The organism is Aurantimonas litoralis (assembly GCF_026153195.1).
GTDB classification, from domain to species: Bacteria; Pseudomonadota; Alphaproteobacteria; order Rhizobiales; family Rhizobiaceae; genus Aurantimonas; species Aurantimonas coralicida.
Window position 1 is genome coordinate 164,890 of sequence record NZ_JAPFBM010000001.1, and the last position, 112,129, is coordinate 277,018.

The window sequence follows — 112,129 nt, forward strand, 5'->3', positions numbered from 1 at the left end:
CGACGGTCAGGGCCGCCTCACCAGCCCCGGCGCCGACGTCCAGCCGCTGCAGCCCGTCGCCGATGGCGACCAGCCGGTGACACGCGAAAACCCGCCGGGCCTTTATGGCAGCGAGGAAGGCTATCTCGCCCACAATCTCCTGCCGGCCGACGCCGAATTGGAGCCGCTGCCAGCGCTGGATCTCGGTGTGCCGGTCGAGGCGCGCGGCTATGGCGGCGAGAATGCCGTCGATCTGGCGCCCTGGCTGTTTGCCGCCGCCCTCGTCCTCTTCGCCCTGGACGCACTGGCCCTGCTCTGGCTGAACGGTGCGGCGACCCGCATCGGCAGCAGCTTTTCGCGCGGTCGTGCCGGCGCGCTCCCGGCGATCCTCGCGATTGCCGCGATCGGACTGGTCGCCGCGGTCCCAGACGCTCGCGCACAGGAGCAGGAGCCTGCACCGACGCCATCCGCCGAGCAGGTCGCGGACGACGACGTCGATGTTGAGCGTGCGATCCGAGCGACGGAGACGACGCATCTGGCCTATGTTCTGACCGGCGACGAAGCGACCGACGAGATCTCGCGCCAGGGTCTGTCCGGCCTGTCGCAATTCATCACCGCCAAGACGGCGCTGGAGCCGGGCGAGCCGATGGGCGTCGACATCGCCACCGATGAACTCGCCTTCTTCCCGATCATCTACTGGCCGATCGACGCCAGCGCGCCGATGCCGAGCGAAACCGCGATCGGCCGCATGGATGCCTACATGAAGCAGGGCGGCACGGTGCTGTTCGACGTGGCCGACGATCCGATTTCCGGCCTGTCCGGCGGCAATGTCTCGGCCGGCCAGCGCCGACTGCGCGAGATCCTTGCCGATCTCGACGTGCCGCCGCTCGATCCGGTGCCGACCGACCACGTCCTGACCAAGGCGTTCTACATGCTGGACGACTTTCCCGGACGCCACACCGGCTCCCAGCTCTGGGTGGAATCACTGGTGCGCGACGGCGAAGGCGGTGCACGGCCGGCGCGCGGCGGTGACGGCGTCTCCTCGATCATGATCACGTCGAACGATTTCGCCAGCGCCTGGGCGGTCGACGGCCAGGGCCTGTTCCTGTTCCCGACGGATTCCGCCGATCCCGCGCAGCGCGAATATGCCTATCGGGCGGGCGTGAACATCGTGATGTACGTGCTGACCGGCAACTACAAGGCCGATCAGGTGCATGTGCCAGCTCTGCTGGAAAGGCTGGGCCAATGAACTGGTCGGTCGATTTCGCGCCCTTCTTCTCCTGGACGGTGATCGCCCTTCTCGCGATCCCGGCGGTGCTGCTCGCACTGGCGCTGGTGGTTGCGCGCATCCGCGGCGCACTGGTGCGCATCCTCGCCATCGCGGCGCTGCTACTGGCGATCATGAACCCGGTGGTGCTGCAGGAAGAGCGTGATCCGCTGAAGAGCGTCGTCGCCCTCGTGGTCGATCGCAGCCAGAGCCAGACCATCGGCGAGCGCAACGCGCAGGCGGACGCCACGGAAGCGGCGCTGAAGGAGAGCCTCGCCCGCTATCCCGAATTCGAGGTGCGCACCGTCGAGGCCCGCTCCGGCGCCTCGCCCACCGATGGCGCCACCACGGCTCTGTTCGGCGCCCTCTCCGGCGCGCTCAAGGATGTCGCGCCGGCCCGCGTTGCCGGCGCCATCATGGTGACGGACGGCCAGATCCACGACATTCCGGCCGAAGCCCAGGCGCTCGGCTTCGACGCGCCGGTCCATGGGCTGATCACCGGGCAGCCGGACGAATTCGACCGCCGGATCGAGATCACCACCAGCCCGCGCTTCGGCCTGGTCGACGAGGACCAGAGGCTGCGCTACCGCGTCCTCGAAGACGGCCCGGCCGCTTCCGACCGGCCGGTCGAGGTGCAGGTCTTCCTGAATGGCGACCTGATCTCCCGCGAGAGCGTGCGCCCCGGCGGCGATGCGGAATTCGTCTTCCAGCTGCCGCGCGCCGGCAAGAACATCCTCGAACTCGTCGCGGCGCGCGACCCGAACGAGATCACCCCGGTCAACAACCGGGCGATCGCGGTGGTCGACGGCATCCGCGAGAACCTGCGCGTGCTGCTGGTCTCGGGCGAACCCCATGCCGGCGAACGGACCTGGCGCAATCTCCTGAAATCCGACGCCGCCGTCGATCTGGTGCATTTCACCATCCTGCGGCCACCGGAAAAACAGGACGGCACGCCGATCGACCAGCTGTCGCTCATCGCCTTCCCGACGCGCGAGCTTTTCGTCGAGAAGATCGACGATTTCGACCTGATCATCTTCGACCGGTATCAGGAGCGCGGCGTGCTGCCGTCGCTCTATTTCGACTACATCGCCCAGTATGTGCAGAATGGCGGCGCGATGCTGATCGCCTCCGGCCCGGAATATGCCAGCCAGGAGAGCGTCGCCCGCACGCCGCTGCAATCGATCCTGCCGGCCCTGCCCACGGGCGACATCGAACAGAGCGCCTTCCGGCCGCAGATCTCCGAGATTGGCCGCAAGCATCCGGTGACGCGCAACCTGCCCGGCTCGGCCAGCGAGCCGCCGGATTGGAGCCGCTGGTTCCGGTCGATCGACGTCAGCGAGCCCGAGGGCGAAACCGTGATGGACGGGCCGGACGGCAAGCCGCTGCTGGTGCTGGACCGGGTCGGCGAAGGCCGCATCGCGCTCCTCCTGTCCGACCAGGAATGGCTGTGGTCGCGCGGCTTCGAAGGCGGCGGCCCGCATGTCGCCCTGTTCCGCCGTCTGGCCCATTGGCTGATGAAGGAGCCGGAACTGGAGGAAGAGGCGCTGGATGCTGAAGCCCGCGGTTCCGACCTCGTCGTCACGCGCCAGACCATCGGCGACGCCCCCGGCCCGGCGACCGTCCTGACGCCGTCCGGCGAGGCGGTCACCCTGCCGCTGAACGAGGTGGGCGCCGGCCGCTACGAAGGCGCGCTGGAGACCGAAGAACTCGGCCTGTTCCAGGCGGCCAATGACGATCTGCGGGCGCTGGCCAATGTCGGTCCGGTCAATCCGCGCGAATATCGCGAGGCCATCTCCACCGTCGACAAGCTGCAGCCGCTTTCGGACGTCACCCGCGGCAGCGTGCGCCGGGTGGCCGACGGTGACGGCGAATTGTCCGTCCCGCGGGTCGTGCCGGTCAGCGGCCGCGCCAATGCCGACGGCCGCGACTGGATCGGCCTGAAGACCACCGACGAGACGGTGCTGCGCGGCGTCGACCGCACGCCCCTCTTCGCCGGCTTCCTCGGCCTTGCCGTGCTGCTCATGGCGCTGTCGGCCACCTGGTATCGCGAGGGCCGGTAGGCCCTGCGCCTCTGACGAGAGCCTTGCCTAACGCATCGGCACCCCTAGTGTGAAGGACACGTCGACACGCCGAACATGCTGGAGCCGCCATGTGGTCTCGCCTGCTTGCCACGGTCTTCGCGGTGCTTCTACTGCAAGCCCCGGCCACCGCTGACGTCAAGGACAGGGTCGCGTCCCTCGCGCCGTCCGGGCTGGTGTTCGTGCTGGACGAAGACGGCAACGCGCTGCTCGCCCAGAACGCCGACAAGCCCTTCGTCCCTGCGTCGGTTGCCAAGGTGGTCACGGCGTGGCTGGCGATGGAGGTTCTCGGCGGCGACTACCGCTTCAAGACGCAGTTCTATCTGGGCGACGACCGAGTGCTGTATGTGCGCGGCGGCGGCGACCCGTTCCTTGTTTCCGAGGAACTCGCCGTGCTCGCGCCGAAACTCCTTGAGGAAACCGGCACGGAGCCCTTCGCCGGCATCGTGGTCGATGCGAGCTACTATCCCGCCGAGCTTAGCATTCCGGGGATCGAGGTCACCGACGAAGCCTACGACGCGCTGAATTCGGCGCTCGCCGTCAACTTCAACACGATCAACGCCCGTCGCAACGGCCAGACGGTCCGGTCCGCCGAGGAGCAGACGCCGATCACACCCCTCGCCGTCAGCCAGTTCCGTGCGCGCGGCCCCAACGGCCGCAGCCGGATCAGCCTGACCCAGGAAGATCCGAGCATCGGCATCCGCTATGCGGGCGAGCTGCTCGCCGCCTTCATCGAGCGGTCCGGCGGCAGTGTCGAGGGCGACATATCGCTCGGACTAGTCCCTGCCGGACTGACACCGGTCTATGTGCACGAGCAGTCGCGCGATCTTGCGGAAATCCTGCGGCAGATGCTGATCGGCTCGAACAACTACATCGCCAACCAGGTCTTTCTGGAGATCGGCGCGCAGCGCGAGGGCGGCCCGGTCAGCCTCGAGAAATCGATCCGTGTCGCGCGCGAGGTCTTCGCCGCGCATGACGTCCCCGACGCCATGCAACTGGTGGAAGGCTCGGGCATCAGCCGCGACAATAGCTTCACGGCGCGCGGTCTTGCCCGCGTGCTGGGCCACTTCGCTCCCCACGCCGAGCTTCTGCGCAAAACTCGCGCCGGCTCCCGCTACAAGACCGGCACCTTCTCCGGTGTGAGCACACTGGCAGGCTTCGCCAGGACCGCAGAGCACGGCGACGTGCGGTTCGTGATCTCGCTGAACGGCGGCGGCAAGCTGCGCTTCCGCCTGCTCACCGCCATCGAACGCGGCTTCTGACGAGAACGGCTGCCCGCCGAATGGCGCGTCATGCGACGGGCTGCATTCGCGTCAGTGCTTGAAGCAGTTCTCGCGATGCCATCCGAGAAAGCGCGGATGCGGGCGGTCGGCCGAACGAAGCGGCGGCAGCATGTAGCCACTTGGATTGATCATCGACTGAACGCTCGATGGGTCGTTCACCTGCCGCGACACGAGGATTTGCAAATCGTCGGCAATCCCGATCAAGCCGCGATCGAACATCCAATGCACCGTGCCAGACAGTGCCACCCCATTGTTCACGCTATCGGGTCCGTTCGCTTCGACAGGCCGGATATGTGCTGCTTCGACTTCAGCCCGTCCGCCACCGTTGATGAGCTTGAGGCCCGTGATGGCGCACCGAGAGTCGTACGCTCTTAGAACCAGTCGCCGGAACAATCGGTCCCGCGTGATCCGCGAACCAAGATAGGTAATGCGGTCGCGTTCTGGCTCATCGTCGTATTGAAACGGGGCTTGTTCATCAGCAAAGCCGGGCGGCATATGAACGTCAGTTCGTGGCAGAATGTCCATGTCCGACGCGAACGCACGATCGAGTATCCGGTTCAGATCCGTAGCGGAGATCGGTCTCACCGCGGATTGCGCCCGGCCTGAGATACGCCCCGCCTCGTTCAGAACCCCGCGTTCAACGACGCCGTAAGCGTCGCTAAACGGCACGCCGTTCGGAAAGTCCAGATAACTGCCGGGCTCGATCACCGCGATGTACATTCCTGCCGCACCGTGATCTGCAACGACCTCCTGTACTTTGGCAATCGCGAAATATCCGCGGGTATCCGGGACCTTCCGTGGTTCGTAGTAGACGACCCAGTCCCCGATACAGGCCCACACGCGGCTGAGATACTGACTGGGGAACTGATACTGCTCCGCTGGACTGTCGTCGTAAATCGAATCCGTGCGGTGGATGAATATGCCGAATGCCATGCCGCATTGGATACGGCCTCTGATGACAAAGCCATGGGCTACGCCCGAATATCACAGTCTTTTCGGCGCCATTGCTGGCAAACTGACGCTCGCCTGCATCGCGAGCGTTCCACCGCCGCTACCGAATTGCGGGCATGCTCAGGCAGGAGGCGCCGGGTGAGGCCGAATGTGCGGGGGTTCCGCATCATTCGACCTACACTGAGTTGGTCAGAAGCCTTCGAGCACGATCTTGCCCTTGACCCGGCCGGCTTCGGACTTGCGATGTGCTTCCTTCAGGGTCTCGGCATTGATCGGCGTCATTACCTCGCCGAGCGTCGTGCGGATCTTGCCGGTGTCGATCAGCTCGGCGACCTTGTCGAGCAGCTTGCCCTGTTCGTTCATGTCGGCGGTCTCGAACATCGATCGCGTGAACATGAACTCCCAGTGGGTGGATACGGATTTCTGCTTGAAGGCCGAGACGTTCAGGGCATCGGGGTCGTCGATCAGGCCGAAATGTCCCTGCGGCGCGATCAGTTCGACGATGGCGTCCAGATTGTCGGCGGTCCCGTTGGTCGAGAAGACGAAGCCGGGCGCACCGATGCCGAGGGCCCTGATCTCGTCGGCCAGCGGCTTGCTGTGATCGATCACATGGTGCGCGCCGAGGTCCATGACCCAGTCGCGGGTTTCGGGACGCGACGCCGTGGCGATGACCGTCAGGTCAGTCAGCGCCCGAACCAGTTGGATGGCGATCGACGCGACCCCGCCGGCACCGCCGATGATCAGGATGGCGTTCGCCGAGCCCGGCACCGGCCGCGTCAGGTCGAACCGGTCGAACAGCATTTCCCAGGCTGTGATCGCGGTCAGCGGCAGCGCCGCCGCTTCGGCGTTGGAGAGCGAGGCCGGCTTGTGTCCGACGATGCGCTCGTCGACGAGATGGAACTGGCTGTTGGCCCCAGGACGCACCAGCGATCCGGCATAGTAGACGTCGTCGCCGACCTGGAAACCCTCGACGGATTCGCCGGCCTCGACGACGCGGCCCACCGCGTCCCAGCCCAGCACCTTCCACGCGCGGTCCGGATCGACATTTGCCCGGATCTTGTAGTCGACCGGATTGACCGAGATCGCACGCACCTCGACGAGAAGATCGCGGCCGGCCGGAACGGGGCGGTCGAGTTCCACGTCGACCAGCGCGTCCGGCCGATCGATCGTCCCGGCATTCCTGTACGCAATCGCTTTCATCATCCTGCTCCGTCACATCATCCGATTGAACAGGGCCGAAGATGTTCCTATGCTCGCATGAGAGCAATACGCACAAATGACGCCACTAGTATCAAGAAGGATACCACCATGGCGAAAATCCGGCATTCCCGGTTCGACTGCACCCCCGGCTGTTCTGTCGAGGCGGCCATCGGGCTGATCGACGGCAAGTGGAAGTCGGTGATCCTGTTCCATCTGCTGGACGGGACGTTGCGGTTCGGCGAACTGAAGCGGCATCTGGTCAGCATCACGCCGCGGACGCTGACGAACCAGCTGCGGGAGATGGAGGAAGATGGCCTCATCGACCGCAAGGTCTATGCGCAGGTGCCGCCGAAGGTCGAATACAGCCTGACGCCGCTCGGCCGCAGCATGGAGCCGATCCTGCGGTCGCTCAAGCAGTGGGGCGACGCCAATATCGGCCTTTACGGCAAACCGCAGAAGCCGGAATCGGGCGCCGAACACGCGGCTGCGTGAACCGAGGCCGGCGGTACGCGGATCACGCGGTGGGTGAGGCAGTCGACGGGCAATCGTCGGGTCGAACGGTGGCCGCCTCGAGGCGGTTTGCGGACATGTCAGAGCATGACGCCTTGGCAGATCGCCGATCGCACCTTTGGCTTGGGAGACGAACGCCCGCGGCGATCACCGCAATCCCGTATCGCGGTCTCTTATCTCTTCGAGGCGGCAGACGGGGTCACGATCTTCACCCCTTGCATCGAGTCCGCCCCGACGTCGACGCTTCCGCTGACAACGCTCCCGTCCGGGCCCAGGGTCTCGAGAGTGTAGGTTCCGGCCGGAACGTCATCGAACTGGAAGTAGCCGGAATCGTTCGTCACGGCCTGCATGCAGGAGTCCGGCTCAGAACAGAGGCTGATGAGCTGATCGGCCAGCGCCTTCTCCCTGCCTGCGCGGCTTCTCGGCGCTCTCGGGGATGCGTTGTCGTCGGTATTGGCGGCCTCGCTCGCCACCAGATCGCCGAACAGGCCGCCGGCGTGAACGGGTTTCATCGCGAGCGCGATCGCGAAGGCGTGAAGCAGCAGCCACAGCGCCATCGCCGATCGAGAGGTCCTCGTCTCAATCACCTGCGCGGCCTCCCGCTTCGCTGAGGATGATCTCCGACGCTCTTCCCCTTCGCACGGGCTCGAGGACCTGCTTGCCGTAGTCGATCGTGTCGATCCCGCTCAGCAGGGTCCCGCCATTGACCGGGATCATCTTGCTCTGGTGCCCATCGTAGGACACGACGAAATAGTCGAAGAACCAGGGGGATTTGCCGTCGGGATTAATCTTCCTGGGAACCGACGCCGTCCACCGCACCAACTGGGGGCCGACCGTGCCTTCCTGCCCCCATTGCCGCGGGCTTATGCTCATCCGGAAGGACCGCATGTCGAGCTCGTTCTCGGCGACGCCGCCGATCTCGACGGTGCCCTGCATCTTGACGATCTCGTAGCGGGGCGAGCTGATCGTCATGGGTTTCAGGAACAGGATCGCGATGAGGAAGATCACGACATAGCCGGCGACCGCGCCGCCGAGCTTGAAATTCACGCCGGCCAGCGCGCCACTCGCCTGTCCGGTGGACGGGACGGACCTGTAAAGCAGGATCGCCGGCACCAGCGGTGCCAGGATCGTCACCAATATCGCGACTATGTCGATCATGGCGGGCATTGCGTCGAACCTTCCGCATTCCCCTGCGGAATTTTAGGCCGGATTGCCGCTCGGTGCAATCCGCGCTTGCCCGTGGTTCATCAAGTCTGTGGGGCAGCGCTCAGAGGCGCCGCGCGCCGACATGTCCCGTCACCCCGCCGAGCGCACCGTCGACGAGATCCAGGCCCAGGAGCCGGGCCAGATCGACGGGCCCCGGCATGATCACCGAGCCGCGGGGCAAAGGACGATAGCCGAGCGGCGCGTAATAGGGCGGATCGCCGACGAGGATGATCGAGCTCTCGCCCGCCTCGCGGGCAGCCGTAGCGGCGCGCTGCATCAGCGCCTTGCCGACGCCACGGTTCTTGAAGGCCGGCCGGACCGCGAGCGGCCCCAGCATCAGCGACGGGGCCTCGCCGATCGCGATCGGGGTCAGCCGAACCGAACCGATGATCGCCCCGTCATGTTCGGCGACGAAGGAGAGCGCCGGCGCATGGCGGGCCATCTCGCGAACACGCTCGGCGGCGCGGGTGAAGCGACCGGGGCCGAACGCCTCGGCGGCAATGGCATCGATGGCTGCGTGGTGGTCAGGATCTTCCGGAAGATACCGGACGTCGGAAAGGGCAAGCATGACGGGCATTCCAGGTCGGGCGGGCGTCAGCGCCGCTCGCTGGGCTCCCATCGGCTGATCGGGATACCGGCAAACGACGACGGTCAGTGCGCGTGCGCGCAGATCCTGTGTCGTCGTCGGCGGATGATCATCGGAGCACTCCTCAAGTCCGGCAATCCGGTTAGCACTGCGATCAGGGAAGGTCCAGCCGGAGCCCATCCGGCCGGTTGGTGCCCGAGCGTTGACGCTGCGTCGCGGCTGCTACCGGAACGCGCGGGTGCCACTTCGGTTAGTCTGACGGACCCGAACCGAAGGAGATCGCCAATGGGACTGCTCGTAGACGGCCAGTGGCAGGACAAATGGTACGATACGAAATCGACCGGCGGCAGCTTCCAGCGCTCGACCACGAGCTTTCGCGACTGGATCACCGCCGACGGATCGCCCAGCCCGGACGGCCAGACGGGCTACAAGGCCGAGCCCGGCCGCTACCATCTCTACGTCTCCCTCGCCTGCCCCTGGGCCCACCGCACGCTGATCGCCCGCAAGCTGAAGAAGCTGGAGGACGTCATCTCCCTGTCGGTGGTCGACTACCACATGGGCGAGGAAGGCTGGGTCTTCTCCGACCGTCCCGGGGCAATTCCCGATCCGATCTTCGGCAAGAAGCGGCTCTATGAAATCTACCTGGAAGCCGACCCGCACTACACCGGTCGGGTGACCGTGCCGGTCCTCTGGGACAAGGAGACCGGAACCATCGTCAACAATGAATCCTCGGAAATCCTGCGCATCCTGAACCGCGGCTTCGACGCCTATGGCGATGCCTCGGTCGACCTGTCACCGGACGATCTGCGCGACGACATCGATGCGATCAACGCGGATGTCTACGATCACGTCAACAACGGCGTCTACAAATGCGGTTTCGCGACGACGCAGCGGGCATACGAGAAGCCCTTCGGACAGTTGTTCGATGCGCTCGACCGGCTCGAGGCGTTGCTGTCGAAGCAGCGCTACCTCGTCGCCAGCGCCGCGCCGACCGAGGCGGACTGGCGGTTGTTCACGACGCTCATCCGCTTCGACCCGGTCTATTTCGGGCACTTCAAATGCAATCTGCAGCAGATCAGGGACTACCCGAACCTCTTCAAATACATGCTTGAACTCTACCAGGTTCCGGGCGTGGCCGAGACGGTCGATTTCGACCATATCAAGGGCCACTACTATTCCAGCCACGCGACGATCAATCCGACCGGCATCATCCCCGTCGGTCCGAAGCAGGATCTCACCGTGCCGCACGGGCGCGAGCGGCTGGCCGTTCACCAATAGGGATCGCGCGCCGTCTCGCCGGCCAGTTCGGCGAGACGGCGCCGGGTTGCATTGGTGGTGCCATCCGGCAGCTCGCTGGGCGCGAAGAACCCCATCTCGGCGATCTCGGCGCCCGGCTTGTGGTTCGCCTCGCGCCGGAACGCGCCGCAGCGATAGAGCAGCACGTGATCGCGGTTGGAGGCGTTGCGGTTGAAATGGGCCGAGACCAGCTCCGGCTCGTCCAGAAGCACGATCCCTGCCTCCTCTCGCACCTCGCGCGTCATCGCCTCGGCCGCCGTCTCGCCGGGATCGACCCCGCCGCCGGGCAGGTACCAGCCGGAGACATAGGTGTGTCGCACGAGGCAGATCCGCCCCGCGTCATCGAAGACGAAACCGCGGACGCCGAGGGTCATGGGCCGAGCCACCACATGCACACCGTGCAGGATCCGCACCATCAGTTTCTCGAAACGCATCGCCGTCCTTCGTTCGCCAACCCTAGCAATCCGTCTCTCCTCACCTAGGATGACAGGCATGTTTCGTCTTGCCCATCTCTCCGATATCCATCTCGGTCCATTGCCTGAATTGTCGATCCGCGAACTCGCGTCAAAGCGGGTGACCGGCTACGTCAACTGGCATCGCAATCGCCGCAGGGTGATGTTCGGCGACACGCTCGCCAACCTCATCCAGGACCTGCAGCAGGAAGCGCCGGACCACATCGCGGTCACCGGCGACCTGGTCAATCTGGCCACCAAGGTCGAGACCATGGCGGCCCGCATCTGGCTCGAGGAACTCGGCAAGCCGCACGACGTCTCCGTGGTGCCGGGCAACCACGACGCCTATGTCCCCGGCGCGCTGAAGCGGTCCTACCGGGAATGGTACGAGTACATGATCGGCGACAATCCGCTGAACGCCATCGGCAACTCGTTCCCCTATGTGCGGGTCCGTGGCCCCGTCGCGATCTTCGGCGTCTCGACCGCCGAAGCGACGGCACCGTTCTTCGCTACCGGCACGTTCCGCCGGCGCCAGGCAATGGCGCTGGCCAAGCAGCTCGAACACGCCGGCGCGCATGGCCAGTTTCGCGTGGTGCTGATCCACCATCCGCCGATCTCCGGCTCGACGGCTTGGCACAAGCGGCTGATCGGCAAGCAGTTCTTCTCGAAGGTGATCCACGAGATGGGTGCCGAGCTCGTGCTGCACGGCCACACGCATCTCGATACGCTGCATTGGCTGAAGGGGCCGCAGGGCATGGTGCCGGTGGTGGGCGTGCCGTCGGCGAGCCAGGCGCCCGGCAGCTCGCATCCGGCCTCGCGCTACAATCTGTTCGAGATCGACGGCGAGCCGGGAAAATGGTCGCTGATCCAGCGCGAACGCGGCGCCCGTGAAGAGCGTCCGGGCATCGGCTGGGTGCGCCAGCGCGAACTGCTCACGGAGGGGCGCGCCGTCAACACGACCTCGCGCGAGGATTCGCGGCCGGCGGCCTGATCAGCCGACGGAAACGCCGAGATAGGACGAGATCGCCAGCAGCAGGCCGGCACCGACGACGACACCGATCATCAGCCAGACGGCCGCGATGACGAAGTCGGTCGAACGCGAACGCTGCGGCTCGGGCTGGCGCAGCGGCGCCTCGTTGGTCCGGCGAACCGGATGCGCCGGCTTGGCGATCCGCTCGTTCAGTTCGTCGTTGACCGCGAAAGCCTTGTCGCGCTCCACGATCCGCTCGGCGACGTAGTCCGTCACCCGATCGGCGATGATTCGCGCTTCGGTGGATTCCACCAGCGTGACCCGGCCGAGGCGCGTTTCGCGGACGAGCCGATAGGTGCGCCGGTCGCGGGCCATGACGACATTGGCGGTGCCGTCGATCCACAGCCGCGCATGGGCGCCGCCCGACAGGGTGAAGTCGAACATGTCCTCGCCCGCCGGCAGTTCGTCGATCAGCGGCTGCAGCTCTTCCTGCAGGATTTCGAGCCGCGCACGATCGGCCTCACGGATATCGACGACGACGTCCGAACGCTGCGCGGCAGCGATCTTGGCCTGTCGCACGGCATCGGCCAGTCGCTTCGTCCCCATCAGGGTCGCGACATTGTCCTTGCCTTCGCCCATCGATCGTCGCCTCGAATCCAATTCGTTAACCGGGGGTTTATCATATTCGGATTCGCGATTGGAAGAAACTGCGTGCCGCTCCGGCTCAGGCGCCATCGACCTGCTCGATCGACGCTAGAATCGCGCTCTCGCAGGCGTCTTCCGCCTCCAGCATCAGCATGTGGCCGTGCCCGGCCAGCGCGGTCAGGGCGAAGCCCGGCGGCGCCTCGGCACCCTGCGCAAACGGTGTGACCGGATCCTCCGTGCCCCATACGAGCGAGATCGGCAGGCCGGTTGCGGCAATGGTCTCGAGCGGCAGAACGCCCTGCGTCCCGCCCCCGCCGCCATCCCTGGCCGTGAACAGGAGATCGAACATCTGCGCGACCGCGGCGCGATCCTCCGGCGTGCGGGCGGCGGCGATCGCGGCTGCCGTCTCGGTGTCCGGCTGCCAGCCCGGGGCGCCCATCGCGCCAAGCGACGTGCGGACTGCCTCAGCGCCCTCGGCCGTCATCACCCCTGCGATCAGGTCGCTGCCGATCTTGGGGCCGAATCCGCCCGGGGCGAGCAGCGTCAGCGAGGCTACGCGGTCCGGTGCGAACAGGCTGACGAGGCAGGCGATGGCGCCGCCCATCGAATGGCCGACGAGGTGGGCGGAGGCGATGCCACGCGCCTCCATCTCGGCGATCACGGCCCGCGCCGCCACCTTGGGCGGACCGAAGCCGGGATAGTCCCGCGACTGGCCGTGGCCCGGCAGGTCGAAGGCGAGGACCCGCCGCTGCGGAGTGGCGAGGCGCCGTTGCAGCGCCTCCCACACGGCCGCCCGACCGTCGAAGCCGTGCAGCAGCACGACGGGCCGCGCCGTGCCGCCGGCTTCGCCGCCCTGTTCGATGGCAAACAGGCGCGGTGCTTCGGCGTCGCTCATCAGCGTGTCGCCAGGAGGCGGTTCGCCGCGGCGACCAGCGCTTCGAGCGAAGCCGTGACGATGTTCTTGTTCATGCCGACGCCGAACAGCCGTCCGCCCTCGTGCTGCACTTCCATGTAGCAGATGGCGCCCGCGTCGGAGCCGGCCCCCAGCGAGTGTTCCGAATAGTCGAACACCGAGAACTCCAGGCCCAGATGGCGGCAGAGGGCGTTCACGAACCCGTCGATCGGCCCGGTTCCGATCCCCTCGATCGTTGTCTCCACGCCATTGTCGAGGATGGTCGCCTCGACGATCCGTTCGCCCTTCACATTCGCGCTCGGCCGGGTGGTGTGCTCGACGAACCGGATGCGACCGTCCGGCTGTTCCACATAGCGCTCGATGAAGCGCTCGTAGATGCGCTTGACGGGCAGTTCGCGGCCTTCCTCGTCGGTGATGTGCTGGATGTCCTCCCGGAACTCCACCTGCAGGTTGCGCGGCAGGTTGAGGCCGTAATCGGCCTGCAGCACATAGGCGATGCCGCCCTTGCCCGACTGCGAGTTGATGCGGATGATCGCCTCGTAGGACCTGCCGACATCCTTCGGATCGATCGGCAGATACGGGACTTCCCACAATTCCTTGTTGGCGACCTTGCGGGCCTTCATGCCCTTGTTGATCGCGTCCTGATGCGATCCGGAAAAGGCCGTGTAGACCAGCTCGCCCACATAGGGATGACGCTCGTGGATCGTCATCTGGTTGCAGTACTCGAAAATCTCCTTGATGTGGTTGATGTCGGAGACGTCGAGACCCGGATCCACCCCTTGCGTGAACATGTTCAGCGCCAGGGTGACGAGATCGACATTGCCGGTGCGCTCGCCATTGCCGAACAGCGTGCCCTCGACCCGGTCCGCCCCGGCCATCAGGCCCAGCTCGGTCGCCGCGACCGCGGTGCCACGGTCGTTGTGGGGATGCAGCGAGACGATCAGGCTGTCACGATTGTCGAGGTTGCGGCACATCCATTCCATCTGGTCGGCATGGATGTTCGGCGTCGACATTTCGACCGTCGCCGGCAGGTTGAGGATCAGCTTGTTGTCCGGCGTCGGCTGAACGATCTCGGCGACCGCGTTGCAGATCTCGACGGCGAAATCGAGCTCGGTCCCGGTGAAGCTTTCCGGCGAATACTGGAAGCGATAACCGCCGCCGGCCTTGGCCGCCATGTCGACGACCATCTTGGCGGCGTCAGTAGCGATCTCGCGAATGCCGGCGCGATCCTTCTGGAACACGACGCGGCGCTGCAATTCGCTGGTGGAATTGTAGAAATGCACGATCGGCCGGTGCGACCCTTCCAGCGACTCGAAGGTGCGCGAGATCAGCTCAGGCCGGCACTGCACCAGCACCTGCAGCGACACGTCGTCGGGCGTCTCGCCCTCTTCGATGCACCAGCGCACGAAGTCGAAATCGGTCTGCGAGGCGGACGGGAAACCGATCTCGATCTCCTTGAAGTTCATCGCCTTCAGGAGCGCGAAGAACCGGGCCTTGCGGTCCTGCCCCATCGGATCGACCAGCGCCTGGTTGCCGTCGCGCAGGTCCACGGAGCACCAGATCGGCGGCTCGGTAATGGTCTTGGACGGCCATGTCCGGTCGGGCAGATCGACCTGGCCATAGGGCTGGTACTTGCGGGAGGCCGACGGCATCGTGCCGCGGCGCTCGGCCGTTTCGGGCGGCGCCTGCCGGACGTCTGCGGCCGGACGGGGGGCGGGTGTAACGGACATGGTCTTCGCACCTTGATCGCTGGGCGGATGACGGCTGCGGCGGCTTCGCGCGCATCTGGCCGGTCATCGGCAATTGGAACCGTCTTGTAAAGCGAGAGGGGCTGAGCGCGCGGGCCGGGTCGGACCACAGTGCCGGCTCGACCGCCGGACGCCCCCTTCAGGTCAACGGGTCCGACGGCCGCAGCTAAGAAGGAGAAGGCGTAGAAGCGAGAGCGGACGCACGGCGTCGCCGGCCCGGCTCGGGGCCGCGATCATGCCGAAAGTGGATGGCGTCGCGTTCATGCGGCGAAGACTAGCCGCAAATCCGTCGATGGCAAGCCGAAAATGCAACAGTCGCGGCCGGCCCGCTCAGCCCGCCGACGACGCCGTAAACGCCGGCCGGGCCTCGAAGACGAGCGTCGCCACCGCGCCGCCGTCGTTCGACGTCTCGAAGCGCCCGCCGATCTGCTGGGTAAGAGAGGCGACGATGCGCATGCCGAGATTGCGGGACGCGGCGATGGAAAAGCCGTCCGGCCAGCCCGGTCCGTCGTCGGCTACCTGCAGCCGCTGGGTCCAGCCCTCGCCCGCAGTGCCCGCCGCGTCCTCGCGGCGAAGCGAGACCCGGATGGTGCCCGGCCGGCCGTCGGCGCAGCCATGCTCGATCGCGTTGGAGATCAGTTCGGTCACGATCAGCGCCAGCGGCACGGCCGTCTCGGCATCCACCTCGGTGGGCGCGACATCGGTCAGATAGGTGACGTTGGTCACCCCCGATGCCGCCAGGAGGTCAGGGCCGAGCTGCGCCAGATAGGGCGCCATGTCGAGGCTCTGGCGGCTCGGATCATGGAGCTGGCGCTGGATCTTGGACACGAGGCCGATGCGGGCGGAGGCCTGCTGCAAAGCGGCGGTTGCCTCGGCGGAGGAGGACACGCGCGCCTGGGTGTTCAGGAGCGCCGACACCACGGCGAGATTGTTGGAGACCCGATGCTGCAGCTCGCGGAACAGAAGGTCGCGCTCGTTGGCATAGCGGGCGGTCGCCTCCTTCTCGACGGTCAGCCGGTCGAGCGCGACGTGCATCCAGTGGATCAGCACGATGTCGACCGTTACGATGAAGACGTAGAAGACCAGCGCCAGCAGCGAACCGCCGGTGAGCAGGAAGGAATCGAAGGGCGGAATGAAGAAGTACCAGGCCGACAGGCCGCCAAGGAGACCGACCAGCGCTCCCGGCGCCGTGCCGGCGAGGAAGGTCGTGATGATGACGGCCGGGAAGAACGACAGATACGGGAAGCCGGCCGGCAATTGCTCGTCCAGCCCGTAGCGGACCCAGAAGGCGAGCCCGATCGCCACGATGGCGAAGACCCAGCGAAGCACCGGCCTCTCGCGCCAGGAGATGGCGATGAGAAACGCCTGCACGCCGTTCAGGCCGGCGAGATTGGCCCTGCCGCGCGGCGCGCCGATGTCGACCCCCATGGTGATCCCCGTCCAGTTGCAGTGCGCCGCGAACCCGTCGCGACTCCAGCGTCCCCTCCGCCGCCAGCTATTGCCGCTGCGGCGGGAAATGGCAAGCAATCGTCGTTTGATTTCAAGGGGCTGCCGCTGATCTCAGAGCCTTGGCGAGCCGGCGGGGTCAGAGAACCGGCACGCCCGTCTGCTTGGCCTCGCCTTCCGGCTCGACATGGATCGACACCCGGGCCCCGTCGAAGGCCACCTGCAGCGCATCCTCGATGCGATCGCAGATTTCATGGGCAATGCCGACGGTCATGGTTTCCGGAACGACCATGTGGAACTCGATGAAGATCGCCCGGCCGGCCAGCCGGGTCTTCAGATCGTGAACCTCGAGCGCTCCATCCGCATGCGAGGAGATGATGTCGCGGACGGTGGCTTCCTCCTCCGGGTCGATCGCACGGTCCATCAGCCCGGATAGCGAGCTCATGACGACGAGATACCCTTCGCGCAGGATATTCAGGGCGACGAGGGCCGCCATCAGCGGATCGAGGATCGTCCACCCGGTGCTCGTAGCGATCAGCAATCCGCCGATGACGCCGACGGAGGTCACGACATCCGCCATGATATGGCGTCCGTCCGCCGCAAGCGCGGGCGAGCGCCGGGCGGCGCCCTGGCGGATCAGATAGGTCGCCCAGACGGCATTGATGGTCGTTGCCGCGGCATTGATGGCGATGCCGATCAGCGGCTCCTCCATCGCCCGCGGCACCAGATAGGCCTGCCATGCCTCACGCAGGATGAGCAGCGCGGCCAGAACGATCAGCACGCCCTCGATCACCGCGGACAGATATTCCGCCTTGGTGTGGCCGAAGGGGTGGTCGCTGTCGGCCGGCTTGTAGCTGAGCGTGACGGCCCAGAGCGCGATCAGGCCGGCGACGACGTTGACGATGGATTCCAGCGCGTCGGAGAACAGTGCGACCGACCCGGTCATCCGGTAAGCGGCGTATTTGATCGCGAGCACGATCACCGCCACGGCGACCGACGCCATGGCAATGCGCTTCACCAGCGGGGCACCAGCACCCGCCGCCATCTCCGACCCGCCGCTCACCGTGTCAGGCCGCCTGTTCGCGGGCCCGGCGCGGCAGTGCCGCGACGATGTTCTCGATCATCCGCATGCCGGCATCGCCGCCCAGGCTCATGATGCTCTCCGGATGAAACTGCACGGCCGATACCGGTTCGGTCCGGTGCTCGAAGGCCATGACGATGCCGTCCTCGGTCTCGGCCGTCACGTTGAAATCCTTGGGCAGGCGAACGGGATCGGCGAAGATCGAGTGGTAGCGCCCGACGGTGACCTCCGCCGGCAGGCCGGCGAAGATGATGCCCGGATCGGAAATGCGGATGCGCGACGGCTTGCCGTGCACCGGCATGTGCAGCGTCCGCAGCGTGCCGCCATAGGCTTCGGCGAGGGCCTGGAGACCGAGGCAGACGCCGAAGATCGCCGCACCGTGCTCGCGCGCCCGGGCAATGGTGCCCTTGCAGTCGAAGTCGGACGGATTGCCCGGTCCCGGCGACAGCACCACCAGATCCGGCGCGATCCGCTCGAAAATCTCGGACGGCACCGGTGTGCGGACCGTCGAGACCTCGGCGCCGGTCTGGCGGAAATAATTCGCCAGCGTATGGACGAAGGAATCCTCGTGATCGACGAGGAGGATGCGCAGCCCCTCCCCCACCTTGGCGGAATCGCGCTTGGCGGCGGCCGGATCGGGCGCACCCGCCTCGCGGATGGCGCCGATCAGCGCCGAGGCCTTCAGTTCGGTCTCGGCCTCTTCGTCCTCGGGATTCGAATCGTAGAGCAGCGTCGCGCCGGCCCGCACTTCCGCGATGCCGTCCTTCAGACGGATCGTGCGCAGGGTCAGGCCGGTATTCATGTCGCCGTTGAAATGCACCATGCCGACGGCGCCGCCATACCAGGCGCGCGGACTCTTCTCGTTGTTCTCGATGAAGCGCATGGCCCACAGCTTGGGCGCGCCGGTCACGGTCACCGCCCAGGCATGGGAAAGGAAGGCGTCGAAGGCGTCCATGCCGTCGCGCAGCCGGCCCTCGATGTGATCGACGGTATGGATCAGGCGCGAATACATCTCGATCTGGCGCCGGCCGATCACCCGGACCGAGCCCGGATCGCAGACCCGGCTCTTGTCGTTGCGGTCGACGTCGGAACACATGGTCAGCTCCGACTCGTCCTTCTTGGAGTTCAAAAGCTTCAGGATCTGCTCGGAATCGGCGATGGCGTCGTCGCCGCGCTTGATCGTGCCGGAGATCGGGCAGGTCTCGACCCGGCGGCCGTTGACCCGCACGAACATCTCCGGCGAGGCGCCGATCAGGAATTCGTTCGATCCGAGATTGACGAAGAACGAATAGGGCGACGGATTCACCGCCTTGAGCCGGCGCGAGATCTCCGACGGCCGGTGCTCGGCACGCTCGTAGAAGACCTGCCCGGGCACGACCTCGAAGAGATCGCCGCGCATGAACTTCTCCTTGGCGGAGCGCACGAGGTCGGCATATTCGCCCGGCTTGTGGTCGCCGCGGGGCGGGATCCGGTCCGACGGCGCGAAGGGCGCATCCGGCCCGCCGCCCTCCAGACCCTCTGTCGAGGCGCCGTCCATGGCGAAGTCGTAGCGGGTCCGGAACGCCGAGGCCGAATAGTGGTCGACCTCGAGCAGCTCGTCGGGCAGGTACAGCACCAGGTCGCGGCGCTCGGCATCGCGCTCCAGCACTTCCGGCACCGGCTCGAACTGATAGGCGAGATCGTAGCCGAAGGCGCCGTAGAGGCCGAGTTCGCGCCCCTCCTCGGAGCGGAACAGCGACACGATGGTCCGCAATACGGAAAAGACGCTCGGCATGCGCGAACGCTCTTCCTCGGTCACCGCCGTGGTCGGCTGGACGATGGTCAGGTCGATGATGTCGTCACTACGCGTGCGGTTCGCGATGTCGCCATTGCCGGCCAGCGCCGCGTCGATGAATCCGAGCAGCACACGGCCGCGCGGGTTCAGCGCCTCGATGCGCATGTCGCGCCTGTCCGACGAGATGACCAGCGGCGGATCGACGAAGGCGACGTCCTGCCGCGTGTAGCGGCCCGGATATTCATAGTTGGAGAACAGGACCGCCCCGCGGCGCGTGTCGAGCCAGTCGAAATAGGGCTCGATCGCGCCTTCATATGCCACGGCCTGCCGGCTGCGGGTGATGGCGATGCCTCCGGCGGTCACATACCGTTCCCGTCCGTCTTCGGTCTGTTCGGTCACCATGAATCTTCTCCGGGTCTTGCGACAAGCTCGTTGCGGGTCTCGTGCCCGGACCCCCGGCGACATAGCAAAAAGGCCGCCGGATGATCCGAGGCGGCCTTGAGGTACTGATCACATGCGTGATGGTCCGGCCGCTATCAGCGAGCCCACCACCAGTTCTTTGCAGAGATCATCGTGTCCATGGGAATCGGATAGACGACCCGGCCCCAAAGGGCAATGGGAAAGGCTGCTAGCCGGCGGCGCGATCGGTTCCGGCGATCTTCCGGACCCCTATGCGGCCTTGGCGATGAGCTGAACCGGACGGCTTGCGTCGGCAAGGAATCCCGCGAAGAGCTCGATCCCGAGGGGCCGCGAGATGTGGTAGCCCTGCACGAAGTCGATTGCCGGGCGGAAGGCGCGCAATTCCTCGAGGCGTTCGGCCGTCTCGATTCCCTCGACCACCATCATCCGGCCGGAGGAATGGATCATCTCCACGGCGTGATACAGCATCCGGGCCATCATGCTGTCGGCCGGCGCCATGGCAAAGGCACGGTCCAGCTTGACCCCGTCCACCGACAGCGCCGCGAGGTTCTGGATGTTCGAGTAGCCGCTGCCGAAGTCGTCGATGTAGGTGCGGATGCCGGTGTCGCGCAGCCTCTCGATCTCGCGGGGCGCCGTCTCCATGTCGATGGCGTCGCTTTCGACGAGTTCGATGATCACCCGGAAGCGCTCGGGCTCGGCGAGGAACGGCCGGAAGATGTCGCAGAGCACGGCACTGTCGAGATCGCGCGGGAAGACGTTGAACGTGACCTTCAGCAACAGCCCCGCCGGCATCGCGGCGGAGAGTTCGCGGTGCGCCTTCTCGACCACCATCCGGGTGAACTGCCGGGTCAGGCCGTAGCGCTCGACCAGCGGAATGAAGCGGTCCGGATAGACGATCCTGTCGTCGATGTCGCGCCAGCGCGCCAAGACCTCGCAGCCGGCGATGCGGCCGGTCGCGAGCTCCATGATCGGCTGGTAGGCGCACACCACGGTCTCTGCGTCGAGATAGCGGCGAAAGCGGGCATCGAAGGCCCAGCGCCGGACGATCAGCGCGCGCGCCTGGATGGCGAGGACAGCGGACAGCAACGCGGCGAACAGCAGCGCCACGACGGCATAGGGCGCTCCGCGTGCGAGCAGGGAGGTCAGCGAGGCCTGGGTGGCCACGCAGATCATTCCGTCGTCGCCGCAATCGATGCTGCGAACGGTGCCGGACAGCGGCGCGGTGCCGTCGATGTCAGCCTGGCGGTTGGCGTCGAAGACACCCTCGACACCTCCGAGGTGCCATCGACGACCGCTCGAAGCAGTTGCAACGGTCTCGAACTCCATCCATTGCGGGACCGCGTGCGGCACTTCGTCCTGGCGCACGACAATGGCGAAGTCGCCTTCCTGGACGATGCTCCCGAGGAGACCTTCGAAACCCGAGAAGGACAGGTCGCGCTGCATCCAGACGACGGTCTCCGCCCCGACCCGGATGTCCGGCTCGCCGAACTGCAGGGGTGTCTCGAACACCCCGATGCTGGCCGAGCAAAGCGCCGCGCCATCAACAACGTAGAGGAACTCGTGGAAGCCGTCCGGAAGGAAGGCCACGCGGCGGAGCTGTTCCCGGAATTCAGCGCTGCAGGGCGCGGCCGTGACCTGCTTTTCCAGTTCGGCAAAGGTCGAGTCGAGATTCCGGCGGATCTGGGCGTAGGGCGCCAGCGCAACGCGGCTCTCGGCCCGCATCGACTGACGCGCCTCGTACAGCGCGAACACACCGGCCGCCCCGGTCAGGACAAGAAAGATCAAGCTCCCCACGACGATCGCGATGATCGTCTGCTGGCGACGGGAGATGAACAGACTGACAAGCTTCGCCATGGTGTTACGGCCTATTTTTCGGTCATCTCAGTGAATGGGAAAACCCTCTATGAGTGCTTAAGAAGCAGGCAGATCCGGCCGGTATCGCGAAGCTTTCGCGCGATGGCGGGCGCGCGACTTCCGTAACGGCTGCGCGCAATCGACCGCACCGGTCGACATTCCCCAAGCCGAAAGTTTCGGCTAGAGCGAGGACATGGAAGAATTCGACTATATCGTCGCCGGGGCCGGTTCGGCCGGATGCGTGCTCGCCAACCGGCTTTCCGCCAATCCGCGCAATCGCGTGCTGCTTCTGGAGGGGGGCGGCAAGGACAACTGGATCTGGTTCCACATCCCGGTCGGCTATCTCTTCGCCATCGGCAATCCGCGCTCGGACTGGATGTTCAAGACGTCGGCCCAGGCCGGGCTGAACGGGCGAGCCCTCTCCTATCCGCGCGGCAAGACCCTCGGCGGATCGTCCGCGATCAACGCCATGATCTACATGCGCGGCCAGGCGGCGGACTACGACCATTGGCGCCAGCTCGGTCTCCAGGGATGGGGCTGGGACGACGTCCTGCCGCTGTTCAAGGCGATCGAGGACCATGCCGACGGTCCGAGCGAGTTTCACGGCGCCGGCGGCGAATGGCGGGTCGAGCATCCACGCATCCGCTGGGAGATCCTCGACCGGGTCCGGGACGCGGCGCATGCGGCAGGCGTGCCCAAGATCGACGACTTCAACACCGGCGACAACGAGGGCTCGGCCTATTTCCAGGTCAACCAGAAGGGCGGACGACGCTGGAGCGCAGCACGCGGCTTCCTCAAGCCGGTCCTGAAGCGACCCAATCTGAAGATCGTGACCGGCGTGATGATCGACCGGGTCACGGTCAAGGATGGGCGCGCCGTTTCGCTGCAATATCGCCGCGACGGCCAGACCTTCGAGGCGAAGGCGGCCGGCGAGATCGTGCTGTCGGCCGGCGCGGTCGGCACGCCGCTGATCCTCGAGCGGTCCGGCATCGGCGACACCGACCGCCTGCGGCCGCACGGCATCGCCCCGGTCCGGCATCTGCCCGGCGTCGGCGAGAATCTGCAGGACCATCTGCAGATCCGGCCGATCTACAAGGTCGACGGCATCAAGACGCTGAACAGCGAATACAGGAACCTCTTCCGCCGGGCGATGATGGGCGCGGACTACGCGCTGCGCCGCCGCGGGCCGATGACCATGGCGCCCAGCCAGGTCGGGGCCTTCGTCAAGTCACGCCCGGACCGGGCCACCGCCGATCTGGAATTCCACTTCCAGCCGCTTTCCCTCGACGACTGGGGCAAGGGCCTGCACCCGTTCTCGGCGTTCACCGCCAGCGTCTGCAATCTGCGCCCGACGAGCCGCGGCAGCGTCCACCTGACCGGCTCTCTGGTCGAGGACACGCCGGACATCTCGCCCAACTATCTCTCCACGGACGAGGACAGGCAGGTCGCGGTGGACAGCCTGAAATGGGCCCGCCGGATCGTCGCCCAGTCGCCGCTCGCGCCCTACAAGCCGGAAGAATACAAGCCGGGCGCCCATGTCGTGTCGGACGACGACATGCTGGTGGCCGCAGGCGACCTCGGCACGACTATCTTCCACCCGGTGGGGACGGCGAAGATGGGTCCGGACGGCGATGCCGGCGCCGTGGTCGACGAACGGCTTCGGGTGCGTGGCATCGAAGGGCTGCGCGTCGCGGACGCCTCGGTGATGCCGACCATCACCTCCGGCAACACCAACTCGCCGACGATCATGATCGCCGAAAAGGCCGCCCGGATGATCGTCGAGGATTCCCGCAGCTGATTGCCGCAACGCCGTCCGCTGGACCGCCCGTCATCTTCCTGTCACGGGTGGCGCTGTAGTCGCCCTGCCCGTGGGGCGCCGACCTTTCCGCGAACCCCGAACACGATCTGAGGAGACCGCCATGATCCGCAGCCTCGGCTTCGCCGCCGCCACTTTCGCCGCCATTCTCCTCTCCGGCACGGCCTTCGCCCAGTCCGGCAAGCTGGTGCTCTATACGAGCCAGCCGAACGAGGACGCCCAGGCGACCGTCGACGCCTTCAAGGCGAAGCATCCCGATGTGGACGTCGAATGGGTCCGCGACGGCACGACCAAGGTCATGGCCAAGCTGCAGGCCGAGTTCGCCGCCGGCAACCCGCAGCCGGACGTGCTGCTCATCGCCGACAGCGTGACCATGGAAGGCCTGAAGCGCGACGACCGGCTGATGCCCCATGCCGACGCCGACACGACCGGCTTCGCGGACGGCCTGTTCGACACCGACAAGACCTATTTCTCGACCAAGCTGATCACCACCGGCATCGTCAACAACACCCGCGCCGAGACCAGCCCGTCCTCGTGGAAGGACCTGGCGGACCCGGCGCTCCGCGGTCAGACGACCATGCCGAGCCCGCTGACCTCGGGCGCTGCGCTGGTGCATCTGGCCACGCTCACCCAGAACCCCGATCTCGGCTGGGACTATATCGCAGCGCTCGCCGAAAACGGCGCCACGGCGTCCGGCGGCAATGGCGGCGTCCTGAAGGCGGTGGCCGGCGGCGAGAAGCCCTATGGCGTGATCGTCGACTTCCTGCCGATCCGCGAAGCTGCGAACGGTTCGCCTGTCAATTTCGTCTTCCCCGAGGAAGGCGTTTCCGCCGTCACCGAGCCGGTCGCGATCCTGAAGACCGCGCAGAACCCGGAGGCCGCCAAGGCTTTCGTCGATTTCGTCCTCAGCGAGGACGGTCAGAAGCTGGCGGCGAGCCAGGGCTACCTGCCGGCCCGCGACGGCATCGAAGCGCCAGCGGGCTTTCCGGCCCGCGACGCGATCAAGCTGATGCCCTTCGATGCGGCCAAGGCGCTCGCCGACGAGGAGGCGAACAAGAAGCGCTTCGCCGAACTCTTCGGCGGCTGACCTCTGCCCGCCATCACTTCCATTGCCAGACGCTGGAACGGCGAGAGCATCACTCTCGCCGTTCTCGTCGTTTTCGTCGGCCTCGTCAGCGTCCTGCCGGTCACGCGGCTCGTCGTCGAGGCCTTCGCGCCCGGCGGCACGCCCGACCTTGCCAATATCCGCACCGTGCTCACCGCGGGCTCCACCTGGACGGCGGCCTGGCACTCGCTGGTCACGGCGACGCTCGGCACCGCGATTTCGCTCGTTCTCGGCACGCTCTTCGCGCTGATCGTCGCCCTCACCGATATCCGCGCCAAGGCGGCGCTGGTGTTCTGCTTCCTGCTGCCGTTGATGATCCCGCCGCAGGTGACGGCGCTGTCCTGGGCGCAATTGTTCGGCCCGGCGAGCCCGCTCCTGATCACGCTCGGCCTCGCCCCGCCGCTCGGCTCGCCGAACCCGATCTACAGCCCGGGCGGCATCGTCCTGCTGCTCGGAATCCAGCATGCGCCGCTGGTGTTTCTCGCCGTGCGCGCCGGCCTGCGCGGCCTGCCGCGCGAGATGATCGAGGCGGCGCGCGCCTGCGGCGCCGGCCGGCTGCGGGTGATGGCGACCATCGTCCTGCCGATGATGACCCCGCCGCTGGTCGCCGGCGGCGCCTTGGCCTTCGTCTCGGCGGTCGGCAATTTCGGCATTCCGGCCCTGCTCGGCATTCCGGCGGGCTACACCGTTCTGCCGACCCTGATCTATCAGCGGCTGGCGAGCTTCGGCCCGTCGATCATCTCGGAGGTCGCGGTGCTGTCGATCGTCGTCGGCGCCCTCGCCTTCGTCGGCTTCGCGGTGCAGGCGCTGGTCATCGGCAAGCGCGACTATCGCACCGTCGGCACGCCCGCACAGGCCCTGCGCTACGCCCTCGGCCGCTGGCGCGGACCGATCGAGGCGCTCGCCTGGGCGATCATCGTCGCCATTCTGGTGGTGCCGCTGATCGCGCTCCTCGCCACCTCGCTGGTCACGGCCTATGGCGTGCCCCTCACCGGCCAGACGGTAACTCTGTCCAACTACGCCGAGGTGCTGTTCCGGCAGGATTCCACGGTGCGCGCCTTCCGCAACTCGTTCCTTCTTGCGGCCGGCACATCGCTGTTCCTCGTTGCGGTCTGCGTGCCCTTTGCGGCCTTCGTGGTGTGGCGCAAGAGCCGGCTTCTGGATGCCCTGGCGATGATGGCGGAACTGCCCTACGCCCTGCCCGGCATCGTGCTCGGCATCGCCGCGATCCTGATCTTCATCATGCCGCTGCCGGTGCTCGGCATCAGCCTCTACAACACGATCTGGATCATCTTCTTCGCCTATCTGGCGCGCTTCCTGACCCTGTCGCTGCGCCCGGTCGTGGGGGCGGTGCAGCAGGTGGACCGGGCACTGGAGGAAGCTGCGCGCATGACCGGCGCGCGCTATCTGTTCCGGCTGCGCACGGTGGTCTTCCCGCTGCTCGCGCCGGCCGCTGCGGCGGGCGCGATCCTCACCTTCATGACCAGCTTCAACGAACTGACCGTCTCGGCGCTGTTGTGGTCGGCCGGCAACGAGACGCTCGGCGTTGTGGTCTTCAATCTCGACGATTCCGGCGCGACGGTGCTGGCTTCGGCGGTCGCGGCGGTCACGGTGGTGGCCATCGTCGCGATCATGGGCGTGACGGCCCTGCTTGCGCGGCGCCTGCCGCGCGGCGTCCTGCCCTGGACCGACTGACCGGCCGACCGCCGGTTCAGGCCGCGCGTGCCGGCTTCACCGCAGCGGCGTGACCGGACGGCAGCAGCCAGCCATCCTTCGCCCGGACCCGGATGGTGCTGCCGATGGCCGCCAGATGCGGAGCCCAGACCGGCAGCACGGTCTCGGGCGCCGCCTCCGGCGACACATCGAGGATCACATGCGAGCCCTTGAAGGTCGCCTTGCGGACGGTCGCGGCAAAGCCGGCGCCCTCGGTCGGCTCCAGATGCTCGGGCCGCAGGCACAGACGTGCGGTGGTGCCGGCCGCCGGCACGGCGTCCGGATGGCAACGCACCGCCACCTCGCTGCCGAAGAGCTGGACGGCGATGCGATCCGGCCCCAAGCCGCGCAGGATCCGGCCGTCGACGATCTGGCCGTTGCCGACGAACCGGGCCACCTGCTGCGAGCCCGGCTCGGCATACAGCGTCACCGGGTCGGCGACCTGCAGGATCCGGCCCGCCTCCATCACCGCCACCCGGTCGGCCATGGCCATCGCCTCGGCCTGGTCGTGGGTGACATAGACCATGGTCGCGCCAGTGCGCTGGTGGAATTCGCGGAAAGTGTCTTCCATCGAGGCGCGCAGATTGACGTCGAGATTGGCCAGCGGCTCGTCGAGCAGCACCACTGCCGGATCCATGGCGAGGCACCGCGCCAGCGCCACACGCTGGCGCTGGCCGCCGGACAGATCGGCCGGACGCCGCGCCTCGAAACCGGTTAGATCAACGGCCGCCAGAGCCTCGGCGACCTTGCCGGCCCGCGCCGCGCCCTTCAGGCCGCGCACCCGCAGCGGATAGCCGACATTCTCGGCCACGCTCATATGCGGCCACAGCGCATAGGACTGGAAGACGATGCCGACATTGCGGTCCTCCGGCGGCACATGCCGGCCGTCGCCCGCCACCAGCGCGCCGTCGAAGCGGATCGCACCGCCGGACAGCGTGTCGAAGCCGGCGATCAGGCGAAGCAGGGTCGTCTTGCCGCAGCCCGACGCGCCGAGCAGCGCAACGAACTCGCCCGCCTGGATCTCGAGGGAGACGTCGTCGACGGCCGCGGTCTCGCCGAAGCGTTTGGTGACGGCGGCGAGCGAGATGGCGGACATGCAAGGCTCATGGCTGGACTGCGGACGGCCGGAGAATAGTGCGGGCGGACGCAAAGGGCGAGCCGCCGGCTCATCGGCCCCCGGAGCTACCGTCCTATGCGAAGGACGGCAACGCTGTCGTGACGGCCGGTTACGAAACCGGCCTGCCCCGCTCGGTGATCAGAACAGCCCCTCGACCTCGCCGTCGGCATTCAGGCGGATGGTCTCGGCAGCCGGTTTCGAGGGCAGGCCGGGCATGGTCATGATCTCCCCGCAGATGGCGACGACGAAGCCGGCCCCGGCGGACAGGCGCACTTCGCGGATGTGGACGGTGTGGCCGTCCGGGGCGCCGCGCAGGGTCGGGTCGGTGGAGAAGGAATATTGCGTCTTGGCCATGCAGACCGGCAAGTCGCCATAGCCGGCCTCCTCCCAGGCGGTGAGTTGGTCGCGCACGCTCTTGTCGGCGGTCGCCTCGGCGCCGCGATAGATGCGCTTGACCACGGTCTCGATCTTGTCGAACAGGCTCATCTTGTCGGGATAGAGCGGCGCGAATTGCGACGCACCGCTGTCGGCCAGCGCGACGACCCGATGCGCCAGATCCTCGATACCGGCCGAGCCGTCGGCCCAGTGGCGGCAGACGATGGCCTCCTCGCCGAGCTCCGCGACATAGGCCTTGATGGCCTCGATCTCGGCATCCGTGTCGGTGACGAAATGATTGATGGCCACGGTGGCGGGCACGCCGAACTGACGGATGTTCTCGATATGCCGACCGAGATTGGCGCAGCCGCGCGTCACCGCTTCGACATCCTCGGTCCCGAGCGCGTCCTTGGCGACGCCGCCATTCATCTTCAGCGCCCGGACGGTGGCGACGATGACGGTCGCGGCAGGCTTCAGCCCGGCCTTGCGGCACTTGATGTCGAAGAACTTCTCGGCACCGAGATCAGCGCCGAAGCCGGCTTCGGTCACCACATAGTCGGCGAGTTTCAGCGCCGTCGTCGTGGCCACCACCGAATTGCAGCCATGGGCGATGTTGGCGAAGGGGCCGCCATGGACGAAGGCCGGGTTGTTCTCCAGCGTCTGGACGAGGTTGGGCTGCATGGCGTCCTTGAGGAGGACCGCCATGGCGCCGTCCGCCTTCAGGTCGCGCGCATAGACCGCGCTCTTGTCGCGGCGGTAGCCGACGATGATCGCGCCCAGGCGTTTTTCGAGATCGGCGAGGTCCTTGGCCAGGCACAGGATCGCCATGACCTCGGAGGCGACGGTGATGTCGAAGCCGGTCTCGCGCGGGTACCCGTTGGCGACACCGCCGAGGGAGGCCACGATGCCGCGCAGCGCCCGGTCGTTCATGTCCATCACCCGGCGCCAGGTCACGCGGCGGGTGTCGATCTCCAAGGCGTTGCCCCAGTAGATGTGGTTGTCGATCATCGCCGACAGGAGATTGTGGGCAGTGGTGATGGCGTGGAAGTCGCCGGTGAAGTGGAGGTTCATGTCCTCCATCGGCACGATCTGCGCGTAGCCGCCGCCGGCCGCACCGCCCTTCATGCCGAAATTGGGACCGAGCGAGGCCTCGCGAATGCAGATCGCGGCGCGTTTGCCGATCCGGTTGAGGCCGTCCCCGAGGCCGACCGTGGTGGTGGTCTTGCCCTCGCCGGCCGGCGTCGGATTGATCGCGGTGACGAGGATCAGCTTGCCGTCCGGCCGATCCTGCAGCGACTTGATGAACGGGGCGGAGATCTTCGCCTTGTCGTGGCCGTAGGGGACGATGTCCTCTTCCGCGATGCCCAGCTTGGCTGCGATCTCGCGGATCGGCTTCTTCGCCGCGGCACGCGCAATGGCGATGTCGTTTTTGATCTCGGCCAAGCCCGGTTCTCCCTGTCTGGTCTGCCTCGCAGGCGACCATAGGCAGCCTGACGCGCCAATGCCAATGCCTGTCCGCGTCAGGATTTCCTATCCCGCGATAAGCCGCACTTGGGTGCGGCGGCCGAACAGGAAGCCGGCTGGTCATGGCGGATGCCGAACGGCGAAACGGAAAGAGCCCGGGCGCAGGCGCACCGGGCTCTTCATTCCATGATCACGATGGGCGGCGTTGGGAGGAGAAACACCGCACTCGGATCGGTATCGCGGCTGTGGTGTCGAACGAGCCCGTCAACAGGGAGGATGAAGGCGGGCTCCCCGTCCGTCCAATACCGCAATATCCAGACTGTAGCCCAAGTCGCCGCAAGACGCTGTCACTATTTTGCTACGGACCGTGCCAAATTCGCACAGTTGTTGCTGCGAGGAGACATGCACGCCATTGCGGAAAATGCCCGAACGGCGTGCAGGCGGCCGCCCCGCATCCAGCCGCGAAAGCCCGGAATTCCCGGCTGTTCGGGGCCGCGCGAGGCGTCGCCCTGGCCGACAATAAGTCCTGCGAACTGTTGCGTTCACGGGCTACCGCGGCAATAACAATCGCCATCACATTCATGCAGCAGCGGGGCGTGCCCAGCGTCCCCGGCCTGCCGACCAGGAGACGATTCCCATGAAGCTTTCCCGAATGTTCGCAGCCGCCATGCTCGGCACCGCTTTCATCGGCACCCCGGCGCTCGCCCAGGAAGCGGAGTCCTGTTCGACGGTTCGCTTCTCCGATGTTGGCTGGACGGACATCACGGCGACGACCGCCGTCACGACGGAAATCCTCAAGGGCCTCGGCTACGACACCGACACCAAGGTCCTGTCGGTGCCGGTCACCTTCGCCTCGATGAAGAACGAGGACATCGACGTCTTCCTCGGCAACTGGATGCCCTCCATGCAGGCCGACATCGCGCCCTATCTCGAGGACGGGTCGGTCGAGGACGTCAAGACCAACCTGACCGACGCGAAATACACGCTGGCGGTGCCGCAGTACCTGTTCGACGAGGGGCTCAAGAGCTTCGCCGACATCGCCAAGTTCTCCGACCAGCTGGACGGCAAGATCTACGGCATCGAGCCGGGCAATGACGGCAACCGCCTGATCCTCGACATGATCGAGAAGGACGCCTTCGATCTCGGCGATTTCGACATCGTGGAATCCTCCGAGCAGGGCATGCTCAGCCAGGTCGCCCGCGCCACCCGCTCCGAAGACGCGATCGTCTTCCTCGGCTGGGCGCCGCATCCGATGAACAAGAACTTCGACCTGCAGTATCTCGCCGGCGGCGACGATTTCTTCGGCCCCGACTTCGGCGGCGCCACGGTCCACACCACTGTGCGCAAGGGCTATCTCGAAGAGTGCCCGAATGTCGGCGCGCTGCTCTCCGACCTCACCTTCTCGCTGGAGATGGAGAACGCCGTGATGGGCGCGATCCTCGACGATGGCGAGAAGCCGGAAGCGGCGGCCCAGGAATGGCTGAAGGCCAATCCCGACCAGATCGCCACCTGGCTCGAGGGCGTGAAGACCAAGGACGGCGAAGATGGCCTGCCGGCGGTCAAGGCCTATCTCGGTCTGTCGTAAGCCGCAGAACGCCTGACGCGGGCCGGCTGGCGCCGGCCTTCGTTGGATTTGGCAGGGTCGGACCGCACGTGGTCCGGACTGCCTCCCGCACGGGGCGCCCCATCTCTTCCCGGGCGCCCGGCCGAAACGGCCAGTCTCGCGCCGACATCCTGCCGTCATGGCGCTTCAGCCGCCGTGACGCGACCCTGAAGGACCCGATTGCCCGTGCAGTGGCTCGTAGATCATCCGCTTCCCATCGGCGATTACGCCGAAGCCTTCGTCGATTGGCTGACGGCCAATTTCACGTTCCTCTTCGACGCGATCCGCGACGGGCTGGGCGCCTTCATCGAAGCCATCCTGTTCATCCTTCAATGGCCGCATCCGCTGGTCGTCGTCGCGGTCTTCGCCGCCATTGCCTATGCCGCACGGCGCTCGATCCCGATCGTCATCTTCACAGTGGCCGGCCTGCTGCTGATCATCAATCTCGGCTTCTGGGAGGAGACGACGGAGACGCTGGCGCTGGTGCTGGCCTCGACCGCCGTCTGCATGCTCATCGGCGTGCCGGTGGGCGTGGCGGCGGCCCGGCGCGAATGGCTCTACGCCATCCTGCGGCCGATCCTCGACCTGATGCAGACGATCCCGACCTTCGTCTATCTGATCCCGGCACTGATCCTGTTCGGCCTCGGCCTGGTGCCGGGTCTTGTGGCGACGGTGATCTTCGCCCTGCCCTCGCCGATCAGGCTGACGCGTCTCGGCATCGCCTCGACGCCGCGCCAGCTTCTCGAAGCGGGTGACGCCTTCGGCGCGACCCCGATGCAGCGCCTGATGACCATCGAGATCCCCTACGCCCTGCCGCAGATCATGGCCGGGCTGACCCAGACCATCATGCTGTCCCTGTCGATGGTGGTGATCGCCGCCCTCGTCGGCGCGCCGGGCCTCGGCGTGCCGGTGCTGCGCGCCCTGAACACGATCAATATCGGCCAGGGCTTCGAGGCCGGGCTGGCGATCGTGCTCCTGGCGATCATCCTCGACCGCTTCTTCCGCATCGACGAGGAAGGCCGTTCATGAGCCCGATCGTATCCTTCCAGAACGTCTCGATCGTCTTCGGTCGCAATCCCGAGCAGGCGCTGCCGCTGGTCGATGCCGGCAAGAGCCGGGCCGAGATCCGCGACGAGACCGGCGTGACCCTCGGCGTCGCCGATGCCTCCCTCGACATCCAGGAAGGCGAGATCGCGGTGCTGATGGGCCTGTCGGGCTCCGGCAAGTCGACGCTCCTGCGGGCAGTCAACGGCCTTGCCCCGATCACCCGCGGCAAGGTGCTGATCGATACGGGCAAGGGCATCGTCGATCCGAAGGATTGCGGCGCCAAGCGGCTGCGGGACCTGCGCCGCCACGAAGTGGCGATGGTGTTCCAGCAATTCGCCCTGCTGCCCTGGCGCACCGTGGCCGACAATGTCGGCCTCGGCCTGGAGTTTTCCGGCGTGCCGCGCAGCCAGCGGCGCGAGCGCGTCGTCGAGCAGCTCGAGCTTGTCGGCCTCGGCGACTGGGTCGACAGCCGCGTCGGCGAACTGTCCGGCGGCATGCAGCAACGCGTCGGCCTTGCCCGCGCCTTCGCCACCAACGCGCCGATCCTCCTGATGGACGAGCCGTTCTCGGCCCTCGACCCGCTGATCCGCTCGCGGCTTCAGGACGAGCTTCTGGAAATCCAGCAGCGGCTGAAGAAGACCATCATCTTCGTCAGCCACGATCTCGACGAGGCGTTCAAGATCGGCAATCGGATCGCGATCATGGAAGGCGGCCGCATCGTCCAGGTCGGCACCGCGCAGGACATCGTGCTGCGCCCGGCAGACGACTATGTCGCCGACTTCGTCGCCCACATGAACCCGCTCAACGTCCTGACGGCGGCCGACGTGATGAAACCCTACGACCGCACGGGCGAGGCCAGCCCCGCCAATGTCGCGCAGATGGCCGAACCCGGCACGCCGCTGCAGAAGGTCATGTCTGCCGTCAGCCACGGCAAGGGCACCGTGGTCGTCGCGCGCAAGGGCGAAATCCTCGGCCAGATCGGCCCGCAGGAGATCGTCGACGCGCTGGAGCGGCATCAGGCCGGCTGATTGCCGGCCTGCGCAGCGTCACAGAAACGGACCGCGCATTCCCAGCCCCGCCCGATCAGGGCGGCGGAAGCCGGCCTTCGTCCACCGCGAAACAGGCGACCTTCGTCTCCCCGTGCTGGGTCAGCACCGGCAGCTCGGAGCGGCAGCGCTCGTTGGCGTAGGGACAACGCGGATTGAACGAGCAGCCCGGCGGCGGGTCGAAGGGCGACGGCAATTCGCCCGACAGGCGGATCCGCTCGCCGCGGTCGCTCGGTCGCGTCGCCGGCGTCGCCGACAGCAGCGCCCGCGTATAGGGATGCAGCGGGTTGGCGTAGAGCGCGTTGACCGGCGCGATCTCGACCGGGCGGCCGAGATACATCACCATCACCCGGTCCGCGACATGCCGGACCACCGACAGATCGTGGCTGATGAAGATGTAGGTCAGGCCGAGCCGCTCCTGCAGATCGGCCAAGAGGTTCAGGATCTGCGCCTGGATCGACACGTCGAGGGCCGAGACCGGCTCGTCGAGGACGAGGATCTTCGGCTCTAGGATGATCGCCCGGGCGATCGCGATGCGCTGCCGCTGACCGCCCGAGAACATGTGCGGATAGCGGGCGTAATGCTCCGGCCGCAGCCCCACCTCGGCAAGGGCCGCCTCGGCCTTCCTGCGCCGCTCGGCCGCCGAGAGATTGGTGTTGATCTTCAGCGGCTCCTCGATGATCGTCCCGACCTTCTGGCGCGGATTGAGCGCGCCATAGGGGTTCTGAAAGACGATCTGCACGGTGGAGCGGAGCTTCTTGACGTCGCCCTTGTCCTTGCCGGACACGCGGACGCCGTCGATGTCGAGCACGCCCTCGGACGGGGTCTCGATCATTGTCAGCATGCGCGCGAGGGTGGACTTGCCGCAGCCGGATTCGCCGACGATGGCGAGGGTCTCGCCCTCCTCGACGACGAAATTGGCCTCCTTCACCGCCCGCAGGTCGAGCGGCTTCTGGAACATGCCGCGCCGGACCTCGTAGGACTGGCTGAGATCGGTCGCGGTGACGATTGCGGTCATCGTGCGTCTCCCCGCAGATCCGTTGCGATATCGGCGGGGCGGCCCGCCCCTTCCTGGAAGCCACCATCCGGGCCGAAGCCGGCCGGCACGTCGCCCGGCGCACGCGGATCGGCGCCCAGCGGATAATGGCAGAGCGCCTCGCCCAGCGCCGGCGGCTGGCGCGGCGGCACGACCGTGCGGCAGACATCGTCGGCCTTGGGGCAGCGCGGATTGAACAGGCAGCCATCCGGCCGGTCGCCCTGCCCCGGCACGACGCCCGGAATGGTCGGCAGGCGCGCGCCCGTCGCCCGCTCGGGAATCGCAGAGAGAAGGGCCGCCGTATAGGGATGGTGCGGCTCGTCGAAGAGCGTCGCGACGGGCTGGCGCTCGACCTGCTGGCCGGCATATTGCACCACCACCCGCTCGGCGGTCTCGGCAATGACGCCCATGTCATGGGTGATCAGGATCATCGCCATGCCGTGCTGCTTCTGCAGGTCGAGCAGCAGATCGAGGATCTGCGCCTGGATGGTGACGTCGAGCGCGGTGGTCGGCTCGTCGGCGATCAGCAGCTTGGGATTGCAGGCAGTCGCCATGGCGATCATCACGCGCTGGCTCATGCCGCCCGAGAGCTGGTGCGGGAACGCCGTCAGCCGCCGCTCGGGTTCGGGAATGCCGACGAGCTGCAGCAGTTCGACGGCCCGCGCCTGCCGCGCCTTGCGGTCGAGATCGGTATGCGCCTTCAGCGCTTCCTTGATCTGGTAGCCGACATTGAAGCACGGATTGAGGCTGGCCACCGGCTCCTGGAAGATCATCGCGATGTCGCGGCCGATGATCTTGCGGCGCTCGCGGGCCGACATCGCCTGCATGTCGCGCCCCTCGAAGGAGATCTCGTCGGCGGTCACGGTGGCCGACGGCGGCAGCAGGCCCATCAGGCCGAGCATGGCGACGGACTTGCCGGAACCGGACTCGCCGACGATGCCGAGCACCTCGCCGGAATCGATGACGAGATCGATGCCGTCGACCGCCTTGAACGGACCGGAGGCGGTGTCGAAGGTCACCGACAGATTGCGGATGGAAAGCAGGGGCATGACTGTCAGCTTCGCTTCATCTTCGGGTCCAGCGCATCGCGCAGGCCGTCGCCGACGAGGTTGATCGCGAGCACCGTGATCAGGATGGCGAGGCCTGGGAAGGTCACCACCCACCAGGCGCGCAGGATGAACTCACGCGCCTCGGCCAGCATGGTGCCCCATTCGGGCGTCGGCGGCTGCGCGCCCATGCCGAGGAAGCCGAGCGCGGCGGCGTCGAGAATGGCGTTGGAGAAGGACAGGGTCGCCTGGACGATCAGGGGTCCGAGACAATTGGGCAGGATCGTCACCAGCATCAGCCGCAGCGGTCCGGCGCCGACGACGCGGGCGGCAGTGACGTATTCGCGCTGCTTCTCGGCGAGGACCGAGGCGCGCGTCAGGCGGACGAAATGCGGCTGCAGGACGAGCGAGATGGCGATCATCGCATTGGTCAGGCCCGGCCCGAGCACGGCCACGAGAACCAGCGCCAGGAGCAGCGAGGGAAAGGCGAGGATGATGTCCATCACCCGCATGATCACCGTGTCGACCCAGCCGCCGACATAGCCGGCAATCAGGCCGACGGCGATGCCGACACTCACCGCGATGACCACGACCACGACGCCGATGAACAGCGAATAGCGCGAGCCGTAGATCAGCCGTGAGAGGATATCGCGCCCAATGGCGTCGGTGCCGAGGAAATAGGCCCACTGGCCGCCTTCCTGCCACGCCGGTGGCAGCAGCTGCGCGTTGGAATTCGTCAGCACGGCCGAATGCGGCGCCAGCAGCGGCGCCGCCAGGGCGATGAAGACGATCGTGAGGAACACGACGAGGCCGACCACCGCGCCCTTGTTCTCGGAGAAATAGAACCAGAACTCGGCCAGCATCTGCCGGCGCACGCTTTTGGCCGGCTTGCGGTCCGGAATGTCGGTGCCAACGCCTTCGGCGGCTTCCTGGGCTTCGATATGGCTCATCGCTCGCCTCCTACTTCGCCCGAACGCGGGGATTGATGACGCCGTACAGGAGATCGACGATCAGGTTGACGAGCATGATCATCATCGCGATCAGCAACAGGCCGCCCTGGACGACCGGGTAGTCGCGCCGGAAGACGCTGTCGACCATCCACTTGCCGATGCCCGGCCACGAAAAGATCGTCTCGGTGAGGATCGCGCCGGCCATGAGCACGCCGACCTGCAGGCCGATGGTGGTGACGACCGGGATCAGGGCGTTGCGCAGGGCATGAACACCGACCACGCGCTTGCGGGCGAGACCCTTAGCGCGGGCGGTGCGGACATAGTCCTCGCCGAGAACCTCCAGCATGGCCGACCGAGTCTGCCGGGCGATCACCGCGAGCGGGATCGTCGCAAGGACGATCGAGGGCAGGACGAGATGCGACAGCGCCGAGGTGAAGGCGCCCTTCTGACCCGACAGCAGCGAATCGATCAGCATGAAGCCGGTCTCGGCGGGGAAATAGTAGAGCAGCGAGATGCGGCCGGAGACCGGCGTCCACTGCAGGGTGCCGGAGAACAGGATGATCAGCAGCAGGCCCCACCAGAAGATCGGCATGGAATAGCCGACGAGCGCCGCGCCCATGACGCTCTGGTCGAACCAGGAGCCCCGCTTCACCGCCGCGATCACGCCGGCCGGAATGCCGAGGCAGATGGCGATCACGATGGCGCAGAACGACAGTTCGAGCGTCGCCGGGAACAGCGTGAAGAACTCGCCGGCCACGCCGCGCTTGGTGACGATCGAGGTGCCGAAATCGCCCTGGAACAGGCCGAACAGATAGTCGAAATACTGGACGAAGAGCGGTCGGTCGTAGCCGAGCTGCTGCATGATCGCCGCGTGGCGCTCGGGGTCCATGACCCGCTCGCCAGCCATCAGCGCCACGGGATCGCCCGGCAGAAGCCGGATGAAGGCGAAGGCGACGATCGAGACACCGATGAAGGTCGGGATCAGGACCAGTAGTCGGGAGAGAAGAAAGCGCTGCATATTGGCTTGTCGCATGTTTTGGGTGAGGCCGGTAGCGGTCTCGGGGCAGCGTCCTACACCATCGCGGCACCAAAGCGAACCCGCAAAGGTCAGGAGTTCTGCGTCTTTTCAACCGCTTAGCGTTCCGCCACGGCATCGGCGACGGATGCCCGGCGCCCAACGCAAACGGGGCGGCTCGATGCCGCCCCGTTCCATGCTCGCAATGTCGCGCCGAAGTTACTCGGCGATATCGACGCCGTCGAAGCGGTGATAGCCGAGCGGGTCCTGAACGAAATTCTGGACCGACTTCTGCATCGGCATGAACACCGTCGAATGGTCGATGGTCATCCAGGGCGCCTCTTCCTTGAAGACCTTCTGCGCCTGCTTGTAGAGCTCGACGCGTTCGGCCTGGTCCGAGGTTTCCTTGGCCTTGCTGACCAGCGAATCGAACTCCTCGTTGCACCACTGGGCGCGGTTGTTGCCGCCGACGGCGTCGCAGCCGAGCAGTGTGTCGAGGAAGTTGTCCGGATCGCCATTGTCGCCGGTCCAGCCCAGCATCACCGCACCGTCGCGGTCCGCGGCCTTCGACTTGTCCAGATACTCGCCCCACTCGTAGGAAACGATCTCCGAAGTCACCCCGACCTTCTGCAGATCGGCCTGCATCAGCTCGGCCGCGCGGCGCGCGTTGAGCATGTAGGGACGGCTGACCGGCATCGCCCAGAGCTTCATGGAGAGGTCGGTGACGCCGGCCTCCTCGAGCATCTTCTTGGCGGCTTCCGGATCGTAGGTATCGTCCTCGATGGTGTCGTCATAGGACCACATCGTCGGCGGGATCGGGTTCTTGGCGACGGTGGCGGCGCCCTGGAACACGGCGTCGACGATCGCCTGCTTGTTGACCGCCTTGTTCAGCGCCTTGCGGACCTCGACCTTGTCGAAGGGCGCCTGGGTGGTGTTGTAGGCGAGATAGGCGACGTTCAGGCCTTCCTGCTCGAGAACCGTCAGGTTCTCGTTTGCCTGCATCGACTCCACGTCGGCGGCGTTCGGATACGGCATGATGTGGCATTCGCCGGCCAGCAGCTTCTGGGCGCGGACCGAAGCGTCGGTGGTGATGGCAAAGACCAGGTCGTCGATCGGCTGCTTGCCGGCCCAGTAGTCCGGATGCGCGCCATAGCGGATCACGGCGTCGGGCTGGTAGGCGACGAACTGGAACGGACCGGTGCCCAGCGGCTGCTGGTTCAGCATGGCCATGTTGCCGTCAGCTTCCAGCTTGTCGGCATATTCCTTCGACATGATCGAGGCGAAGTCCATCGCCAGATCGGCCAGGAACGGCGCTTCGGGCCGGGTCAGCGTGAACTTCACCGTAAGGTCGTCGACCTTCTCGATCGACTCGATCAGGTCTGGGAAGCCCATGCCGTTGGCATATTCCCAGCTGGCACCGGTCACATACTGGTTCCACGGATTGTCGGACTTCAGCTGACGCTCGAAGGAGTAGATCACGTCGTCGGCGTTGAGCGGCCGGGTCGGCGTGAAGAAGTCGGTGGTCTGGAACTGCGCGTCGGCGCGCAGCTTGAAGGTATATTCCTTGCCGTCCTCGGAGACTTCCCAGGATTCGGCGAGGCCCGGCTCGATCTCGGTGGAGCCGTGCTTGAACTCGACGAGACGGTTATAGACCGTGCGCGACGCCGCGTCGAAGGTGGTGCCGGCGGTGTAGAGCGCCGGATCGAAGCCCTCGGGCGACCCTTCCGAGCAATAGACGAGCGTCTTGGCCGATGCGGCCGAGCCGAGCGCCATGGTCAGCGCGGTCGCGGCCAGCAGCCGGGTTGCAAACTTCATGTATGACATCTCCCGAATAGCGATGCGGACGGAGAGTCCGCGGAGGCCGGCATCCCACAAGTTTTGCAAAAATCATGCAAGCGCAATTTTTGACCAGTTACTCAAAAACGATCTCGGGAGCCGGCGCGGCATGGGCGCCCAGTTCCAGGCGGGCCAGCGTGCGCGCGGCGATGTCCTTGTAGATGGCGGCATGCGGGCCGTCCGGATCCCCAGCGACGACCGGGTGGCCGCTGTCGGAGCTCTCGCGGATCGCCATCTCGATCGGCACTTCGCCGAGAAACGGCACACCGAGCCGCTCGGCCTCGTTCCGGGCGCCGCCATGGCCGAAGATATCGTAGCGGTGGCCGGTATCGGGTGCGATGAAATAGCTCATGTTCTCGACGATGCCGAGCACGGGAACATCGACCTTCTGGAACATGGCGAGCCCCTTGCGGGCGTCGATCAGGGCCAGATCCTGCGGCGTCGAGACGATGACGGCGCCGGCCAGCGGGACGTTCTGCGCCATGGTGAGCTGGGCGTCGCCGGTGCCCGGCGGCATGTCGACGACCAGAATGTCTAGCTCGCCCCATTCCACCTCGCGCAGCATCTGGGTCAGCGCCGACATCACCATCGGCCCGCGCCAGATCATTGGCACCTCCTCGTCGACGAGGAAGCCCATCGACATCGCCTTCAGCCCGTAGGCCTCGAGCGGGATCATGGTGCGGCCGCCGGAGGTGCGCGGCTTGCCTTTCAGATTGAGCAGACGCGGGATCGACGGGCCGTAGATGTCGGCGTCGAGAATGCCGACCTTCATGCCGACCGCGGCAAAGCCGAGGGCCAGATTGACCGCGGTCGTCGACTTGCCGACGCCGCCCTTGCCCGACGCGACGGCAACGATGCGGGCAATGCCGGGAATGCCGGGCTTCTGCGACGGCTGACGCTGCGGGGCCGGCGACGATGGCGCCTCGCCCTGCCGGATCGCCTGCCCCGGACGGGCGGACGGCGCCGGCCGCTCTGGCGCCGAGCCGGCGGGGCGTTCGGCGGTCAGCGCGACCAGTGCGCTGGTAATTCCGTCGACGCCCGCAACGGCGCTTTCGATGCTGCGGCAGAACGGCTCGAAGCGCTCCGCTTCGGCCGTGGGAACCGACAGCGAGAAGAACGCCTTGCCGTCGGCGATGAAGATGTCGGAGACCATGTCGCGCGAAACGACGTCGCCCTTGCCGTCCGGCGCGTCCATCGCTTTCAGGATGGTCAGGATGCGCGACTTCTGCGCTTCGCTCATTCTCGGCTCCTTCGGTCTGGCCGCGCCCGCCGATCCGCTTCTGCCTTGCCAGGCATTGCGAACGATGCCGGCGCGTTCGCCCCGGCTCGGCCCCGTGCTCGTGTGCTTGATGCTTCTGCGCTGATATCGTGCCTCGACGGCGATATCCAACCGGCGTGGCCGGACTTTATGCAACCCCGCCCGTCCTGATGCGCATCGCGGCGCGCCGGGCTAGTCTGCCGGGATGACCGATCGCACCGCACCATCCGAGACCCCCGCCGCCCCTGCAGAAGGGAACGCCACGCCCGCGCCGCGCGTTGGTGATTCCGCGCCATCCGTCCTGCAGCACGTGGATGATTCGGCCCGGCAATTGGCGCGGTCATTGCTGCGCGGTGCGCGGGACGGGATGCTGGCGGTGCTGCGACCCGGCGACGGACATCCCGCGGCGAGCCTGGTTCTTGTCGCAACGGACTTCGAGGGCCGCCCGCTCCTGCTTGTCTCCGCGCTGGCGCTGCACTCCGCGGCGCTTTACGCAGACAGCCGCTGTTCGCTGCTGGTGTCGCGTCCCGGCAAGGGCGATCCCCTCGCCCATCCCCGCCTCACGGTCTTTGCAACCGCCAGCGTCGTGGCGGCGGACGATCCCGAGCGGCCGGGGCTGCGGGACCGCTTCCTGGCGCGGCACCCGAAGGCAGCGCTTTACGCGGACTTCGCCGATTTCCGGATGATCCGGCTCGAGCCGGAGACCGCTTCGCTCAATGGCGGCTTTGCCCGCGCCTTTGCCCTCGAACGGACCGATCTTGTCGACCCGACTGCGCCGGAACTCGCGGCGACGGCAATGCGCGCCCGCGACCACATGAACGACGATCACCGCGACGCCATCGACGCGCTGGCCGCGTCGGCGGGGCTTTCGGAAGACGGATGGCGCATCGCGACCATGGATCGCTTCGGGTTCGAGATCATTCGCGGAGATCGCTTGGCGCGGATCGAGTTCGGCCTCGATGCGGCCGCGCACGGCTATCGCGACGCGTTCGTTTCGCTCGTTCGCGGCCAATCGGACTGAACCCGATCGCCGCAGATCGGAAACGCGCTAGAGCCTGTATCCGTCCGGGCAGGATGAGCGGAACCGCAGATTGCTGTCGCCACGTACGTAGATGCACTGGCCGGCGGCATTGGCGGCCTGGCCGATGACCCGGTCGCCTGGCTCCGCGGCGACCTCCGGAAGGCGCCCGACGCGGTAGGGTGCATCCTCCGCGCCCTCCAGTCCGAACACCGCGCCGAAGACCGGCGGCAATCCCGTGCCCGAACATCCCGAGACGAGCAGCAGGCCGGCCATTGCGGCTCCGCGCGCAATGAGAGCCGGCGCGCGCCGCTTTCCCGGTGCCTGTCGGCAATCCTTCGTCATGTGAGCCAGATTCCCCTGATCCGCGAATAGCTGTCCGTGCACCCAAACGAAAAACGGCCGCCGAGCGCAAGCTCGACGACCGTCATTCTCGTCAGCGGGTCGCGAGACCCGATGAAATCAATAGCCGTCCGGGCAGCGGTAGATGTTACCGTCCGAATAGCGGCAGTAACCTTCGCGCTCCTGGGAGCGGCCAATCACGTTACCCGCGATGGCGCCACCGGCCGCGCCGATCGCGCCGCCAATCAGCGCGCCTTCGGCATTGCCGCTCACGCCCGCTCCGATCGCCGCGCCGCCGAGGCCGCCGAGCGCCGCACCGCCTGCAGTGTAGCGATCTTCGGTCGTGCAGCCTGCTGCCGCCAGGGTCAGTGCGGCGACAGCCGCGATCGAAAGCTTCTTGAACATATTTCCACCTCTCACAAACACATTCGTCCCACCACGGAACGCTACGCTATCGTTTTGGTTCCATCACCCGTGCACGATCGTATCCCCCGGCCGATCCGGTCGAACGATCCTTAGCGCGAGGCGACCATCTGCGGCTCGGCGTCGAAGGTGATCAGCAACTGACCGTCCCGACTGACCGCCCAGTCGATGGACGCGGACTGCTCGAAGACCTCTTCGTCGACAGCCTTGCAGGCGCCGTAGACCTTGCGCTGTTCCGAACCGCTCAAGCGGATCTGCAGACCCAGATCCTGCTGGCATTCGGCAACGGTTTCGTATGCGGGGACGGGAACCGGAATTTCCTTGCAGACGGAAGCATCGCCTGAACATCCGACCAGCAGCATGAAAGCAGCAACGTGTTCCATCGAACCTCTCCTTTGGCTCTACAACGGGCCTTCGGCAGAGAGGTTCCACAGCGGTAGGTTCGGATCGTGATTTTTCCCGAACTACATGATCACGGGGGCGTGTCCCGAAGCTTACGTTACGGCGCGCTTACGAAAACCGGCGTCAGGCGGAATCGCGCCGGCCGTTGGAGGTGATCTCGTATTGCGCCGCCGGGATGACCAGCGTGTAACGGATCCCGTCGGGGAGATATTCGAGCCTCGCTTCGCCGCCGACGGCGTTCGGAACGATGCGCTCGAGCGTCGAGGTGCCGAAGCGCGGGTCGCGCTCCAGCCGTACCCGCGGCCCATTGCGCTCCTGCCAGACGAAGACGATCACCTGATCCTCGCCGCGCCAGTCGAAGCTGGCACGGATCGAGACAGAGCCGCCGGGGACCGACAGCGATCCGTAGGAGGCCGCGTTCACCGCCAGTTCGTGCAGCGCCAGCCCGACATGGAGCGATGCCGTCGGTGACAGATAGACGTCGAGCGCGTCCACCGCGATCTGGTCCATTCCGTCCGGCGCATAGCGCTCGACCTGCATCCGCACGAGGCTCATCAGGTCGGCGCCGCGCCAGTCGGCGTCGGTGACGATGTCCTGCGAGGAGGCCAGCGACTGGATACGGCCGCGGAAGCGGACGAGGAATTCGGGGACGGTAACGGAATGGCGCGCTGTCTGGCTCGCCAGGCTCTGGATGATGGCCAAGAGATTCTTGGAGCGGTGCGACAGCTCGCGCAGCAGCGTCTTGAGCGTGTCTTCGCGGCGTTTCTGCTCTGTGATCTCCACCGAGGTGCCGATGATCCCGCAGACCTCGCCGGCTTCGTTCTCGTCGACGTCGATGCGGATGTCGAACCAGCGCACTGACGCGCCCTTGATGGTCGACAGCTCGAACCGGGCCGGCTTGCGGGTGTCGATGACGTCCTGCTTGAGCTTTTCGGAGCGTTCGGCCGCGCCGGCCGGCAGGATGTCCCGATCGGCCATGCCCTCGACCGCCAGAGCAAGCCAGGACTCGCCGGCATTGTAGACCCACGCATAGCGCAGATCACAATCCTGGGCGAAGACGGACACCTCCGTATTCGCCAATGCCCGCAAGACCTTGTTCACCAACATCGTATGCTCAATCGACACGAATACAACGGAGCGCGTCCGCCACCATTCGGGTTGCCGCCTCGCCTTGCGAGACGACCGCCCCTCCTCGACGACGCCCTGCCCCGTCCGGACCGCGGCGATATGCGCCCGGTGTCGGGCGATGCCACCGCGGCATCGCAAGCAAAGTGCTCCCGGCGCGTCGCGACCGGCCCATCACGGGTCGACACGTTCCGCGCCGGGGACAACAGGCGACGTCCGTCAGGCCGCCGCCTTCTTGTCGGTCTCGAAGAACAGCGCCTGGCTGATCAGCGCCTTGACCATGTCGGGATTGAACGGCTTGGTCACCAGGAAGGTCGGCTCCGGGCGTTCACCCGTCAGCAGCCGCTCCGGGAAGGCGGTGATAAAGATCACCGGCACCGACACCTTGTTCAGGATGTCGTTGACCGCGTCGATGCCCGAGCTGCCGTCGGCAAGTTGGATGTCGGCCAGCACCATGCCAGGCCGCTGCTTGTCGAAGAGCTCGATCGCTTCCTTGTGGGTCCGGGCGATGCCCGTCACCGCATGACCGAGGCTCTCGACCATCTGCTCGATGTCCATCGCGATCAGCGGCTCGTCCTCGATGATCATGATCTCGGTCGAGACCTGGCGCCCGATATCTGTGCTGGCCTGATCGATCAGCTCGGAAAAACGCGTCTCGTCGATGCTCAGGATCGTCGCGGCTTCCTCCGAGGTGAAGCCTTCGACGGCAACAAGCAGGAACGCCTGCCGCGGCAGCGGCGAGATCGCCTTCAGATTATGCGACGCCTTCTCTTCCCAGGCCGAGGTCGGCGCATCCTCACGGATGTTCACTTCGACGGACTGCCAAAGGGAGGAAAACAGCTTGTAGAGCGAGATGCGCGGCGTCTGGTCGTCCGAGAACAGGCTCGGATCGGCGATCAGCGCTTCCAGAACCGCAGCCACATAAGCGTCGCCGCTCGCCTGCGAGCCACTCAAAGCCCGGGAATAGCGCCGAAGATACGGAATATGCGGCGCTATGCGGGATGACATCGACATATAAAAACCCCTCGAGTCGATCGAGACAAACACGTTCACAATGCGCTCGGAAACGTCCTTGTCGAAATAAAGTTCCGTGACCGGGAACCGGATCCGCCTCCCAGCCCTTTCAGATGGGATGTTGAAGTCGGATGGAAACCTCGGCGCTTGGATTCCAGGGCAAAAATTGCCTTGGACTTGAGGCGCCGATGTCCGCGTCTATATTCCGACCTCGACTGGAAGCAATGCGAGCTACGAATGCACACCATGCCGAACGCCAGACACGCGAATTCGAACAGAGCGCCGCGCTCCGGGACTGCCGTAACCGTGCTTCGAGACGCGTGATGGACGACCGGAAGAGCAAGGACGAGAGCATGCAGACTTCCCACGCACAGCGAACGGAGCGCTCGTCGGATAACGGCGTCCAGTCCGCCATCGGCAAGCGTCTGAAGGCCTATTACGACGATGTCGCGAGCGAGCCGGTCCCTGACCGCTTCCTGTCGCTGCTGGATGCGCTGGATGCCGCCGAGTCGTCGTCCAAGGCGGGCAGCAAGTAGGCTCCCATGACAGAACAGACGGATTTCCGTAGCGATCTGATCGCCATCATCCCGAATCTGCGTGCTTTCGCGGCGTCGCTCGCCGGGTCGTTCGACCGCGCCGACGACCTCGTGCAGGAGACCCTCGTCAAGGCGTGGGACAAGCAGCACACCTTCCAGCCTGGTACCAACCTCAAGGCCTGGCTGTTCACCATCCTGCGCAACGAGTTCTACACGCAGATGCGCAAGAAGGGCCGCGAGGTTCAGGATGTCGACGGCATCCACGCCATGCAGCTGGCGGGTCATCCCGAGCAGCACGGCCATCTGGACCTGCAGGATTTCCGCAAGGCGCTCGACATGCTGCCCGACGATCAGCGCGAAGCCCTGATCCTGATTGGCGCGTCCGGCTTCTCCTATGAAGAAGCCGCCGAAATCTGCAAATGCGCCGTCGGCACCATCAAGAGCCGCGTGTCGCGGGCCCGGACCCGCATCGGCGAACTTCTCGGCATCGAGGGTGACGGCGAATACGGGCCGGACTCGATCTCCTCCCAGATCATCGGCGTCGCGCCCGCCGCCTGAGGCCACGTCAGCAAACAGCGCGGCGCCGCGCTGCATCGCGAGAAAACCCTCGCGAAACCGGGAACCCCAAGCCCTCGAAACAGTTTCAGTCAGAACCGGATCGCTCACCTCCAAACGGAGGAGACAACCGGATCGTCAGTTTCATTTCGAATGAGGTTCAGCATGGTTTCCGATACCACCCCCCACAATTTCCAGTCCGGCGGCACTCCGGGGGGCGCTTCCACCGCTGAGGACAAGGCGGATTTGGAAACCCAGATCGATCATCTCCGCAAGGATCTCGCCGGCGTGACCGATGCGCTGAAGTCGCTGGCCTCTAATCAGGCCGACGATGCCCGTCGCAACGTGTTCGCCCTGCGTGACGACGTGCGTGAACGCGGCGAGCGCTACATCCAGCAGGCTCAGGACGCAGCGTCCGACCTCGAAGAGCAGCTGAGCGAGCGCGTCCGCGCCGAGCCGATCAAGAGCGTCCTGATCGCCGCGGCCGCCGGCTATCTCTACGCGCGCATCTTCCGCCGCTGATCATGCTCTCTCAGCTAGTTACGAAGCTGATCACCGGCGAGGCGGGCGTCTTCCTCGCGCGGATGAAGCGGGTCGTCGCGCTCTATATCGTGATGGCCGTCTTCGCCCTCGGGATGGCGATGTCGCTGCTTCTGGCGCTGTTCGTCTACCTCGCCCAGATCTTCGGCCCGCTTCCGGCCGCACTCGGTTTCGCCGGCGTGTTCCTGGTGCTGGTGATCCTGACCTATATCGCGGTCATCATCGCCCGGCGTCCGCCGAAGAAGCGGGCGGACGACCGGCTGCAGCGTGACATCGCGTCCATCGCCGGTGTCGCCGCCGTCTCCAACCTGCCGCTGATCCTCGGCACGGTGAAGCGCAAGAAGAGCCTGCTCATCCTGCCCATGGTCGCCGCCGGCGGCTGGGGCGTGTGGCGGGCGATCGCCGCCTACAAACGCGACGGCCGCTACCACTGAGACGTTCGGCGCGCCCGCGGCCCGGTCGCGCCGAGCCTCCTCATCGCGGTCCCGAACGAAACGAGGTGTTCCCATGTCAGCTCCGACCATCGACCACGACACGTGGATTCTCGTCGCCGACGGGCAGAAGGCACTGTTCCTCTGCAACGAGGGCGACGACGAGCTTCGCAACTTCGCGGTGCGCCGCGTCGAGGAACAGGACAATCCGCCGGATCGCGAGCAGGGTACCGATCGCCCCGGGCGGATGGGTGACCAGGGATCGGCGCATCGCTCGTCGGTGGCGGAGACCGACTGGCATCAGCTTGCCGAAGACCGGTTCGCCAAGGACCTCGGCGATATCCTCTATCGCATGGCCCACAAGAACCGCTTCGAGAAGCTCGTCCTTGTTGCTCCCCCGAGGGTTCTCGGCGAACTGCGCCAGGAACTGCACAAGGAAGTCCAGAACCGGATCGTCGGTGAAGTGCCCAAGACGCTGACCAATCATCCGATCGACCGGATCGAGACGCTTCTCGCCGACTGACAACAATCGACGCCACCGCCCGCCCAGACGCGGCGGGGTCGTCCGGAGGAACCCATATGTCCAATATCGATCCCAATCGCGCCCGTCAGGGCGAAAAGGGCACATCGGTGCTGATGATCCTCGTCGCCGGCCTCTCCCTGTGCGCCGTGGTCTTTGCCGGTCTCGGCATCTACGCCTGGACGATGCCCGACGAGGATGTCGCCGTCCAAGGCGAGGCCATCGAAAAGCCGGCCGAGGCGCCGACGACGGACGGCAGCGGACTTGCAACGCCGCAGGATTCCGACACGGCCGCGCCCGAAGCCGAGAGCGCCCAGTAATTTCGCATATCGGCGTCCGTCATGGACGCACAACACAGGGAGAGGTGCCATGCCCGATCCGAACGAACATCCGCAGAGCGAAGTGATTGCGGTCGATCAGGAGCCCGGTGGCGACGCCGACCAGCCCGGCATCGCCCAGCCGATCTCGCAGGACGAGATCAGCGACCTGCTCAACAACACCCAGATGCCGATCGAGGAACGCGAAGCCCGTCTGCACGCGATCGCCCAGCGTCTGGGCACCCGCGAAAACATCGATCTCGCCGACGAATTCGATCCGATGCGCGAGCAGGTCAACGAAGCGCTGAACATGCTGGCGAGCGGCGGCCACAGCTACGGCTCGCTCGATGCCGCAGGCTTCGATCCCGACGAGCGCTCGGATGCACAGGCGCCGGACGACACCGGACCGTCCAAGGTCTGACACCGCGGATCGCCGCAGCCGCGGCGACACGACAGCAGATTTGAGAAGGGGCGCAGCCGGGCTGCGCCCCTTCTTGCGTTGTCAGCGCAGATAGGTCGCGTCGCTCGGGGCGAGGACGTTCAGCCCCTTCGGGGTCAGCGTCACGGTCATTTCCGGCTCGATATCGACCAGTTCGCCGTCCCGGACCGCACGGTTGCGATGGTGGCGTCCCCGGTAGAAAATCCGGACCTCGTGCGCCGAGGTCACCTTCAGGCTCCGGTTCTGGCGCCAGGTTCCCAGCATGATGTCCACGGCGACCTTCAGGACCGAACGCAGGTCGCGGTCGATACAGATATAGATGCCGAGCTCGCCGCCCCTCGGATCGTCGGCATAGGGAATATGGCCGTCGCCATAGAGATTGTTTGAGATGGCGATCGCCGGGCTGGCGATCCGCTGCATGACGCCGTCGATCTCCAGTTCCAGCTCGACCACGGGGAAGCGCCGCAGCGCCATGAACACGGCGCGGGTCGTCGCCATCATCTTGCCGAGGCGCGAGGCGTAGGAGATCTTCTTGCGCATGCGCACCATGCGGGCATGCAGGCCCACGGCATATTGGTGCACGAAGGGCGTGCCGTTGACCGAGGCGATGTCGACCGGCGTGATGACACCCGAGGCGAGCGCGGCCACCGCCTGATCCAGCGGCAGCGGAATCTGCAGCGTGCGCGCGAAGAGGTTCATCGTGCCGGCCGGAAGGATGCCGAGGGCAATGCGCCCGTTCGCCAGCGCCGTGGCCGCCGCCGAGACGGTGCCGTCGCCGCCGCCGACGAGGAGAACGTCGATATCCTCGCGCTCGGCCGCTTTTCCGATGGCAGCGACAATCTCGTCCCCCGAGCAGTCGTCCACGGTCAGCTCGTGGCCGTGCATCCGGAACTCGTCCTGCATCAATGTCGTGAGTTGTCCGAGATCGGTTGTCTTCAGACTGCCGCCGTCGCGGTTGAGGAGAGCGAGAATCTTCATGGGGGGGTGATCCGGAACGCGTATTGCGGGAGCCTGGGCAGCGGACGACTAACTAGGCCGCCCCTGTAGCATCGCCACGTCCGCCAGACACGACCAATCGCATCCATCGATAGTTGCCGATCGGAACCACCGGAGCGATGGGGCGTTCGCCCCCCATACAAACGCCAGGCGCCGGTTCCCCCGCGCCCTCACTAGGAGACTACCATGATCGAATGGATCGTCATTCTGCTCATCGTCGCCGCCGTCGCCAGCCTTCTCGGCTTTCGCGGCGTCGCCGGGGCCTCTGCCGGCATCGCGAAGATCCTGATCTTCATCGTGCTGGTGGGCCTGCTGCTCATGCTGCTGTTCGGCGTTCTGGTGTTTGCCTGAAGCAGGACACAAGCATGCATCCGGCGCAGCGCGGCTGCGCTGGATGGCAAAAAACAGGAAGAGAACCGGAACCTTACGGCCGCTCAGTTCTTCCTCTCCCAGATGCCGCGCGACACATGTTTTCCACGACACCATGCCGCGCGGCAGTCGCCTATCGGAAACAATAGACCAGGAGGTCTTATCATGATCCGCACGTTGCTTGCCACTACCGCTCTCGCATCCGTTATCGCAACGGGTGCCTATGCGCAGGACGCCGCCACGACCGCAGAGACCACGGCCCCGGCCAAGGTCGAAGCGTCCGCCGATGCCAACGCGACCGCCACGGCCGCTCAGTCCGGCAATTATCTCCGCAATCTCTCCGCCGACCAGTACCTGGCGTCGGAGCTGAACGGCAAGACCATCTACGCGAGCGACGCCGAGGATGCAGAATCGATCGGCGAGATCGAGAACTTCCTGGTCGGCAGTGACGGCAAGGTCGTCGCAGCGGTCGTCGATGCGACCGTGAACGACGAATCGCGCCGCGTCGCCATCCCGTTCGACCAGATCTCCTGGTCCATGACGGATGAGGACGATGTCCGCGCCGTCCTGAGCGCCGGTGCCGATCAGCTGGCACAGGCTCCCGAGTTCACCATGCCGGACGAGCAGCAGGCTGCTGCAACCGACGCCGGCATGAGCGGCGACGCCATGGGTACGGGGACTGCTTCCACGCCGCAGACCGAGACGGCTGCGGCACCGGCGGCGCCGGTCGCAGCGGATGATGCCGCCGAGACCAACACGATGGCTGCCGGTTCCGCGACCTCGGAGACGGCTTCCCAGCCGGTCGAGACCGCTGCCGCCGGTCAGGGCGAGTATCCGAGCACCGTTGGTGCCGACCAGTATCTCAGCGAGAACCTCATCGGCGCGTCGGTCTATTCCGGCCCGGGTGAGGATGCCGAAAGCCTCGGCGACATAGGTGATCTCGTCGTCTCGTCGTCCGGTCAGGTCGAAGCAGGCGTCGTGGGCGTCGGTGGCTTCCTCGGCATCGGCGAGAAGGACGTCGCCGTTCCGTTCGACCGTCTCGAGATGACCCGCGCCGACGGTGACGAGGTTCGCATCGTAGCCTCCGCCACCCGCGAGGAACTCGAGCAGGCCTCCTCCTTCGAGGACGAGCGTCCGTCCGAGATGACGGCCGAGAACGAAGGCGAGATGACGCCGACGGCCGAGGCTCCGACCGATGAGCCGACCGAGCGCGTTGCCGATGCGGCCGAGACCACCGAGCAGCCGGCCGACAACATGGCCGCGACGGACGGTGTCGTGACGGCGACCGGTACGGCAGCCGGCACGGGCATGGCGGCGAACTCCACCGCCGAGAACGAGACGACCGCGTCGGTCGGTGGTTCGTCCGAGCGTTCGCAGATGACCCCGGTCACCGACTCGGCTCAGCTGACCGCCGACAACCTGATGGGCACGACCGTCTACGGTCCCGATGACTCCACCGTTGGCGACATCGGTGACATCGCCCTCAACGCCGAAGGTTCGGTGGACGCCGTGATCGTCGATGTCGGTGGCTTCCTGGGCATTGGCGAGAAGCCGGTGGCCGTGGCCATGGACAACCTGCAGTTCATGCAGGATGCGAACGGCTCGATGTATCTCTACACGCAGTTCACCGAGGAGCAGCTCGAGAACGCGCCGGAGTACAACGCCGACACCTATGCCGACAACCGCGAGACCATGCGGATCCAGAACGGCGGCATGATGGGCAACGACGCATCGACGTCGGAGGCACCGGCCGTCGCAAACTAAGCGACATCCGACTGCACGCATCGAAGGGGCTCGCCGAAAGGCGGGCCCTTTTTTCGTTGGGCGGTGCGGCGCGGGAATGGCCACCCGCGCCGAAGTGCCACGCTTGTGATCGCGTTGTTACGGCTGAATTACAGTTCGTAACAAATCCAGCCGCAAACCGCCGAAATCTCTCCTATACTGGCAGCATCGGCCACGGCGGCCGGACCTCGCGCAATCCTTACGAGTACAAGCGATCCCATGGGTTTCCTGAAGCAGATCTTCGTCACGATCCTGGTGCTGGCCGTCGCGGGTGCGGCCTACATCAAGTTCGACCCGTCGGCGGGGCGTTCCCTGCTCGCCTCGGATCTGCCCCTGCCCGATCCGCTGCGCTCGGCCATTCTGTGGATCGCTCCCGAAGCCGGCGAACCCGCCCCGGAGATCGCCAGCGGCGAGGGTCAGCGCTCCGGCGGGCGTCGCCGCGGCGGTGGTGCGACGATGGTCGTCTCCGCACCGGTCACGACGGGCTCCACGCGGACCCGCATGCGGTCCATCGGCACCGGCGAAGCCGCCCGTTCGGTGGTCGTCCATCCCGACAACACCGCCGGCATCATCGAGGAAGTCGTCGTCCAGTCTGCCGACATGGTGGAGGAAGGCACGGTTCTGGTCCGGCTGGAACGGGCCAGCGAGGAACTCGCGGTCGATCGCGCCCGGCTCGCCCTCGAGGCCGCGGAAGACAAGGTCGCCCGCTTCGAGCGTCTTCAGAAGGCCAACACCCTCAGCGCCGTCGAGGTCACCGACGTGACCCGCGAGCGCGACAATGCCAGGCTCGACCTGCGATCCGCCGAGATTGCGCTCGGCAAGCGCGACATCCGCGCGCCGATCTCGGGGCGGGTCGGCATCATCGCCGTCGATCGCGGCGATCTGGTCTCCACCGATACGGTGATCGCCACCGTGGACGATCGCGAGCATCTGAAGGTCATCTTCTACACGCCGGAAAGCTTCGTGCAGCAGCTGGCCATCGGCACGCCGGTCGAAGCGGTGTCCACCGCCCGGCCCGACACGGTCTATGAGGGCGAGATCACCGCCATCGACAGCCGTCTCGACGAGGCGAGCCGGACCCTGCGCACCGAGGCCCGCATCGAGAACGGCTCCGACGATCTGCGTCCGGGCATGTCGTTCAGCGTGTCGCTGTCGCTGGAAGGCGAGACCTTCCTGTCGGTCGATCCGATTTCCGTCGTCTGGGAGCGTACCGGTCCGATCGTCTGGAAGATCGTGGACGGCAAGGCACAGAAGGCATCCGTGCGGATCGTCGAGCGGACGATCGACCGTGTGCTGGTCGCCTCGGACGATCTCGCCGCCGGCGATTCCGTCGTCGTCGAAGGGCTCCAGTCGGTCCGCGAAGGCGGCGCCGTGGAAAGCATCAATGATGCCCCCGCTCCGGACGGCGCCGCGCCTGCCACCCCGGTCCCGTCCGCCAGCACCGCGCCGAAGTCCGGCGGCGACGACCGCGCAACGGCGCAGGGCCTCGTTGGCATTGCGCAGGCCAATGCGGCCGAGCAGCCGCAGGTCGGCGGTCAGGCTTCCGCGGGAGCTGCCCGCTGATGAGCACGCCTGCCAAGCCCGACGGCATCACCGCCTTCACCAGCCTGTTCATCCGCCGGCCGGTGCTGACCATCGTGGTCAATCTGCTGATCGTGGTGGCGGGCCTCGCCGCCTTCGGCGCCATCGAAGTGCGCGAACTGCCGAATGTCGACCGACCCGTCATCAGCGTGTCCATCGACTTTCCCGGCGCGTCTCCCGAAACCGTCGACCGGCAGATCACCAGCGAGATCGAAAGCGCCGTGGCGCGCGTTTCGGGCATCGCCTCGGTGTCGTCGAAGTCGGAATTCGGCGACAGCCGGGTGACGATCGAATTCACCGACACCACCGATCTCAACGTCGCCGCCAGCGACGTGCGCAACGCCGTCAGCCGCATCGCCAACAGCCTGCCGGAAGGCGCGGAGGAGCCGCGCATCGTCAAGGCCGACGCCGACGCGTCGGCGATCATGCGCCTGGCGGTCACCGCCCCCGGCCTGTCGATCGAGGACCTGACGACGCTGGTCGAGGACCGGATCGCCGATCAGCTCGCCGCCGTCGAGGGCGTTGCCGACCTGCAGATCTACGGCGAGCGCGAGAAGGTCATCTATGTCGACGTCGACCCGGACAAGCTGGCGACGCGCGGCCTGACGCTCGGCACCGTCTCGACGGCGTTGCAGAACGCGGCACTCGACGTGCCGGCCGGCTCGCTCGGCTCGCCCTCGCAGGACCTGATCGTGCGGGCCGACGCCAACGTGACCTCGCCGGAAGAGTTCGAGACCATCTTCCTCGACGACCGCACCCGGCTGGGCGATGTCGCCAGCGTGCGCTTCGGACCGGATGACGCTGCGTCCCAGCTGCGCCGCAACGGCGAGACCGGCGTCGGCATGGGCGTCGTGCGCCAGGCCGGGTCGAGCACGCTCGACATTTCCGACGGTATCCGCGCCGAGGTCGCCAATCTCAACGAGACCCTGCCCGACGGCGTCACCGTGCGCGTCACCAGCGACGACGCGACCTTCATCAACGGCGCCATCCACGAGGTCGAGATCGCCCTCGGCATCTCGGTCGCCGTGGTGATCTTCGTGATCTTCCTGTTCCTGCTGAATGTCCGCGCGACGATCATTCCGGCGGTCACGATGCCCATCGCGCTGATCGGCGTCGTCGCCTTCATCTATCTCGTCGGCTTCTCGATCAACATCCTGACGCTCCTGGCGCTGGTGCTGGCCACCGGCATGGTCGTCGACGATGCGATCATCGTTCTCGAGAACATCGTGCGCCAGCGCGACATGGGCGCGCGTCCGCAGGCGGCTGCCGTCCTTGGCACGCGCGAAGTGTTCTTCGCCGTCATCTCGACCACGGCGACGCTGGCGGCGGTCTTCGTGCCGATCTCCTTTTTGCCCGGCCAGGCCGGCGGCCTGTTCCGCGAATTCGGCTTCGTTCTGGCCATGGCGGTGGTGATCTCCTCCTTCATCGCCCTCACCCTCTGCCCGATGCTGGCGGCGTATTTTCTCAAGGCAAGAGAAGCCGAGCGTCGTCCCGGCCCGTTCCAGCGGTCGGTGCGCTGGTTCGGAGCGCGCCTCGCCGGCATGTACGCCGTCTCGCTGCGCTTCAGCCTCGCCTTCCCGCTGCTGATCGTCGTCGGCGCCGGCATCTTTTCCTTCGCCGCCTATCTCACCTTCCTGCAGATGCCGCAGGAGCTGACGCCGACCGAGGATCGCGGCGTCGTTCTGATGAGCATCAGCGCGCCGCAGGGCGCCAGCCTCGAATACACCAACGCCCAGCTGCGCCGGGTCGAGGACGTGGTCATTCCCTATGTGGAGAACGGCGAGGCCGACAACGTCTTCGCGATCTCCGGCCGCGGCTCCGCCAATTCGGCCTTCCTCGTTGTGTCGCTGAAGGACTGGGCGGTGCGGGCGCGCAGCCAGCAGGAGATCGTAGCCGAGATCAACGGCAAGCTGCGCCGCATCACCGGCGTGCGGGCCTTTGCCATCCAGCCCAACTCGCTCGGCATTCGCGGCGGTGGCCGCGGCCTCCAGTTCGCCATTGCCGGCCAGAATTTCGAGGAGCTCGCCGAGAGCGCAGACGAACTGCTGGCGGCGATGCAGGCGGACGGCCGCTGGGGCGACGTGCGACTGTCCGAGGATGCCACCCAGCCGCAGCTGTCGGTGGTGATCGACCGCGCCCGGGCCTCCGACCTCGGCATCGACATCGACGGGCTGGCGACGGCCATGCAGGCGCTGCTCGACGGCCGCGAGATCGGCCAGACCTATGTCGAGGACAAGCAGATCCCGATCAGGCTGATCGCCAGCTCCGATCCGGTCAACGACCCCGACGACATGCGCAACATCTTCCTGAAGGCGAGCGACGGGCGGATCGTACCCATGTCGACCGTTGCAAGCGTCGAGGAAAAGCCGATCGCCCCGGCGCTGACCCGTGAAAACCGCTCGCGGGCCGTCTCGCTGTCGGCGCAGATTCCCGACAGCTACTCGATCCAGGAAGGCTGGACGGATCTGCAGGTCTTCGCCGAAGAGATCCTGCCGGCCGACCAGCGCCTCGTGCCGCTGGCCGAGGCCGCGACGCTGAACGAGACCAATAGCGGCCTCGCCCTCGTCTTCGGTTTCGCCATCGTCATCATCATCCTGGTGCTGGCGGCGCAGTTCGAGAGCTTCGTCTCGGCCTTCATCATCATCGCGACGGTGCCGCTGGGCATCGCCTGCGCGATCTTCGCGCTCGACTTCTTCGGCATGAGCCTCAACCTCTACAGCCAGATCGGCCTCGTGCTCCTGGTCGGGATCATGGCCAAGAACGGCATCCTGATCGTCGAGTTCGCCAATCAACTGCGCGAGGAAGGCCTGTCGGTCCGCGAGGCCGTGGAGCAGGCGGCGCTGATCCGGCTGCGGCCGGTGATGATGACCATGATCGCCACCGTCGTCGGCGGCGTGCCGCTGGTGCTGGCCTCCGGCGCCGGCGCCGAAGCGCGCGTGGCGCTCGGCTATGTCATCGTCGGCGGGCTGGGCCTTGCCACCTTCTCGACGCTCTATGTCACGCCGGTTGCCTATCTCATTCTCGGCCGGTTCTCGACGCCGAACGCCGAAAAGTCCGCCCGGCTGCAGCGCGACATCGCCGAGGCGGAAGCGGCGCAACGCGAGCGGAGCAGAGACCGGGATGCGGGAACGGTGGCGCCGGCCGAATAGGCCGGCGGACGCTGCCCACAAGCAGAGGCCGAACAGGCGAAAGGCCACTTCCCCCACCCGCCCATCCCCGCTAGAACGCGGCCATGGCACCCCCTCCCCTATTGCGCCTCGATGGCGTCCGCCTCACCTTCGGCGGCACGCCGCTCCTGACCGGCGTCGAGCTGAACGTCCTGCCCGGCGAGCGCATCGCGCTGGTCGGCCGCAACGGCTCGGGCAAGTCGACCCTGATGAAGATCGCCGCCGGACAGGTCGAGCCCGACGGCGGCGAAGTCTTCCTGAAGCCCGGCACGACCCTGCGCTACCTGCCGCAGGAGCCGGATTTCGGCGACTTTAAGACGGTCGGCGCCTATGTCGCCTCGGGCCTCGGCCCTGCCGACGATCCCTACCGGGTCACCATGTGTCTCGACGCCCTTGGCCTGACCGAGGACATGGAGCCGCATCACCTGTCGGGCGGCGAGGCCCGCCGCGCCGCTCTGGCGCGCACCCTGGCGCCCGAGCCGGACATCGTGCTGCTCGACGAGCCGACCAACCATCTCGACCTGCCCACCATCGAGTGGCTGGAAGACGAGGTGCGCCAGATGAAGAGCGCCGTCGTCGTCATCAGCCATGACCGCCGCTTCTTGGAACGCGTCACCCGCTCCACCGTCTGGATCGACCGCGGCGCGGCCAAGCGCCTCGACCAGGGCTTCGGGTCCTTCGAGGCCTGGCGCGACAAGGTGCTGGAAGAGGAAGAGCGCGACCTGCAGAAGCTCGACCGCAAGATCGTGCGCGAAGAGCACTGGCTGCGCTATGGCGTGAGCGCGCGGCGCACCCGCAACATGCGCCGGCTCGGCGCCCTCCACGATCTGCGCCAGCAGCGCCGCGACACCCGCCGCGCTATCGGCCAGGTGTCGATGGAGGCCAGCGCCACGCGCGAGAGCGGCAAGCTGGTCATCGAGGCCTTCAACGTGTCGAAGGCCTATGACGGCCGCACGCTGGTCGACGATTTCTCAACCCGCATCGCCAGAGGCGACCGGGTCGGCTTCGTCGGCCCGAACGGCGTCGGCAAGACGACGCTCCTGAAGATGCTGATCGGCGAGCTGAAGCCGGATTCCGGCCGGGTGAAGCTCGGCACCAATCTCGACCTCGCCTTCCTCGACCAGAAGCGCGCGGCGCTCGCCGACGACCTCTCGGTGCAGGACGCGATCACCGACGGCCGCGGCGATCAGGTGATGGTCAATGGCGAGCCGCGCCATGTGGTCGGCTATCTGCGCGACTTCCTGTTCACGCCCGAGCAGATCCGCACCCCGGCCGGCAAGCTGTCCGGCGGCGAGCGGGCGCGCCTGCTGCTGGCCAAGACCCTGGCAACGCCCGCGAACTTCCTCGTCCTCGACGAGCCGACCAACGACCTCGACATGGAGACGCTGGATCTCCTCGAGGAGCTGATCGCCAATTATCCCGGCACCGTGCTCCTCGTCAGCCACGACCGCGACTTCCTCGACCGCACCGTGACCAGCGTCATCTCGCCGGACGGCAACGGCCACTGGCTGGAATATGCCGGCGGCTACAGCGACATGGTCGCCCAGCGCCGCGACGCAGCCAAGGCCGCGGCCTCCGCCGGCAAGCCGTCCGACAAGGGCGGCGCGAAGAACGGTGCCGGCAAGAGCGGCGGCGGCACGTCTGGTACCCCCGGCGCCGGCGCCAGCAAGGGCGGATCGTCCAAGCTGTCCTTCAAGCAGAAATTCGCGCTCGAGAACCTGCCCAAGGAAATCGCCAAGCTGGAAGCGGCGATCGCCAAGGCCGAAGCCGAGATCGCCGACCCCGCCCTGTTCACGAAGAACCCGGACCGCTTCGCCAAGTTGGCCGCCGGGATCGACAGGGACCGTGCGGCGCTCGCCAAGGCCGAGGACGAATGGCTGGAACTGGAAATGGTCCGCGCCGAAGCGGAAGACTAGGACGGGCGCGCCTTCCGACCCGAAGGGGTCAGCCCGGTGCAACCTTCGTCTGCGACGAACAAGCGCCGGATGATATGGCGCAATGGGCGATGAAGCCCGTCTGAGCTTTGGGGTCTGGCGGAACGCAATGCCGCAGAAGGGCCCCCTATGGCCGTCGACACGCTGAATCCCATCGCCTCCGTCGAATCCAAGGGTGGGCGCGACATCGGCTTTGCCGTTGCCGTGGTCTTCGTCCTCACCGTCCTGTTCGTTCCGATCCCGGCATTTCTCATCGACATGGGGCTGGCGCTGTCCATCGCCCTGTCGGTGCTGATCCTGATGGTCTCCCTGTGGATTCAGAAGCCGCTGGATTTCTCCGCCTTCCCGACCGTCCTGCTGCTCGCGACCATGCTGCGGCTGTCGCTGAACATCGCCACGACGCGCGTCATCCTGTCCGAGGGCCACCAGGGCGTGAACGCCGCCGGTCACGTCATCGGCGGCTTCTCGCAGTTCGTCATGAGCGGCGACTTCTTCATCGGCATCGTGGTCTTCGTGATCCTGATCGTCGTGAACTTCATGGTCATCACCAAGGGCGCCACGCGTATCGCGGAAGTCGGCGCCCGCTTCACCCTCGACGCCATCCCCGGCAAGCAGATGGCGATCGACGCCGACATGTCGTCGGGCCTGATCGACGAGAAGCAGGCCCAGGCCCGCCGCAAGGAGCTGGAAGAGGAAAGCGCCTTTTTCGGCTCCATGGACGGTGCTTCGAAATTCGTGCGCGGCGACGCCATCGCCGGCCTGATCATCACCGCCGTCAACGTCTTCGGCGGCATCATCATCGGCATCACCCGCCACGACATGGATGCCGCCGGCGCTGCCGAGGTGTTCACCAAGCTGTCGGTCGGCGACGGCCTCGTCTCGCAGATCCCGGCGCTGATCGTCTCGCTGGCCGCCGGCCTCCTGGTGTCGAAGGGCGGCACCCGCGGCGCGGCCCAGACCGCCGTTCTCGGCCAGCTCGGCTTCTACCCGCGCGCCCTCGCCGTCGCCGCCGGCCTGATGGCGCTGCTGGCGCTGCTGCCGGGCCTGCCCTTCATTCCCTTCATGCTGCTGGCCGGGATCATGGCGTCGATCGCCTATCTCGTTCCCAAGCGCCGCAACGAGGAACTGCGCCAGGCTGCGGCGACCGTCGCCGAGGAGAAGCAGGTCGCCCAGAACGCCGAGCGCAACTCGGTCAAGGAATCGCTGAAGATCGTCGAGATCGAGCTGGTCTTCGGCAAGCAGACCTCGGCGCATCTCCTCTTGCAGCGCGACGAGATGGCCCACCGCGTCCAGAAGATGCGCCGCCGCTTCGCCGCGCGCTACGGCTTCGTCGTGCCCGAGATCAAGCTGTCCGACGATCTGGCGCTCGATCCGAAATCCTACGCCATCAAGATCCATGGCACGACCATCGCCACCCAGCCGCTGCGGCTCGGCGAGTCGATGATCGTCCTGGGCGACGCCGGCGCGCCCGACGTGCCGCATGACCTGACCAAGGAGCCGGCCTTCGGCATGCGCGCCGCCTGGGTCTCGGAGACCTTCGCCACGGAAGTGCGCCGCCAGGGCTTCGAGCCGATCGACACGCTGTCGATCGTCCTCACCCATCTGTCGGAGACGATCCGCAACAATCTGGCGCAGCTCCTGTCCTACAAGGACATGCGCACCCTGCTCGATCGCCTGGAGCCGGAATACAAGCGCCTGATCGACGAGATCATCCCGGCCAACATGTCCTACTCGGGCCTGCAGGCGGTGCTGAAGCTGCTGCTCGCCGAGCGCGTCTCGGTCCGCAACCTGAACCTCATCCTGGAGGCCATCGCCGAGATCGCGCCGCATGTGCGCCGGTCCGAGCAGATCGTCGAGCATGTGCGCATGCGCATGGCCCAGCAGATCTGCGGCGATCTCCTGCACAACGGCCAGCTCGGCGTCCTGCGCCTCGGCAACCAGTGGGACCTCGCCTTCCACCAGGCGCTGAAGCGCGACGCCAAGGGCGAGGTCGTCGAGTTCGACATCGACCCGCGCCTCGTCGAGCAGTTCGCCACCGAAGCCACCAAGGTGATCCGCGAGAAGATGGACCAGGGCGAGATGTTCGTGCTGGTCGCGGCGCCCGACGCCCGCCCGTATGTGCGCATGATGATCGAGCGCATCTTCGTCACCTTGCCGGTGCTCTCGCATCTCGAGATCGCACGCGGCGTCGATATCCGGGCGCTCGGTTCGATCTCATGAGCGCGGAACTGTCGGAACTCGTCTTTTCGCTGTTCCTGATCTTCTGCCGCTTCGGCTCCTGCCTTCTCTTGATGCCGGGCTTCTCGTCGTCGCGCGTGCCGCTGCAGGTGCGCCTGTTCCTGTCCCTCGCCGTCTCGGTGGCCCTGTCGCCGGCGCTTCTGCCGACATTGCAGCCGTTGGTCGCGGCGGCCGACGACAATGGCAAGGTGGCGCTGATGATCTCGGAGATCCTCAACGGGCTGTTCATCGGCCTGCTCGGCCGCAGCTTCATGATCGCCCTGCAGTTCGCCGGCCACGTCATCGCCAACTCGATCGGCATGGGCATGCAGATGGGCGTGCCGATCGACGAGAGCGATCCGATGCCGGCCGTCGCCTCGCTGATCACGCTGACCGCAACGACGCTGATTTTCGTCCTCAACCTGCATGCCGAGATCGCGCGGGCGCTGGTCGCCTCCTACTCAGCCATGCCGGCCGCCGCCGGCTTCTCGATCCGCGGCAGCCTCGTCAACATCACCGACAATCTCGACGAGGCCTTCCTGCTCTGCCTGCGCATTTCCAGCCCGTTCGTGCTTTACGGCGTCGTCGTCAATTTCGCGATCGGCCTCGCCAACAAGCTGACGCCGACCATCCCGATCTACTTCATCTCGCTGCCCTTCGTTCTCGCAGGCGGCCTTGTGCTGCTCGGCTACACGATCAGCGATTTCCTCATCCTGTTCATGCAGGATTTCGAACGCTGGGTGCTGGTGGGATGAGCGACGACAGATCGCGCGTGCGCCGGCTCGACCGCATCCTCAAGGTCCAGGGTCAGAAGCGGCTTCTGGAGGAATGGCGCCTGTCGAACCTGCGCCAGGAGCGCGAGTCCATCGACAAGGACGACGTCGCCCTGCTCGACAGTCTCGGCACGGAATCGCAACTGCACGGCCTGTTCATCGAGGCCAAGGTCCGCAATCTGCGCCGCAACGAGGTGAAGCGCAGCGCCAATCTGGCCGACCAGAGCGCCACGGAACAGCGCATCACCACGACGCGCCGTGCCGAAAAGGGCGTCGAGAAGGTGCGCGACGACGCCCGCCGCAACCGCGACGCGGACGAGGAAACGCGCAGCCTCGAAAGCAGCGTCGAGGGGCATCTGGCCCGCCGTCACCCCAGCTTCGAATAAGCCTGCGCCGGTAGAAACGGTTCGAACCTTCCCGTGTTTGAACCGCGAACCCGCCGATGACCAGCACCGCCAGCCTCCAGGCCCTCCTGCCCGCCGCCCAGACGGCGAGCGCCAGGACAGCACCTGCCCGCAAGAGCCCCGATGGCGGCAGCGAGACCTTCATGGCGGCCCTCGACGCGGCCAAGACCAACAAGCCCGATGGTGGCAGCGCCCCCGCCGCCCCCATCGTTCCGCTCGTCAAGCACCGCTCCCGGGAGATCTCGCCGCTCGAACAGTTCGAGGGCTTCGTCCTGCGCAACTTCGTCGAATCCATGCTGCCGACCGAAGCCTCGAACTATTTCGGCGAAGGCACGGCCGGCGAAGTCTGGCGCTCGATGATGGCCGAGGAAATCGGCAACGAGCTGGCCAAGAACGGCGGCATCGGCATCGCCGATTCGATCCGCAGCCGCGAAACCACCAGCCTCGCCTCGGACAACGGCGCCGTGTCGGCGACCAGCGGCCTCGAGCGCATGCTGCGGCAGGCGGATCTCGCCCGCGCCGGCGCCATGCGCGACAACATCGCAGAATAGGAGTTGCACATCGTGGACCTCGCCCTCAGCAAAGCCGTCGACCGCCTGGAAGCGGTCCTCACCGCCGAAACCGGTGCCCTGGCCAGCGGTACGCCGATCGATCTCGGCGAGATCGCGGCCCGCAAGAACCAGAGCCTTCTGGAGTTCAGCCGCCTCAGCCGCCGCATGCCGGCGCGCGACGATGTCGAGCCGGAATTCGGCGACCGCCTGAAGCGTCTGGCCGGACTTCTCGAGCAGAACCGCCGGACGTTGGAGCTGCACGTCACGGCCAGCCACGAAGTCTCGGAAATGATCTCCCGCTCCATGACCGAAGCGGAATCCGACGGCACCTATAGCGCCCAGATGGGCCGCCGGGCAGCCGCACGGTGATCAAGCTTCTCGCGGTCGGTCTGTGGGTTTGTGCCGTGACGCTCGGATCGAGCTACGTCATGGCGTCAATCAACTCCGCCCCGAGCGAGGTGGCGGAGCCGGACTATTTCGAAGGGCTCGACTACCGCAAGACCGAGAACATCACGATCCCGATGATCAAGGATTCGGCGATCCGGGGCTATATCCTGGCGCGCTTCGTCTACACGATCGACGGCAAGACGGTGGCCCAGCTCAAGGTGCCGCCGGACCCGTTCATCCTCGACGAGGCCTTCCGCCGGCTCTACACGACCGACGGCTTCGACTTCGACGAGCCGACGCGGTTCGACCTCAGTTCGCTGACCGACGGGATTCGCGACGCCGTGAACGCCCGCTACAGCGAGGAACTCGTCAAGGAGATCCTGGTCGACCAGTTCGACTACATCGCCAAGGACGACATCCGCAACGGACGGCCGGGGTAAGCGCCCCGCGCCGTCATCCGGTGACGGCGTAGAAGCGTCCGGTAAGGCGGTGGACGTCCGCCCGCGTGCCGGCGCGCGGCGTGCCGACGAAGCGCACGCCGATCTCAGGCCCCCGCGACCAGATCACCAGCGCAAGGCGGAAGCTGTTGTCCGCCTCGTCATAGACCGCCAGGCGTGCTGGAACCCGGCCAGTGCCGAACCGCCGGATGCGGCAGCCAGTCTCCGACACGTCGATGGCCGTTCCGTCCTCGATGAAACGTCCGGCAACCGTGACGAGCTTGACCGGGCGCAGGCGCGTGCGGCGGCGCGATGCCATCCGGCTTTCGTGACTGTCGGGATTCGGGGGTCCGGCCATGCCCGATGATAGCCTGCACAAGCCGAACAAATCCTGAAGGCACTGCCTGAGCCCGCCGCACCGGCGGCGCAGAAAGCATTAACCGTTCGATGCGATGTTGGATGGGCAATCCAGCTCCGGACCAGTTCCGGCGGCTGGCTCCCCGAAATCCAGCCTTCGTCGAGGTCGCCTTGTCCGCGTCAGCTTCCCCATCTTCCGACGCCGGTCGCAGGAAAGCTGCAGACGAATCCAGTTCCGACCGGATCGGGTTCCTCGGCGGCACGCTCTTTGCGCTGTCCATCCTCTTCTTCGCCGGCGTCAACGCCATCTCGTCGCTGGACCCGGGCTACTTCGACCGGCTGCTCTTGTCGGCGATGCGCGACGACGCGATCGACCCGATCGAGACCGGATCGACCGACAAGGGCGAGGCAACCGGCGTCGACGCCATGCCGGTGTCGACCGTGGTGCGGGCGGTGCCGCTGAAGCCCGAGGATTTCCAGATCATCATGGTCTTCCAGGCCGAGGCGCATCTGGCCTCGCCGGGCGAACTCTGGCGCGTACGCGTCGGCTCGCAGGTGCCCGGCCTCGGCCGCATCCTCGCCATCGAATCGGGCCGCAACGGCGGCACGGTCAAGACCGAGAAGGCGACCCTGACGGGCGTCCTGAAATAGGCTTCGGAAGGAAGCGGCCCGAGAGCCGCTCCTACTTCTTTTCGAGCAGGACCTGGCCTTCCTTGCGCAGGCGGCCCTTCAGCTTCTCGGCGATGGCGGCGAGGAAGCTCGGCAGGTCGATCTCCAGATGCACCGACTCGTCGAGAACGTCGAGCCGACCGGTGACGCGCTGGCCCATGACCCGGGCGGTGAAATCCAGATGGTCGCCCGTCCAGGTGTCCTCGAACTTGACCATGCCGCCCAGCATGTCCTGACGCACGCGATCAAAACCGTCGTCGATGCGCTGGCGCGCGGTCTCGCGGGTCAGCTTGTGCGGGATGTCCACCTTGATGGTCTCGGCCATGAATAGCTCCTCGTCTCGTTGCGCCTCATATGGCGACGCCGCCTTCGCCAGACAACGGTCACGCCCGCTACCGGCTCCGGCGCCGTTCGCGGAAATCGTGCCGGACGCCCTGAAACGCAAAAGGGGCGGCCCTTACGGCCACCCCCTGTCGATGTCGGCTGCTGTGCCGGCCCGCTCTTTCGAGCGGGCAGCGGGCCGTGTCAGGCGTAGGTCGCCGAACGGTTCGAGGTGCCGCTGCGCCGCGGACGGCTGCTGCGACCACCGGGCTTGCCACCCTCGGTGCGCTGGCCACGGCCCTCGCCCGAACGCTGGCCGCCCGCACCCTGGCCACCGCCACCACGGCGACCGGCACCCTGGGGCTTGTTGCCGAAGCGCTTCGGCGCGCCGCGCGGCGGACGCTTCTCTTCCGGCGCGTTCAGGTCGACATGCGCCGAATAGTCGGTCTGCTGCAGCTCGAAGTTAAGACCGGTCAGACGCTCGATCTGGCGCAGCTTGGAGCGCTCGGACGGATCGACCAGCGCGACCGCGATACCGGACTTGCCGGCGCGGGCCGTGCGGCCGATGCGGTGCACGTAGCTTTCCGGCTCTTCCGGCAGGTCGAAGTTCACGACATGGGAGATGTCGTCGACATGGATGCCGCGGGCCACGATGTCGGTGGCCACGAGCACGCTGACCGTGCCGGTCTGGAACTCGCCCAGCGCCTTCTGGCGGGCGCCCTGGCTCTTGTTGCCGTGGATCGCGCGGGCGTCGATGCCGGCCTTCTCCAGATCGGCGGCGAGCTTGTTGGCGCCGTGCTTGGTGCGGGTGAAGATCACCGTCTTCTCGAAGTCTGGCTTGGCCAGATGCTCGATGAGCCAGAGCTTCTTGGCCTTCTGGGGCACCAGATAGACGCTCTGGTTGATCTTCTCGACGGTGACGACTTCCGGCGTCACCTCGACCCGGACCGGATTGGTAAGGATCTTGGCGGCCAGCTCTTCCATCGCACGCGGCATGGTGGCCGAGAACAGCAGCGACTGGCGGTCGGCCGGCAGCTGCGCGACGATGCGCATGACGTCCTTGACGAAGCCCATGTCGAGCATCCGGTCGGCCTCGTCGAGAACGACGTGGTGGACTTCGGACAGCGTCAGGGCACGCTGGTTCAACAGGTCGAGCAGACGGCCCGGCGTCGCGATGACGATGTCGACGCCGCGGCGCATCGCCTCGATCTGCGGACGGATCGAGACACCGCCGAAGATGACGTGATGGGTCAGCTTGGTGCCGGCGGTGTAGGACTTGACGTTGCCGGCGATCTGCGAGGCGAGCTCGCGGGTCGGGGTCAGGACGAGGACCTTCGGCGTCTTCGGAGCCGGGCGACCGCCCTTGGCGATCAGCGCGTCGATGACGGGCAGCGAGAAGGCCGCGGTCTTGCCGGTGCCGGTCTGGGCGATACCCAGAACGTCGCGGCCCTTCATGACCGCCGGAATCGCCTGGGCCTGGATCGGCGTCGGCTGGGTGATGTCGAGACGCGCAAGCGCGGAAAGAAGCGTGTCGGCGAGGCCGAACGCCTTGAAATCGGTATGGGTCAAGATATGCCTTGCGGAAGGCGGACACTGTCGGTCCGCTTGAGATGCCGATCGTCTTCGCGCTGGCGGACGGTTCGGCGGGCCGTGTCGGAACGCGGGACCCCGCAAGCTTCAGAAGCTGCGGGCCGGTCCGATGGCGCTGGCTAAGAATTCCGTCAGATGTCGGGAAACAAGCAGGCGCTGCGCGATCACGGCGTGCAGGCTCCATATCGGCGTTTAGGTGCGCCGCGTCAAGGCGTTTGTGCGCCGCCCCATGTCAGGTGCCGGGCCAGCGTGTCGGCGATCCGCTGAAACAGCCCCGCCTCCTCGACTGCCGTTTCGGCCACGAGCGGCACCTGCCGCAGGCTCTCGTCGCCCCGGCCGAACCGCACCCAGCCGAGCCGCTGGCCCTTGGCGACGGGCGCCACGAAGGGGCCATTCTCCACCACCTCGCGCTCGACATCGGCCAGGCTGCCGCGCGGCACCAGCATCCGCAGGTCCTCGGCCGCGGCCATGCCGACGGTCTCGGCGACGCCGCCCCGCACCTGCACGTTGCCGAGGGTTTCGCCCGCGGTCACCAGCACGACTTCCTCGAAATCCTGCAGGCCGAAATTCATCAGCCGGCGGGCTTCGCTCGCCCGCTCGGCAGTCGAGCTCATGCCGCTCATGGCCAGCACGATGCGCCGGCCGTCGCGTTCGGCGGAGGCGACCAGGCCGTAGCCTGCAGCCGACGTATGGCCGGTCTTCAGGCCGTCGGCGCCCAGATCCAGGAGCGGATTGCGGTTCTGCTGCTTGATGCCGTTATAGGTGAAGCTCTCCTCGGCGAAGATCGGGTAATCCTCGGGAAATTCGCGGATGAGATAGGTCGCGAGGCGCGCGAGATCGCGCACGCTGACATGCTGCTCGGGGTCCGGCAGGCCATGCGGATTGGTGAAGTGGGAATGGGTCAGGCCGATCTTCTCGGCCTCGGCGTTCATCCGTCCCGCAAAGGCTTCGACGGAGCCGGACAGGCCTTCGGCGACGACGATCGTCGCGTCGTTGCCCGACTGCACGATGATGCCGCGGATCAGATCCTCGACGGCGACCTCGGAGTTCAGCGGCAGGAACATGGTCGAGCCGCCGGAGGATGCGCCGCCGGTGCGCCAGGCGTGTTCGGAGACGACAAAGCGGTCGTCGCGCTGCGCCCTGCCCTGTTTCAGATCGTCGAACAGGACCGCGATGGTCATAAGCTTGGCGAGGCTGGCGGGGGGAATCTCGGTATCGGCGTCCTTTTCGTAAAGGACGCGGCCGGTGCCGTAGTCAACCAGGATGGCGGTCGGCGCGGTGGTCTCGAAGGCGGCGGCGGGCAGAGCGATCAGCGCGGCGAGCATTGCCAGCACGGCGAAGCCGCGACGCAGGCCGGCGCGAAGGGCGCCGCCGGGACGGCGCGGCATTTTATACGATGTCTGGTTTCGACTGGTCCTGAACGCCACCTGCCTGCCCTCTTTCCGTCCGCGACGCGGCCTTCCGGCCGGGCGTCGCTCCTGTCACGCTGGGTCAACCTACAGGGTTTGACCGGGCTGCGTGAACAGGAAACGGTGAGTTACGGCGTCAGTGCGCTCAGCGGAAGCCGTTCTCGATGCGCGAGTAGGATTCCTGGGTGAAGGCGTAGACCTGCGCACCGGTGAAGGATGCGGTCAGCGCGATCACCACGAAGATCGCCAGGATCTTCGGGACGAAGGTCAGGGTGACCTCCTGGATCTGGGTGAGTGCCTGAAACAGTGCGATCAGGACACCCACGAACATGGCGGCGCCGACGGCCGGCCCGCAGGCGGCGACGATGGTCCAGACCGCGGACTGGACGATATCGAGTGCGTCGGCTTCGTTCATGTCTTCTACCCCACGGTGGTGCCGGAGATCAGCGGCAGGCTGTCGCCGCTCTCCAGGATGGCCTCGACGACACCATTGACCGCGCGTACCGCAGCAACCTTGCCGGACAGCGAGCCGTCCGCCGAGGTCGCCGTCTGACCGATCAGCGAGTTCGCCTGGGTCAGCGCGGAGACCGTCATCATGGAGTCCAGCTTCTTATTGGTCTGGATGGCTTGCTCGACGCTGGAGAAGGACGCGAACTGGGCGACATATTCGGTGGAATCCGTCGGGTTGAGCGGATCCTGGTTGGACATCTCGGCGACCAGCAGCTTCAGGAAGGCGTCGTAATCCATCCCGGTCTGCTGGGTCGCGGCGCTGATGCCGTTCTGGGCCGCGGTGGCGCTGGTAGCGCCGACACCGGTCACGTTCATCGCATTCCTCCGGCGGCAAGCCGCAGTTCGGGTGTATGGGGGACGACCGGCGCGCGCGCCTCGCCCTGCCCCTGGATGACGCCGTCCTCGATCGGGATCAGCGTCCGCAGTCCCTTCAGCGCCTCGAAATTGCGCTCGCGACCGACCAGTTCCTTGATCTCGAGGAGGCCCTCGATGATGTCGCGATTGCGGTAGGTGCCGATCATCGCCGCGTGGGTGGTGCCGAAGAGCTCGCGGGCGGCCTCGGCGCTGCCCGGCTCGATCAGCATCATCTGGACGATGAAGTAGAGCTGGCGCAGCGGGGTGGTGGCATCCTCGGCCTGCATCACATGGCTTTCGAGGAGGAAGGTCACGTCGTTGAGGAATTCCAGCGTGGTCTTGCGGTCGACCTTCAGGACGGCCCCGTTGACGAAGATCCGTTCGCCTGCCCGCAGGGTGATGCGCAAACTTGCCATGGTTATTTCAAGCCTTCGCGGATGAGGGTCGTGATCTCGATGATGCCCTTGAAATTCTCGGACTTGCCGAGGCGGATGGCTTCGGCCTCGCGCATGATCCACAGGCCGATCGAGATCAGCTCGGCGCGCAGCGCCTCCGGCAGGCCGTTGTCGGCGCTTGCCAGGTCCTCGATCACCAGCGCCCAGAGGCTGCGGGTGGTGTAGATCGCTTCGATCGCCGCACGCGAACGTGGCCCCTCGGCATCGGCTTTCTTCAGCTGCTCGATCGAATGATCGAGCGCCTGCCGCTCGCGCTCACGGGCATCGACTTCGATGTCCTGCGCCACTTCGGCGTATGAGAACTGATACATTCCATCCCCTTGTGATCGTCAGATCGGTTTGGCAGCGCCCCGGACCGACCCTTGCGACCTGTCGTTTTCATGTGCCCGGCCAACAGTCCCCGACGCCGGCCGATCGCTCGGTTGCCGGAGGATTTCGGGTCCGGCGCCCGCTGAAACTACAGGTAGTTCATGATGCTGAGCCGCGAGATGCGGGCGGTCAGCGCGTAGGAAGCCTCAAGCAGATTGGTCAGTGTGGTCACCCGCGTGGATGCCTCGTAGGCGTCGACATCCTCGAAGGAGGAGATCGACATGGTCAGGACGTTCTTGCGGGTTCCCAGCGTCTCGTTGGTGATCTCCAGCCGGCTCTGCTTGCCGCCGATCTCCGCCCGGATTTCGGTCAGCTGCGACAGGCCCAGGCTCAGAGTTTCCACTGCCCGGCTTGTGAGAAGCTGACGTTGCTCCTCGTCCATGGTCTTCGCGCCAAGATCGCTGATCATGACGTAGGCCTTGACGATGTTGCGGAACGCTTCGTCGCTGGCCGGATAGGACACATCGAGGGTTTCGCTATCGCTGATCCGGTTGACCACCGGCGAAGGATCCGCCTTCGACCACATGTCCCAGCCGGTGCCGTCGCTGGGCTGCGGGACCTTGAAGAGATCGTTGAACGCGCCGTCGAGGAAGGCTTCCAGATCCGCCGCGCTCGCCGGAGCCGCCGCGGTCAATGCGTCGTTGACGGCCTTCTTGGCGGTCGAATTGTCCTCGTAGCTGGACGCGACACCGCCGCCGACCTTGGTGAAGGCGAGCGCCGGCTGGTCGGTCGCGGCACCCGAGAACAGGAAGCGCGAGCCCGAGGCGGCGTTGATCGCGCCCATGAACTGCTGCAACCCCGCCTTGGCCTGCTGCACGCTGGCCGAGATGCCAGCATCGGCAGGGCCGTTCGAGATCAGCGACGCCAGAAGGTTCTCGCCGGTCTTGGCGATCGATTCCAGGGCCGTCTGCATGGTGTCGAAGCGCTGCCCGATCAGGGTGTTGGCTTCCTGGATCCGGATGGCGCTCTCGCGTTCGACGCGCAGCGACACGGTCTGGTTGGTGCGCGATCCGAGGGTGAGGCCGACATCGGCGAAGCGGCCGGTCGTGACCTCCTTCTGCGCGTTGCGCAGCTCATCCTGGATGCGGAAGACGGCGGAGCGCGGCGCCGACGAGAGCGAGAAGCTGGAGACGAGGAAGTTGCTCATCGATGGTCCGTTCAGGCGATCGCAAGGAGGGAGTCGATCATCTGACCGACCGTGGAAATCAGCTTGCTGGACGCCTGGTAGGAGCGCTCCAGGTCGAGCAGGCGCGTCATCTCGTCGTCGATGTTGATGCCGGTCGCGTCGGAGAGCGTCTCCTGGGTCCGCGACAGCAGCACCGTCTGGTAGGACGAGGCGTCGTTCGCCGTGGCGCGGCGGCCCTCGAACCAGCCGATCGACGAGGCGGTGTATTCGGTCAGCGTCGCCGAACTGCCGGCGCCGAAGGCCGCATCGAAGCTACGCGGCGTGGAGAAGCCGGCGATCAGGTCGTTCAGGCGGCCGGTGAAGCCGCTCGAGCCGTTGGCGTTGTAGCTGAAATACTGCTCGTTCGCGGTGCCGGCGAAGGCGATGCCGCCATCGCGCAGACGGGCCGGTTCGCCGCCGGGCTTGGTCGGATCGACCCCGGCCGCGATCTGGATGGTGCCGGCAAGCCCCTTGGCGCCGGCCATGCTGGCCGGGATCGCATTGCTGCCGCCATCGGTGAACAGGCCGGCATAGCTGCCGGGCAGGTAACCGGGATCGCCGGCGGCCCGCTGATCGGTCTCGGCGAAGGCCTGGACCAGCGCATAGGCGATGCCGTCGAGCTGGCCCTGGAAGGTCGCAGCGGTCTCGTCGCGCAGGGTGATCAGGCCGTAGACGCTGCCGCCCTTGATCGGCATGGGCGAAGAGGCGCCGGCGACGACGACGCCGTCGATCTTGAAGCTGTTGCCCGCAACGGTGGCGTCGTAGGCCGGCTGCGGCGTGAACTCGACCGACCGCGCGGTCTTGTCGAACATCGTGATGCCGGAGTCGGTGTAGAGGGCCATGTCGTTGCCGGCCCGCACCTGCACGTTCAGGCCGACATAGCCCGACAGGGTGCGCACGATCTGGTCGCGCCGGTCGACGGCGTCGGTGACGTCCGAGCCGCTCGCGCTGCCGGCCATGATCTTGGCGTTCAGGGTACCGAACTCGCCGAGCAGGCGGTTCATGTCCTTGGCGGCGAGATCGAGCTGGTCGTCCGCGTCCTTGCGGGCGGACTGCACCGCGCGGGTGGCATTGTTGAGGCTGAAGGCCATGTCACGGGCCGCGTTCACCGCCGCCTCGGCGGTCTGGCCGTTCTCCGGGGAGACCGCGAACTGCGACAGGGCGGCCTTCAGCGACGACAGGGTCGCCGCCGGCGAGGTCGGGGAATCGACGTCGCCGATGACCTCGCGGATGCGGTTCAGCGACTCGGCGCTGACGCTGGCCGAGCCGAGGGCGGAGTTGGTGGTGATCAGCGAGCGGAACAGGGCCTGGTCGCCCGACTGGGCGATCGACATGATCCGCACGCCGCCGGTCTGGCCGACGGTGAGGCCGGCATATTTCCGGGTCGCGTAGGGACTGTCCGCATTCGCGATGTTGCGCGACACGAGCGCCGACTGGCTGGCGACGCTCGAAAGCGACGCCGTTGCGTTGGAGAAGGCTGACAGAAGTGACATGATGAGGGCTTATCCGGTGCGCAGCAAAGAGCGGCTCGCGCCTATCGCTTCAGGTTCACGAGGACGTCGAGGATCTCGGCGCCGGTCTGGAAGACTTTCGAGTTCGCGCTGTAGCTGCGCTGGGACTCGATCATGCTGGTCAGTTCCGAGGCGAGGTCGACATTCGACTGCTCCAGGCCGCTGGAGACCAGCGAGCCGTAGCCGTTGGTGCCCGGTCCGCCGAGGGCGGCGACGCCCGAAGAGGCGGTGGCGCTGTAGACATTGCCGGCGGAGGCCTGGAGCTGGTCCGGGCTGGCGAAGCGCGCGAGGCTCATCTCGTAGAGCGGGATCAGCTGGCCGGTGTTCATGACGCCGCTCAGCGTGCCGTCGTCGGCAAAGGCAAAGCCGGTGAAGCTGCCGGGAGGGTTGCCGTTGGTGACGAGCTTGGCCGAAAAGTCGGTGGCATACTCGGTCAACGAACCGAACTCGATGTTGGCGGTGTCGCCATTGACATGGGTGTAGACCATGTCGGCCGGAGCGGCCGTCGGCCGGCCGGTATTGGGATCGAAGACGATGGTCGTGGTCTGCGGCCCGACGGAATCCGTGTAGCTGACCGTCCAGGTGTTGGCGGCGGTCTTTTCCATGTCGACCGGCACTTCGATCGCCTTGCCGATGCTGTCATAGACGACCATGGACGACTTCTTGGTGTCGCCAACCGCGGCCGATTCCGGGAACTGGATGGTGAAGGCGCCTGCGTCGGTGGCCTGCGGGGCGACGATCGCGCCGACGGGCAGCTCGATCGGCGCGGCCGCGCCGCCGCCGACGGGCGAGCCGGTCAGGCGGTAGCCGGCGGTATTGACCAGGAAGGTGGTCTCCTTGCCGCCAATCGTCTCGGTGCGCTGCACGAAGGAACCGGCGCGGGTATAGAATTCGCGGCCGGCCGTATCCTGCACGACGAAGAACCCGTCGCCCTGAATGGCGAGGTCCGAACCCGACGAGGTGGCGGCGATGCTGCCCTGCTGGCTGATCGACTGGCGAACCTGGGTCTTCACCGACCCCGGATTGTACTCGCCGCCGCCCTGGGCGAGGACGAGGGAGGCGAATTCGGTGGAATTGCGCTTGTAGCCGTTCGTGCTGGAGTTCGCGATGTTCTCCGACACGGTGGACAGCCGGTTGGCCTGTGCATTCATGCCGGACACGCTGGTCCTGAAGACACCGTTGATGCTCATTGCCTGGTACTCCGTGGCGTAGATCTCTCTTCCGCAATACGGAGTGAAGCTTGCGCCGAACTGTCAGGAGCAGGCTTTCGCAGTATACCGACAAAATAAAAGGCCCCGCCGAACTAACCGCGAGGCCTCTATTCTTAATAACTTGTTAACCAGTTTGTGTCAGTCGACGCCGATGCCGTAGCCGAGATAGCGCTTCGAGGACACCGGATCGTAGCCGAGGCGCATCTTCAGCTTCTTGCGCAGCTTCGAGATGTGGCTCTCGATGACGTTCTCCTCGACGTTCTCGTCGAAGATGCCGTAGATCGCGCTGAACAGCTGCTGCTTGGAGACGCGGCGACCGCGGTTGGCAACCAGATATTCCAGGATACGGCGCTCGCGGCGCGGCAGGGCCATCGGCTTGCCGGCGACTTCGGCGTCGCGGCCGTCCTGGTAGACGGAGATTTCGCCGACGACGGTGCGGGCGTCCTCGGTCTCGTTGCGGCGGCGGATGGCGCCGACCCGGGCGAGGATTTCCTTGACGTGGACCGGCTTGGCGACGACGTCATCGACGCCGGCGGCGAACAGGTCGAGCGTGCCATCCAGGTTGCGGCCTTCCGACAGCGCGATCATCGGCGCCTTGGAACGGGCCCGGATCAGCCGCGGGCAGATCGTGCGGTCATCGAAATCACCGAGCAGGAAAGCCTCGACGGCCGACAGATCGGACTCCGGCGCGGTCTCGACCCAGTCGCGGAATTCGTCGGCCTTGAAGCCCGCTGCCGACACGCCTTCGCGACCGAACATGGACTCGTATCCGTCCGTCACGAGTTCCCGGTTGTCCACTACAACGATCATTTCCGTCACCCTCGGTCCGCCGTTTGTCTGTGAACAGAGAGTTAAACTGACCCCGAACTTGCGCCTATCCTGAAATTTAGTGATCCGTTAACCATGCCGTTCATTTTCGGACTAAGTCACGAATCCGACTCACGAATTTTTTTCGTTAACGAAGTCTTAACGGCCCGATCGCCGCCATGAATGCGCCATGGCCGGTCCATCGCGTCGCCGCGATCGCGTCCCGTCAGACTGTAACGTGTCAGAGATAAACGGAGGGATCGAGTTCGCGGCGGCGTGCGCCGGTCTCTTCGGCGGGCGATGACGTCATCGCCTGCTCCGGTCGCCCACTCCCCTGACGCGCGGAACCCTCGCCGCCGAAGCTTGCGGCGCCGTCACGGGCCGCGCCATTCTGGGACTGGCCCGTCGACGCCTGGCCATCGGCCTGGCCCTGCGCATTGGCGATGCCGCCGCGTGGCGCGCCGGCGTCACGGACACCGATGCTGATCGCGGCTTCATCGACCGAGAAGCCGGCTTTGGTCAGGAGCTTGTTCAGGCCCTCGGCATCGTCCTTGATGCGCAGCGCCGTGTCGGCCTCGCTGGCCACGATGTGGATCGCCAGCTTGCCGTCGATCAGACGCATGGTGACGTCGAGCTTGCCGAGCTGCTCGGGCTGAAGCTGGATCTGGATGGTCTTGAGCGCTGCGCCGCCGGCCCGCATCTGCACCCGGGCGGCTTCGGCGGTGTCGCCCGTCGGCAGCGGTGCCCCGGTCAGCGAGGTGGTCACGGCATCGGCGACCTGCCGGCCAATGGTCGGCGTCGCGCCCGCAGCGGCCATGCCGGTCGCCGCGGTCTCGGCCACCTTCGGGCTCACGCCGGCCGCGGCGTTCCTGTTGCCGTCATTATCGGCCCGCGGATTGCGGTCGAAGGCGGCGCGCTCGCCCCTCGGCTCGCTGCGGCCGCGACGTGTCTCGTTGCCCTCGCCGGTGGCGAAGACGTCGCCGGTCTCGCCGTCGACTGCCGGTCCGCCCTCGCCGTCCGGCGTCGCGCCGTTGCCGGCGCGCATGTCGACGGATGCCAGCAACTGGCGGATGTTCGTGGTGGCGGCGCCGCCCGGCTTGCCTGCGGCAACGGCGGATGCGCCAGCGGCGGTGGTCGCCGGTTCGAAATCGGTGCGCTGCGAAACCAGGTCGACCCGCGCACGTGCCTGTTCACCGGCCGTTTGCGCCGGGGCGGCATTCGCCGTCTTGTTGGCGCCAAGCGCCTCGCCCGCTGCCGCGGCGATCCGCGACACGGTCTCGTCAGCATCGTTTGCGGCAAAGCGCGCGAGCGGATTGGCGACCTTCCCGTCCTTGCCCATGGCCGTCCTGGCCAGAGCCGCATCGGCGGCGGCCCCCGCCTTGCCATCGGCGGTGGTCCCCGCCTCACCATCGGCCGCGTTGGCCATGGTCGCGGCGGTCGCGGTTCCCGAGCGCAGCAGCCGGTCCATGTCGGCAAGGATTGCGGCGAGGCCATTGTCGCGCGGCCGCCCGGCCGGTGCGGCCTCGGCCTCGCGAGCGCTCGCCTGCGTCGTCTCGGCAGCGTCTTCGGAGCTCGCGGCTTTCGTCTCGTCGGTCTCGGCCTCGCGGGTGTCCCGGCTCTCGCTGTCGGAACGCGTCGCCTTTGGAGCCTGCTCGGCGTCCTTGACGAAGCTGTCGAAGGCATCCCGCGTCTCGGTGGCGCTTTCCGCGCCACGACCGGCCGGCGAGCGGGTTGCCGGAGCGCGCATTTCGACGGAGGTGCTGACGGATGCGGTCACGGCATGGCTCTCTTCAGGTCGCCGCGAACGGCGTCGAGGAGCGCGGCTCCCCTGGTCAGGACGGCGGATTGCTCGACGGGCGGCTGCGGCCCGTAGCGCTCGGCGGGGTCGATATTGGCGGCCATCAGCGGCTTGCGCATCTCGCTGAGCACCTCGTAGGCGGCCTCGTGCAGCTTGCGGTCGGCGGGATGAAGCGTCGCGACGTCGATCGCTTCCAGCGCGACGCGCGCTTCGACGGGATCGCCCGTCGTCAGCGTGGCGGCGGTCTTGTAGAGCAGCGCGCGCTGGCTGTCGGCGGGAGCGGCATTGCCGCTTTCCAGCGCTTCGGTCGCCATTGCGGCCGCGAGCGGCAGATTGCCGCCGACGAGCGCCCGGCGTGACACGGCGAGGAAGATCGCCAGCCGCTGGTCGTCCGGGATGCGGGCGGTCGCATTGTCGATCGTGGCGACCGTCTCGTCCTTGGTCTCCGGCGGCCGTGCCGCGTAGACCGCCGAGAAGCGGGCCCGGAAATTGCCGGCATAGGCGGAATCGGCGAAGCGGTCGAAATATTGCCGGGCATAGCGATCGGCGGCCTTGTGGGAGCCGATGCCCTCGGCCAGCAGCACGCCCATCCGCAGCGCCGCCTCTTCCAGAAGCGTGCCGGGCGCGGCCAGCATGACCTGCTCCAGCCGGTGCAGCGCATCGGCCGGGGCGTCCTTCTGCTGGAGCTGGGCGACCGCCAGGTTCAGCTGGGCCGCAAGGGCGGTGTCCATCTCCGACACGTCGATCGGCACCAGGGCCGCGCGGGCGTCCCGCGCACGGTTTTCGACATAGGCCAGGGCGCCGTCGAGCAGGGCCCGCTCGTCGCCATCGATGGTGGCGGTCGACAGGATGCCGCGCAGGACCGCAGGCGGCCCTCCGCTCAGGACGAACAGGGCGGCGGCGCGCAGATTGCGCGGGTCGGTCCACACTTCGGGCGGCTGTTCGAGGAAGGTCGGGCCGTAGCGGCGCAGAAGCTGCGCCTGCACGCGGATCGCCGCGCCGTTGCCGCGGGCCACCTGGTCCTGCAGGAACTGAATCGAGCGCACGATCTCGTAGGGCATCGGGGCCCGTTCGCGCGGCCAGGGCCCGGTGCCGTCGCCGTTCTCGTCCTCATGCGCGTCGGCCTCGCCATCCGTCGCGACCTCCGCATGTTCGCTTGCGGCCTCGTCTGCATGGGCCTCGGGTTCGCCCGCAGGACCGCCTTCGGAGCGGATCGCATCCTCGCCGGCCTGGCGCACCCGCTCGGCGACACTGGCCGGCTCCGACGCGCTCTCTCCGGCCGCCCATGCCATCGGCATGGCGGTCGTCAGCATCAGGGCGCAGGCGATCACGCCCAGCCCCAGCCGGCGTTCATTGGACAAGCAACCCATTCTCATTGCGCCGGCTCGGTCAGCAGGATCTCGATCCGGCGGTTCGCCGCCGCTTCCGGATCGTCGGCGATCTTCGGCGCCCGGTCGGCGACACCCTCGATCGCCTTGACGCGGTCCTCTTCCAGGCCGCCGCGGGCCAGCATGTAATAGGCCATGTGGGCGCGGGCGGTGGACAGGCGCCAGTTGTCGTACTGGGCGTTGCGGAACGGCCGGGAGTCGGTATGGCCGCGGATGGAGACGTTGCCGGGCTGCTTCGACAGGACGGACGCAATGCGCTCCATCATGGCGACGACCTGCGGCGTCGGCCGGGCCGATCCGACCTCGAACATGCCCGACATCATGTCGTCGGCGATCGAGATGGTCACGCCGCCTTCGCCTGGCACGACCTCGAAATTGGTCGGCAGGGGCTCGCCCTGGCGGGCAAATTCGGCGGCGATCTCGGCCTTGAGCTCGTCGGCCCGGTCGGCCTGCGCAACGGCTTCGCCATCCGCCGGCTCGGCGTCCGCATCGGCCTCGGCCAGTTCGGCCTCTCCGGCATCGTCGGTCTCGGCTTCTGCTTCAGCCTTGGCCTCGGCAACCGCCTCGGCCTGCGTCTCCGCATCCACCGGCACCGGCTCGTCCGACATGTCGTTCGGCAGCACCGCGGTCTTGAACTCGCTCGGCGGGGCCTCGTCGATGACGGCCGCGCTTTCGGTGGCGTTCGGGGCGAGCTGCCAGGAGGCGGGATCGAACGGATCGCGATAGGCGTCGCCGCCATTCAGGCCCGGCAGGCCTGTGCCATCCGGCTTGCCCTGCAATTCGCCCGTGGTCTCGGACGCGCCCTCGGCGGCGATCTCGGCGAGCACCGCATAGGGATCGCGGAACAGCGCCTCTTCCTCGCCGCCTTCCTGGTCGCCGGCCAGCGGCTTGCCGTGGGGATCGCCGTTGGTGTCGGCCTTGCTGATGCCGTTCTCGTTCTCGTCGCGCGAGGCGCCGTCGTCGGACTGCTCGACGCCGCGCGTCGCCGGCGACGCGTCGTTCAGACGGATCGGATTGAAATACTGGGCGACCTGCTTGCGCGTCGCCATGTCGGAGGCCTGGGTCAGCCACATCACCAGGAAGAAGGCCATCATTGCCGTCATGAAGTCGGCGAAGGCGATCTTCCAGACGCCGCCGTGATGGGCTTCCTCGCCGTTGCCGCCGCGGCGGCGCACGATAATGATTTCCTGACGGTCCAGATGCCCCGCCCCGGACTGATCGGTCACGCGAGCGCCTCTTCCAGTGCCGTGCGCCAACCCATCAGTCTCGTCTCGACGACGGTCTGGTCGCATTCAATTTTCACCTCGACCATGTCCGGGTCGGGTTCACAAACGATGAAGGCCTTGCGCTTGCCGAGCGCCTGTTCCAGCGCTTCGAGCAGATCGGCCGGGCCGGTGACGCGAATGTTCAGAGCCTTGCCGTCGCCGATCAGCATGTGGACCGCGTCGGCCAGTTCCAGAACGGTCTGGCGCCGGCGCGCATCGAGCGCGATCGGCTTGAGGACGCTCGACAGCGAGGCCCGCACGATGGTCTCGATCCGGTCGAGCCGATCGGTCAGGAGCGCGCCCATCTGCTCGCCCTCCTCGCCGGCCCATTCGCCGCGGGCCGCCTCGACGGCCGCAGCCTTCGCTGCTTCCGCCGTTTCGCGCGCCTCGTTCAGCGCTGCCGCGGCCTCGGCCTCGGCTTCCGCCCTGCCCTGCTGGATGCCCGCCTCACGGGCGGCCTCCAGCGGATCGAGTTCGCCCAAAGGTGCCGCGGCGAGGTCCGGCAGACCGGCCTCGGCCTCGTCGCCGAAGCCATTCATCGCCGCATCGGGATCGAAGTCCGGTGCATCGAAGCCGCCGAGATCCGGCAAACCTCCGGCGGCGCCGTCGGCATCGTCGTCATCGAGGTCAAGCGCGGAGAAGTCCGGCAGCATGCCGGCCGGTGCCGGGGTCTCGCCATCGTCCTCGGCGGCGAACTGCGCGGCAAAGTCGATATCGGCTGCGCCGGTCTCGGCCTCGTCCTCTTCCTCGATCTCCATCTCGGGGATCGGCGACGATTTGGTCTGGGCCGCGGGGCGCGCCTGGTTGGCGGCCACGAGCGCCAGCGGTTCGAAGACTGTCGCCTCGCGGGCCGACGCCCCGGGGCGGTCCGGCATGTCGGTATCGGCGTCCAGCTCGGGCAGGTACTGAGCGAGAGAGATCATGGCTTAGGCCGCCTCTTTCTGGTTGAGCCACTGCTTCATGACGGTGGCGGCATGCTCTTCGTTGTGGTCCAGGAGCCGCTCGAGGCGGGCCCTCGGCGAATTGCCCACATTGAAGTTGAGGTCGTCGAGGAAGCCGATCTCGTTGCCCGAGCCGCCGGCCGGATCGGAATCGTAGTTCAGGTTCTCCAGGAGGCTTTCCGACAGGGCGCGGGCATCGTCGTCCAGCTCCGGCATCTCGTCGTCGTCCAGCGCGGCCAGGGTGGTCCCTTCGGCAGCCGGCATGGCGGCGATGGCGCGGACGGCCGGCTTCAGACCGAACCAGATCAGCATGATCGCCACGGCGAGGATGGTGAGAGCGTTGATGAGCGTGCCGGACTGGCGCATGAACATCTCGCCGAGGCTCGGGGCCGGGATCGGCTCGAGGGCGTCGTCGGAGGCGATGAAGTCGACCGCGGTCACCTCGATCTGGTCGCCCCGATCGGCCGAGAAGCCCGACGCCGAAGCGACCAGAGCCTTGATCTCGCCGATCCGCGCGTCGATCTGGGCGTCGGTCGGGTTCTCGCCGATGGCTTCGAGCACGCGCTTGCGGTCGACGACCACGGCCACCGACAGGCGCTCGACCTGGTAGCCGTCGCTGGTCGTGGAGATCGTCTTCTCGTTGATCTCGTAGTTGGTGAGTTCCTCGCGGCGCTCGGTCTCTTCCGACGACTGCTCACCGGCACCGCCGCCCGCCGGGGGCGCGTCGATTTCGCGGACATCCTGCTCGACGCCCACCGGGGTCTCGCTGGCGCGGTTGGCCGACTGGTTGTTCTCGCGAATGGTGCGGGTCGAGCGCTCGACCCGGCTCTCGGGATCGAAGATACGTTCGCTGATCTGCTTGCGGTCCGTGTCGAGCCGGGCAACGACGCTGGTCTGGAAGTTGCCGATGCCGAGATAGGGCGCGAGCGTGCGGCGGATCGACTGCTCGATGTCCTTGGAGACGACGCTCTCGATGCCGAAGAGCTTGGTGGGCGCGGCCGAAACACCTTCGTCGCCGGACGCCAGCAGCGTGCCGTCGGCATTGAGGATGGTCACCTCTTCCGGCGTCATGGACGGGATCGCCGAGGCGACCAGCGAGCGGATCGCCTGGGCCGATCCGAAATCATTGCCGTTCTCGGTGCGCACGACGACGCTGGCCGAGGGCTTCTGCTGTTCGCGGCGGAACGAGCCCTTGTCGGGCAGGACGATGTGGACGCGGGCGGCGCGCACGTTGCGCAGGGTCTGGATGGTGCGGGCGATCTCACCTTCCAGCGCGCGAACCCGGGTGATCTCCTGCATGAAGGAGGTCAGGCCGATCGAGCCGAGATTGTCGAAGAGTTCGTAGCCGGCGTTCTCGGAACGCGGCAGGCCCTTTTCGGCGAGCAGCATGCGCGCCGGGGCCGTCTGCGAGAAGGGCGTCAGGATGGCGTCGCCCTTGGAATCGACGTCGAAGGGGATGCCCGCTTCGGTCAGGGCCGCGCCGATGCGCGTCACGTCGGTTCGGTCGAGCCCCGAATAGAGCGTCTCCATGTCGGGACGCGACAGGTAGTAGCTGCCCAGTCCCACCAGGGCGACGACGAGCAGTCCGACCAGGCCCAGTGCTCCGAGCCTGCGTGGACCGAGCGCGGTCAGATTCGTCAAAAGCTGCTGAGCTTTTCCGCCAACGGCAAGCGCCATGGATCTCTCTACCCTGCCTTAACTGTAACTGCGAAGTACGAGCGGACCATGCCGGTCGAAGCTTGCGCGAGACCACGGTTAATGAAGGGTTAACGCGAGAAACCTGTCGGTAAATGCAATCTGGACGCGTGTCCGGCGCCGTGGAACGGAACGCCGGAGATGTCGGGGCCGGTCAGGACGCCTGGGAGAACAGTTCCATCTCGCCGTCGGACTCGTCCGACATTGCCGCGGCCATGCTGTGCGCGGAGGGGACGAGACGCAGCTTGAGATCGTTCAGGCGCACGGTCTCGAGCGCCGATTTCAGCGCGACTTCGTAGCTCTCCGGCAGTTCGTCCCGGGCCGCTTCGAGGAAGGTGGAGAGATTGCAGAGCGTCTGCTGGGTGCGGTCGATGCGCTGCACGGCGCGCACATAGGCAGCGTCCTGCTTGGCATGATCCGGGCAGACGAGATCATGCATCGCCTCGGCATCCTTGGCGAGTTCCCGCAGCTCGAGGGAGAGGGTCCTGAAAAGGTCGGACAGGGAACTCATCGACATGGCGCTTCGCTTCGATCGCTAGAATTGAACGAGACAGTGGTTCGAGACGGCTCGCCAGAGTACGTCGCGATCCTTTCAGAAAAGTTCCACGTCGCCGATGGCATCGGGCTTGCGGACGGGACGGGCCACCGGAATCTGCGGCATCGCCGTCGGCGCGAACAGGATTTGCCGGGCTCGGCCGGAATGCGGCCAGTACTCGATGCGGCGTCCCGATTCCCCGCCCAGGCTGCCGCCCAGATAGGTGATCTTCTCCGTGCGCAGGAAGCGCTCGGCGAAGACGGCATTCTTGGAGCCGACATTCGACAGGCGATCGACGGTCTGGGCGCCGCCGAACAGCTTCGCCTCAAGATTCTCGCGGCGCGCGCCCTGCTGCAGCAGCCCGTTGATCAGCAGTTCCATCAGATAGAGGCCGAAGCTCTCCGTCCGGCCGCTTTCCGAATCGCCGGCGCCCGGCAACAGGAAGTGGTTCATGCCGCCGACCCCCGCCACCCGATCGTGGATGCAGGCCGCAACGCAGGAACCCAGCAGGGTCGTCAGGACCGTATCCGGTCCCGTCGCCACCCGGGCTTCACCTTGCATGACATGGATGCGCTGCATTCCCGACCGGTTCAGCATCACTGAAGACGACCGACCACCGCTTCCATGGTCTTCTTGAGGACGGGGACCGTGATCGGCTTGGCGAGAAAGTTGTTGACGCCGAACTGCGCGGCGCGCTGCACCAGCTCGCGGTCGCCCTGCCCCGTCAGGATGATGAAGGGCGTCTTCTTCGTCGGCGCATAGGACCGTACGGCCTTCAGAAGCTGGATACCGTCCAGCTTGGGCATGTTGAAATCCGAGATGATGATGTGGCACGGCGCCGTCATCATCGTCTGCAGCGCCTCTTCACCATCGACGGCAAAGATGATCTGCTTGATTCCAAGTTGTTCCAACGCATCTCGTATCAGCATCCGGCTGGTACGATGATCGTCGACGATGAGAACTCTGATCCGGTCTGCGATGCTCATGGGGTCTATCCTTGTCGGATCCCTATTAAAGGGGAATTTTATGAAGAGATTCTCTCATCCGGATCGAATTTTGCGCTGACTTGAAACAATGTCGGATGAACATCAGTCAGTCAGGCAAATATTTGCCGTGTCACTCTGGCAAGAGGGACTCTCTTCTCCGCGGCGCCGATCTCGTAGGCCACGCGCGGCATGCCGTAGACGAGCGAACTCGCCTCATCCTGCGCCAGGGTGCGCGAGCCACCCTTGCGCATCTCCAGGAGCCCCTGCGCACCGTCGCGGCCCATGCCGGTCAGGATCACGCCGCTGGAGCGGCCCTTGAAGTTCTTGGCGATGGACGCGAACAGGACGTCCACCGAAGGTCGGTGCCCGGAAACCGGATCGTCGGCGACCAGCGAAATGTAAGGCTGCATCGACTTGCGCAGGACCATGTGCCGGCCGCCACCGGGAGCCAGATAAATATGGCCGGGCCGCAAAACGTCGCCATCCTTGGCCTCGCTCACGTGGGCCGGGCACAGGCGGTCGAGCCGGGCGGCGAAGGAACCGGTGAAGGCGGCGGGCAGATGCTGCACGATCAGCGTCGGCGGGCAGTCGGCCGGGAACTCGGCCAGGACCTGGGTCAGCGCCTCGACGCCGCCGGTCGACGACCCGATGCCGATCAGCTCGGGTCCGGTCGGCGAGCAGGTGATCTCGTGCGGCGCGCGCGCCGACGGTGCGGTGCGGGTCGCCGGCGCCGCCACCCTGCCCCGGCGCTTGACCAGACGGCCCTTGGCCTGCGCGGCCTCCTTGATCAGGCCCGGCAGGGTCTCGAAGGTATTGGCGCCGGCGCCGGGCTTGGCGATGCAGTCGAAGGCGCCGATCTCCAGCGCTTCGAGGGTCGCCGACGCGCCGGGCGCGGTGAGGTTCGACACCATGATCACCGGCGTCGGCCGCAGCTGCATGATCTTCTGCAAGAAGTCGATGCCGTTCATGTTGGGCATCTCGACGTCGAGCGTGACGACGTCGGGATCAAGCGCCTTCATCTTCTCGCGCGCCTCGAAGGGATTGGCGGCCTCGCCGACCACCTCGATGCCGGGATCGTTGCGCAGCACGTTGCGGATCAGGGCCCGCATGGTCATCGAATCGTCGACGATGAGAACGGTTGCGGGTGCCGTCATCGGTGCTCTGCTCCGTCCGGAATCACGCGGGTCGGATCCAGTGGACGAATCCGCAATCTGGTTCGGGTCGATGCGGTCCATCACGATCAGCCACCAGCCTTGCGATAGGAGGTGTTGGATTCGTAGCTGAGCGTGTTGGACGCCGGTCCGGTGACCCGCTCGGAATGGCCGACATAGAGGAAGCCGTCCGGCAGGATGCGCTCGGCGAAGCGGTTCCACACCTTTTCGCGGGTCGTCTGGTCGAAATAGATGGTCACGTTCCGGCAGAAGATCGCGTCGAACATGCCCTTCATCGGCCACTGGCCGATCAGGTTCAGTTCGCGGAAGGCGACGAGATCGCGCATCGTGTCGGCGACCTCGAAGGCCATCTCGTCGGTCGCCCCGCGCTTGCCGCCGGCAGCGCCGTGCACCGGGCGGAACCACCGCCGGCGCAGATCGGCCGGCACGTTCTGCAGGTCGCTCGACAAATAAATACCGGCGCGGCCCGTCGCGACGACGTTCGGGTCGATGTCGGAGGCCAGGATGCGCACGTCGTGATCGGCCGCATCCGGCATCATCGACAGGACGGTCATGGCGATCGAATAGGGTTCATGGCCGTTGGAGCAGCCTGCCGACCAGATGCGCACCCGCCCGCCCCGCTTGGCGCTCGCCAGGAGCGGCGGCAGCAGGCTGTTGCGCAGATGGTCGAAATGATGCTGCTCGCGGAAGAAATGCGTGACGTTGGTGGTCAGCGAGGCGAGCATCTTCATCCGCTCGTCGGCGCCACCCGCACCGGCGACATGCTCGCAATAGTCGCGGAAGCTCTCCATGCCGAGACTGCGCAGCCGCTTGGACAGCCGCGAATAGACCAGTGTCGCCTTGGAGGGCGACAGATGGATGCCCGCGTCATCGTAGAGAATGCGCGCGATGTTGGTGAAATCCGCCTCGGTCATCGGGAACTCGCCCGCCCCGATCGACGCGGAATCGGCCCGCCGCCTGCCTACCGGCTTTTCCTGCTGATGTCCGGCCGCCAAACGCCCCACTCCACTTCGGGCACGGGAACCGGGCATCCCATGCCCGGCTCCATCGCACCATTTCTGTCATCTTGTCTGCTGTTGCGTGCTGTGTCGTGCGCCCAGCTCAGGCCGCGTCGCGCAGCTGCGGCAGCACGTTGTCGGTGGCGATCAGGGAGACCATGCGGCCTTCCAGCGCCATGACGCCGCGCACGAACTGCTTGGCGAACTCCGTCGCCATGTCCGGCGGCGGCTGCAGGGCGTCGTCGGTCACCGTCAGTATATCGGAGACCGCGTCCACCAGCAGGCCGAAGAGCTGCTGCTGCGAACGGGCCACGATGATGACGCTGCGCGCCGTCGGCTGCGTCTTCGGGAAGCCCAGACGGGCCGCCAGGTCGACGATCGGCAGAACCGCGCCGCGCAGGTTGATGACGCCGTTGACGTAGGACGGGGCGTGCGGGATCGGGGTCGCCGGGGTCCAGCCACGGATTTCCCGCACCGACATGATGTCGACGCAGAATTCCTGCTCGCCGATGCGGAAGGCGACGAGCTCGCGGCCATTGCCTTCACCGCGATTGTCGTTCTGGGCGGGCTTGCCGATCTGGTTGTGAGAAGTCGTCATCTATCCTACTCCGCGGCCTGTTGCATGGCGTTGCTGGCGAAGGCGATATCGCCCCGCGATGTCGCGACGACGGTATCGACGTCGAGAATGAGGGCGACACGACCGTCGCCGAGAATGGTGGCCGCGGCGATGCCGGGCACGTTGCCGTAATTGGTCTCGAGGCTCTTGATCACGACCTGGCGCTGCCCCTGGATGGCATCGACGAGAAGCGCCGAACGCAGGCCCTTCTCCGCCTCGACCAGGATCGCGACGCCGCCGGTGGCGTCCGTCGGCTGATCGGTGAAGCCGAGCTCCCGCCCGACATCGACCAGCGGCAGGAAGCTGTCGCGCACCTTCACCAGCCGGGCGTCGCCGCCGAAGCTCTTCACCTCTTCGGGCTTGGGCTGCAGCGTCTCGATGATCGCGGTCAGCGGTACAACCACGGTCTGGTCGCCGACCGAGACGATCATGCCGTCGAGGACGGCCAGCGTCAGCGGCAGGCTCATCGTGAAGATCGAGCCCTTGCCGGGTTCGGAGGTGATCGACACGCGGCCGCCGAGGGCCTGGATCGAACGCTTGACGACATCCATGCCGACGCCGCGGCCCGAAAGCTCCGACACCGAGGAGGCGGTCGAGAAGCCCGGCGCGAAGATCAGATTGTCGATCTCCTCGTTGGTCAGGTTCGCATCGGCCGGGACGAGGCCCTTGCTGACGGCGATCTCCTGGACCTTCGGACGGTTGATGCCGGCGCCGTCATCGGTGATCTCGATGACGATGCGGCCCGAACGGTGCATCGCCGCGACCTTCACCACGCCTTCGGCGGGCTTGCCGGCCGCCAGTCGCACCTCGGGCTTCTCCAGCCCGTGGTCGATGGCATTGCGCAGCATGTGGGTCAGCGGATCGGCGAGGCGCTCGATGACCGTCTTGTCGACTTCGGTCCACTCGCCTTCCGTGACGAGGCGCACCGTCTTGCCGGAAATCTCGGCGACTTCGCGGGCAAGCCGCGGCAGCCGCTGGAAGACCGACTTCACCGGCTGGGCGCGGATCGCCATGACGCTGTCCTGGATGCCGCGGGTGAGCTGCTCGAGCTCGTCGAGACCGACCGCCAGCTCCGAGGTGCGGGCGAGACCCGCCTGATAGGCGCGCTGGGACAGCATGACCTGATGGATGACCAGCTCACCGACGAGGTCGATCAGCCGGTCGACGCGCTCCAGATCGACACGGATGGTCTGGGCGGCCGCAGTCGTCGCCGCGGCCGGCTTGCCGTCGGATTCGGGAGCCGCCTTGGCCTCGGAGGGCATCGCCTTCGGCACGGCGTTGGCGGTCGGAGCCGGTGCTGCTGCGGGAACGCTCGCCGGCTCGGGCGCGGCGGTCGCTGCGGGAGCGGCGGGCGTCTCGTCCTCGGCGACGGGTTCGGCGTCGGGCGCGGCTGCTTCCGGCGCGTCGACGGTCTCCTCGGGAGCCTCCGCCGGCACGTCGCCGCGGATGCGGGCCAGGATCTCGGCCAGATCGGAATCGAAGCCGCCGGCGTCGCCTTCCGGCTTGTCGGCCTCGATCGTCAAGTCGCAATCCCACTCGACGAATTCGAAGATTTCGCGCACGGCCTCTTCGGTCGCGGAGGTGCGCAGCTCGATGTTCCAGGTGAGATAGGCGCTCTCGGGGTCGAGATCCTGCAGCTGCGGCAGCTCGCTGGTGTCGCAGGTTACCTCGGCCTCGCCGAGCTTGCAGAGATCGCGCAGGACGACCGCCGCCTCGTTGGCCTTGGAATAGAGACCTTCATGCGGCTTGAAGGAGATCTGGAAAACCGTCTCGCCGTCATCGTCCGCGTCGTCGCCGCCGCCGAGAAGATCGTCGAGATCCACGGCGATCGGGACGAAGTCGAGATCGCCCATGCCCTGGTTGTCGTCCTCGCCGGCCGCATCCTCGGTCTCGACCGCGCCGCCGCCGACCAGTGCCTTGAGTTCGGCGGCCAGGCCGTCATTGCGGGCCGCGTCGGCCACACCGCCGTCGCGGGCGACGGTGACGAGGTCGGCCAGGGCGTCGCCGGAACGCAGCATCACCTTGATGACCGTGTCCGTCGCTTCCAGCCGGTTGGAGCGCAGCTCGTCGAGCGTTGTCTCGAAGATATGGGCGAAGCGCACCAGATCGTCGAGGCTGAAGGCGCCGGCGCCGCCCTTGATCGAATGGACAGCCCGGAAGACCGCGTTGACCGTATCGGAATCGGCCTCGCCATTCTCGATCGCCAGCAGCCCGGCTTCCAGCTCTGCAAGCTGCTCGGCACATTCCTCGAAGAATGTCTGCCGGATTTCGGCCATCGCGTCCATGTCGCTACCTTCTTGTTCCTGCTCGGACTGCTGTCTGCGTCGCGGTCACTCCGGCCCGCTCGGGCCGCGCGACCGCCGACAGGGCGCTCTGCCTAGGCGGCGACGCGGTTGATCGCGTCGACCAGCTTGACCGGGTCGAACGGCTTGACGATCCAGCCGGTCGCCCCCGCGGTGCGGGCCCGCTGCTTCTTCTCGGCGTCGCTTTCCGTGGTCAGCACCAGGATCGGGATGGCGCGACGCCGGGGATCGACCCGCACTTCCTCAATGAACTGGAAGCCGTCCTTGCGGGGCATGTTGATGTCCGTGATGATGACATCCGGCTCGACTTCCATGCCTTCCAGGACCTCGATCCCGTGGGCACCGTCCTCGGCCTGCACCACGATGAAGCCCTGCGACGACAATGTCGCCCGCAGCATCTCGCGCATGGTGCGCGAGTCGTCGATCGTCAGAACTGTCCTGCTCATGCGAGGCTTCCCTTGTCGCTGATGTGCTCGGGCGAAAGCCCGAGAAGTTCGAGGCCGCTCAAAAAGGCGTCCGAAGGTGTATCGAGGTCGAACGGCGTGTCATCGACCTTCCAGGTCGCGGCTGCCGAGAGCAGGACCTGAACGCACTGGCCGCCGAGCCGGGTGACCTTGGAGGCGTCGACCTTGACCGGTCCGCCGCGCAGGGCCAGGAGCTGTTCCGCCAGTGGTGCGGCTGCCTTGATGTCGAGAACTTCCGGCAGGCCGACGGATGTCGCCTTGCGGGTTGCGGGCTTCCGGGCCATCAGAACTCCTCCCAGCTATCTTCTTGAATCTGCGGCGCGCGGGCAGCACCGCCCGAACCGGTCGTGCGCATCTGCGTCACGCCGCGGGACGGGGCATGGCGCTGCGGCTGCGCGCGGCCTTCGCTGCGGCGCGCACCGGCATTGCCGGCACTGGTGCTGAACTTGGCCATGGCATGGGCCAGTTCGTCGGTCTCGTTGGCCAGCGTCTGGCTGGCCGCGGTGGCTTCCTCGACCATGGCGGCGTTCTGCTGGGTGACCTTGTCCATCTGGTCGGCCGCGCCCGAGACCTCGCGCAGGCTGGTCGCCTGTTCGCGAGCGCTCGACGCGATGGTCGAGATGACTTCCGCCATGGCGCTGACTTCGGTCACGATCTCCTCCAGCGACTTGCCGGACGCCGTGACCAGCTCGACGCCGGTGCCGACCTGCTCGCGGGACGTCGCGATCAGCGTCTTGATCTCCTTGGCGGCTTCCGCCGAGCGCTGGGCGAGGCCCCGCACTTCCTGGGCGACGACCGCAAAGCCCTTGCCCGCCTCGCCGGCCCGTGCCGCCTCGACACCGGCATTCAGGGCGAGGAGGTTGGTCTGGAAGGCAATCTCGTCGATGACGGAAATGATCGAGTTGATCTTCTCCGAGGACTGCTCGATCTGGCCCATGGCCGCGACCGCCTTGCCGACGACCTCGCCGCCCTTCTGCGCCTTTTCGCGGGCACCGGATGCGACCTGCTGCGCCTTGCCGGCGCCCTCGGCGGTCTCGTTGACGGCCTGGGTCACTTCGCCGAGCGCGGCGACGGTTTCCTCGAGGCTCGCCGCCTGCTGCTCGGTGCGATGGGCGAGATCGTTCGACGCGGTGTTGATCTCGCCGAGACCGGTACGGATCGAGGCGATGGACGTCACGACATGGCCGATGGCCTCTTCCAGCGAGGCGACACTGGCGTTGAACTTGGCGCGGATCGGCTCGAATTCCTCGGCCACCTTGTCCTGCATGCGCACGGTCAGGTCACCGGCCGACAGGCGCTCGAAGCCCACCTCGACGACGCCGACAAAGGCCCGCAAATCCTCGGCCTTGGCATTGTCGAGCGCCGCTTGACGCTTCTTGGCCTCGTCCTGGCTGATACGGGCGGCCTCGGCCGTTGCGGCAAGTTCGTCCCGCTCGATCGCGGCCTGCTTGAAGGTCTCGACAGCGCCGGCCATCTCGCCGACCTCGTCCTTGCGCTGCGCGCCAGGGACCGTGATGGTCTTGTCGCCATCGGCGAGCTTGCGCATCACGCCGGTCATCTGGACAATCGGAGTGGCGATCCCGCGGGACAGGGCCCAACCGAGACCGGCGGCAACCAGGATCAGCGCGCCCATGCCGGCCAGAAGAGCGGTCTCGGCGGCGACATTGGCAGCGGCTTCGGCGTTGCTGGCCGCGGCGACGCCGGCCGTCGTCGTCTCGCGGACGCCATCGAGAATGGTCTCGATCGGCTCGATGAACTCGTCGGCCTTGCCCGAATTGAAGAGCGCCAGCGCCTGCGGGTAGGTGAGTTCGTTGCCGGCATTGCGGATCACCGGGTCGGCGATCTCGGTCTGCCATGCCTGCATCGCGGCAGACACCTGCGGCAATTGCGCGGCGATCGGGCTGCCGGCACCGGCGACCTCGCCGAGATATGCGACGTTCTTCTGGAAGGTCGCGTAATGCTCCTTCACCCGGCCCGAGAAATAGGCGTCGCGGGTGATCATGAAGCCGCGCAGCGAGTTTTCCTGGCGGGCCAGCGCGAAGCGCGCGTCAATCGCGGCGTTCGACAGCGCGACCTGGTTGTTCTTGTCCTCGGCGGCCGTCTCGATCTTGACCATCGACTGGAACAGCAGCGCCCCCATGCAGGCGGCGATCACGACGAGGATCGCGAAGGCTGCTGCGATCTTCGTTGATATCTTGAGATTGGCCATTTGCATGAGCGGTTACGTCCTTGGAAAGCAGCGGCGACGGCTCCGGGCTTGCGGAACGACGCCGAGGGGAAATTAGTGGAGGGATGGTTAACGGATTCTTATCGTCGGGCCGTCGAAGCTTGCGTCAGGGATGCGCTGCATCGTCTTTGCAGTCGCCGCACCATTTGGTCTCAAATTGCTTTCATTTGTCTTGCGGACCCGGCCCTGAGGTTGGTTCTCGGAAAATAAAAACAGTAAGATTATCTTGTATTTGCCCCGCGCAAGGTAAGGTTGTCGTACAGTTCGCAGGCCGATCTGTTCCGCCCCCTCCCCTCACCGCCAGCCGGACGCCGGACGCAAAACGGGCCCGGCCTTGCGGCCGGACCCGTTCAGTCCCTTCGGACTGTGCGATCCGATTAACGGAAGAGCGACAGCACCGACTGCGAGGACGAGTTGGCGATGGACAGTGCCTGGACGCCGAGCTGCTGCTGCGTCTGCAGCGCCTTCAGCCGGGTCGATTCCTCGGTCATGTCCGCATCGACCAGCGTGCCGACGCCCTTGTCGATGGAGTTCCGCAGGTTGGAGACGAACTCCGACTGGATATCCATGCGGCTCTTGGAGGCACCGAGATTGGAGGCCGCCGTGGTCATGTCCGAAAGGATCTTGTCGACGACCCGCACCATGGCGTTCACCTGTGCATCCGTTGTGGTGCTGGCCAGGGCAATCACCGTACCCGTGGCCGCAGTCGTTTGACCGACGACGTCGATCAGCCGGTAATTGTCCGGCGTCGCCGTCGGCGTGGCCAGCAGCTGGTCGGCATCGTAGTCCTTGGTCAGGAGACCCAGGGTTTCGTTGTCCGTGCCGATCAGCGTCATGCTGGAGACGTCCAGCCCGATGGTGCCGACCGAGACGTTGCCGCCGGAATCGCGGTTGAACGACGCGACGACGTTCTTGGTGCCGGCTGCGGCCGCGGTCGAGTTCTGCAGCCAGTTCTCGCCCGAGAAGCTGGCCGAGGACGCGATGCTGGAGAGCTGGTTCTTCAGCTCGGTCAGTTCCGAGTTGATCTTGGTCTTGTCGACGCCCGGCTCGAGAGCCGCCAGCAGCTTGGACTTGATCTCGGAGGTGACGTCGATCGCCGCTTCCATGCCCGTATAGGCCACGTCGACCTTCGCCTGGCCGAGGCCGAGGGCGTCTTCGACGGCGCCGAGCGCCTTGTTGTCGGACCGCATCGTGGTCGCGATCGACCAGTAGGCGGCGTTGTCCGACGCCGCACCGACGCGGTAACCGGTCGAGATGCGGTTCTGGGTCTGGTCGAGGCTGCTGTTGATTGCCGACAGGCTCTGCAGAGCCGTCATCGCCGACGTATTGGTGTTGATGGAAGTCATTGTGTTGTCCCGTAACGCGGAATTTCAAACAGGGGACAGTCCGGATCGGCCGGCATAACGAAGCGGCATCATGCCCGTGACCGATGAACTCTTCACCGGTCACCTCGCTATGGGGCCACCATCGGCCGGTATCGACTACCGGCTACTTAAATTCATTGGTTAACGCGTGGGCAGGACCGGCCCGGATCGTGGTCATCCTCAACGAAGGATTAACAAGACCGTTCAAAGACGAGAAATAGGTCGGCAGGCTTCCATGGGCAGACGCGAAAACGGGCCCGGCCTTGCGGCCGGACCCGTCTGTCTCAATGTCGAGGTGTCGTGTCTTAGCGGAAGAGCGACAGCAGCGACTGCGAGGAGGAGTTGGCAATCGACAGCGCCTGCACGCCCAGCTGCTGCTGCGTCTGCAGCGCCTTCAGGCGGGTCGACTCTTCCGTCATGTCCGCGTCGACCAGCGTGCCGACACCCTTCTCGATGGAGTCACGCAGGTTGGAGACGAACTCCGACTGGATATCCATGCGGCTCTTGGCAGCGCCGAGGTTCGAGGCGGCGGTGGTCATCGCACCAAGGGCCTCGTCCACATCCGAGATCATCGTCGAGATGTTCGCGTCGGTGGTGGCACCGGTCAGCGTGAAGGTGGAGACAACCGTGCCACCCGTGCGGCCCGTGTCGAGAATGCCGGCCGCGCCGTTCGAATCGAACAGCTTCGTCTTCGACGTGTCGACGCCGATGGTGCCGACCGAGACGTTGCCGCCGGAATCGCGGTTGAACGACGCGACAACGGACTTCGTCGCCGTGTAGCCCGCGGCACCGCTGTTGACCGACAGCCAGTTCTCACCCGAGAACGACGCCGACGAGGCGATCGAGGTCAGCTGACCCTGCAGTTCCTTGATTTCCGAGTTGATCTTGGTCTTGTCGACACCCGGCTCGCGGGCGGCAACCAGCTTCGACTTGATCTCATCGACGACGTCGATGGCGGCGGTCATGCCGGTATAGGCCGTATCGACCTTCGCCTGGCCGAGGCCGAGGGCGTCCTGAACGGCACCGAGGGCCTTGTTGTCGGACCGCATCGTGGTCGCGATCGACCAGTAGGCGGCGTTGTCCGACGCCGCACCGACGCGGTAGCCGGTGGAGATGCGGTTCTGGGTCTGGTCGAGGCTGCTGTTGATCGCCGACAGGCTCTGCAGAGCGGTCATTGCCGACGTATTGGTGTTGATCGAGGTCATTGTGTTGTCCCGTAACGCGGAATTTCAAACAGGGGACAGTCCGGATCGGCCGGCATAACGAAGCGGCATCATGCCCGTGACCGATGAACTCTCCACCGGTCACCTCGTTATGGGGGCACCATCGGCCGGCATCGGCTACCGGCTACTTAAGCCGGATAGTTAACGTCAGGTCCGGGCCCGGCTTTGCTGCGGCATCCTGAATCAAGCTCTAATGAATCCTTGCGGATTTTCTGCAATACGCGCCCGGATCAACGCAAAAACGGGCCCGGCCTTGCGGCCGGACCCGTCGGTCTCAGTGTCGAAGTGTCGTGTCTTAGCGGAAGAGCGACAGCAGCGACTGCGAGGAGGAGTTGGCGATCGACAGCGCCTGCACGCCCAGCTGCTGCTGCGTCTGCAGGGCCTTCAGGCGGGTCGACTCTTCGGTCATGTCCGCATCGACCAGGGTGCCGACACCCTTCTCGATGGAATCGCGCAGGTTGGAGACGAACTCCGACTGGATATCCATGCGGCTCTTGGAAGCACCGAGGTTCGAACCGGCCGTGGTCATCGACTTCAGGGCCGTATCGACGGCCGAGATCATTCCGGTGAGGACCGTGTCGTCGACATCGGCCAGGGTGATGTCGAGGGTGGACACCGTGTAGGTGACGTTCACCGGCGTTCCAGCGCCGTTGGCCGTGGTGGTCTCCTTGTCGAGGATTCCATCGCCCGTTCCGACTGCCGCGACGTCGCGGAACAGCTTCACCGACGAGACGTCGATGTCGATCGTGCCGACGGACACCGTGCCGGCGGCCGAGCGGTTGAAGGACGCGACGACGCTCTTCGAGCCGGTGCCGCCATCGAACTTCAGCCAGTTCTCACCGGAGAAGGAGGCCGAGGTGGCGATCGAGCCGAGCTGGCCCTGAAGCTCCTTGAGCTCGGACTGGATCTTCGCCTTGTCGACGCCGGGTTCCTTGGCGGCGACGAGCTTGGCCTTCATTTCGTCGACGACGTCGATCGCGGCCTTCATGCCGGTATAGGCCGTGTCGACCTTCGCCTGGCCGAGGCCAAGCGCGTCTTCGACGGCGCCGAGGGCCTTGTTGTCCGAGCGCATCGTGGTCGCGATCGACCAGTAGGCGGCGTTGTCCGACGCTGCGCCGACGCGATAGCCGGTGGAGATGCGGTTCTGGGTCTGGTCGAGGCTGCTGTTGATCGCCGAGAGGCTCTGCAGCGCCGTCATCGCCGACGTATTGGTGTTGATGGAGGTCATGTTGGTGTCCCGTAACGCGGAATTTCAAACAGGGGACAGTCCGGATCGGCCGGTATAACGAAGCGGCATCATGCCCGTGACCGATGATCTGCTCGCCGGTCACCTCGTTATGAGGGCACCATCGTCCGGCATCAGCTACCGGCTACTTAAAGTTGTTGGTTAACGACTTCAGCAGAGACCGCTTCGTGCGCCATACTGAATGAATTCCTAAAGGGGCGCCATATGCCCTCCCTCACGCGAAAACGGGCCCGGCCTTGCGGCCGAACCCGTCTGTCTCAATGTCGAGTTGTCGTGTCTTAACGGAAGAGCGACAGCAGCGACTGCGAGGAAGAGTTGGCGATCGACAGCGCCTGCACGCCCAGCTGCTGCTGCGTCTGCAGCGCCTTCAGGCGGGTCGACTCTTCGGTCATGTCCGCATCCACCAGCGTGCCGACGCCCTTCTCGATGGAATCGCGCAGGTTGGAGACGAACTCCGACTGGATGTCCATGCGGCTCTTGGCGGCACCGAGGTTCGAGGCAGCCGTCGTCATCAGGCCAATCGCTTCGTCGACGTCCGAGATCATCGTCGAGATGTCCGCGTCGCTGGTCGCGCCGGTCAGCGCCAGCGTCGACACGACGGTGGTGCCGGTGCGTGCGCCGTCCAGGATGCCGTCGGCATTGTCGGTGTCGAACAGCTTCGTCTTGGTGGTGTCGACGCCGATGGTACCGACCGACACCGTGCCGTCAGCCGCGCGGTTGAACGAGGCGACGACATTCTTGGTGCCGGCGGTGATGCCCGTGCCGATCGACAGCCAGTTCTCGCCCGAGAAGGAGGCCGAGGACGCGATCGAGGTTAGCTGACCCTGCAGTTCCTTGATTTCGGACTGGATCTTGGTCTTGTCGACACCCGGCTCGCGCGCGGCAACCAGCTTGGTCTTGATCTCGTCGACGACGTCGATGGCGGCGGTCATGCCGGTATAGGCCGTGTCGACCTTGGCCTGGCCGAGACCGAGGGCGTCTTCGACGGCGCCGAGCGCCTTGTTGTCGGAGCGCATGGTCGTGGCGATCGACCAGTAGGCGGCGTTGTCCGACGCCGCACCGACGCGGTAACCGGTTGAGATGCGGTTCTGGGTCTCGTCGAGGCTGTTGTTGATCGCCGACAGGCTCTGCAGAGCCGTCATTGCCGAAGTATTGGTATTGATCGAGGTCATTGTGTTGTCCCGTAACGCGGAATTTCAAACAGGGGACAGTCCGGGCCGGCCGGTATAACGAAGCGGCATCATGCCCGTGACCGGCGTTCCCTACGCCCGTCACCTCGCTATGACGCTACTTTGCGCCGCCGCCACCTACCCACTACTTAAATTTGATAGTTAACGACATGCTCCGAACTTCGCTTCAAAGTTCATCCTGAATCAAATGCTAAGAGGTGGACCAACCGCCCTGCCCCGAACGCAAAAACGGGCCCGGCCTTGCGGCCGGACCCGTTCGCTTCAGAATGGCTGCGTTCCGGATTAGCGGAACAGGGACATCAGCGACTGCGAGGACGAGTTGGCGATCGACAGGGCCTGGACGCCGAGCTGCTGCTGGGTCTGCAGAGCCTTCAGGCGGGTCGATTCCTCGGTCATGTCCGCATCGACCAGCGTGCCGACACCCTTCTCGATGGAATCGCGCAGGTTGGACACGAACTCCGACTGGATATCCATGCGGCTCTGGGCGGCACCGAGATTGGACGCGGCGGTGGTCATGCTCTTCAGCGCCGTGTCGACATTCGAGATCATCGCGTCGATGACGGTCTCGACGGTCTCGGCGGTCGTGTAGGCGCCATCGACCGCGGCCTGATCGAGCACCGCAGTGCTGATGTCGATGTCCATGACGTTGCCGGCGATCTGCGTGGCATCGTCACCGATCAGCGCGTCCTTGTTGAGGATGCCGTCATCGGCCGGGGTGCCGGCACCGTCGGTACCGATGAGCTTCACCGCCGATGCGTCGATGGCGATCGTCCCGACCGAGACGGCGCCGGCACTGCTGCGGTTGAACGAGGCGACGACGTTCTTGGTGACTGCCGCACCGTCGAAATTCAGCCAGTTCTCACCGGAGAACGAGGCCGATTCGGAGATCGACGTCAGCTGGTTCTTCAGTTCGGCGATCTCGGACTGGATCTTGTTGCGATCGACACCCGGCTCGCGCGCGGCAACCAGCTTGGTCTTGATCTCGTCGACAACGTCGATGGCGGCCTTCATGCCGGTATAGGCCGTGTCGACCTTCGCCTGGCCGAGGCCGAGCGCGTCTTCGACGGCGCCGAGCGCCTTGTTGTCCGAACGCATCGTGGTGGCGATCGACCAGTAGGCGGCATTGTCCGACGCCGCACCAACGCGGAAGCCGGTCGAGATGCGGTTCTGCGTCTCGTCGAGATTGCTGTTGATCATCGACAGGCTCTGGAGAGCCGTCATTGCCGACACGTTGGTATTGATCGAGGTCATGATGTGTCCCGTAACGCGGAAAAATGAACAGGGGGACAGTCCGGGTTGGCCGGCATAACGAAACGGCATCATGCCTGTGGCCGGAACTCTGGCAGACCACTTCGCTATACGCTCAGGCTGTCAGCTTATCGCTACGTTTCGCTTAAGTAGAATGGTTAACGCTTTACTTCGGGGAGCTTCCTGCTACCGCATGGGGAGATGGACAACGTCACGCAGGCGTCTTCCCGAACGCAAAAACGGGCCCGGCCTTGCGGCCGGACCCGTCTGTCTCAGTGTCGAAGTGGCTGCTCTTAGCGGAAGAGCGACAGCAGCGACTGCGAGGAGGAGTTGGCGATGGACAGCGCCTGGACGCCCAGCTGCTGCTGCGTCTGCAGCGCCTTCAGGCGGGTCGACTCTTCGGTCATGTCCGCATCCACCAGCGTACCGACGCCCTTCTCGATGGAGTCACGCAGGTTGGAGACGAACTCCGACTGGATGTCCATGCGGCTCTTGGCGGCACCGAGGTTCGAGGCACCGGTGGTCATCGACTGGATGGCACCGTCGACGGCCGAGATCATCTCGCTGATGTCGGTGTCGTCGATGTTCGCCGCGGTGATGTCGAGCGTGCTCACCGATACGGTGACAGCGCCGGCGCCCGTGGTGGTGAAGGCGGTGTTCAGGATGCCGTTGTTGGCACCGCCGGCGCCGACCGTGTCGTCACCGAACAGCTTCGTACCGCCGATGACGATGTCGATCGTGCCGACGGACACGGCACCGGCCGCGCTGCGGTTGAAGGACGCCACGACGCTCTTCGAGGTACCTGCGGCACCGTCGAAGGACAGCCAGTTCTCGCCGGAGAAGGAGGCCGAGGTGGCGATCGAGCTCAACTGACCCTGCAGTTCCTTGAGTTCCGCCTGGATCTTCGACTTGTCGACGCCCGGCTCGCGGGCTGCGACGAGCTTCGACTTCATCTCATCGACGACGTCGATGGCGGCCTTCATGCCGGTGTAGGCGGTGTCGACCTTCGCCTGGCCGAGGCCGAGGGCGTCCTCGACGGCGCCGAGCGCCTTGTTGTCCGAACGCATCGTGGTGGCGATCGACCAGTAGGCGGCATTGTCCGACGCCGCACCAACGCGGAAGCCGGTCGAGATGCGGTTCTGGGTCTCGTCGAGATTGCTGTTGATCATCGACAGGCTCTGGAGAGCCGTCATTGCCGACACGTTGGTATTGATCGAGGTCATGTTGGTGTCCCGTAACGCGGAAAATGAACAGGGGGGACAGTCCGGGCTGGCCGGGATAGCGAAACGGCTTCATGCCCGTGGCCCAATCGGCCACCTCGCTATGCCCGCAACATGCCAGCGGCTGGCTACCAAGCGCCTAAAAAAGGTGGTTAACATATTCTTTTTCAAAACGAATTTGAAATCGTAGCGGGTTGCAACCATCCTTCCGCCGATAGCTGTCATCCCGACCGGCCCCGCCGGCCGCCCATCTGCGCATGCAAAAACGGGCCCGGCCTTGCGGCCGGACCCGTCGGTCTCAGTGTCGAAGTGTCGTGTCTTAGCGGAAGAGCGACAGCAGCGACTGCGAGGAGGAGTTGGCGATCGACAGCGCCTGGACGCCCAGCTGCTGCTGCGTCTGCAGCGCCTTCAGGCGGGTCGACTCTTCGGTCATGTCCGCATCGACCAACGTGCCGACGCCCTTCTCGATGGAATCGCGCAGGTTGGAGACGAACTCCGACTGGATATCCATGCGGCTCTTGGCGGCACCAAGGTTCGAAGCGGCCGTCGTCATCCGCTGCAGGGCATCGTCGACACCGCTGATGTAGGAGTTCAGCGTCGTCACGTCGGCGGCAGCGTCCGTCAGGGCCGAGATGTCAAGGGTCGAGACCTTGAAGCCGCCGGCTGTCGTCTGATCGGCTTGGTAGACACCGGTCGCCGACGAGTACACGCCATCGAGGATGCCCGTACCCGCGGTAGCAGCATCCGTCGCGGCGTCGAACAGCTTGGTCTTCGAGGTGTCGATCTCGATCGTGCCGACCGAGACGGCGCCCGCGCTGTCACGGTTGAAGGACGCGACGACCGACTTGGTGGCGTTGGCCGGTGCCGTGGAATCGACCGACAGCCAGTTCTCGCCCGAGAAGGAGGCCGAGGTCGAGATCGAGGTCAGCTGTCCCTGCAGTTCCTTGATTTCAGCCTGGATCTTCGCCTTGTCGACGCCCGGCTCGCGGGCCGCGACCAGCTTCGCCTTCATCTCATCGACGACGTCGATGGCGGCCTTCATGCCGGTGTAAGCGGTGTCGACCTTCGCCTGGCCAAGGCCGAGGGCGTCCTCGACGGCGCCGAGCGCCTTGTTGTCCGAGCGCATCGTGGTGGCGATCGACCAATAGGCGGCGTTGTCGGAGGCGGCACCGACCCGGAAGCCGGTCGAGATGCGGTTCTGGGTCTCGTCGAGATTGCTGTTGATCATCGAGAGGCTCTGGAGAGCCGTCATCGCCGACGTATTGGTGTTGATCGAGGTCATGATGGTGTCCCGTAACGCGGAAAAATGAACAGGGGGACAGTCCGGATCGGCCGGCATAACGAAACGGCATCATGCCCGTGACCAAGAACAAATGGCCACCTCGCTATTCCGTCACCATGCCAGCCGCACGCTACCAAGCCGCTAAGGAAGGTGGTTAACGCTTTCTGTTTCCTGCGAAATCCGACTGCACGCCTGGCTGGGCCGCGTCGCATCGAGAGACGGCAGCTTCCCTGCCTGCCCGAAGGACGCTCCCTCGCCAATGTAAAACGGGCCCGGCCTTGCGGCCGGACCCGTCTGTCTCAGTAGTGGTGGGTGATGTCTTAGCGGAAGAGCGCCAGCAGCGATTCCGAGGAGGAATTGGCGATGGACAGGGCCTGGACGCCGAGCTGCTGCTGCGTCTGCAGCGCCTTCAGGCGGGTCGACTCCTCGGTCATGTCCGCATCGACCAGCGTGCCGACGCCCTTCTCGATGGAGTCGCGCAGGGTCGAGACGAATTCCGACTGGATGTCGACGCGGTTCTTGGCGGCGCCGAGGTTCGAGGCGGCCGTCGTCATGGCCTGCAGCGCCTCGTCCACGTCCGAAATCATGTCGGACACCTGAGCATCCGTCGTCGCAGCGGTGATCGTGAAGGTGGAGACGACGGTGCCGTTGGTGCGTCCCACGTCCAGAATGCCATCGGTGTTGTCAGTATCGAACAGCTTGGTCTTGGTGGTGTCGACGCCAATGGTGCTGACCGAAACCGAGGCGTCGGCCGCGCGGTTGAACGAGGAGACGATCGTCTTGGTGCCGGCCACGATGCCGGTGCCGATCGACAGCCAGTTCTCGCCCGAGAAGGAGGCCGAGGTCGCGATCGAGGTGAGCTGGCCCTGCAACTCGGTGATTTCCGCCTGGATCTTGGTCTTGTCGACGCCCGGCTCGCGGGCCGCGACCAGCTTCGCCTTGATCTCGTCGACCACGTCGATGGCGGCCTTCATGCCGGTATAGGCGGTGTCCAGCTTGGCCTGGCCGAGGCCGAGCGCGTCCTCGACGGCGCCGAGCGCCTTGTTGTCCGAGCGCATCGTGGTGGCGATCGACCAGTAGGCGGCGTTGTCGGACGCCGCGTTGACGCGGTAGCCGGTCGAGATGCGGCTCTGCGTCTCGTTGAGGTTGCTGTTGATCATCGACAGGCTCTGGAGAGCCGTCATTGCCGACACATTGGTGTTGATCGAGGTCATGATGATGTCCCGTAACGCGGAAAACTGAATGGGGGGACAGTCCGGGTTGGCCGGCATAGCGAGACGGCATCATGCCCTACGTTCCCGACCTGCAAGGTGGAACGCATCGCTATGGGGACGACTATCGCGGCAGGCTCCTTCCGAGGCGTTAACGGTAACGCCCCGTTGTCTTTCATGGTTAACGGATGCTTTCAGGCCGCCTCCCCTCGCCGCCCGGATGCACGGTCCTCCAGAACGCAAAAAGCCGCCCCGGGGGGCGGCTTTCGTTCGTCATGCCGGCGTCCCGCGAGGGGCGCCGCTGGCGTCTCGCGTCGATCAGTTCTGGAAGAGCTGCAGGATCGCCTGGCTCGAGGAATTGGCGATCGACAGCGCCTGGACGCCGAGCTGCTGCTGCGTCTGCAGCGCCTTCAGCCGGGTCGATTCCTCGGTCATGTCCGCATCCACCAGCGCGCCGATGCCCGACGATATGGAGTCGGTCAGGCTGGAGACGAAGTTCTGCTGCAGCTCGATGCGTGACTTGGCCGCGCCGAGATTGGCGGCGACATTGGTCATGTCGGTCAGAATCTTGTCCACGACGCGAACCATGGCGTTCACTTCGGCCGGGGTCGTCGCGCTATCGAGTTCGATCACCGTACCGGCCGCGGCCGTGGTCTCGCCCGGCACGTCGATCAGCCGGTAGTTCACGGGAGTGCCGGTTGGCGTGGCGAGCAGCGCGTCGGAATCATAGGTCTTGGTCAGAACGCCGGTGGTCTCGTTATCCGTTCCGATCAGGGTCATCGCCGACACGTCGACGGTGATCGTGCCGATCGAGACCGAGCCGGTGGAGTCGCGGTTGAAGGAGGCGACGATGTCCTTGGAGCCGGCGGCCGCCGCGGCGTCGTTCTGCAGCCAGTTCTCGCCGGAGAACGAGGCGGAGGACGCGATGCTCTGCAGCTGCTTCTTCAGCTCGCTGATTTCCGACTGGATCTTGGTCTTGTCGACACCCGGCTCGCTGGCCGCGACCAGCTTGGCCTTGATCTCGTCGACCACGTCGATGGCGCTTTCCAGCGCGGTATAGGCGATGTCGACCTTGGCAGCGCCGAGACCCAGCGAATCCTCGACTGCCGACAGGGCCTTGTTGTCCGAGCGCATGGTCGTGGCGATCGACCAATAGGCGGCATTGTCCTTGGCTTCGGCGACACGGTAGCCCGTCGAGATGCGGTTCTGGGTCGCATCCATCGACCGGTTGGTCGCCTGCAGCGTCTGCAAGGCCGCCATGGCCGCGATATTGGTATTGATGCTGGTCATGACACTCTACCCTCGGTGCTAACTTCGCCCGCATTCCGCTAAGGCGACGCACGGAGGCCCGCCTGCGCTCGCCCCCATTGGTCGTGAAGGTAGTTTGTTAACCTTAATGGGGAGTTAAGGCTGACGACGCGGCAGGCGGAACGCGCCCGTAAAATCGCGTCGTCAGAAGAAGGATCGGACCAGTGAGCCGACCAGCATGTTCCAGCCGTCGATCAGGATGAAGAACAGGATCTTGAACGGCAGCGAGATGATCGTCGGCGGCAGCATCATCATGCCCATCGACATGGTCAGCGTGGCGACGATCATGTCGATCACCAGGAACGGCAGCACGATGAGGAAGCCGATCTCGAAGCCGCGGCGCAGCTCGGAGATCATGAAGGCCGGGATCAGCTCCCGCAGATCGACGTCGCGCTCGTCGGCGGCGCCCTGCTCTTCCGGCTCGACCCGCTCGCGGCTGGTGGCCGCCGCGATGTCACCGAACAAGGTCAGGTCTTCCGGCCGCACCTGCGTCAGCATGAAGTCCTTGAACGGCTCGCTGATCCGGTAGAACGCCTCCTCCTCGGTGATCTCGTTGTTCAGCAGCGGCTGCAGGCCATCGTTCCAGGCCCGGTCGAAGGTGGGCGCCATGACGAAGAAGGTCATGAACAAGGACAGCGAGATCAGGATCAGGTTGGCCGGCGTCGTCTGCAGGCCGAGACCGGTGCGCAGGATCGACAGCGCGATGACGATGCGCGTGAAGGACGTGACCATGACCAGGAGGCCCGGCGCGATCGACAGGATGGTGACGATGCCGAAGAGCTGGACGATGCGGCCGGAGGCGGTCGAGTCGCCGGCCGGCAGGAGGCTGGCGAGATCGGGCAGTCCCGAGGTCTGGGCGGTCTGTGCGAGCGCCGGTCCGGCAAACAGCAGCGCCGCCAGAAAGAGGAGCGTTCTCATTCGGCGATCATCGTCTGGATGAGGTAGTCGACAACGGCGGGCGAGCGCAGCTTGGCGCGCTGGCGCAGATCCTCGCGCAGGTGCATCAGGCCGCGGGTGCCCTCGACCTGGGACAATTGCACCGAGCGCAGGAAGGCCAGCGTGTCAGCCTCGATCTGGGCGGCCAGCACCTCGGGATCGGCCGAGCCGTCGTCGCGATAGACCAGGGCCGCCTCGACGCGAAGCCAGGTCTGGGGCGGCGAATAGATGTTGGTGAGGACCGGCTTGAGCGGCATCAGCTTGAGCGGCAGCTTGTCCGCGCTCTCGGCCAGATCGCCGGCCTCGATGTCGACGATCTCGGCGCCGGGCGCCTCGGCCGGCGCCGTCGTGGCCGCTGCGGGCTCCGGCGAAGCGAGCATCATGCCCAGCACCGCGCCGCCGCCGCCGCCCACGAGCGTCAGTATCGCCACTGCGATCGCCGTGGGGATCAGACCCCCTGCCTTTTCGGTCTCTTCGTCCGATGCGCCAATGCTGGCCATGCGCCGAACCCTTCCGCTGTTTCGTCGATGGACGGACCCTCATGGTCCAGCCCTGCCCGACGATCGAGCGTTAACGGTTCAGCCTGACGCGAGACTTGCCTTGACGGCAGCGTCCCCTACTGGATGGCGACGGCGTCGTAGATCTGCTGTCCCCAGCCGGGCTGCTGGACGTCGGTGATCCGGCCGCGGCCGCCATAGGAAATCCGCGCCTCGGCGATCTTGTCGTAGTTGATCGTGTTGTCCGGCAGGATGTCGCGCGGCCGGATGATGCCGGCGATCGACAACACGCGCACCTCGAAATTGACCCGCACTTCCTGCTGACCCGAGATGAACAGATTGCCGTTCGGCAGCTTCTGGCCGACGACCGCGGCGACCGACAGGTCGATGTCCTCGGAGCGCTTGATCTTGCCCTTGCCGGTCATGTCGGAGCTGTTGTCCGAGCCGAGCTGGGCGCCCACCGTCGGCAGCGTGTACTGGCCGAGATTGCCGGCCAGATCGAGGCCGGCGGCGATGCCGGACTTGCGCGAGCGTTCGGAATTGTTGTCGATCGAGGCCTGGTCGCGGATGCGGATCTTGACGGTGACGATGTCACCCTCGCTCAGGGCCCGCGGGTCCTGGTAGAAATCGGCCCGGGCATCGGACCACAGCGAGTGCGACGTATGCGGCTTGCTGGCCGGGAACGACGCCGGCTGGGCGATGATCGGCGGATATTCGTAGAGCCCTGCGCCGACCGGCGAGAGCGACGGCTCGCGCAGCGCGTCGTTGCCGGCTGTCGAACAGCCGGCCAGTGCCGCGAGGGCGAGAAGGATCAAGGGCTTCACGTGCGCTTCTCCGCAACCTGCTCGGCGCCCTGCGTGCTGCCGGCCGACGTCTTGGCGACGATGAGCGAGGCGATCTCTGCGGCCACCTTCGGCTCCATCTCGCTGAGGATGTCGCTCGCCAGGCGCGATTTCAGGCGCACCAGCACCGACGCGGCATCGCTGCGCGAGACGATCGCAAGCTGCGACGCGGCGGCGACGGAATCCATGTTGGTGTAGATGTCGACGACGATCTTGGAGGCGTCGTCGAGGAAGCGCTGACGCTCGGCGAGCCAGGCGTTGTAGTCCTCACGCTTCGCCTGCAATTCGTCGATCTGCTCGGAGACCGCCGCTTCCAGTTCGGTCAGCTGCTTCTGCTCGAGGGCATAGCGCGCGTCCTGGGCCTTGTCGGCGATGCTCAGGCAATAAGCCTCGACTTCCGTCGAAGGCTTGGGCGGCGTGATCACCTCCCCCTTCGGCCCGACGACCCGCACTTCCTGCGGCGGCAGTTCGTCCGGCTGCACCGGCTTCTTGGCTTCGACCGCATGGGCGGTACCCGCGGCAAGGGAGACGGTCAGGAACAGGGCGAGGCACCGCCAGCGGGGATGGAAAGCCTGGATCATCATTGTACCACGAGTTCGGCCTGAAGGGCGCCGGCCGTCTTGATCGCCTGGAGGATCGCGATGATCCCGGTCGGCTTGAGTCCGATGCGGTTGAGGCCGCGGACAACTGTTTCGAGATCGGCGCCGCCGACGAAGGCGAAATTGCCCCCATCCTCGCGAGCGTCGATGATGGTCTCCGACGTGACGACCGTCTGGCCGTCCGAGAGCGGGGCCGGCTGCGACACCGACGGCATCTCGCTGATCCGCACCGTCAGATTGCCGTGGGTGACGGCGACGAGGGAGATCTGCACGTCCTTGCCGATGATGACGGTGCCGGTGCGCTCGTCGATCACCACGCGTGCCGGCTGGTCCGGTGCGATCCGCAATTCGCCGATCTCTGCGATGAAGCGCGTGCTGGAGACCTCGGACGGGCGCTTGAGATGCACCGTGCGGAAATCCTCCTCGCGGGCCACCGGCTGGCCCCAGCGGCTGCGGGCATAATCGTTGATCACGTCGACGACGCGGATCGAGGTGCGAAAATCGGGATTGCGCAGCTCGATCGCCAGCTTGCCGTCGTCGTTGAAGCCACCGGGCACCTCACGTTCGACCAGCGCGCCATTGGGCACGCGGCCGGTGGTCGGCACGCCCTGGGTCAGCTTCTCGCTGTCGCCTTCCGAAGCGAAGCCGCTGACAGCGAGCGAGCCCTGTGCGACGGCATAAATCTCGCCGTCGGCGCCGTAGAGCGGGGTCATCACCAGCGTGCCGCCCATCAGCGAGGTGGCGTCGCCGAGCGAGGACACGGTCACGTCGATGCGCGAGCCGGTGCCGATAAACGCCGGCAGCTCGCTGGTCACGGTGACGGCGGCGACGTTCTTGCTGCGCGAGTTCTGCGAGCGGATGTTGACGCCCATGCGGTCGAGCATCGACTGCATCGACTGTTCGGTGAAGGGCGAGTTGCGCATGGAGTCGCCGGTGCCCTGCAGGCCGATGACGAGACCGTAGCCGACGAGCTGGTTGGGGCGCACGCCGCGGATGTCGACGATGTCCTTGATGCGCACGCTGCCGCGGGCGCTCGCCGCATCGCCGATGACCGGCGCCGGCAGCGACGGCACACCGCCGCCCGAGCCCGGATAATCGGCCGCCAGGCTGCTGTTCACCAATGCGGCAACCAGGCCGGCAACGAGGATCAGACGCTTGCGGATCATCCCGATATCCTGATGCTTCCGTCCGCCGACACGATGCCGGAGACGATGATGCCGCTGTCGGTATTGCGGACGCGTATGGTCTCGCCGGCGCCGGCGGAGCGCAGCGCGGTGCCCTGGCCGGTGATGACGAGGCCCGCCTCGCTGTAGACGAGGGTGACGGCGGCTCCGGCGCGCACCAGGTCCGGCTCCTTCAGGTCGGACAGGCGGATCGCCTTGCCCGGCAGAAGGGTGCGGCGGGCGACCCGGCCGATCAGCGCGCTGTCATCGACGGCATAGAGCCCGATCTTGTCGTCCTTGACGTAGAAGGCCTTGTGGTTGAGCCCCGGCGCGGTGACGCTCTGGCCGGGATAGATGACCGTCGTCGGCACCGGCAGTTCGAGTTCGGCCGCCAGGGCCCGAACCGGAACCGACAGGATGACGAGGGCCGCGAGCGCCAGCGCCACGGCGTAGAGTACGGCCATGACCCGGCCGGGATCGCGCGTACCGCCGCCCATGATTCAGCGAATCCCCTTCGAGACGACGCTCGCCATCTCGTCGGCTGCCGAGATCACCTTGGAGTTCATCTCATAGGCGCGCTGGGCCGAGATCAGCTCGGAGATTTCCTTCACCGGATCGACGTTGGAATCTTCCAGATAGCCCTGCTGGATGGTGGCGTAGCCCTCGTCGCCCGGCACTCCGGCCGTCGGGGCACCCGAAGCGATGGTCTCGCGGAACAGATTGCCGCCCTGCGCGGCAAGGCCGGCATTGTTGGCGAAGGTGGCGAGGGTCAGCTGGCCGAGCTCTTCCAGATCGGCGGCACCGCCGACGCGGGCGAAGACCTGGCCGCTCTCGTTGACGATGACCTCGCTGGTGTTGGCCGGCACGGTGATCGCCGGATCGACCAGCAGGCCGTCGAGGGTCACGAGCTGGCCGTCGCCATTGGTGTTGAAGGCACCGTCGCGGGTGTAGAGGATCTCGCCGCCCGGACCCTGGACCTGGAACCAGCCTTCACCGTTCAGGGCGAGATCAAGCTTGTTGCCGGTCTGGTTGAGCGTGCCCTGGATATGAAGGTTGCGGATGGCCGCGAGCCGCGTACCGAGGCCGAGCTGGGCACCCTCGGGCACCACGCCCTGACCGCCGCGGGCCGCGACGCCCTGGGCGCGCTCGACCTGGTAGAGCAGATCGGTGAACTCGGCACGGGCCCGCTTGAAGCCGGTCGTGTTGATGTTCGCGATGTTGTTGGCAATGACCTCGACATTGGTCTGCTGCGCATTCATGCCGGTCGCGGCGATCGCAAGGGCTCGCATCGGATGCTTCCTTTAGGACGGTGTACCCGGTCCCCGTCGATACGGGGCGCCGTGGAAAGTTTCAGGTGGCGGAGACCGCCGGATCAGATCGCCATCCGCGACAGTTCCATGTAGGCGCTGACCGCCTTGTCGCGGATCGAGACCGCGGTCTGCAGCGTGCGCTCGGCTTCCATGACAGCCTCGACGACGGCCTGGGTCGTCGCCTGGCCGTTGATCCCACGGATCGAGGTGGCCTCGGCGGACTGGACGGTGGTGACGGCGTCCTTGGCGATCTGCGACAGGACGGCGCTGAAATCGGCGCCGGCGCCCTGCGGGGCCGCGGTTGCGCCGGTGGTGGCGAGGCCGGCATCCACGCTGCCGGTCTGGATGCGGGGCAGGCTCGCTCCGATAGCAGGAATCATGGTCAGCTCCTCAGCAGGTCGATGGTCATGTTGATGATTTCACGCGCCTGCTTCACCACCTGGATGTTGGCTTCGTAGGAGCGGTTGGCTTCGCGCATGTCGGCCATCTCGACCAGCATCCGCACATTCGGCATCTTCACGTAGCCGTCGGCATTGGCGGCCGGATTGCCGGGATCGCTTTCCAGGATGAAAGGCGTGTCGTCGCGGCCGACCTTGTCGACCGAGACCATCTGGGCGCCCGAGACCCGGTCGAGCTCGCTCTGGAAGCTGACCATCTTGCGCTGATACGGGTCGCTGCCGGGCGTCGTGCCGGTGGTCTGCGCATTGGCGATGTTCTCGGAGACGATGCGCATGCGCGTCGACTGCGCCTGCAGGCCGCTGGCGGCGATCTTCAGAGACGAGAGCAGTGGATCGGCCATCGGATTATCCCTTCGCGGACATGATGAGCATGCGGTGGAACGACTTCACCACCGACGTGCCGAGGGCGTATTCGCGCGATACTTCGCCGGCCTTCAGCATTTCCTGCGGCAGGCTGACGGAGTTGCCCGAATGCTTGACGCTCCAGGGCATCTCGTTGACGACATCGGAACCGCCGCCCGCACTGTCCATCGAGGCCAGATGCATGGACTGCGACCGCGACATGCGCAGCGCCGTGGCGTCGAGCGCCTCGGTGAAGGACGAGAGATCCTTGGAGGTGTAGCCGGGCGTGTCGACATTGGCGACGTTCTCGGCGACCACCGTCTGGCGCTGGGCCAGATAGGCGGTGCGCTGCGATGCGAGCCCGAAGATGTAGAGACTATCCATGACGATCCGCGCTGAAAACTTGCGACGGGTCCAGCCTTAGGACGAGGCGCTTGTCCGAAGCTTGATGGATCGGCAGGAACGACTTGAAATGAAACGTCAGGGGGAAAGTATTGCCCGCAGGAGGCCATAATCCCGCATCCGCGGCATGGCGCGCGGAGCGGGGCTGGTGCGGGACTTGCGGAGAGGGATCGGAGCGGTCCGCCGGACCGCCCGGATCAGGACGCGCGCGGCTTCAGATGCGCGTCGTGGATGGCGTTTTCCAGACGCTCGACGCCCTCGTCGGGGCAGGCCGGGCTGTCGAAGGAGATGTAGGTGATGTCGACGGCCGCGGTGGCGGCGCCCAGCTCGAGCTGGAAATGCGCGGTCACGCCGTCATAGACGAATTCCAGCGCCAGGCAGACGATCGGCACCGTGCCCCACGACACCCGGACATGGCCGGAATTGGCGAAGCGCAGGGCACCCGGCTTGAGAAACAGCTCCGCCGAGGAGGTCACGATGTCGGACAGATTGCCGTAGCGCTCCAGTCGCAGGAAGGCGATGTAATCGACCACTTCGACCAGCCGCAGCTCGGCGGCGACTTCCTTGATGCCTTCGGCGAGCGCGCGCTCCCGGGACAAGGTCCTGTGCTTGCGAATATCCAGCATGGCTACGCTGTAGCAACTCCTACCTTGGATCCCGTGCGGGAGTGGAGGAAATAGATGATCTCAGCGATCGCCTTGAAGAACTGGGGCGGAATCATCTGATCGATTTCGACATGATCGTACATCGACCTTGCCAAGAGCTTGTCTTCGATCACCGGAACGTCGTTGGCTTCGGCGATTTCACGAATCTTCAGCGCGACCAGATCGGCGCCCTTGGCAACGACCATCGGAGCGCCGCCCTCTTCGCGATTGTAGCGCAGCGCGATCGCGTAATGGGTCGGGTTGGCGATCACCAGGGTGGCCAGCGGCACGTCGGCCATCATGCGGCGGCGCACCCGGTCGCGACCGATCTGGCGCTGGCGCGCCTTGATCTGCGGATCGCCCTCGGCCTGCTTGTTCTCGTCCTTGATTTCCTGCTTCGACATCATCAGGTCGCGGCGCCAGTGGAACCGGGTCATGGCCAGGTCGGCGGCGACGAGGACGATGGTGGCGATCGAGATGCCCGACAAGAGCTTCATCGCCATCTGCAGGATCAGCTCGGGCACCAGCACGGGGTCCGCGAACATGGCCTGCATCATCGTCGGGAAGCTCGATACGAGCAACATGCTGACGACGACGCCGATGGTGATGAACTTGAACACCGCCTTGCCGAACTCCGTCAGCCCGCGCAGGCCGAAAATGCGCGTGAAGCCGGATGCCGGCGACACGTTCGACCATTTCGGACGAATGCGCTCGATATTGATCTGGGGCGGATTCTGCAGGACGGAAGAGATGACGCCGCCGGCGACGAAGAGCCCTGCGGCCGGCAGGATGAACCAGACGGCCTCGCGGGCCAGCATGTGCAGGACGTGTAGAGCATCGGCACTCGTATCCAAATCCCACTGGAGCGGGTTCTCGAACGTCGTCTGCAGCGACAGCAGGAGGCGCTGGACGCCCTCACGGGCCTGCAGCGCGATGAACGCCATGATGGCCAGAAGCGAGGCCAGAATAGGCGCTTCCCGCGAAACCGGAAGGTTGCCCTTCTCGACCGCGTCGCTGATCTTCTTCTCGGTCGGGAACTCTGTTTTTGAGGATTTGTCCTCGCTATCCGACACTGGCGATTAAGCTCCGCAGGTGTTGACGTTCAGTGAAGAGAACGGCTTTCCCGGCCGATGACGGGAAAGCCGTGGAGGACACGCGGCGCTTTCGCGCCGCTATGCTTCGGATTCGCCGTGCAGATCCAGCTTGCCCTGGCTCCACAGCTCGAGCGCCGTGCTGGCCACCTGGCGGCGGGCGCGATCGATGTCGGCCGCCGGCTTTTCGTCGCCGCGCTTGAACTCGGCCTCGACCATGCGCCGCGAACGGGCGCTGAGCGAGGACAGTGCGGCCTCCTTCAGTTCTTCGCTCGCGCTGACGAAGGCGGTGATGATCACCTCCGTGTCGATCGCATCGAACAGCACCATGCGGGCGCGCTTGTCGAGCGCCACGATGTCGTCGAAGGCGAAGAGCAGGTTGCGGAGCTTCTCGGCATCCTTCGGCGAGGTCTGGTCGAGCATCACGATCAGGTCGTCGGCATGGCTCTTCGACATGCGGTTGACGATGTCGGCGAGGATCGTGTGGCTGCTCTGCTGCTCGCCCCTGTCCGGCGACGCCAGATAGGCCTGCCGCAGATGGACTTCGAGCAGGCGCTGCACCGGCCGCGTCAGCGACTTCAGCGTCAGCACCCGGCGCATGACGTCATGGCGGAAGGCCGGATCGAATTCGCGGGCGACGGTCGCCGCCGTATCGGGCCGGATCTTCGACAGGAGCACGGCCACGACATGCGGGTGCTCGCGCGACAGCCGCGGCGCGAGGATCTCGCCCTGCAGCTCGGCGACCGAATCCCAGACATTGCGGGAATCGCGCTCGGCCGCCTTGGCACCGTCGTCGCCTTCGCCGGGCGACACCGAGAAGATCGTCTCGAATTCTTCTTCCGACAGCGATTCCTTGAGCAGATTGGTCATCTGCTGGGACGGCGCGTCCAGCCCCGGCGCCTTCTTGAAGGCGTCCTGGAACTCGTCGACCAGCTCGGCGATCTGTTCGGGCGTGACCGATTGCAGACCGGCCGCGCTTTCCTTCAGAAGCTTGATCTCGCTCGCGGAGAAATGCTTGAGCAACCGGGACGTGCCGGGTGCTCCGAGGGTAAGGAGCAGAACAGCCACGCGGGCCTTGCCGCTTGCCGGCAGTTCCGGAACGTTATCCTGAAAAGCGGCGATCATCGACATGATCGTCAGGCTGCCCGCTGGTTCTTGGCGGCAATGCGCGCGCCCGGCTTGGCGACCTCGGTGAGGGTGACGCCGAAGCGCTGCTCGTCGTTGTCGAGGACGACGATCTCGCCGCGGGCGATGACACGACCGTTGATGATCACGTCGACCGGATCGCCGACCTTGCTCTCCAGCTTGACCACCGCGCCACGACCCAGGTCGAGCACTTCGGCGACGGTCATGCTGGTCGAGCCGAGCACGATGTGCATCGTGACCTGCAGATCCTTCACCAGGTCCAGATCCATCCGGCCGGTGCCCAGGTCAGCGCTGCTGGTGGCGAAGTTGTCGTCGGTCATGGCGTTTTCGTCCTTGGGTCTTCAGCCGTCCGCATCATGCGGGGGCCGTGTCACACGGGAGTGATCAATCCGATTTAGCCGGCCAGACTGGCGTGAAGCCTGCGATCGGTCCATTCGCCTGCCGGCGGCAGGACGCGATGGACGCGGCCGGCCTCCGCACGGCGCGGCAGGGCGTCCGCCTCGGCGACCAGCCGGTCGAGCCGGTCGGCGGCGTCGTCGGCTTCGGCAATCCGGAATTCCAGGCGGCGCAGCGTCTCGACGCCCTCGTGCTTGAGCCCGACCACCACTTCGGCGGCGCGGGTGATCGAGGCATCGGCCTGTGCCAGCGAGGTGGAGAGCACGCTTTCCGAGGAGCGCAGCGTCCGCAGCTCGCGCTGCATGCGGGTGCAGCGGAACGCCGTCACGACCAGCGCCACGACGAGAGCGAAATCAAGCAGATAGGATATCATCAATAAACTCCTCGGCGGGGTCGATGCGCTCTTCGATGCGGACGACGTAGGAATCGCGCGACCGGCCCATATGGGCGCGGAACAGCGGCTGGTCCTCGCATTCGATGGCGATCAGGCTGTTCGCGCTGACATCCAGCGGAATGGTGTCGCCAACGGCGAAGCCGGCGATCGTTCCCAGGTCGATCTTCTTCTTGGTGACGATGGCACTGAGACGAAGATCGCTCTTGGCGAAGCTTTCCTTGATGGCGTTCGACCAGCTCTCCTCGCGATCCGGCGGCGGCATCTTCGGCGGCTCGCGCAGGAAGCGGAGATGCGGTGCGAAGAGCGCGCCCGGCAGCGCGAAGGTGATGGTCGTCGACAGCGAGGCGACCGTCAGATCGAAGCGGAACAGGATGAACCGGTCGGTCTCGCCGGCCAGCTGTTCGCCGAGTTCGGCCGCGTTGATGATGTTGCCCACCGACAGACGCAACTCGCCGATCATCTCGAACACCGACAATGCGGAGTCGGCGATGGTCGCCAGCCCCAGCTTGACGATGCTGCGGTCGAGATCGGTCGGCGTGCGCGGCGGGGTTCCCGGCGGTGACGGCTCGGCGGCGAAGAGCGCGGAGATCAGGGCCTCGAGCGCCTCGTGGTCGAGCATCGCATAGCCGGGGCTGCGAAAACGCGGCGAAGACAATGGCGCGTACATGGTGCCGTCGTCTTCGGCCTCGTCGAGCTCGGGACCGAAATCCGACTCCACCTCGCGAAGCGTCAGGTCGAGGCTCGCGCCGGCGATCGCGGAGATCTTGGTCGCGGCCGAGGCGGCCCAGGTCTCGGCCATGTGCTTGAGGCGCTGCAGGCGCCGGGGTTCGAATTCGGCGGCATTGCGAAGGCGTTCGCCGACATCCGCACCGCTGATCTGTTCGGTCTGGCTCATCGGATCAGGCTCCACCGCCGATGGTCTCGGTCTCGACCTGGTCGATGGACGGGCGGTCGTAGGCAGAGATGGTCTTGCGGCCGTATTCGAGGGCGACCTGCGGGATGGCGCCGTTCATGTAGGCGATCAGCGTGGAGCGCACGATGACGAAGACGCGGATGTTCTTCTCGCGCACCGACTTCACCTTGGTGGCGACCGGGCCGACCACGCCATAGGAGAAGAAGATGCCGGCGAAGGTGCCGACGAGGGCCGCGCCGATC

The 112,129-nt window shown here is 66.1% G+C and carries 112 protein-coding genes (2 of these 112 running past the window's edge); 32 read left to right on the plus strand and 80 right to left on the minus strand.

Annotation, left to right across the window (positions count from 1 at the left end; translation table 11 throughout):
• The 3 genes from N7I30_RS00855 to N7I30_RS00865 form a co-directional block, all read left to right on the plus strand.
• On the plus strand, nt 1-1,228 hold the 3' end of the coding sequence (locus N7I30_RS00855) for a DUF4159 domain-containing protein (RefSeq protein WP_228239789.1). It extends 1,649 nt beyond the left edge of the window; the window shows 1,228 of its 2,877 coding nt (coding positions 1,650-2,877); its start codon lies beyond the left edge, outside the window; its stop codon occupies nt 1,226-1,228.
• Nucleotides 1,225-3,306: a hypothetical protein gene (locus N7I30_RS00860; RefSeq protein WP_228239788.1), complete on the plus strand. Its 2,082-nt coding sequence runs from the start codon at nt 1,225-1,227 to the stop codon at nt 3,304-3,306. Before N7I30_RS00855 ends, N7I30_RS00860 begins: the two co-directional genes overlap by 4 nt.
• An 89-nt stretch (nt 3,307-3,395) precedes the next feature.
• Nucleotides 3,396-4,586, plus strand: coding sequence for a D-alanyl-D-alanine carboxypeptidase/D-alanyl-D-alanine-endopeptidase (locus N7I30_RS00865; RefSeq protein WP_498636063.1), 1,191 nt, complete (start codon nt 3,396-3,398; stop codon nt 4,584-4,586).
• 51 nt (nt 4,587-4,637) lie between these two features.
• Here the strand turns inward: N7I30_RS00865 and N7I30_RS00870 are convergent, their stop codons facing one another.
• Nucleotides 4,638-5,540: an HNH endonuclease gene (locus N7I30_RS00870; RefSeq protein WP_498636065.1), complete on the minus strand. Its 903-nt coding sequence runs from the start codon at nt 5,538-5,540 to the stop codon at nt 4,638-4,640.
• 207 nt (nt 5,541-5,747) lie between these two features.
• A complete protein-coding gene (locus N7I30_RS00875) occupies nt 5,748-6,758 on the minus strand; it encodes a zinc-binding alcohol dehydrogenase family protein (protein WP_498636067.1) in 1,011 nt (336 codons plus the stop codon).
• Nucleotides 6,759-6,866: 108 nt separating this feature from the next.
• Between N7I30_RS00875 and N7I30_RS00880 the strand changes: the two genes are divergently transcribed.
• A complete protein-coding gene (locus N7I30_RS00880; protein WP_228239784.1) occupies nt 6,867-7,250 on the plus strand; it encodes a winged helix-turn-helix transcriptional regulator in 384 nt (127 codons plus the stop codon).
• 191 nt (nt 7,251-7,441) lie between these two features.
• On the opposite strand, the gene N7I30_RS00885 is transcribed toward N7I30_RS00880, so the two are convergent.
• The 3 genes from N7I30_RS00885 to N7I30_RS00895 all read right to left on the minus strand — a co-directional run bounded on the left by N7I30_RS00885 (nt 7,442) and on the right by N7I30_RS00895 (nt 9,240).
• Nucleotides 7,442-7,825: a hypothetical protein gene (locus N7I30_RS00885; protein ID WP_498636069.1), complete on the minus strand. Its 384-nt coding sequence runs from the start codon at nt 7,823-7,825 to the stop codon at nt 7,442-7,444.
• 22 nt (nt 7,826-7,847) lie between these two features.
• On the minus strand, nt 7,848-8,426 hold the full coding sequence (locus tag N7I30_RS00890) for a hypothetical protein (protein WP_228239782.1): 579 nt from the start codon (nt 8,424-8,426) through the stop codon (nt 7,848-7,850).
• Nucleotides 8,427-8,535: 109 nt separating this feature from the next.
• Nucleotides 8,536-9,240, minus strand: coding sequence for a GNAT family N-acetyltransferase (locus tag N7I30_RS00895; RefSeq protein ID WP_338083193.1), 705 nt, complete (start codon nt 9,238-9,240; stop codon nt 8,536-8,538).
• A 105-nt stretch (nt 9,241-9,345) separates the two neighbouring features.
• Between N7I30_RS00895 and N7I30_RS00900 the strand changes: the two genes are divergently transcribed.
• Entirely contained in the window at nt 9,346-10,338 is a 993-nt protein-coding gene (locus N7I30_RS00900) for a glutathione S-transferase family protein (protein ID WP_498636072.1), read from the plus strand.
• On the opposite strand, the gene N7I30_RS00905 is transcribed toward N7I30_RS00900, so the two are convergent.
• On the minus strand, nt 10,329-10,790 hold the full coding sequence (locus tag N7I30_RS00905) for an NUDIX domain-containing protein (RefSeq protein ID WP_498636074.1): 462 nt from the start codon (nt 10,788-10,790) through the stop codon (nt 10,329-10,331). The genes N7I30_RS00900 and N7I30_RS00905 overlap by 10 nt on opposite strands.
• A 58-nt stretch (nt 10,791-10,848) precedes the next feature.
• Here N7I30_RS00905 and N7I30_RS00910 point away from each other — a divergent pair, with 58 nt between their 5' ends.
• A complete protein-coding gene (locus tag N7I30_RS00910) occupies nt 10,849-11,799 on the plus strand; it encodes a metallophosphoesterase family protein (RefSeq protein WP_421460902.1) in 951 nt (316 codons plus the stop codon).
• Here N7I30_RS00910 and N7I30_RS00915 read toward each other — a convergent pair whose 3' ends face one another.
• From N7I30_RS00915 to N7I30_RS00945, 7 genes are all read right to left on the minus strand, one after another.
• The gene (locus N7I30_RS00915) at nt 11,800-12,417 is read right to left on the minus strand and encodes a hypothetical protein (protein ID WP_024350393.1); all 618 of its coding nucleotides are present in this window, start codon (nt 12,415-12,417) and stop codon (nt 11,800-11,802) included. It lies immediately after the preceding gene.
• A gap of 85 nt (nt 12,418-12,502) precedes the next feature.
• Nucleotides 12,503-13,318 carry an alpha/beta fold hydrolase gene (locus N7I30_RS00920; RefSeq protein ID WP_498636077.1) on the minus strand — a complete coding sequence of 272 codons (816 nt, stop codon included), beginning with the start codon at nt 13,316-13,318 and terminating at the stop codon, nt 12,503-12,505.
• Nucleotides 13,318-14,988, minus strand: a complete 1,671-nt coding sequence (gene leuA, locus N7I30_RS00925) for a 2-isopropylmalate synthase (RefSeq protein WP_475362142.1) — start codon at nt 14,986-14,988, stop codon at nt 13,318-13,320. The genes N7I30_RS00920 and leuA overlap by 1 nt, the downstream gene beginning before the upstream one ends.
• 426 nt (nt 14,989-15,414) lie before the next feature.
• Nucleotides 15,415-16,512 carry a sensor histidine kinase gene (locus tag N7I30_RS00930; RefSeq protein WP_498636079.1) on the minus strand — a complete coding sequence of 366 codons (1,098 nt, stop codon included), beginning with the start codon at nt 16,510-16,512 and terminating at the stop codon, nt 15,415-15,417.
• A gap of 157 nt (nt 16,513-16,669) precedes the next feature.
• Complete coding sequence (locus N7I30_RS00935) at nt 16,670-17,575, minus strand: cation diffusion facilitator family transporter (RefSeq protein WP_024350389.1); 906 nt, start codon at nt 17,573-17,575, stop codon at nt 16,670-16,672.
• Nucleotides 17,576-17,597: 22 nt separating this feature from the next.
• Nucleotides 17,598-19,787 (minus strand): anthranilate synthase, encoded by a 2,190-nt coding sequence (locus N7I30_RS00940; RefSeq protein ID WP_498636081.1) that lies wholly within the window; start codon nt 19,785-19,787, stop codon nt 17,598-17,600.
• 267 nt (nt 19,788-20,054) lie between these two features.
• Nucleotides 20,055-21,659: an EAL domain-containing protein gene (locus tag N7I30_RS00945; RefSeq protein WP_498636083.1), complete on the minus strand. Its 1,605-nt coding sequence runs from the start codon at nt 21,657-21,659 to the stop codon at nt 20,055-20,057.
• A gap of 193 nt (nt 21,660-21,852) precedes the next feature.
• On the opposite strand from N7I30_RS00945, the gene N7I30_RS00950 reads away from it, so the two are divergent.
• The 3 genes from N7I30_RS00950 (at nt 21,853) to N7I30_RS00960 (ending at nt 26,275) form a co-directional block, all read left to right on the plus strand.
• Complete coding sequence (locus N7I30_RS00950; protein ID WP_498636085.1) at nt 21,853-23,457, plus strand: GMC family oxidoreductase; 1,605 nt, start codon at nt 21,853-21,855, stop codon at nt 23,455-23,457.
• Nucleotides 23,458-23,578: 121 nt separating this feature from the next.
• The gene (locus N7I30_RS00955) at nt 23,579-24,562 is read left to right on the plus strand and encodes an ABC transporter substrate-binding protein (RefSeq protein WP_498636087.1); all 984 of its coding nucleotides are present in this window, start codon (nt 23,579-23,581) and stop codon (nt 24,560-24,562) included.
• 12 nt (nt 24,563-24,574) lie between these two features.
• On the plus strand, nt 24,575-26,275 hold the full coding sequence (locus N7I30_RS00960) for an ABC transporter permease (RefSeq protein WP_498637089.1): 1,701 nt from the start codon (nt 24,575-24,577) through the stop codon (nt 26,273-26,275).
• Nucleotides 26,276-26,291: 16 nt separating this feature from the next.
• Here N7I30_RS00960 and N7I30_RS00965 read toward each other — a convergent pair whose 3' ends face one another.
• Both N7I30_RS00965 and N7I30_RS00970 read right to left on the minus strand, forming a co-directional pair.
• Complete coding sequence (locus N7I30_RS00965) at nt 26,292-27,389, minus strand: ABC transporter ATP-binding protein (RefSeq protein WP_498636089.1); 1,098 nt, start codon at nt 27,387-27,389, stop codon at nt 26,292-26,294.
• Between the two features lie 159 nt (nt 27,390-27,548).
• Nucleotides 27,549-29,228, minus strand: a complete 1,680-nt coding sequence (locus N7I30_RS00970; RefSeq protein ID WP_491390946.1) for a formate--tetrahydrofolate ligase — start codon at nt 29,226-29,228, stop codon at nt 27,549-27,551.
• Nucleotides 29,229-29,886: 658 nt separating this feature from the next.
• On the opposite strand from N7I30_RS00970, the gene N7I30_RS00975 reads away from it, so the two are divergent.
• From N7I30_RS00975 to choV, 3 genes are all read left to right on the plus strand, one after another.
• Nucleotides 29,887-30,834 carry a choline ABC transporter substrate-binding protein gene (locus N7I30_RS00975; RefSeq protein WP_498636092.1) on the plus strand — a complete coding sequence of 316 codons (948 nt, stop codon included), beginning with the start codon at nt 29,887-29,889 and terminating at the stop codon, nt 30,832-30,834.
• 204 nt (nt 30,835-31,038) lie between these two features.
• Complete coding sequence (gene choW / locus N7I30_RS00980) at nt 31,039-31,881, plus strand: choline ABC transporter permease subunit (protein ID WP_498636093.1); 843 nt, start codon at nt 31,039-31,041, stop codon at nt 31,879-31,881.
• The gene (choV, locus tag N7I30_RS00985; protein ID WP_483214243.1) at nt 31,878-32,927 is read left to right on the plus strand and encodes a choline ABC transporter ATP-binding protein; all 1,050 of its coding nucleotides are present in this window, start codon (nt 31,878-31,880) and stop codon (nt 32,925-32,927) included. Before choW ends, choV begins: the two co-directional genes overlap by 4 nt.
• Before the next feature lie 55 nt (nt 32,928-32,982).
• Here the strand turns inward: choV and N7I30_RS00990 are convergent, their stop codons facing one another.
• The 6 genes from N7I30_RS00990 to N7I30_RS01015 form a co-directional block, all read right to left on the minus strand.
• Nucleotides 32,983-33,963 (minus strand): dipeptide ABC transporter ATP-binding protein, encoded by a 981-nt coding sequence (locus tag N7I30_RS00990; RefSeq protein ID WP_498636095.1) that lies wholly within the window; start codon nt 33,961-33,963, stop codon nt 32,983-32,985.
• Complete coding sequence (locus tag N7I30_RS00995) at nt 33,960-35,030, minus strand: ABC transporter ATP-binding protein (protein WP_498636096.1); 1,071 nt, start codon at nt 35,028-35,030, stop codon at nt 33,960-33,962. The genes N7I30_RS00990 and N7I30_RS00995 overlap by 4 nt, the downstream gene beginning before the upstream one ends.
• A gap of 5 nt (nt 35,031-35,035) precedes the next feature.
• On the minus strand, nt 35,036-35,977 hold the full coding sequence (locus N7I30_RS01000) for an ABC transporter permease subunit (protein ID WP_024350376.1): 942 nt from the start codon (nt 35,975-35,977) through the stop codon (nt 35,036-35,038).
• A 10-nt stretch (nt 35,978-35,987) separates the two neighbouring features.
• Nucleotides 35,988-36,995: an ABC transporter permease subunit gene (locus tag N7I30_RS01005; RefSeq protein WP_009210295.1), complete on the minus strand. Its 1,008-nt coding sequence runs from the start codon at nt 36,993-36,995 to the stop codon at nt 35,988-35,990.
• 216 nt (nt 36,996-37,211) lie between these two features.
• Nucleotides 37,212-38,807 carry an ABC transporter substrate-binding protein gene (locus N7I30_RS01010; protein WP_187390473.1) on the minus strand — a complete coding sequence of 532 codons (1,596 nt, stop codon included), beginning with the start codon at nt 38,805-38,807 and terminating at the stop codon, nt 37,212-37,214.
• Between the two features lie 97 nt (nt 38,808-38,904).
• The gene (locus tag N7I30_RS01015; RefSeq protein WP_498636100.1) at nt 38,905-40,068 is read right to left on the minus strand and encodes an Mrp/NBP35 family ATP-binding protein; all 1,164 of its coding nucleotides are present in this window, start codon (nt 40,066-40,068) and stop codon (nt 38,905-38,907) included.
• A gap of 223 nt (nt 40,069-40,291) precedes the next feature.
• On the opposite strand from N7I30_RS01015, the gene N7I30_RS01020 reads away from it, so the two are divergent.
• Nucleotides 40,292-41,107 (plus strand): HugZ family pyridoxamine 5'-phosphate oxidase, encoded by an 816-nt coding sequence (locus tag N7I30_RS01020; RefSeq protein ID WP_498636101.1) that lies wholly within the window; start codon nt 40,292-40,294, stop codon nt 41,105-41,107.
• 27 nt (nt 41,108-41,134) lie between these two features.
• On the opposite strand, the gene N7I30_RS01025 is transcribed toward N7I30_RS01020, so the two are convergent.
• From N7I30_RS01025 to N7I30_RS01045, 5 genes are all read right to left on the minus strand, one after another.
• Nucleotides 41,135-41,380 (minus strand): hypothetical protein, encoded by a 246-nt coding sequence (locus N7I30_RS01025; protein WP_498636103.1) that lies wholly within the window; start codon nt 41,378-41,380, stop codon nt 41,135-41,137.
• A gap of 186 nt (nt 41,381-41,566) precedes the next feature.
• Nucleotides 41,567-41,851 (minus strand): YMGG-like glycine zipper-containing protein, encoded by a 285-nt coding sequence (locus N7I30_RS01030; RefSeq protein ID WP_024350371.1) that lies wholly within the window; start codon nt 41,849-41,851, stop codon nt 41,567-41,569.
• 110 nt (nt 41,852-41,961) lie between these two features.
• Nucleotides 41,962-42,252, minus strand: coding sequence for a hypothetical protein (locus N7I30_RS01035; protein ID WP_040325820.1), 291 nt, complete (start codon nt 42,250-42,252; stop codon nt 41,962-41,964).
• Nucleotides 42,253-42,394: 142 nt separating this feature from the next.
• Nucleotides 42,395-43,336 (minus strand): sensor histidine kinase, encoded by a 942-nt coding sequence (locus N7I30_RS01040; RefSeq protein WP_483213420.1) that lies wholly within the window; start codon nt 43,334-43,336, stop codon nt 42,395-42,397.
• Nucleotides 43,337-43,615: 279 nt separating this feature from the next.
• Nucleotides 43,616-44,410 carry a response regulator gene (locus N7I30_RS01045; protein ID WP_009210301.1) on the minus strand — a complete coding sequence of 265 codons (795 nt, stop codon included), beginning with the start codon at nt 44,408-44,410 and terminating at the stop codon, nt 43,616-43,618.
• 353 nt (nt 44,411-44,763) lie between these two features.
• Between N7I30_RS01045 and N7I30_RS01050 the strand changes: the two genes are divergently transcribed.
• The 7 genes from N7I30_RS01050 (at nt 44,764) to N7I30_RS01080 (ending at nt 47,730) form a co-directional block, all read left to right on the plus strand.
• Entirely contained in the window at nt 44,764-44,946 is a 183-nt protein-coding gene (locus N7I30_RS01050) for a NepR family anti-sigma factor (protein WP_498636106.1), read from the plus strand.
• A gap of 6 nt (nt 44,947-44,952) precedes the next feature.
• Complete coding sequence (locus N7I30_RS01055; protein ID WP_009210302.1) at nt 44,953-45,504, plus strand: sigma-70 family RNA polymerase sigma factor; 552 nt, start codon at nt 44,953-44,955, stop codon at nt 45,502-45,504.
• A gap of 162 nt (nt 45,505-45,666) precedes the next feature.
• Nucleotides 45,667-46,023: an ElaB/YgaM/YqjD family protein gene (locus N7I30_RS01060; protein WP_230784647.1), complete on the plus strand. Its 357-nt coding sequence runs from the start codon at nt 45,667-45,669 to the stop codon at nt 46,021-46,023.
• Between the two features lie 2 nt (nt 46,024-46,025).
• Entirely contained in the window at nt 46,026-46,475 is a 450-nt protein-coding gene (locus N7I30_RS01065; RefSeq protein WP_498636109.1) for a hypothetical protein, read from the plus strand.
• Between the two features lie 73 nt (nt 46,476-46,548).
• The gene (locus N7I30_RS01070; protein WP_498636110.1) at nt 46,549-46,995 is read left to right on the plus strand and encodes a host attachment family protein; all 447 of its coding nucleotides are present in this window, start codon (nt 46,549-46,551) and stop codon (nt 46,993-46,995) included.
• A 56-nt stretch (nt 46,996-47,051) separates the two neighbouring features.
• Nucleotides 47,052-47,312, plus strand: coding sequence for a hypothetical protein (locus tag N7I30_RS01075; protein WP_498636112.1), 261 nt, complete (start codon nt 47,052-47,054; stop codon nt 47,310-47,312).
• 49 nt (nt 47,313-47,361) lie between these two features.
• The gene (locus tag N7I30_RS01080) at nt 47,362-47,730 is read left to right on the plus strand and encodes a hypothetical protein (RefSeq protein WP_024350363.1); all 369 of its coding nucleotides are present in this window, start codon (nt 47,362-47,364) and stop codon (nt 47,728-47,730) included.
• Nucleotides 47,731-47,811: 81 nt separating this feature from the next.
• Here the strand turns inward: N7I30_RS01080 and N7I30_RS01085 are convergent, their stop codons facing one another.
• Nucleotides 47,812-48,726: a diacylglycerol/lipid kinase family protein gene (locus N7I30_RS01085; protein WP_024350362.1), complete on the minus strand. Its 915-nt coding sequence runs from the start codon at nt 48,724-48,726 to the stop codon at nt 47,812-47,814.
• A 204-nt stretch (nt 48,727-48,930) separates the two neighbouring features.
• Between N7I30_RS01085 and N7I30_RS01090 the strand changes: the two genes are divergently transcribed.
• The 11 genes from N7I30_RS01090 to N7I30_RS01140 all read left to right on the plus strand — a co-directional run bounded on the left by N7I30_RS01090 (nt 48,931) and on the right by N7I30_RS01140 (nt 62,349).
• The gene (locus N7I30_RS01090) at nt 48,931-49,095 is read left to right on the plus strand and encodes a DUF1328 domain-containing protein (RefSeq protein WP_024350361.1); all 165 of its coding nucleotides are present in this window, start codon (nt 48,931-48,933) and stop codon (nt 49,093-49,095) included.
• A gap of 183 nt (nt 49,096-49,278) precedes the next feature.
• Nucleotides 49,279-50,877, plus strand: a complete 1,599-nt coding sequence (locus tag N7I30_RS01095; protein WP_498636115.1) for a PRC-barrel domain-containing protein — start codon at nt 49,279-49,281, stop codon at nt 50,875-50,877.
• 237 nt (nt 50,878-51,114) lie between these two features.
• Nucleotides 51,115-52,458 carry an efflux RND transporter periplasmic adaptor subunit gene (locus N7I30_RS01100; RefSeq protein WP_498636117.1) on the plus strand — a complete coding sequence of 448 codons (1,344 nt, stop codon included), beginning with the start codon at nt 51,115-51,117 and terminating at the stop codon, nt 52,456-52,458.
• A complete protein-coding gene (locus N7I30_RS01105) occupies nt 52,458-55,625 on the plus strand; it encodes an efflux RND transporter permease subunit (protein ID WP_498636119.1) in 3,168 nt (1,055 codons plus the stop codon). The genes N7I30_RS01100 and N7I30_RS01105 overlap by 1 nt, the downstream gene beginning before the upstream one ends.
• 83 nt (nt 55,626-55,708) lie before the next feature.
• Nucleotides 55,709-57,559: an ABC-F family ATP-binding cassette domain-containing protein gene (locus N7I30_RS01110; protein WP_498636121.1), complete on the plus strand. Its 1,851-nt coding sequence runs from the start codon at nt 55,709-55,711 to the stop codon at nt 57,557-57,559.
• Nucleotides 57,560-57,706: 147 nt separating this feature from the next.
• Nucleotides 57,707-59,797, plus strand: coding sequence for a flagellar biosynthesis protein FlhA (gene flhA / locus N7I30_RS01115; RefSeq protein ID WP_024350356.1), 2,091 nt, complete (start codon nt 57,707-57,709; stop codon nt 59,795-59,797).
• Complete coding sequence (locus N7I30_RS01120; protein WP_498636123.1) at nt 59,794-60,549, plus strand: flagellar biosynthetic protein FliR; 756 nt, start codon at nt 59,794-59,796, stop codon at nt 60,547-60,549. Before flhA ends, N7I30_RS01120 begins: the two co-directional genes overlap by 4 nt.
• Nucleotides 60,546-60,953, plus strand: coding sequence for a hypothetical protein (locus N7I30_RS01125; protein ID WP_498636125.1), 408 nt, complete (start codon nt 60,546-60,548; stop codon nt 60,951-60,953). Before N7I30_RS01120 ends, N7I30_RS01125 begins: the two co-directional genes overlap by 4 nt.
• A gap of 56 nt (nt 60,954-61,009) precedes the next feature.
• Nucleotides 61,010-61,522: a rod-binding protein gene (locus tag N7I30_RS01130; protein WP_498636127.1), complete on the plus strand. Its 513-nt coding sequence runs from the start codon at nt 61,010-61,012 to the stop codon at nt 61,520-61,522.
• Between the two features lie 12 nt (nt 61,523-61,534).
• Nucleotides 61,535-61,891 carry a hypothetical protein gene (locus N7I30_RS01135; RefSeq protein WP_040325827.1) on the plus strand — a complete coding sequence of 119 codons (357 nt, stop codon included), beginning with the start codon at nt 61,535-61,537 and terminating at the stop codon, nt 61,889-61,891.
• Entirely contained in the window at nt 61,888-62,349 is a 462-nt protein-coding gene (locus tag N7I30_RS01140; protein ID WP_024350351.1) for a hypothetical protein, read from the plus strand. Before N7I30_RS01135 ends, N7I30_RS01140 begins: the two co-directional genes overlap by 4 nt.
• A 13-nt stretch (nt 62,350-62,362) precedes the next feature.
• Here the strand turns inward: N7I30_RS01140 and N7I30_RS01145 are convergent, their stop codons facing one another.
• Nucleotides 62,363-62,704: a hypothetical protein gene (locus N7I30_RS01145; RefSeq protein WP_498636129.1), complete on the minus strand. Its 342-nt coding sequence runs from the start codon at nt 62,702-62,704 to the stop codon at nt 62,363-62,365.
• Between the two features lie 170 nt (nt 62,705-62,874).
• Here N7I30_RS01145 and N7I30_RS01150 point away from each other — a divergent pair, with 170 nt between their 5' ends.
• Nucleotides 62,875-63,354, plus strand: coding sequence for a hypothetical protein (locus N7I30_RS01150; protein ID WP_498636130.1), 480 nt, complete (start codon nt 62,875-62,877; stop codon nt 63,352-63,354).
• 31 nt (nt 63,355-63,385) lie between these two features.
• Here the strand turns inward: N7I30_RS01150 and N7I30_RS01155 are convergent, their stop codons facing one another.
• From N7I30_RS01155 to motA, 52 genes are all read right to left on the minus strand, one after another.
• Nucleotides 63,386-63,697, minus strand: coding sequence for a polyhydroxyalkanoic acid system family protein (locus N7I30_RS01155; protein ID WP_188075584.1), 312 nt, complete (start codon nt 63,695-63,697; stop codon nt 63,386-63,388).
• A 200-nt stretch (nt 63,698-63,897) separates the two neighbouring features.
• Nucleotides 63,898-65,262, minus strand: a complete 1,365-nt coding sequence (locus N7I30_RS01160; protein WP_228239753.1) for a DEAD/DEAH box helicase — start codon at nt 65,260-65,262, stop codon at nt 63,898-63,900.
• 227 nt (nt 65,263-65,489) lie between these two features.
• On the minus strand, nt 65,490-66,671 hold the full coding sequence (locus N7I30_RS01165) for a D-alanyl-D-alanine carboxypeptidase family protein (protein WP_498636133.1): 1,182 nt from the start codon (nt 66,669-66,671) through the stop codon (nt 65,490-65,492).
• Nucleotides 66,672-66,837: 166 nt separating this feature from the next.
• The gene (fliQ, locus tag N7I30_RS01170; protein ID WP_024350345.1) at nt 66,838-67,107 is read right to left on the minus strand and encodes a flagellar biosynthesis protein FliQ; all 270 of its coding nucleotides are present in this window, start codon (nt 67,105-67,107) and stop codon (nt 66,838-66,840) included.
• 5 nt (nt 67,108-67,112) lie between these two features.
• The gene (gene flgD / locus N7I30_RS01175; RefSeq protein ID WP_024350344.1) at nt 67,113-67,517 is read right to left on the minus strand and encodes a flagellar hook assembly protein FlgD; all 405 of its coding nucleotides are present in this window, start codon (nt 67,515-67,517) and stop codon (nt 67,113-67,115) included.
• The gene (gene flbT / locus N7I30_RS01180) at nt 67,514-67,972 is read right to left on the minus strand and encodes a flagellar biosynthesis repressor FlbT (protein WP_009210322.1); all 459 of its coding nucleotides are present in this window, start codon (nt 67,970-67,972) and stop codon (nt 67,514-67,516) included. The genes flgD and flbT overlap by 4 nt, the downstream gene beginning before the upstream one ends.
• Before the next feature lie 2 nt (nt 67,973-67,974).
• A complete protein-coding gene (flaF, locus tag N7I30_RS01185) occupies nt 67,975-68,322 on the minus strand; it encodes a flagellar biosynthesis regulator FlaF (protein WP_009210323.1) in 348 nt (115 codons plus the stop codon).
• A 146-nt stretch (nt 68,323-68,468) separates the two neighbouring features.
• Nucleotides 68,469-69,527 carry a flagellar hook-associated family protein gene (locus N7I30_RS01190; RefSeq protein WP_370194220.1) on the minus strand — a complete coding sequence of 353 codons (1,059 nt, stop codon included), beginning with the start codon at nt 69,525-69,527 and terminating at the stop codon, nt 68,469-68,471.
• Between the two features lie 11 nt (nt 69,528-69,538).
• Nucleotides 69,539-71,038, minus strand: coding sequence for a flagellar hook-associated protein FlgK (gene flgK, locus N7I30_RS01195; RefSeq protein WP_498636137.1), 1,500 nt, complete (start codon nt 71,036-71,038; stop codon nt 69,539-69,541).
• Nucleotides 71,039-71,079: 41 nt separating this feature from the next.
• Nucleotides 71,080-72,246: a flagellar hook protein FlgE gene (locus tag N7I30_RS01200; protein ID WP_188075590.1), complete on the minus strand. Its 1,167-nt coding sequence runs from the start codon at nt 72,244-72,246 to the stop codon at nt 71,080-71,082.
• 159 nt (nt 72,247-72,405) lie between these two features.
• Nucleotides 72,406-73,077 (minus strand): response regulator transcription factor, encoded by a 672-nt coding sequence (locus N7I30_RS01205; protein ID WP_009210327.1) that lies wholly within the window; start codon nt 73,075-73,077, stop codon nt 72,406-72,408.
• A 238-nt stretch (nt 73,078-73,315) separates the two neighbouring features.
• Nucleotides 73,316-74,851, minus strand: coding sequence for a flagellar hook-length control protein FliK (fliK, locus tag N7I30_RS01210; RefSeq protein ID WP_498636139.1), 1,536 nt, complete (start codon nt 74,849-74,851; stop codon nt 73,316-73,318).
• A complete protein-coding gene (locus N7I30_RS01215) occupies nt 74,848-76,233 on the minus strand; it encodes a MotC family chemotaxis protein (RefSeq protein ID WP_498636141.1) in 1,386 nt (461 codons plus the stop codon). Before N7I30_RS01215 ends, fliK begins: the two co-directional genes overlap by 4 nt.
• Nucleotides 76,234-76,244: 11 nt before the next feature.
• Nucleotides 76,245-77,486 (minus strand): MotB family protein, encoded by a 1,242-nt coding sequence (locus N7I30_RS01220; RefSeq protein ID WP_498636143.1) that lies wholly within the window; start codon nt 77,484-77,486, stop codon nt 76,245-76,247.
• Entirely contained in the window at nt 77,483-78,448 is a 966-nt protein-coding gene (locus N7I30_RS01225; protein WP_498636145.1) for a hypothetical protein, read from the minus strand. Before N7I30_RS01225 ends, N7I30_RS01220 begins: the two co-directional genes overlap by 4 nt.
• A 3-nt stretch (nt 78,449-78,451) precedes the next feature.
• Nucleotides 78,452-80,143 carry a flagellar basal-body MS-ring/collar protein FliF gene (fliF, locus tag N7I30_RS01230; protein WP_230784664.1) on the minus strand — a complete coding sequence of 564 codons (1,692 nt, stop codon included), beginning with the start codon at nt 80,141-80,143 and terminating at the stop codon, nt 78,452-78,454.
• Nucleotides 80,144-80,315: 172 nt separating this feature from the next.
• Nucleotides 80,316-80,678, minus strand: coding sequence for a DUF8776 family protein (locus N7I30_RS01235; RefSeq protein WP_483213260.1), 363 nt, complete (start codon nt 80,676-80,678; stop codon nt 80,316-80,318).
• 75 nt (nt 80,679-80,753) lie between these two features.
• Nucleotides 80,754-81,293: a chemotaxis protein CheD gene (locus N7I30_RS01240; RefSeq protein WP_024350332.1), complete on the minus strand. Its 540-nt coding sequence runs from the start codon at nt 81,291-81,293 to the stop codon at nt 80,754-80,756.
• On the minus strand, nt 81,293-81,682 hold the full coding sequence (locus N7I30_RS01245; RefSeq protein WP_009210333.1) for a response regulator: 390 nt from the start codon (nt 81,680-81,682) through the stop codon (nt 81,293-81,295). Before N7I30_RS01245 ends, N7I30_RS01240 begins: the two co-directional genes overlap by 1 nt.
• A 110-nt stretch (nt 81,683-81,792) precedes the next feature.
• On the minus strand, nt 81,793-82,836 hold the full coding sequence (locus N7I30_RS01250) for a protein-glutamate methylesterase/protein-glutamine glutaminase (protein WP_188075597.1): 1,044 nt from the start codon (nt 82,834-82,836) through the stop codon (nt 81,793-81,795).
• A gap of 86 nt (nt 82,837-82,922) precedes the next feature.
• Complete coding sequence (locus tag N7I30_RS01255; protein WP_230784667.1) at nt 82,923-83,768, minus strand: CheR family methyltransferase; 846 nt, start codon at nt 83,766-83,768, stop codon at nt 82,923-82,925.
• A 187-nt stretch (nt 83,769-83,955) separates the two neighbouring features.
• Complete coding sequence (locus tag N7I30_RS01260) at nt 83,956-84,450, minus strand: chemotaxis protein CheW (protein ID WP_009210336.1); 495 nt, start codon at nt 84,448-84,450, stop codon at nt 83,956-83,958.
• Nucleotides 84,451-84,455: 5 nt separating this feature from the next.
• Nucleotides 84,456-86,753, minus strand: coding sequence for a chemotaxis protein CheA (locus N7I30_RS01265; RefSeq protein WP_498636149.1), 2,298 nt, complete (start codon nt 86,751-86,753; stop codon nt 84,456-84,458).
• A gap of 92 nt (nt 86,754-86,845) precedes the next feature.
• Nucleotides 86,846-87,217 carry a response regulator gene (locus N7I30_RS01270; RefSeq protein WP_009210338.1) on the minus strand — a complete coding sequence of 124 codons (372 nt, stop codon included), beginning with the start codon at nt 87,215-87,217 and terminating at the stop codon, nt 86,846-86,848.
• Entirely contained in the window at nt 87,214-87,519 is a 306-nt protein-coding gene (locus N7I30_RS01275) for an STAS domain-containing protein (protein WP_024350327.1), read from the minus strand. The genes N7I30_RS01270 and N7I30_RS01275 overlap by 4 nt, the downstream gene beginning before the upstream one ends.
• The gene (locus N7I30_RS01280) at nt 87,519-89,450 is read right to left on the minus strand and encodes a methyl-accepting chemotaxis protein (protein ID WP_228239741.1); all 1,932 of its coding nucleotides are present in this window, start codon (nt 89,448-89,450) and stop codon (nt 87,519-87,521) included. The genes N7I30_RS01275 and N7I30_RS01280 overlap by 1 nt, the downstream gene beginning before the upstream one ends.
• A 389-nt stretch (nt 89,451-89,839) precedes the next feature.
• Nucleotides 89,840-90,808, minus strand: a complete 969-nt coding sequence (locus N7I30_RS01285; protein ID WP_188075601.1) for a flagellin N-terminal helical domain-containing protein — start codon at nt 90,806-90,808, stop codon at nt 89,840-89,842.
• 323 nt (nt 90,809-91,131) lie between these two features.
• The gene (locus N7I30_RS01290; RefSeq protein WP_009210341.1) at nt 91,132-92,031 is read right to left on the minus strand and encodes a flagellin N-terminal helical domain-containing protein; all 900 of its coding nucleotides are present in this window, start codon (nt 92,029-92,031) and stop codon (nt 91,132-91,134) included.
• Nucleotides 92,032-92,344: 313 nt separating this feature from the next.
• Nucleotides 92,345-93,277: a flagellin N-terminal helical domain-containing protein gene (locus N7I30_RS01295; protein ID WP_188075602.1), complete on the minus strand. Its 933-nt coding sequence runs from the start codon at nt 93,275-93,277 to the stop codon at nt 92,345-92,347.
• A gap of 296 nt (nt 93,278-93,573) precedes the next feature.
• Entirely contained in the window at nt 93,574-94,467 is an 894-nt protein-coding gene (locus N7I30_RS01300; RefSeq protein ID WP_498636153.1) for a flagellin N-terminal helical domain-containing protein, read from the minus strand.
• Between the two features lie 300 nt (nt 94,468-94,767).
• Nucleotides 94,768-95,736 carry a flagellin N-terminal helical domain-containing protein gene (locus N7I30_RS01305; RefSeq protein WP_498636156.1) on the minus strand — a complete coding sequence of 323 codons (969 nt, stop codon included), beginning with the start codon at nt 95,734-95,736 and terminating at the stop codon, nt 94,768-94,770.
• Between the two features lie 290 nt (nt 95,737-96,026).
• A complete protein-coding gene (locus N7I30_RS01310) occupies nt 96,027-96,956 on the minus strand; it encodes a flagellin N-terminal helical domain-containing protein (protein ID WP_228239739.1) in 930 nt (309 codons plus the stop codon).
• Between the two features lie 316 nt (nt 96,957-97,272).
• On the minus strand, nt 97,273-98,235 hold the full coding sequence (locus tag N7I30_RS01315) for a flagellin N-terminal helical domain-containing protein (protein WP_188075606.1): 963 nt from the start codon (nt 98,233-98,235) through the stop codon (nt 97,273-97,275).
• Nucleotides 98,236-98,555: 320 nt separating this feature from the next.
• Nucleotides 98,556-99,449, minus strand: coding sequence for a flagellin N-terminal helical domain-containing protein (locus tag N7I30_RS01320; RefSeq protein WP_230784672.1), 894 nt, complete (start codon nt 99,447-99,449; stop codon nt 98,556-98,558).
• Nucleotides 99,450-99,764: 315 nt separating this feature from the next.
• Nucleotides 99,765-100,736, minus strand: a complete 972-nt coding sequence (locus tag N7I30_RS01325; protein WP_024350318.1) for a flagellin N-terminal helical domain-containing protein — start codon at nt 100,734-100,736, stop codon at nt 99,765-99,767.
• 162 nt (nt 100,737-100,898) lie between these two features.
• A complete protein-coding gene (fliP, locus tag N7I30_RS01330; protein WP_024350317.1) occupies nt 100,899-101,672 on the minus strand; it encodes a flagellar type III secretion system pore protein FliP in 774 nt (257 codons plus the stop codon).
• Complete coding sequence (locus N7I30_RS01335; RefSeq protein ID WP_024350316.1) at nt 101,669-102,190, minus strand: flagellar basal body-associated FliL family protein; 522 nt, start codon at nt 102,188-102,190, stop codon at nt 101,669-101,671. The genes fliP and N7I30_RS01335 overlap by 4 nt, the downstream gene beginning before the upstream one ends.
• Nucleotides 102,191-102,306: 116 nt before the next feature.
• The gene (flgH, locus tag N7I30_RS01340) at nt 102,307-103,011 is read right to left on the minus strand and encodes a flagellar basal body L-ring protein FlgH (RefSeq protein WP_498636159.1); all 705 of its coding nucleotides are present in this window, start codon (nt 103,009-103,011) and stop codon (nt 102,307-102,309) included.
• Complete coding sequence (locus N7I30_RS01345) at nt 103,008-103,613, minus strand: MotE family protein (RefSeq protein WP_024350315.1); 606 nt, start codon at nt 103,611-103,613, stop codon at nt 103,008-103,010. The genes flgH and N7I30_RS01345 overlap by 4 nt, the downstream gene beginning before the upstream one ends.
• A complete protein-coding gene (gene flgI, locus N7I30_RS01350; protein WP_230784673.1) occupies nt 103,610-104,794 on the minus strand; it encodes a flagellar basal body P-ring protein FlgI in 1,185 nt (394 codons plus the stop codon). Before flgI ends, N7I30_RS01345 begins: the two co-directional genes overlap by 4 nt.
• Nucleotides 104,791-105,288, minus strand: a complete 498-nt coding sequence (gene flgA / locus N7I30_RS01355) for a flagellar basal body P-ring formation chaperone FlgA (protein WP_498636161.1) — start codon at nt 105,286-105,288, stop codon at nt 104,791-104,793. The genes flgI and flgA overlap by 4 nt, the downstream gene beginning before the upstream one ends.
• Before the next feature lie 3 nt (nt 105,289-105,291).
• Nucleotides 105,292-106,080 carry a flagellar basal-body rod protein FlgG gene (flgG, locus tag N7I30_RS01360; RefSeq protein ID WP_024350312.1) on the minus strand — a complete coding sequence of 263 codons (789 nt, stop codon included), beginning with the start codon at nt 106,078-106,080 and terminating at the stop codon, nt 105,292-105,294.
• An 83-nt stretch (nt 106,081-106,163) separates the two neighbouring features.
• A complete protein-coding gene (gene fliE / locus N7I30_RS01365; RefSeq protein WP_475361456.1) occupies nt 106,164-106,481 on the minus strand; it encodes a flagellar hook-basal body complex protein FliE in 318 nt (105 codons plus the stop codon).
• A 2-nt stretch (nt 106,482-106,483) separates the two neighbouring features.
• Nucleotides 106,484-106,900 carry a flagellar basal body rod protein FlgC gene (gene flgC / locus N7I30_RS01370; RefSeq protein WP_009210354.1) on the minus strand — a complete coding sequence of 139 codons (417 nt, stop codon included), beginning with the start codon at nt 106,898-106,900 and terminating at the stop codon, nt 106,484-106,486.
• A 4-nt stretch (nt 106,901-106,904) separates the two neighbouring features.
• Nucleotides 106,905-107,285, minus strand: a complete 381-nt coding sequence (gene flgB, locus N7I30_RS01375) for a flagellar basal body rod protein FlgB (protein WP_188075609.1) — start codon at nt 107,283-107,285, stop codon at nt 106,905-106,907.
• A 215-nt stretch (nt 107,286-107,500) separates the two neighbouring features.
• Complete coding sequence (locus N7I30_RS01380; protein ID WP_498636165.1) at nt 107,501-107,902, minus strand: BspJ family T4SS effector nucleomodulin; 402 nt, start codon at nt 107,900-107,902, stop codon at nt 107,501-107,503.
• Nucleotides 107,903-107,931: 29 nt separating this feature from the next.
• The gene (flhB, locus tag N7I30_RS01385; protein WP_024350308.1) at nt 107,932-109,020 is read right to left on the minus strand and encodes a flagellar biosynthesis protein FlhB; all 1,089 of its coding nucleotides are present in this window, start codon (nt 109,018-109,020) and stop codon (nt 107,932-107,934) included.
• A 99-nt stretch (nt 109,021-109,119) separates the two neighbouring features.
• A complete protein-coding gene (locus tag N7I30_RS01390; protein WP_024350307.1) occupies nt 109,120-110,163 on the minus strand; it encodes a FliG C-terminal domain-containing protein in 1,044 nt (347 codons plus the stop codon).
• Between the two features lie 11 nt (nt 110,164-110,174).
• Nucleotides 110,175-110,504, minus strand: coding sequence for a flagellar motor switch protein FliN (gene fliN / locus N7I30_RS01395; RefSeq protein WP_024350306.1), 330 nt, complete (start codon nt 110,502-110,504; stop codon nt 110,175-110,177).
• Between the two features lie 74 nt (nt 110,505-110,578).
• Nucleotides 110,579-110,953, minus strand: a complete 375-nt coding sequence (locus tag N7I30_RS01400; protein ID WP_498636168.1) for a hypothetical protein — start codon at nt 110,951-110,953, stop codon at nt 110,579-110,581.
• Nucleotides 110,934-111,869, minus strand: coding sequence for a FliM/FliN family flagellar motor switch protein (locus N7I30_RS01405; RefSeq protein ID WP_498636170.1), 936 nt, complete (start codon nt 111,867-111,869; stop codon nt 110,934-110,936). Before N7I30_RS01405 ends, N7I30_RS01400 begins: the two co-directional genes overlap by 20 nt.
• 4 nt (nt 111,870-111,873) lie before the next feature.
• Nucleotides 111,874-112,129 carry the end of a flagellar motor stator protein MotA gene (motA, locus tag N7I30_RS01410; protein ID WP_024350303.1) on the minus strand. 602 nt of this gene lie beyond the right edge of the window, so the window shows 256 of its 858 coding nt (coding positions 603-858); its start codon lies off the right edge, out of view — the gene reads right to left on this strand; the stop codon is at nt 111,874-111,876.

Coding starts and splice junctions, on each gene's coding strand:
- N7I30_RS01190 (WP_370194220.1), bottom strand. CDS start 69,527: ATGAGCAACTTCCTCGTCTCCAGCTTCTCGCTCTCGTCGGCGCCGCGC.
- flaF (WP_009210323.1), bottom strand. CDS start 68,322: ATGTATCAGTTCTCATACGCCGAAGTGGCGCAGGACATCGAAGTCGAT.
- N7I30_RS00955 (WP_498636087.1), top strand. CDS start 23,579: ATGATCCGCAGCCTCGGCTTCGCCGCCGCCACTTTCGCCGCCATTCTC.
- flgD (WP_024350344.1), bottom strand. CDS start 67,517: ATGAACGTGACCGGTGTCGGCGCTACCAGCGCCACCGCGGCCCAGAAC.
- N7I30_RS00890 (WP_228239782.1), bottom strand. CDS start 8,426: ATGATCGACATAGTCGCGATATTGGTGACGATCCTGGCACCGCTGGTG.
- N7I30_RS01095 (WP_498636115.1), top strand. CDS start 49,279: ATGATCCGCACGTTGCTTGCCACTACCGCTCTCGCATCCGTTATCGCA.
- flgI (WP_230784673.1), bottom strand. CDS start 104,794: ATGATCCGCAAGCGTCTGATCCTCGTTGCCGGCCTGGTTGCCGCATTG.
- N7I30_RS01265 (WP_498636149.1), bottom strand. CDS start 86,753: ATGGACGCGATGGCCGAAATCCGGCAGACATTCTTCGAGGAATGTGCC.
- N7I30_RS00945 (WP_498636083.1), bottom strand. CDS start 21,659: ATGGCGAAGCTTGTCAGTCTGTTCATCTCCCGTCGCCAGCAGACGATC.
- N7I30_RS01035 (WP_040325820.1), bottom strand. CDS start 42,252: ATGGAACACGTTGCTGCTTTCATGCTGCTGGTCGGATGTTCAGGCGAT.
- N7I30_RS01250 (WP_188075597.1), bottom strand. CDS start 82,836: ATGACGGCACCCGCAACCGTTCTCATCGTCGACGATTCGATGACCATG.
- N7I30_RS01315 (WP_188075606.1), bottom strand. CDS start 98,235: ATGACCTCGATCAACACCAATACGTCGGCGATGACGGCTCTCCAGAGC.
- flgG (WP_024350312.1), bottom strand. CDS start 106,080: ATGCGAGCCCTTGCGATCGCCGCGACCGGCATGAATGCGCAGCAGACC.
- N7I30_RS01105 (WP_498636119.1), top strand. CDS start 52,458: ATGAGCACGCCTGCCAAGCCCGACGGCATCACCGCCTTCACCAGCCTG.
- N7I30_RS00885 (WP_498636069.1), bottom strand. CDS start 7,825: ATGGCGCTGTGGCTGCTGCTTCACGCCTTCGCGATCGCGCTCGCGATG.
- N7I30_RS01235 (WP_483213260.1), bottom strand. CDS start 80,678: ATGTCGATGAGTTCCCTGTCCGACCTTTTCAGGACCCTCTCCCTCGAG.
- choV (WP_483214243.1), top strand. CDS start 31,878: ATGAGCCCGATCGTATCCTTCCAGAACGTCTCGATCGTCTTCGGTCGC.
- N7I30_RS00905 (WP_498636074.1), bottom strand. CDS start 10,790: ATGCGTTTCGAGAAACTGATGGTGCGGATCCTGCACGGTGTGCATGTG.
- N7I30_RS01320 (WP_230784672.1), bottom strand. CDS start 99,449: ATGACCTCGATCAACACCAATGTGTCGGCAATGACGGCTCTCCAGAGC.
- N7I30_RS01015 (WP_498636100.1), bottom strand. CDS start 40,068: ATGAGCGAAGCGCAGAAGTCGCGCATCCTGACCATCCTGAAAGCGATG.
- N7I30_RS01080 (WP_024350363.1), top strand. CDS start 47,362: ATGCCCGATCCGAACGAACATCCGCAGAGCGAAGTGATTGCGGTCGAT.
- N7I30_RS01055 (WP_009210302.1), top strand. CDS start 44,953: ATGACAGAACAGACGGATTTCCGTAGCGATCTGATCGCCATCATCCCG.
- N7I30_RS00935 (WP_024350389.1), bottom strand. CDS start 17,575: ATGGCGGCGGGTGCTGGTGCCCCGCTGGTGAAGCGCATTGCCATGGCG.
- N7I30_RS01070 (WP_498636110.1), top strand. CDS start 46,549: ATGTCAGCTCCGACCATCGACCACGACACGTGGATTCTCGTCGCCGAC.
- N7I30_RS01280 (WP_228239741.1), bottom strand. CDS start 89,450: ATGCAAATGGCCAATCTCAAGATATCAACGAAGATCGCAGCAGCCTTC.
- N7I30_RS00860 (WP_228239788.1), top strand. CDS start 1,225: ATGAACTGGTCGGTCGATTTCGCGCCCTTCTTCTCCTGGACGGTGATC.
- N7I30_RS01030 (WP_024350371.1), bottom strand. CDS start 41,851: ATGTTCAAGAAGCTTTCGATCGCGGCTGTCGCCGCACTGACCCTGGCG.
- N7I30_RS01100 (WP_498636117.1), top strand. CDS start 51,115: ATGGGTTTCCTGAAGCAGATCTTCGTCACGATCCTGGTGCTGGCCGTC.
- N7I30_RS00940 (WP_498636081.1), bottom strand. CDS start 19,787: ATGGTGACCGAACAGACCGAAGACGGACGGGAACGGTATGTGACCGCC.
- N7I30_RS01305 (WP_498636156.1), bottom strand. CDS start 95,736: ATGACCTCGATCAATACCAACGTGTCGGCAATGACGGCTCTCCAGAGC.
- N7I30_RS01075 (WP_498636112.1), top strand. CDS start 47,052: ATGTCCAATATCGATCCCAATCGCGCCCGTCAGGGCGAAAAGGGCACA.
- N7I30_RS01405 (WP_498636170.1), bottom strand. CDS start 111,869: ATGAGCCAGACCGAACAGATCAGCGGTGCGGATGTCGGCGAACGCCTT.
- flbT (WP_009210322.1), bottom strand. CDS start 67,972: ATGGCAAGTTTGCGCATCACCCTGCGGGCAGGCGAACGGATCTTCGTC.
- N7I30_RS01285 (WP_188075601.1), bottom strand. CDS start 90,808: ATGACTTCCATCAACACCAATACGTCGGCGATGACGGCTCTGCAGAGC.
- N7I30_RS01275 (WP_024350327.1), bottom strand. CDS start 87,519: ATGGCCCGGAAGCCCGCAACCCGCAAGGCGACATCCGTCGGCCTGCCG.
- N7I30_RS01270 (WP_009210338.1), bottom strand. CDS start 87,217: ATGAGCAGGACAGTTCTGACGATCGACGACTCGCGCACCATGCGCGAG.
- N7I30_RS01155 (WP_188075584.1), bottom strand. CDS start 63,697: ATGGCCGAGACCATCAAGGTGGACATCCCGCACAAGCTGACCCGCGAG.
- N7I30_RS00965 (WP_498636089.1), bottom strand. CDS start 27,389: ATGTCCGCCATCTCGCTCGCCGCCGTCACCAAACGCTTCGGCGAGACC.
- N7I30_RS00895 (WP_338083193.1), bottom strand. CDS start 9,240: ATGGGCTCCGGCTGGACCTTCCCTGATCGCAGTGCTAACCGGATTGCC.
- fliE (WP_475361456.1), bottom strand. CDS start 106,481: ATGATTCCTGCTATCGGAGCGAGCCTGCCCCGCATCCAGACCGGCAGC.
- N7I30_RS01295 (WP_188075602.1), bottom strand. CDS start 93,277: ATGACCTCCATCAACACCAATACGTCGGCGATGACGGCGCTGCAGAGC.
- N7I30_RS01025 (WP_498636103.1), bottom strand. CDS start 41,380: ATGGCCGGCCTGCTGCTCGTCTCGGGATGTTCGGGCACGGGATTGCCG.
- N7I30_RS00875 (WP_498636067.1), bottom strand. CDS start 6,758: ATGAAAGCGATTGCGTACAGGAATGCCGGGACGATCGATCGGCCGGAC.
- N7I30_RS01130 (WP_498636127.1), top strand. CDS start 61,010: ATGACCAGCACCGCCAGCCTCCAGGCCCTCCTGCCCGCCGCCCAGACG.
- N7I30_RS00995 (WP_498636096.1), bottom strand. CDS start 35,030: ATGCCCCTGCTTTCCATCCGCAATCTGTCGGTGACCTTCGACACCGCC.
- N7I30_RS01005 (WP_009210295.1), bottom strand. CDS start 36,995: ATGCAGCGCTTTCTTCTCTCCCGACTACTGGTCCTGATCCCGACCTTC.
- N7I30_RS01110 (WP_498636121.1), top strand. CDS start 55,709: ATGGCACCCCCTCCCCTATTGCGCCTCGATGGCGTCCGCCTCACCTTC.
- N7I30_RS00900 (WP_498636072.1), top strand. CDS start 9,346: ATGGGACTGCTCGTAGACGGCCAGTGGCAGGACAAATGGTACGATACG.
- fliQ (WP_024350345.1), bottom strand. CDS start 67,107: ATGAACGAAGCCGACGCACTCGATATCGTCCAGTCCGCGGTCTGGACC.
- N7I30_RS01020 (WP_498636101.1), top strand. CDS start 40,292: ATGACCGATCGCACCGCACCATCCGAGACCCCCGCCGCCCCTGCAGAA.
- N7I30_RS00975 (WP_498636092.1), top strand. CDS start 29,887: ATGAAGCTTTCCCGAATGTTCGCAGCCGCCATGCTCGGCACCGCTTTC.
- flgC (WP_009210354.1), bottom strand. CDS start 106,900: ATGGCCGATCCACTGCTCTCGTCTCTGAAGATCGCCGCCAGCGGCCTG.
- N7I30_RS00865 (WP_498636063.1), top strand. CDS start 3,396: ATGTGGTCTCGCCTGCTTGCCACGGTCTTCGCGGTGCTTCTACTGCAA.
- N7I30_RS01085 (WP_024350362.1), bottom strand. CDS start 48,726: ATGAAGATTCTCGCTCTCCTCAACCGCGACGGCGGCAGTCTGAAGACA.
- N7I30_RS01260 (WP_009210336.1), bottom strand. CDS start 84,450: ATGACGACTTCTCACAACCAGATCGGCAAGCCCGCCCAGAACGACAAT.
- flhA (WP_024350356.1), top strand. CDS start 57,707: ATGGCCGTCGACACGCTGAATCCCATCGCCTCCGTCGAATCCAAGGGT.
- N7I30_RS00870 (WP_498636065.1), bottom strand. CDS start 5,540: ATGGCATTCGGCATATTCATCCACCGCACGGATTCGATTTACGACGAC.
- N7I30_RS01255 (WP_230784667.1), bottom strand. CDS start 83,768: ATGACCGAGGCGGATTTCACCAACATCGCGCGCATTCTCTACGATGAC.
- N7I30_RS01300 (WP_498636153.1), bottom strand. CDS start 94,467: ATGACCTCGATCAATACCAATACTTCGGCAATGACGGCTCTGCAGAGC.
- N7I30_RS00950 (WP_498636085.1), top strand. CDS start 21,853: ATGGAAGAATTCGACTATATCGTCGCCGGGGCCGGTTCGGCCGGATGC.
- fliF (WP_230784664.1), bottom strand. CDS start 80,143: ATGGCGCTTGCCGTTGGCGGAAAAGCTCAGCAGCTTTTGACGAATCTG.
- N7I30_RS01240 (WP_024350332.1), bottom strand. CDS start 81,293: ATGCTGAACCGGTCGGGAATGCAGCGCATCCATGTCATGCAAGGTGAA.
- fliP (WP_024350317.1), bottom strand. CDS start 101,672: ATGAGAACGCTCCTCTTTCTGGCGGCGCTGCTGTTTGCCGGACCGGCG.
- N7I30_RS00915 (WP_024350393.1), bottom strand. CDS start 12,417: ATGGGCGAAGGCAAGGACAATGTCGCGACCCTGATGGGGACGAAGCGA.
- N7I30_RS01245 (WP_009210333.1), bottom strand. CDS start 81,682: ATGAGCATCGCAGACCGGATCAGAGTTCTCATCGTCGACGATCATCGT.
- N7I30_RS01065 (WP_498636109.1), top strand. CDS start 46,026: ATGCTCTCTCAGCTAGTTACGAAGCTGATCACCGGCGAGGCGGGCGTC.
- N7I30_RS00930 (WP_498636079.1), bottom strand. CDS start 16,512: ATGGGGGTCGACATCGGCGCGCCGCGCGGCAGGGCCAATCTCGCCGGC.
- N7I30_RS00920 (WP_498636077.1), bottom strand. CDS start 13,318: ATGAGCGACGCCGAAGCACCGCGCCTGTTTGCCATCGAACAGGGCGGC.
- N7I30_RS01090 (WP_024350361.1), top strand. CDS start 48,931: ATGATCGAATGGATCGTCATTCTGCTCATCGTCGCCGCCGTCGCCAGC.
- N7I30_RS01225 (WP_498636145.1), bottom strand. CDS start 78,448: ATGATCTCTCTCGCTCAGTACCTGCCCGAGCTGGACGCCGATACCGAC.
- N7I30_RS01200 (WP_188075590.1), bottom strand. CDS start 72,246: ATGAGCATCAACGGTGTCTTCAGGACCAGCGTGTCCGGCATGAATGCA.
- N7I30_RS01050 (WP_498636106.1), top strand. CDS start 44,764: ATGCAGACTTCCCACGCACAGCGAACGGAGCGCTCGTCGGATAACGGC.
- N7I30_RS00880 (WP_228239784.1), top strand. CDS start 6,867: ATGGCGAAAATCCGGCATTCCCGGTTCGACTGCACCCCCGGCTGTTCT.
- N7I30_RS01165 (WP_498636133.1), bottom strand. CDS start 66,671: ATGCCGCGCCGTCCCGGCGGCGCCCTTCGCGCCGGCCTGCGTCGCGGC.
- flgA (WP_498636161.1), bottom strand. CDS start 105,288: ATGGGCGGCGGTACGCGCGATCCCGGCCGGGTCATGGCCGTACTCTAC.
- N7I30_RS01310 (WP_228239739.1), bottom strand. CDS start 96,956: ATGACCTCGATCAATACCAACGTGTCGGCAATGACGGCTCTCCAGAGC.
- N7I30_RS01400 (WP_498636168.1), bottom strand. CDS start 110,953: ATGATATCCTATCTGCTTGATTTCGCTCTCGTCGTGGCGCTGGTCGTG.
- N7I30_RS01125 (WP_498636125.1), top strand. CDS start 60,546: ATGAGCGACGACAGATCGCGCGTGCGCCGGCTCGACCGCATCCTCAAG.
- N7I30_RS01120 (WP_498636123.1), top strand. CDS start 59,794: ATGAGCGCGGAACTGTCGGAACTCGTCTTTTCGCTGTTCCTGATCTTC.
- leuA (WP_475362142.1), bottom strand. CDS start 14,988: ATGCCGTCGGCCTCCCGCAAGTACCAGCCCTATGGCCAGGTCGATCTG.
- N7I30_RS00910 (WP_421460902.1), top strand. CDS start 10,849: ATGTTTCGTCTTGCCCATCTCTCCGATATCCATCTCGGTCCATTGCCT.
- N7I30_RS01145 (WP_498636129.1), bottom strand. CDS start 62,704: ATGGCCGGACCCCCGAATCCCGACAGTCACGAAAGCCGGATGGCATCG.
- N7I30_RS01325 (WP_024350318.1), bottom strand. CDS start 100,736: ATGACCAGCATCAATACCAATATCGCGGCCATGGCGGCCTTGCAGACG.
- N7I30_RS01205 (WP_009210327.1), bottom strand. CDS start 73,077: ATGATCGTTGTAGTGGACAACCGGGAACTCGTGACGGACGGATACGAG.
- N7I30_RS01335 (WP_024350316.1), bottom strand. CDS start 102,190: ATGGCCAGCATTGGCGCATCGGACGAAGAGACCGAAAAGGCAGGGGGT.
- flgB (WP_188075609.1), bottom strand. CDS start 107,285: ATGGATAGTCTCTACATCTTCGGGCTCGCATCGCAGCGCACCGCCTAT.
- fliN (WP_024350306.1), bottom strand. CDS start 110,504: ATGACCGACGACAACTTCGCCACCAGCAGCGCTGACCTGGGCACCGGC.
- N7I30_RS01345 (WP_024350315.1), bottom strand. CDS start 103,613: ATGATGATCCAGGCTTTCCATCCCCGCTGGCGGTGCCTCGCCCTGTTC.
- N7I30_RS01000 (WP_024350376.1), bottom strand. CDS start 35,977: ATGAGCCATATCGAAGCCCAGGAAGCCGCCGAAGGCGTTGGCACCGAC.
- N7I30_RS01010 (WP_187390473.1), bottom strand. CDS start 38,807: ATGAAGTTTGCAACCCGGCTGCTGGCCGCGACCGCGCTGACCATGGCG.
- N7I30_RS01045 (WP_009210301.1), bottom strand. CDS start 44,410: ATGTCGATGTCATCCCGCATAGCGCCGCATATTCCGTATCTTCGGCGC.
- N7I30_RS01290 (WP_009210341.1), bottom strand. CDS start 92,031: ATGACCTCGATCAACACCAATACGTCGGCAATGACCGCTCTGCAGAGC.
- N7I30_RS01060 (WP_230784647.1), top strand. CDS start 45,667: ATGGTTTCCGATACCACCCCCCACAATTTCCAGTCCGGCGGCACTCCG.
- flgK (WP_498636137.1), bottom strand. CDS start 71,038: ATGTCACTTCTGTCAGCCTTCTCCAACGCAACGGCGTCGCTTTCGAGC.
- N7I30_RS01390 (WP_024350307.1), bottom strand. CDS start 110,163: ATGATCGCCGCTTTTCAGGATAACGTTCCGGAACTGCCGGCAAGCGGC.
- N7I30_RS00990 (WP_498636095.1), bottom strand. CDS start 33,963: ATGACCGCAATCGTCACCGCGACCGATCTCAGCCAGTCCTACGAGGTC.